This is a genomic window from Bacillus sp. FSL R5-0709 (assembly GCF_038004785.1).
GTDB lineage: Bacteria > Bacillota > Bacilli > Bacillales > Bacillaceae_G > Bacillus_A > Bacillus_A mycoides.
This window is the reverse complement of the sequence record NZ_JBBORT010000001.1, coordinates 2,213,335-2,328,677: the sequence shown is the minus strand read 5'-3', so window position 1 is coordinate 2,328,677 and position 115,343 is coordinate 2,213,335. Positions and strand designations below refer to the sequence as shown.

Sequence of the window (115,343 nt, the reverse complement as noted above, 5' to 3'; positions counted from 1 at the left end):
TGTACCATTTGTTTCGCCAAATATGAAAAATAAAAAAATTCTTATCTTCTTTTTTTATATTCATCCTGTACTAGATGAACAAATTCTTTTTGTTTTTTCTCGGAATTTATTATTGCTTCCATATTTGTAGAATTCAAAATATACTTCTTGATTTTCCTATTACTCCAAATTAAACTTGTATACTTTGTATCTTCGTGTAACTTTCGAAACCACTCAAATTCGCTTAATTTGGCAATATGGTGTTTTAATTTCATGTCATTTCGAGGATAAAATAAAATAACATTTGCTATTACATCAAATAATGAGTCCAAGTTATTCCCTCCTATAACTTCTTTAATGAAGATATTAAAGGAATGTTAAAAATCATTGTTTCACCAATTCAAAATAAATTACACCAATATGTACATCAAGGAACTAAGTTCTACAATTTAATATGTAATACGAAAGCATTATATAACCTTCATTTTGATTTAGCATATGAGCTTATCTTTTAGAAAGAAGGTTTGCAATATAAAATGGAAAAATCCTAATAGTGCATTAGAGATATTTATTATTTTTCATTATAATTTTTATAGCCTTACCATATCAATTTGGGAATTTTGTACGTTTAGAAAACCATTTAGATACATTTAGCCATATATTGTACGCCAATAATATAGTAGTAAGAACTTTACAAATGAAGGATATAGAAAGAGTAAGGGGGCATGGTTAATTACTCATGAAGGTATAGTGTGTTAGATGAATAAATAGGCTTCATTTGCAACAACATAGTATGTTTTCCCTTTACTGCTGTGTGCTTTGTACTGTGGCGAACCATTGACACTCACTTTTGCATCAATCATAAATCCCTGCATCTACAGAACCAGCTCCATCTTTATATTTCCAAGATGGAGCATCCTAGAAACGTAGATTGTCCACTTTGAAAACAATACGTTTTCAAGGTGGACAAATAAACTGTGCTTTTCTTATCGAGTAGCAACAGATACTTCTGAAAGAAATAGACTACATCGTAATAGGGGTTATATTCACAGCTGTAATTTTACAAGTTGAAATTGCAAACCTAACGGTTGTAGTTGGATTTATAGGTAATGTCCCTAGTACTATCCCAAGTCCTGTTTGTTCCACGCTAAAATCTGCTGCAATAGAACCATTACTTGCTAAAAGACTTACTGTAGATCCGATAAACGCATCCAGTAATTGTCTAACTGGTCGTTCACGACATTCACACTCGCATCCTCCATCGGTAGGTGGAAGTAATATAATAGGTGGTCCTGGTGGTAAAAAACCTACCCCTGTTACATCAGATATATTGACCACAAAGGTTGTGGTGCCATCTGTAACTGTAACTAAAAAATCATTCACAGAAGTGATAGTAAATAGAAAGAAAAGCGGGGGCGTGTTGGGTGTGTCTGCAATAGTGCCAAGAATAACAGTTTCTCCAATAAGTTGTTGTAAAACGCTTTGCATAGGTAAAACACAGCAATCACAAAGACAACCTTCAGTTCCTCCTGTTGGGCCTGTCTCTCCTGTTGGACCCGTTACTCCTGTTGGACCCGTTACTCCTGTTGGACCCGTTACCCCCGTTGGACCCGTTACTCCTGTTGGACCCGTTACTCCCGTTGGGCCTGTCCCTCCTGTTGGACCTGTGGGTAAAGTAAATGGTGGGATTGGGGGAAGTGTAGGGCCAATTAAATTTGGATTTAATGCATTAGCTTGAAGTATCCCATTTATCTTTTGTATTTCATTTTTATCAAACATATAACTACCTCCTATGAGTGTACTATACTGTAGTAATACAGTTACAAATACATAAACTTCATTGATCGTAATATAATATGTTTTCCCTATACTATTGTGCGCCTTAAATTGTACTGAACCTTCCATATTTAACTTCCTAAAAATTGTAAACAGTTCACCTACATCTCCAAAACCATCCACGTCTTTATCCTGCCAAGATCGAGCATCATAGAAACGTAGAATATTAACTTTAGAAACAACACGCTTTCCTACAATAGAAGAATCTACTGTACTTTTCTTACTAAACTTCACATAGGATGGATTGTTCTTAATCCATTGCTCTCCACCAAGGTTTAACCAACCAGGCTTTTCGCCCCATTCAACATAAGCTTCTGATTTATTTAGTTGACGAATCTTAGAATAGCTTGTGTCTGGTCCTTTACGTAAATTAACGTTGTAGCCTTTAATATAAGCTATACCATCGGTTACAGCTGTTGGTACTTCTGTTGGTTTAGGTGGCTTTCAGGTACAGAAACATCCACACTAGAATTATTGTATGCGCGTTGTACATCAGCACGGGATTGAGCTCCTGATCCCCCATGAGATTTTAAATAATCAAGTTGATCTTCATGATCTGTACCGCCAAGGTATTTAATCACATCGTAGTGAATCCACAATCCTTTTCCTACAGATAACTTGTTATCTTTTAAGATTTCCGCTAAAAGTTTTACGTATTTTTCATATGAACGCTCGAGCTTTGTATGGTCTGCTGTTTCACATAACTCTACATGTACAAATCGTTTATTAGCAGCAGGTCCACCGCCATATGCAATGTATTTTATATTAGCGATTTGGATTGTTTCATCTCAATCAACAGCATATTGAACAAATGCGTTTCTTCATGTACGAGATTCATACTTTTGAATATTTCAGAAGTCGCTGTACTATGAGCTACTACGCCCTCATAAACACCTACGCCAAAACGATATGGTTGTTTTGGTAAATTAGGAATAAAAAACGTTCTATCAGCAAAAATACTTGTAGCAAATGAACCAGCAAGTACTAGAATCATAAGGAACGAGGTAATTAGCTATATTAAAACCAGCTAAAATTGGAATGAATGTAAGTGATTGATTATTTATATCCTTAATTCCTTTCAATATTATTGTTGTATTCGGATTCATATACGCTATAAACAATCTAATAATTATTGTCAAGATAGCTGATATTAAGAAATCAAAAGTTTTTTCTGCCTTCGTTGCAGAACGCAAATAATTCATTGAAACCTCTATCGGAAACTTATTTGCTTTCCAAAACAGATTTTCTCTTCATCCATCTCCATATTCGTATCCGCTTAACAAGCATTGTTTTATTTTGAACAGGTATTCGCTTATAAATATCGAAATATACAATAAGAAAAAACAATAAAATTGATTATTCTTTCGCTTCTTTGTCCATCCTTTTAAAAAATCTATTTTTTGGAAAAGGAGTGTTTATATGGAGAAACAGACACTTTGGAAAAAATTCAAAAAAAGCTCAGTAAACCTCGGTAAATCCAGCGTATATGAAAGTATTATTTTATTTTACACAATGAAAAAGAAAGAGTTACCTACTAAAGCGAAACTCATTATATTAGCCGCTTTATCCTATTACGTATTAACAATCGATTTCATTCCAGATATAGCTGCTATTATTGGGATTGGCTTATTAGATGATGTTTTAGCAATCGCTGTAGCGCATAAATATGTTATGCGACATGCGGATGCTGAAATTCGAGAGAAGAGCAAAGTAAAAATGGAGTCATTATTTACTTCAGCACACATTTAACGAAGAAAGATAGGCTCTTACTTGTCTTTTCTCACTGCCTAACCATCATCTATAGCTTTTAAACAAATGATTTGAACAGTGTTAATACAGAAAAAAGAACTAAAATAATCTTTTAGTTCTTTTTTGTCAACTCAATTTATTTTTGAACAATAGTTAAAAGAGCCTATTTTAATTTACCAACTAAAACAGGCTCTTTACTAATTTAAATTTACAAGATCATCATCATTTTACGCTATACTTTGCTACTTCAACAACATTTCTCTTTCATCGCTTTCATCATAGACATAGTAGTCTTCATCATTTCATCACATTCATTCATTTTCACCATCATTGCCTTATCCATTTCTACATCCATTTGCATCATGTTATTCATCATCATTTTCATACACTTCATTTCACACATCATTTTTTCCATAGACATCATCATGTTTGTTGTTTCTACCATCATAGTTTTTTCCATATTAACATCCCCCTAGAATTTTTATGTTACAAGTATAAAAATTCCTTTTCGTTTTTCTAAAACCTTCTTAGTTTACCTCATACAAATATTTATCAATATATTTCCCTCTCAATTCGTCATTGATTAACTTTATTTATTGTCACGCTGAAACGTAAATATAATAAAAAGCATCTTATTATAGATGCTTCCTTGTCTAACAATTAAATTATTAACACTATGAAACTCCATTTGTTTCGTAAACATAGGGTAAATCTATTATTTTTATAAAATTCATAAATCCAACTATAACGTATTACAGTTTCACTCATATACTGTAGTAGATCACTAGAAAGGAGGCGTATATATGGAAAGTTGTATTGTGTTCGTAAACGGCCAACCTTTTTTAGTACTCACAGTTGCTGGCATCGAAATTGCTAGATTGGAAATTACTCTTCAAGTAGCACTAGCTTTGAGAGTTCTCGGTATTCCAATCTGTGGGTAATTCATTTAAGTAAGTTTAAAAGAGAGCTTTCACTCTCTTTTAAACTCTTGTCAAAAAATGCACTTCTATACACTTAGCAAGTGTGACTCATAGCCTTGTAGAAATTATATAATAAATATACAAGCATTTACGTTAAAAGAACTTTCTTTAACACACACATCTGCAAACAATTTAACATCCTCTTCATATCACGTTCTTTATAGTGATTCAGACATGCTATTTGAATCCAGTTATTCTTTTGTAAATATGCTGATTCATAATGAACAATATATCCTTGTAATGCTAATGCATCACCTACTGCCTTAGAACACTGCCCTTCGTTTAATTGAATGGTAAGAACAATTTGAGCGGCATGATCTTTAGGTGAAACAAGCTTTAAACCCATAGTATTAATAGCTTGTTCAATATAAGCATACGCCTCTTTTATTTTTTCAAATGCCTCTTCATCTTCAAGTCGCTTCAATGCTTCTTGCAATGCATAAATTAAATTCCATGAATGGGAGTATGGGATACTTTCATTTTCTTCGTACATACCAATGTCCATATAAGCAGGTACTGCCTCGTTTACTTTTACAATGTGGTTATGAAAAACGAAAGATAATCCTGTATATGATTTAATCGCTTTTCCGCTAACACCACTTGCAAAATATACATCCTTCAAATTTATTGGTATTGCTCCAATTGAGCTTATACAATCTACACATAGTTTCATTTGATATTTTTTACAAAGAATGTTTAGTTCTTCTAAATTATTTAACATTCCAGTTGATGTTTCATGGTGAACAAACCAAAGCCATTCATAATTTCCAGTTGCCATTATTTTTTCTAATTCTGTATAAAGAAACGGCTCTGCCATTTCTTTTTTATGCGTATCATAATGTAATTGCGCACGTGTTGCATGTCCCACTAACCTATTTCCAAATTCCCCATTTGTTAAAACTAGTCCTTTCCCTTTTAAAGAATTCAACTGTAAAGCAATGGCATCATTCGCTAACGTCCCTGTTCCTAACATTATTTGCACACGTTTTGCTTTTGTTATTTGCAGTAAACGTTTTTTTACATTTTCCATTGTCACTTGAAATGACTTAGAACGATGCGAAATAGGCTTAGTAGAAAATGCCTTTCGAACATTTTCTTCAATATCCACTGGACCAGGTAAAAACGTATATTCTTTCGTCATAATACCCCCAACACTCGACTCTTCAAACATAGCTGGGGTAACATACATTGGCTGGAAGGCTGCTTCTTCAGTACCAACTAACGTATGGAAAGATTTGAATCCCATTTGCTCATATAAAGGTAGTTCACGTGTTGTAGCAGAAATGAGTGCCAATTCATATCCATTTAGAAGCAAATAACGATGTAAAAAGCGAATTAAACCTAACAATGCTCTTCCATTTCGATATTCACGTTCTACTGAAAGTAAACGAATTTCATATACATTTTCTCCATGTTCTTGCAAATAAAAATCTAGATTTGGAATTTTATAATCTAACGAGAATGGTCGTTTTCCTCGCAATGCAACCATACCTACTAACTTATCGTCATCTAAACAAATTAAATATGTATTTTCTTCATGGAAACGATCTATACGAACACGATCTTTCGTTTCTTCATGTTGCGGAATTTCTTCTACAAATGTTTTATAATTCAATTTTTGTATACTTTCAAATTCCCAAGCTTGATCAGCAACTTTATAAATTAACCCCATGTTGTATCTCCTTTATGTATTTAATAAAAATTATAAGTGGAGATTAACTCCACTTATTAAAAGTTCATTTCATTCTCGATTTACATATAAAATAAGTACAATGATAAGTGCACTTAAAATAGTCGTAACAATAGAGTAAGAATACAAAATCATGCAAACTGGTAAACAAGCGATTGTAATTAGTCCGGGCTTAGTAAATCCTTTAAAGATTAAATAAAATATAATGAAAACAGCAATAAGAGTAAGCGCTATCAAATAATCAAATGCAATTAAACCTCCAATAAATGTTGAAATGCCTTTTCCGCCCTTGCCTTTAAATAAAATTGGGTAAATATGTCCAAGTATAACAGCCAGTAAAGCTAACATTACAAATGTAGAATCTTCGAAAAGGTATTTTGCAATAGAAACTACGATTGCCCCTTTGATCGCATCACCTAAAAATGTAGCGACGAAAGACCCTTTTCCATATACGCGCCCCATATTTCTTGCGCCAGGATTACCACTTCCTTCTTCACGAATATCAACATTATGTTTCCATTTCGTTACTATATAAGCGGTCAATATGTTTCCAAATAAATAAGAAGCCACCAAATACAAAAATTGCATACTATTAATCATGTAATCATTCACTTTCTACATGGGAGTACTTATACAATATTCAATGACTATGTATATTGTACTTTTTCTTGCTTTACATCCCTTTGTATATTTTAACATCATATTTTTACAAATCATACAAAAATTCTCATACTTCTATTTTATAAAATATACACCCTTCATTAAATGATATGTTCCTTTCACTGCCATTTCTGATGGTGATACGAATATAACTTCTCCCATACTTTTCTCACAGCATTTCTTAAATTCAGTATATATTTCAGGAACTAAACGCAATATGCTACCACTTACTGCAATTGGAGTTGAAAGCTTAAATTGCATCTTATTATAAACATCTACTGTAATTTTCGCTAATTCCTTACCAGCTTGCATCATAATTTCATGTGCATCATCATTCCCATTTCTCGCTTCCTGAATAATTAATGGTGCGATTGCTGCAACTTTATCTTTTGAAGAACTATATACTAGTCTTTTTATATGAGATGATGTTAAAAGTCGAAACTCGTCTTGAATCCTTAAGCTTAATGGACAAAGTCTAACTCCTTGATCAAATTGATTTGCCATTCTCTTTAAACCTTGTAACGCAATCCAATATCCGCTTCCTTCATCGCCTAAAATATGTCCCCATCCACCACTATACTCGTACACTTCGTCTTTCTTTCCTATACAAATTGCACCTGTACCACCTATAGTTAATATTCCATTCTTACCTTTTAAAGCAGCTGCATGTGCAATCATTGCGTCATTAAAAACTTCAATTTTCGTTTCATATTTCTTTATTAATCGTAATGTTAATTCATTTGTATTCGCTCCACTTATACCCGCTAACCCTAAACAAATACAAACGCAGTGCCCATCTATTAAAGCTTTCTTGCATTGATCGATCGCCTCCATAATATGCAAAACTGCTTTTTCATAATCTATTAATATATTTCCAAACCCACTTGTAGCTCTTACAAGTTCGTTTCCGTCTTTATCAAATGCAATTGCTTCTGTCTTCGTGCCCCCACCATCTACTCCAATCATATACTTCATATGTTCGCCTCATTTTCATCATCTTATTGGAGGGAATGTTATATTCCCTAAAACTACAGATTGCTCTGCACCTGTTGCGCTTGGCACATTACTCGGATTACGATGATGCGTTTCGTTTGCTAATATCGCAAAGGCGATTGCTTCTTTCGCCTCTGAAGAATAGCCTATATCTTCTTGAATGAATATCGCGCACTTTTCTTCCTTCAATCCATTTCGTATCATTTCAACAAGTGTACGATTATAACTGCCCCCACCACCTAAAATTACTTCATCGATTTCATAATACGGCAGAATAAACTCCTTATAATGATGAAAAATTGAACTTGCTGTAAACATCGTGACAGTCTTCAAAAGATTTTCTTTACCATGCTTTTCAAACCGCTTCAATAATTCACTTACAAACTCTTCTCCAAACTGTTCTCTACCAGTTGATTTCGGTGGATTCATTTTCAAAAATGGATGGTTCATACAATATGTCAAAATTTCATCTACAACTACTCCTTGTTTTGAAATCCTACCATTTTGATCATATGGCAACTGAAATAATCTTTGACATACATCATCGATTACCATATTTCCTGGGCCAGTATCAAAAGCAATAACGCTCTTATCACTTAGATGACTTGGTATTACTGTAACATTACCGATTCCGCCAATATTTTGTAGTAATCTATTTTTAGTTTGATGACGATACAAAATGACCTCTGAATATGGCACAAGTGGTGCACCTTGTCCCCCTGCTGCCATATCCATCGTTCGAAAATTAGAGATAACCGTAGTGTTCGTTTCATATGCTATAACTGCTGGTTCTCCAATTTGCAATGTGGAAGGAATCATATTACCATCTTGCTTTGGCTGATGATAAATCGTTTGTCCGTGAGAACCAATTACATCTAATTGTCCCAAAGGAAAATTGGCCTCTTTACAAACTTCCTTTACAGCATTGGCGAAGCATAAACCGAGTTTGAAATTTAAACTGCATATGAGTTGTACATTTGAATTCTCTATTGATAATGCCTGCTGGATCTCATTTTTCATATCATTACTAAATGGCACAGTAGTAAAATGGATGAGTTCAACTTTAGAACCTACACCGCTTCCTTCTATATGAACGAGTGCTACATCTATTCCATCTAATGAAGTACCGGACATAATCCCTGCAATATACATAGCATGCATGACCTCCCCTTTACTAAAAAACAATCATGTAAGTTACAAACGTACAACCGATCGAAAATAATATAAATCTATAAAATAACTGAGCTTTTGATGCAAACGATCCATCAATAAAAGAAACAACTACTGTAAGCAAAATACTTGCCGCAATGCTTGTAACGAGCCATATACTATGCATTTGTGATAGATGTAGCATTCTTAATAAAGGTACGAAAAGGAAATTCGCACATATCACTCCAAATAATAATAAGAATACACCTTTATAACTAAATTTTATATTCATTCCATTTCACCCTCTCTGGACTTCATGTGAAAGAAGTGATAGACAAAATGCCTATCACTCAAAAATAAAATATTAAACTTACGGATTAACAGATTCCCCATCACCATTTTTCTCAATTTCAAGCATGTTTTTGTCGTACATTTTAAAGAATGGTAAATAAATAAGGAATGATATTGTTATGTTTATAAATACGAGTACAATCGCTCTCCAATCCCCACCTGTTGCTAAATATGCACCAATTGGAGCTGGTAATGTCCACGGCGGCATAATATGTGTTGGCGTTACAAATCCCATCGCAGTTGCTGAATATGCAACAGTTGCTGTTACGAGTGGTGTAATGATAAACGGGATAATTAAAATTGGATTTAGTACAATCGGTAATCCGAAAATAACAGGTTCATTAATATTAAAAATACCAGGAACAATACAAGTTCTTGATAATGCTTTCGAATATTTTGATCGACCAAATACAATCATAGCTAATACAAGCCCTAACGTCGCACCAGAACCGCCAATCCATATAAACCATTGGTATAACGGCTCTGGTGATATGAATGGTAACTGATCTGCTCCACTAGCAACTGCTTCACCATTTTTCCCTAAGTATACTTCCCATAATGGCCGAGCAACAGTTCCAACAACCGACACACCATGGATTCCGAATGACCAAAAAAATGTAATTAAAAACACTGGAATGATTACACCGAAGTAACTATCACCAGCTTTTACTAACGGTGCCGCTAATTTATCAACTACATGATGTAAATCAATACTAAAAACGACAGTTACTAAACTCATTAAAATAATAACGAATGCAGCAGGTATAAGTGCTTCAAACGAACGTGAAACAGACGGCGGTACTTGTTCTGGCATTTTAATCATTACATTTTTCGTCTTACAAAATCTTAAAATCTCAACTGATAAAATAGAAACAATCATTGTCACGAATAATCCATGACCTCCGAGATTTGTCATCGGAAGCATAAACCCTTTTTTATCAATTAATTCAGGCGTTAATGTTAATAGTAATGAACATACTGCAAGCTGTGCTCCTGATAAAGCATCTAGCTTATAACTTTTCGCTAAATTATACCCTATTCCAAATGCTATATATAAAGACATAATAAACATCGTTAAACGATATGGTATTAATATACTTGTTTGATTTTTTAATGCCCAAACAGATATGAAACTATCTTTCGGTAATGGTGGAAATGCTACGATTAAAAAGAAACTTCCTACAATAATAAATGGTAACGCTGAAATAACTCCATCACGGATTGCTTGTAAATGCCTCTGTTCAGAAAGCCTTGCCATCGGTCCAGATAAGTTTCTATCAAGAAACGTGACAAATTTATTCATAACGCTTCCCCCTAACTAATTAAATCATTTACAGTTTTTAATAAAGTCGGTCCGCCAAGCGGCGTGTATGCTTGTGGTGGTATGATACCGCACGGGATAGATTCCTCTTCTGCGAATTTTTTAACAGAGTCAAATCTATGTCTTACTTGAGGTGCAACCATTACAACGTCCCAGCCATTCTTTACTTCTTCCTCTATCTCACTTGTTCCAATGGCATGGACTTCCATGTTTACACCTTTTTTCTCCGCCTCTTTTTTTAAAGCGTTTACAACAATTGCGCTGGACATTCCTCCAGAACAAACGAATAAAACTTTCATTATTGAATCCTCCTATACTTATAAATTGTTTCTTTCAAATGAAAGAAAGTTTCACTTTACTAACAAGCATATGAAGAAATGAAACGATTTAGTTATACTGAAAGTAAATTTCACTAAAAATATTTTTCCTATTAAATTAATGTTTCAATATTTATTTTTCTCAATTGCAGGGCCAACCTAACATCATATATTATTTTAAATAATCGTATAATAGGGAGGCGTATAAATGATTATGAAACGTTTAGTAATGATGTGCTATATCGTCATCTTGTTTACTCCTTTCTCTTTCATTTCCCCTCACTCTACTTATGCTGAAGTAAATACTACTTACAAAAAACATGAATTACGCCTGTATGGATAGCATCTGTTCTCAATATTGATTGGCCTTCAAAAACTGGCTTACCTATTGAAAAGCAGAAACAAGAATTTATAAGACTATTAGACGATGTAAAAAACACTGGTATGAATGCAGTCGTTGTACAAATTAAACCGACTGCTGATGCTTTCTATCCTTCAAATTACGGTCCTTGGTCTGAATACATTACGGGTACACAAGGAAAAGGGTTCTGGTGCAAAAATAAAACAAAAGAGAATAAAGCACATATATTCCTAACGGAATCGTATCTTATATTACAAGTCCAAACAATTGATGGATAAATTCTTTTTGATTTTGGACAGACTGGTTCCGTAAAGCAATCTGTTCTTTTTTAATCATATGCATGGCTTCTACTCCAGAAAGAATGGATGTAGCTGTGTCAAAAGATTTAAGACCTAGCATAGAACGGATTCGCTTCTTTATAAAGCGATGATCTTGTTCTACTATGTTATTCAAGTACTTTTGTTGTCTAAGTCGCATACCGCTAGGTATGCTTTTTTCTTTTTTTAACTGTTCAATTGCTATCGGATAAGCTGGATTCTTATCGACTGTTATCACACGTGGCCTTGAAACATGAAAAGACCGCAAAGCTTTCTTGAGAAAGCGCCTTGCAGCCTTATGATCTCTTGTTTTGCTTAGGCAAAAATCGATTGTGTTTCCGTTCGAATCAACAGCACGATACAGGTACATCCATTGACCTTTTACTTTGATATATGTTTCATCGACTCTCCAAGAGTCATTTATTTGTTTGAGGTAACGTCGGATCCATTTGTCCAATTCAGGAGCATACTGATGAACCCAACGCATAATCGTTGTATGGGAAATGGATAAACCCCGTTCCTCCATCATTTCCACCAAATCACGAAAACTTAGGTTGTACCGTAGGTACCATCTTACCGTTAATAAAATAATATCAGGCTGATAGTGCTTCCATTTGAACCAATTTTTCTTTTCCATACCAATCACACACCTTTTTAGAGTATTAGTATGTCCAAGTTTTATAGATTTTTTGCACCAGAACCCATTTAGGCATTCATTTCAATAGATGCCTAAATGGGTGTTAAGGAGCATAGAAACTTTGGAATTCACTTCTGGTTTCACTTATGAATTTAAAGATTTCGCCACTCATCACATGCCTTGCGAATATTTTTACGCATATTATTTGTAATTTCTAACCTGTCATTTAAGAAAGCATCTCTCTGTGAGATTATCTCATCTTTAGCACCCAAATAGACCCTTTGAATAGATGAAGCATTTCTACCAGCTTCCGTTAATCTATAACGTGGGATACCTGGAGATTCTGTGTACCATAGTGGATCTGTTAGTGATATAGGATCAGAATCATACATATGAACCTTTGTGTCTAAATTCTCATCCCATTCATCTACAAAATTAAACCTGTATTTGAGTGTAGGATAAAAATTAGAAGTAGTAGGAGCAGTAATCATATCGTAAAGTCCACTATTAGCATACATTGCATCACCTATACTTACATTTGTAAAGTAAACTAATTTGTCACCACGTGGTTCACATAAAGCAGCATACTCATCCCCACAACGACTTAAAGTAGCTTTATACCCAGAGTCAATTTCACTAAGAGATTTTATGTCAGTTAGATGCAAAGTACAAATGTAAACAAGGGCTGTTATACCTTCAAACGTTTCAAAACGTACTAAATCTGATACTAAATCTGAACCATCGTCATATATGCCGTGTAAAATATTTACATCACCGCTCTCTGGATAGCCCTGAAGACGTCTCGCAATACTGTCACAATTAGCTACATAGTGATCTAAAAAGGCTTGGTCAATTATTTTTTTAACCCTATCACAAATTTCTTCTACTGCTTGTTTCACCGCTTCTTGAGCACTATCTTCTGATGGAAACATTTCGCTTATTATTGCTGTACCTATTGAAGAACCCAAAGAACTAGCTCCTATTTCTAATATTTTCTGCCAGTTTAACTCGTTATTTATCATAATGAACACTCCTTTATAATTTAGAATGCTCACTATCATTTCAGTTTTATACATTTTTATACCCTTATGCATTTTGGACACACTTTAAGCGGTTTGGTATATACAGATATATGAAATTATCAGTGTTTCAAGAATCGGCTTTACCCCTATACGATAGCCCTCTTCAAAAAATATCTACCGTATTTGCACATGTGGACACGTGGACATTTATATAAGTTCGCATTTACACATTTACACATTTACACATGTGTAACAATCCACTACAAACTTGTAGCCAAAAATACAAAAAAATTAAATGATATATGGGCTACTATTGGTACTTTTATATCCCTAGTCTTTTCATAAATCCACTCATATAGGCATCCGTTTATAAAGTAAGGGAAGAATCAAAATGCATGGCTACAAGGATACCATTAGCAATGACAATCGCTGTTGTACGATTGATTGGTTCAAACAGTTTTTCTATTCGGGGTTCAGCCGAGATACGTGTAAAAACAGGTTGTGAACTATATTTTACATAAATGTTAAAGATTTACATTTATTTTACATTAATGTAAATTTTTTACTCTTTATTCCTTTCTCAATTGTGGAATTTTTTTCTTTAATTATACTTAATATGGAAGTCTAATGTTAGTTGTAGGATTTTGAGATAAGACATTTATCTTAAAATCTTACTGAGAGGAGTGATTTATGTATGACTTAAGAATTAAATGAAAGTAATATGCTTCTAGAAAAATCAAAAAAGACTTGGAAGTTTTAGACTCCTATGCTTTTTTATCTTATTCATCAAAAAATATAAACAATATTGTTCAAAATAAATATTCATTTAATAAATCCACTTGTGGAATTATTGAGAAAATCGGTATTTCGTATAAACATTAGAACAGATCTGAATGAAAGGACTGAATTATATGAACAGAAGAAAGAATGGTAAATTACAAAAACCAATCAAGTTGTTTGCGACATCCGCTATTTTAGCAACCACGTTATTTGTACCTATTAGTGCAAACAATTTAGATGTACATGCTGAAACTGCACAAGCTGCAACTCAATTTGAACAGAGGGAGTTCGACCTTCCAGCAACAAGGAGTTATTGGGATGAAGCGAATAGAGAAAGAAGAGGTAACCAAAAAAATTATATGCCAACAGGAATCTATGTAAAACCAAATGAGCAGGTTACAATTACAGTATCAGGAACACAAAAGATTAGAGCGATTATTGGGACCCATCAATATGATAAAGAATGGGGAAAAGAAATTGATCTTTCTCCTGGTTCTAATACCATCTCTTCTCCAAACGGCGGCTTATTAGGATTTGATAACTATCAAGATACAGGAACAGTTAAGGCGAAAGTAACACAAGGTGGTATCCCTGTTCCATTCTTTGAATTAGGGAAGCACACGAAAGAAGACTGGATTACCATGATGAACAAATATCCAGATGCACATGCTGTTCAACTAAAGTCAAAGAAAGCAGTACTTACCGTAACTCGTAATAGTGCCAATAAATATATTGTGAATCAAGACCCTATTCCTCTATTAGAAAAATACGATAAAATGATTGAGGCACAAGATAAGATATCAGGGTTATCTGAAACAGACCTTAATCCTTTACATCAGCCAACTCGTCGTATTTGGGCTTTTGTAGAAAACCCTAACGCACAAAGTTGGGGCATGTATGCAAGTTTGGATGGAGCCGTTTTTACGACTGCTGGTGAAGCAATCAAAAGCACTTTAAATGCAAATGAGTTTGGATGGGGACAAATGCATGAAGCGGGACATGCAAGACAACAATACCCATGGACGTGGAATGACTTAAGAAGTATGGGTGAAGTAACTGTTAATCTATATTCTTTAGTTGCAGACAAGAAAGTATATCCAAATAAACCAACACGTTTAGAATCAGAGGGAGATTATAATAGGGCCTTTGCATATCTAAAACAAACGAATAAAGAATATAAAAATATTGACGACCTGTTTGTAAAACTTGTTATGCTTTGGCAACTGCATTTAGCGTATGGTGAAGATTTTTATCCGTATCTTCACCAGCTATATCGAGGGATACCACATGATCAGCTTCCAAAAACAGATGAAGAGAAAATCCAAGCGTTTATTTACAATACATCGTTAGTAGCAAAACAAAATTTGCTTCCTTTCTTTGATCAGTGGGGACTGAAAGCATCACCAGAAACACGACAAAAAATCGAAGCTTTGAATAATCCAACATTAGTTGCACCTATCTGGGAAGCAACTGATTCTAAGCCCGTTAAACCACTAGCTATATTGTCAAAAAAAATAATGAAGGTAAGTGCAAATAGTGAGGAATCATGGCGTGATCCAGCAAGTAACGCGATCGATGACAATCCAAATACAATTTGGCATAGTCAATGGAACGCACCAAATCAATATCCATACAATTTAACGCTAGATCTCGGTCAACAAATACGAACCATCACCCAAGTAGCATATCTTCCAAGACAAGATTGGTCAGAGAATGGTATTATTTTAAACTACAATATTTATACAAGCATGGATGGTTCTAACTATAAAAAAGTAACGTCTGGAACATGGGACAATAATAGAGGGAAAAAATTTGCAACATTCGAACCTATTTCTGCGAAATATGTAAAACTAGAAGTAACAAACGGCATAAATGGGTATGCTTCAGCAGCTGAAGTAGATGTTTTAGGATATTAAAAGTTTGCGCATTTCATTTTTTGTTTTTACTTTGAAGTTTCTGATATGAAATTATATGAAATATTACAGTCATATCTTTCAAATTCAAATGATAAAAATAGATCCAAATAAAACAACATAGAACTATGTTGTCATTATAACAAAAAAATTATGTTATAGTATTTACTGAACATATGAATAGGATAACAACTATCTGCTGTTGGCAAGTAGTTATTTATCTAATAAAAAGATCCCTTGTTTCCAAGACAAGTGATCTTATATATATAATAATACAAATAAAAAATAAATCATTATTACTAATGGGGTATCACAAACAAAACGCGAATTTCGTACGCTAAGGGGTAATCGGCTTTTTACTGTTAACTCGTTTGTAGTAATCGAAGGAAGATTATATTTATAAGTATGGGTTGAATTCATCCATTTGATACTCTTTTTTTATTTCATTATTTAAAATCGTAATTGTAGGATTCAGGCTTTTCAATTTATTTATTGTTTGATTTGCATCTTTTATCTTATTTACTTCCAATTGAAGCTAGAAAAATATGACACTTATACAAATGAATAATATATAAACATAAGACCACCGGTTTAATAAATCAGTGGTCTTTTATTTAGAGAAGAATTTAGCTAATTAATTTCATGTTTTGAATACAAAGCGATTGCAACCAATGGTTTTAGCAATTAATATTTCTTGTTTCTTATTTAGGTAGATATAAAATTTATATGCTTTACTTACTAACATAGGGTGCACCTCACCTTTTTATACGATATCTACAGTATAAAAAAAACGTAGGCTTACGCCTACTGATATTCATCTCCCACCTAAAATTAGTGTTTTACACCTTTATATTTTTGAGGAAGGAGTCTTCTGTCAGAAACCGAAAAAAATGAGATACTCCCATTTTTTTCGGTCTTGGATTATTTCGTTTTCATTAGCTTGATAGTGATGTTTCCGTATCCCCTAAAAATAGAAAAAGAAGATTGAGACATCTCATCTTCTTTTCAGGCAGAGTTAGAGAAAGCATTTTATTGGGTAAAATACTTTCTCTAAGAACTAGCTCTGCAAAAATCGCTGTATTTCTATTTCTGGTAATCCTGTAAGCTTTGCAATGTCTTCTACAGACACACCATTTTTATGCATGCCTCGAATGAGTTGCATCTTTCCTTGCTCAACCCCTTGTTCAATTCCCTTTTTAATTCCTTGTTGTTCTGCATGAGCAAATTTTGCCGCCTCATCCATTAAGGCCTTTTCTCTTGCTTCATATGCTTGACGGAAAGAAGAATCTTGACTCATACGTTCCCATTTATTCATTGCTTTTTGTAAAATCGGATCTCGGTTCATGGCAATATCCTCCAATGTTTGTGTGAGATGTTCATCTTCATTCGCAGGTAATAATAATAACCAACGAACAAACGAATCTTCCCACGGATTGACTTTCTCTTCGCACCATTGCTGCATCAACTTTGGAATCTCTACTATATGAACTTCTATATCATCACTTAATAGCTTTTGTTGTTCCTGATTCCAAAGGATGCCTGTTGTATGAAATGCTTCATATTCAGGAAACATCGCAAAGTTTAACAGGTTAATTGTAATCGTTTTATGAAGTGAACTATATGGCATGCCCTTTTGCAATTGAGAAGTGTACAACCTTCCCCAATAATACAAACTGCGTTTAATCATATCATGATTGTTATTCAGCTGTATTTCTACATTTACCTTTGTTCCTATATCTAATGTAGCCGAAATATCTAAAATCGATAATTTATCTTCTTCATGTTCTCGATGTAAATGTGGATCTTCTAACTGTAGGGAAACTTTAGTTTACTTTCACCATCTATCAGTTTATTTCAACATAACATTCCGAGTTTCTAAAAAAAGAGAAGCTAATATTCTTTTACGAATGGCTTCTCTGAAAAAAATGTTACTCATTTCTTTTTCAAACGAAGTTACACCCACCACATCTGTGTAGGATTTTCTTCAATTAAAATAGATTGAAGATTTTTTGTGGCACGTTTAAATCCTTCTTGAACAGACATGAGTGGATCTTCGTGTTCGATACTTACAACATAATCATATCCATATGTACGAAGTGCACTCATCATTTGCGACCATTCTTCTAAGCTATGGCCACAACCAACAGAACGGAATGTCCAAGCTCTTGTTTCCACTTTATCGTAGGGCTGCATGTCTGTTAAACCATACATATTTACATTCTCTTGATCGATGTAAGTGTCTTTTGCATGAAAGTGATAAATTGCATTTTCTTTCATTAATAACTTAATAGCAGCGACAGGGTCAATTCCTTGCCACCATAAATGACTAGGGTCTAAGTTAGCACCTATCGCATTGCATGTTTCTTCACGTAGTTTTAGTAATGTATATGGCGTATGTACTAAGAAACCACCGTGAAGTTCTAAACCAATTTTTACACCATGTTCTTTTGCAAATTCACCAACTTGTTTCCAATAAGGAATGAGCTTTTCTTCCCATTGCCATTTTAAAATATCATTGTATTCATTTGGCCATGGTGCAACAGGCCAATTCGGGTATTTTGCGCCTTCATGGTCACCTGCTACGCCTGAAAAACAATTCACAACAGGTACGTCTAGTAGTGAAGCTATTTGAATGGTTTTTAACAATGTTTGATGAGATTCTGTTGCAAAAGCAGTATCTGGGGATAATGGATTTCCGTGACAACTAAAAGCGCTAATAATTAAGTCTCTTTTTTGTACATGTTCTATATATACGCTTCTGGCTTGTTCACTTTCTAATAATATATCTAAGTTACAGTGCGAACCTCCAGGATAACAACCTGTACCAATTTCTACTGCATGCAAACCAGCTGCTTGTACATAATCTAGCATTTCTTCAAATTCCATGTGAGAGAAAAGTGTTGTAAATACTCCTAATTTCATTTATCTTCCCGTCCTTTCTTCATGTGTGTTACTACTTTCGTAAATTGCATCAATAATTTGCGATACTTGTAGCGATTCCTCAGGCTTTACAATTAATTCTTCATCGTATAAGCAAGCTTTTATAAAGTTTTCTGCTTGCAAAATTCCAGGATCACCGTTATTTTTTATCCAAACCGGTTCACTATTTAATATCATATTATGTTTTATTGTATATAATTCAATTGGAAAAACATTTATTCCACCGTTTACTCCGGAAATACTCACATGTTCTTCATCATTTTTAATATTTGCTGCCCAAGAAGTTTCAAATAACAATGATGCTCCATTTTCAAACTTTATATATGCGGTAACATGATCATCAACTTGAAATGTTTTATAATCATATTTTCCCCACATGTTTACTTGATTTGGTAGCTTACTAACGGCATTATAGACACTACCAATGACTTCTGTTTGTTTTGGATTTCCAATTAACCAAAGTGCTAAATCAAGAAGATGACAACCGTAATCTATTAAACTTCCTCCGCCTTGTAATTCTTTATTTGTGAAAACGCCCCAGCCTGGTACTTTTCGGCGACGGAGTGCTTTAACACGAACAACAAGAGGTGTGCCAATCTCACCTATCATCACTTGTTTTGCAACTTGCGACTCTTTCATGTAACGATAATGATAAGCGATAGCAAGTTTTTTACCGTTGTTTTTTGCAGATTCTATCATTTTTTCGCATTCTGCCGCTGTTAAAGCCATCGGTTTTTCGCATAATACATGTTTCCCTGCTTGTAATGCTGCGATAGAAATCTCAGCATGAAACTTATTAGGTGTACAAATACAAACAGCATCAACTTCTTTAAAGACTTCTTCATACGTTTCAAATACATAAGGAATGTTATATGTTTCAGCGATTTGTTTTGCGTGTTCTATGTTTCTATCATGTATAGCCGTAATCGTACAATATTCATGTAACTTTACAAATGCAGGGATATGGCGACCTTGTGCAATTCCTCCGGCCCCTATTATTCCAATGCGTAGTTTCTTCATGTCTTCACCTTTTCTCATAATGGAATTGTAACAATTTGTTTTGTTTCACTTGATTGTATGGCTGCTAAAATGACTTCTAACGATTTCATTCCTTCTACACCATTAATTAACGGCTCTTTATCAGAAAGGATAGACTCTACAAACTGCTCAATTACATGTGAATTACTTTGACCAACTGCAGCATTCGATTGAATTTTATCAAGCTCATATTTTACAACTTCACCATTTTTATATTGAAGAATGAGTGAGTAAGTTGGATCATCTTCTAAGCGAAGAGTGGCCTTTTCACCGTAAATAATTGTTGAATTATCTTCTTTGCTAACGTAAGACCAACTTGCTGCAAGTGATCCGATAATGCCACTTTCGGTTTTCAACATACATGCTGCACAATCATCTACATTCGAAAATGTTTTTGCACTCGTCTCAATAAAGGCACCAACTTCTGTCATTTCTTCATTAAGAATATACCGAATTAAATCCGCCTTATGTACACCTAAATCACCCATTGCACCAAGAAACGCTTCATCTTTTTTAAAGAACCAGCTCTCTTTTCCATCTACACTCCAATTTTCAGGACCACTATGACCAAATGCTGTACGGAAGCTATATATTTTTCCGATTTCTCCATTTTCAATCAATTGTTTTGCCTTTTGGTGAGAAGCAACAAAACGCTGGTTATGACCAATCATTAACTTTTTACCACTTTTTTCAGCAGCTTCAATCATCATTTCTGCATCTTTTTTTGACGTCGCCATTGGCTTTTCACATAGTACATGGATACCTGATTGTAAAACAGCGATAGAAATTGATGCATGTAAATTATTTGGTGTACAGACACTAACTGCATCTAACTCTTCACAATTGATAAGCTCATTATAGTCAGTGTACATATTTACACCATACTTATTGGCAATTTCCTTTGCGCGTTTTTTATTACTGTCACAAACAGCTACAACCTGTACATATGGGTTTGCTTCATATTCTGGTAAATGACGATACTGCGCGATGCTTCCACAGCCAATAACACCTACTTTTAAAATATTCACTATCATATCCTCCTTTTGCTCGATTTGAAATTATTATAGAAATTTTTTCACTGAAAAAATATGCTATATATCGTTATGTTTTTATCAAAAGTTGCCTTTTTCTATAAGAAATAAGGAAACTTACTTATCGCATTTTAATAAAGGTGTTATATTGCTAATAAGGAGGTGTAAACGTCTATGACGGAAGGAATTTGTAATAAGCTTGCTAAAGCAATTGAAGAAAAGGTTATTTATCAAAATCCATTACTATTTTTAAAGGTATGGGACATTGTTATGGAAACTTCTTATTGTGATCAAATTAAGAGTGCCCCTTGGCATTATCATGAAGAGATTGAGTTTCTAGCAATTATAGAAGGATATTTAGGTATACAAAATAAGGATAAGTATATTGTTCTTGGCCCTGGAGATGTTTTTATTTTAGGGAAATCTGAGTTGCATCGGTCACATAAACCTTCTGCAGGTTCGTTACACTACATTGTGTTTCAAGTAAATTTAAAACAACACTTTGACCGAAGCATTATACAATATTTACATTGCTTTTCAGAACAAACAAAATCCTTAAATGAGTTAAACTATATTTTTGAACAAAATGAAGTTGTGAAACATGAGGCTTATGCTCTTATTATAGAAATCTTTACAGAATCAAAAATGAGAACGAACGGATATGAAATCGCAATTAGTGCTGCCATTAAGAAATTACTTTTATTACTAGTAAGAAACGACACACATAACATATTAACTTATAGTGAACAAGACGACTTCGCTCGTTTAAAACCTGTACTTGATTATGTAGAAGATCATTTAGGAGAAAAGATAACCGTAACCAAAGCATGTGCATTAATAAATTTAAGCTATCATTATTTCATAAAATACTTTAAAAGAATTATGGGTATTTCCTTTTTAGATTATGTGAATTATAAGCGTATCAAACAAGCTGAAAGTTTATTAATAACAAGTGACCTTAGTATTACAGATGTCGGATGCGAAGTTGGAATTGCAAACATGTCACAGTTTTATAAGTTGTTTAAAAAAGAAAATAATTGTTTACCGAAAGAGTTTAAACAGCGAATACAAAGCAATAAAGAGTGAGGTAAGAACAAGAAATATACATGTTCATGCTATAGATATAAAATATTAGATGAAAAACCACCAGGTACATATGGAATTTGTGACATTTGTTTTTGGGAAGATGACGAAATTTAATTTCACAATCCTAACTTTGAAGGTGGAGCAAATGAAGAATCTTTAAGACAATGCCAAAATCATTTTCGCTAAGACTTTTCAATCTGTAAAAAGTATATTCCGTAACAATCGCTTCACGGGCATAAATAGGTGTATCATGATTAGACGTCTCCTGTATTACATATTTAGTAGATAGTAGTTTATCTTTTTTATATGAACAAAGTATTTATCATTTGAAGCTGGTGACCATAAGAACCACACCACATTCGCACCTGCTAACACTATACAGAACTTTTTTATAAAACGTTTGTCTACCTCTTGCCTTATTAGAAATTGATATGACAGAATGGGAAAGTGAAAACATCCACTACAGCAACCCACTTATTCATTACAATATCATTTACCCAAAAAACTACTCCAACAAAGCTTATAATAGCGTTTACAAAAATGAGAATAGAGGTTTCATTTGATACATCTGTACACTCTCATTATGATAATTATCCGATGCATTTACTTTTGTCCCTATTATGTAATAAGTAAAAAAGTACCCATACAATTGTGATACATATAATAATTGTATGGGTACTTTTTTACACATTCTTTATTCTGTTCTTATTGACATACACGAGATTTATACATTTCGTGGTGATACATACTGTAGCACCAAATCAAATAATTGAAAAATATTACTACGTAATTGATCTCGTTTCTCTAACTTTTTCTCTATAAATATTTCTAATTCACCATTTACCCCGAGCTATACATGAGATAAAAAGGTGTAAGAAATTAATCTACTAACCTCCTTTCGCCTTCTCTCTTACTCTCTAACAATACCCAATTCTGGTTCAAAAATAAGCCCAAAGAATTAATTAATTCCTTGGGCTTATTTTTAAAGTTAGGAAGCTACATTCTTTCTTCCTATTAATAATTTCACAGAACATGACCATCGACATGTATAGCGAAAGACACTTTTCCTAATCCATAGGATTTCAAAGCCTTCGTCTTGACTCACGTTTAGTAACAGGCATCGAAACCATTCATTATTGATGACTGCAAAAAATTTGTCTTCCTCAACCATAAATCTTTTATATTTCAATTAACTTTGCAACAGAAGTTTATAAAGCATATCAAATTATTGATTCACAGCTTTGACTACAAGTGCTGCGTATGCTTCTGCACCTACATTGGTTAAATGCACACCATCAGGTGCAAAGTAGTCTCTCTTTCCAGCACTTGCTGCATACCAATCGACTAGAGTTACATTCGGATATTTAGATGCTGTCACTTTCAATCTCTCATTCACGATTGATTCCCACGGACGTGGTACCCTCGTATTAATAAATATCATTTTACGTTCATTTCCAATTAATTCTATTAATGATACAAGTTGCTCCGTAGTAAAGGCTCCATTTGTACCTAACCCAATAATGACATAGTTTCCTAAATTTCCTTCATTCTTTAACTGTTCAACTACAGGAATCGCTTTTGACAGCTGGCGACCAATTTGTGCATCAATCCTAATATCAGGAAAAGCATTTTTTAAATATGGAGCAATATCAATCATAACGGAATCGCCTATCGCTGTAACGTTGGGAGAACTTTTAGGTTGCACAGAATTTACTTCTTTTGATTCTTCTTGATTTTTGGGCGTCTCTTGAGCTGGATTTTCCCGAATTGCAACTGGATGTTTCGCTGGTTGTGTTTGTACTGCTTCCACCTTATCTAGTTGAGGATTCTCCTTAGCCTTACTACCTTTTGATAACCCAAAAACGGCTATTGACGAAACGAATACTGCACAAATTAAAGCTAACTTAACACTTAAAGCGACATTTTGAAGCCTTAAATTCTTAAACTGAATATTTCGGAGCGCACCTTGTCGGATTGGTTTTTCAATATACTTCCATGAAATTTGCGCAATCATTATAATTAGAATAAATTGAAGAATTGCTCTTATTAGTGAAAAATCTCCAGCATTTACTTTTGGAGTCGTCAATGTAAGAATTGGATAATGCCAAAGATATATGCCATACGACCTTATTCCTATCCAACGTAAAGGTCTAAATCGTAAAAATTGAGCGATACGGCTCGCTGGATGAGCAAGATTTGCCACTAACAATGCTGTTGCAATTGATAAGAGAACCATTCCTCCATTGTATAGAAACGGATCATATTGATTCGTCTTCCAAAACATAAGCAAAATAATAATAAGAGCAGTTCCTCCCACTACATCAAGAATGAGACGCGCCTTTGGAATAATTTTATTTGCAAGCCTATTGCTTGGCCAAATTAAGGCAAGTGCCGCTCCAATAAGTAAAGAAAAGGCCCTCGTATCTGTGCCATAATAAATTCTACTCGGATCAGCTCCAGGTTCATACAAAATTGCCATCGCTAAAGCTGAAGCAACAGCTCCCAGACAAATCAATAAAATCATACGGGATTGTTTTTTTATGTGGTAAAGCCCTAAACTAATGATAAATGGCCAGACAACATAGAACTGTTCCTCAACTGCTAACGACCAAAAATGATTCAATGGAGAAAGCTGGTTAAAATTATCAAAGTACGATAATTTATGATAAATATACCACCAGTTACTAACATAAAATAACGCCGCTAATGAATCTCCACGCATTTTCTCAAGTAAAGAGCTATGAAAAATCGTAATCCAGGCCAACGTTATAACGAGCATAACAAACATTGCTGGAAGCAATCTCCTTGCCCTACTAAGCCAGAATTTCTTCAAATCAATTCTCTTATTTCTCTTCCACTCCATCGCTAGAATATCTGTAATTAAATAACCCGAGAGTACAAAAAATACAGTAACCCCTAAAAATCCTCCAGGCATCCAATTAAAATTAATATGATACAAAATAACACCTAGTATAGCTAGGCCCCTTAGACTGTCTAATCCAACCATATAACGACTATTTTTTTCAAAAGGTTTAGTCACCTACAATCACCTCTATTTCTTGGAAATTAGGTAAATAATAGTGGTATAATATGCTATTAATTTCCTAAAATCGTATAAGCTAAACTATTAAATGCACCATTTGGGAAGGCTCTTTTATTATAATTACATGCACAGTAATCAATACTTTATCATGTTATCTGTTTCTGTTGTAAAAATTTTTAAATTAGGTGTTTTTGCTCATCTCCCCGAAAAAGGGACATTTACTTAATTAAAAAGTACACTTTTTGATACGTTTTTACAGACGTATCAAGGACTGGCATTGTGAATATGATCTATAATGAATATATAAAAGATTTCCCATAAAGAAACTTTATAAAAAAAGGTCTACTCATTACGAGCAGGCTCTCTATTTTCCTCACCCAGCCTACTTTATTTTAAGCTTCGGCTGCTTCTGTAAACGTTGGTACATAAGTAGAAAATAATAAAAATAATGATACTATAAGTCCTATGATTTTCTTCATACTCGCATCTCCTTATCAATTCATTAAAAAACCTTTTAATTATATATTAAGTTTTGATACTACCGAAATAATAAAAAAAGATATGCATAATTACATATTTCTCTTATTGATAGAATGTATGGTTCTGGTGTGAAAAATGATAAGTAAAAAAGAATCAAGGATTCCTAACGGAATCACCTGTTAAGCAGTTAATCCAAACAGCCGGCTCATAAAAATATTCCGATTTTGGACAGACTGGTCCTGCAAATCAATTTGTTCTTTTTTGAGCATATGCATGGCTTCAACACCACTCAATATAGCGGCTGATGTTTTGTATGATTTAAATCCCAACATAGAACGGATTCGCTTTTTTATATAGCGATGATCTTGTTCTACTATGTTATTCAAGTACTTTTGTTGTCTAAGTTGCATACCATCAGGTATGCTTTTTTCTTTTTTCAACTGTTCGATAGCAATTGGATAAGCAGGATTCTTATCGACTGTTATAACACGAGGCTTTGAAACATGAAAAGACTGCAAAGCTTTCTTGAAAAAGCGCTTTGCAGCCTTATGATTTCTAGATTTACTCAAATAAAAGTCAATCGTGTTTCCTTCAGAATCAACGGCACGATATAAATACATCCATTGTCCTTTTATTTTTATGTATGTTTCGTCCACTCTCCATAAGTTATTCATTTGTTTGAGATGACGCCGAATTCATGCTACCGGTAAAATGATATGTGTCGTCAAGAACAAGACGCTAAACATCTGAACACGAACCTGTACGGTATGGTGATAGTACCGTAGCTCCCGAACCTATACGGTCTGTCGTGAGAGTGGTGATGACACACCGCAACCTTGCACGTCAGCGATACCAGAAATGGACTTCTCCTTTGGTAGCAATAACACCACTGATGTTAGTCAGCTTGCCCCTTTAGGGGTGGGAGTGTCAAATAATTCAAACATCATATAGAACCAAGTTTATTTTACTACTTGAACAGATACTGGTTTCCAGCCCTGATTCTCTACCCAATCAATATCAACCTTATATTTTTTATTACTTTGCTTATCTCGTACATTACCGTAGGCTTTATTTTCACCATTATTTCCAATAAAATCAAAAATCAATTGACCCTCTGGAACATCAACAGCATAAGAAATTGCTTTTTTCATCTCATTCCAATCTACTGTTCCTTCTTTAAATTGCATTGCAGGTTTTGCTCCTTGCTCTGTACCAATTGCCTTCCAAGAAGAATTAGTTTGAGAACCCTTTTCTTGAGATGCCGTTTTTTCTCCCTCTTTATTTTCATTTTCGCTCGTTTTTACCGATTTTTCTGCTTTTTGTTTCTCTTCTAACAGTGCTGCTTCTCTCTCTTCACGTTTCTTCTCTTCTAACAGTGCTGCTTCTCTCTCCTCACGTTCCTTCTCTTCTAACTGCGCTGCTTCTTTCTCTTCACGTTTCTTCTCTTCTAACTGCGCTGCTTCTTTCTCTTTATGTTTCTTCTCTTCTATCTTTGTTGCTTTCTTTTCTTGAGCAATTGCTTTCTTTGATGTATCAGAAGGGGAAAACAACTGGTATGTCACTATACCAACTGTCACTAATACCAAAGTAAATGCAATATTAAAAATCACCTTTTTACGACGATTTTGTTGTTTTTCTTGAAACCTGCTTCCTTGTCCCATTTTTTAAACCTCCGAGTTTATTTTCTCTTCTAATCTTTATGCATTATCCTTATAATTCTTAATATTTTCATTAAACAATGGAAATGAATTACAATTCCCATACAAGATTTCATATCATAATAAAATTTGTGTTGTTTCAAGCATCTGACATATGTTATTCAAAAATATTTTAATACATTAAAAATTGATAAGCATCTGTTCGTAAGAAACCTTCAATTTTATTCAAAGGTGATTCCAATTACGTCCACATTAGATCTCCTGTAGAAATCTTTTTAACAATTAAGCCCCTTCTTCCCTTATTTATAATTTTCAAATTAAACTGCCCTCTATGGTACAATAAAGATGTGTTGTTTTCTACTGGGGTATGTCGTAAAATCAAAAGGGATTTTATCTCTTTTACCTTTTTTTCAGAGTAACTTTCACCACTAGGAGACTCTATTATTCCTAATGTAATCTTTAATTCGCTTTCATCAAAAATCCAATCTTTATTAAGTTCCCTTATCTTTTGTATAAAGCTTCTTTTGGTTTTTCCTATATAGATCAATGTTTCATTCTTAGCATATACTCTAGAGATTGCAAATATTCCCTTCTTAAAAGCTTCTTCTCTATTATAAAAATCATTTAAACTATACATTCCATACCATTTAATATGTACTGTTTCTATTAACCTCACCTCATTTTTATGATAATATTATAATTTCTGAATGTTCAAATTATTACGGATACATAGCCTTGATTACTTGAATTATAAATAGTGCTTTTCAATAATACATTTTATTATTACTAATTTCAATAATGAATATGTACATATTCATTATTGAATGGCTGCAAAAAAACATGGGAATTTAATTCAAGCCCTATATCAAAATGAAAATAAAAAACACCTGTGATATACACAAAGTGATTTTCTCTTGTCAATTTATCTATTTTCTTTTTATAACTCAAACTCCTTCGAATCGTACTTTTCTAGAGTTTGCTGCAATTCATTTTTTTCATATGGAATATGTTTATCTGTCTGTACATCTTCAACATTTTCTCCACCTGCTAATAATCTCCTGTACTTAAAAGAGTGCCCTGTTAATAATAGTGTAATTATGTTTGTATGGCCCTCCTTTTGTTTGATTACTTGTATCATAAAACAAGTATCTGAAGTTGATATGTAGTCTACTTTACTGATAAAAATAACAAATAAAAAAGGAAACCTGCATGTTCGTTATAGTGATTTTCATGTTATATATACTCATATAGATTTAATAATATGCAATATTACATATTAGGTTCCTCTATCTTCATGATATTGATGTATTTATAATACTTATATCTTCATATTTAGAAAGGAATAAAAAATGAAAAAAATCACATCAACACTATGTATAGCTGGAATGACTTTAACTATTTTAGGAGTAGCTCCTCAAAGTAGTTATGCTCATCTCGATCAAATTGATTTAACTGACAATGATCCTATTACCGCTCGATGGTCTGCAGAAGCTCCGTATCATTCTGATAAAAGTACACATTTATGGATTGCAAAACAAGCTATTGAAATTATGAAAACAGAATCTAATGTTGAAGCGAATAAGCAGGCTGTGGACTTTTTAAATTATCCGCAATATAAAGATCTGTTTTCTAAAGGATTATATGATGCAGATTATAATGCAGAGTTTAACGATGGCGGAACAGGAATAGGCGGTGTTTTTAAAGGCGGATGGAAATCTCATTTTTATGATCCTGATACTAAAGAAAATTATAGAGGAGAAACAAATCCAACGGCTCTTACACAAGGCAAGAAATACTTTTATGAATCTGGAGAACATTTACGAAATAAAGACTATGAAAAAGCTTTCTATTACTTAGGAGTAGCCACGCACTACTTTACAGATGCTACCCAACCTATGCATGCAGCAAATTTTACCGCAATTGATACGAGAGCTATAAAATATCATAGCTACTTTGAAAATTATGTTACAACCATTCAAAATCAATTTGCAGTCAATACTGGAGGGAATTATAACGACTCTCTATCCACACCTGAAGAATGGATTGATTATGCAGCCCGAGTAGCTAAACCTGAAATCCAAAATATTACTAATGATAAAACATTTAAGTATTATAATAGTGGTAAGGCGCAATTGTGGCAAGAAATGGTTACCCCAGCTGTGCAGCGAAGCTTAGGAGAAGCTCAGCGCAATACAGCAGGTTTCTTAAATCTTTGGTTTAAAACTTTTACTGAAAATGTGAAAGCTCCAAGTATAGAGACCGCATTAATCTATGATATAGAAGGAAATGTCATAGAAGCAGGGAAAAACTATTATATCGTACCAAGTGAATCTCCTTATCAAGGTCTAACATTTGAATGGTATGTAGCAAATCGTTACGATTATGTTTTACTTGCAAATAATAAGGACAATGCTTTATCTGGTACACCTATAGAATTTGAATTCTACAAAGAAAATGATGCAAAGCTACACCACGGGGAAAGTATATATCTTCGCATGAAGCACTCAAATTACGATCAATTTCAATATTTAAATTGGTCTAATTATTCTAGTTGGATTCACCTTGCTCAAAAGTCTGATAGTTTAGCTGACTTTAAAATACAAATTAACCCGGATAAACCTACAGAATATAATATTTTTACAGATGACTATCCATTAAATTATAAGAATATAAATGCAGAGAAAAGTTGGATTGTACTAGGGGGAAAAACACAAAAACCTAGCTCATGGAAGTTTGTACCTTTCAGATAATCTAAACACACTCGTTCCTAATCAGAACGAGTGTGTTTTTTGTTTTGAGGTATTTACTTTTCTTAAGTTCATGGATGTAGGATCACCATACATGTCCATCAACTTAGGGGAAACAATCTTGTTCAATCCGATGGTAAATAAGGATCAAGGTTTAAGAATTAGCTAATAATTGTTGAAGTCTATTGTACGTTGAAAAGGCGGAGTCTCTTTGAAGACTTCGCCGTTGTTTATATAGGGCATGAATGGTCTCGATACCTTTTATCGTACGTGAAGCATGACGAAGATTTTGAAATCCTACCGATTTAGCAAAACGTCTCTTGACATGCCTATGATCCTGGTCAATAAGATGGCTAAAATTTTTGATTCTACAATGGAGTGTAGTTTGATAAACCGAGAGACCCTTTAGAATAGAAATCACTTTTGACACAAAACAATGATTTTATATGGTGTAGTTTGAGCTGGTATACTCATTGTTGTAAAACTATAAATAGCTATTAAATTTCGATTTACAAGATTACCTGTAAAGAATTGACCATTTGTTAATAAAATTTGAGTAGAAGGAGAAATATTTAATTTTAATTTTCCATCACTACTCTCCAACTGTTCATTAAAATAGTCTACTTTTACATTTTGATGCGGTGTATATTTTGCCATAACAGTCGCTTGAAATTGTGGTGGGAAAATAAGAGGAGCAGGAGCGTTGGCATCGTAAAACCCAGTTACTTTATCTCCTACTACTACCGTTGCATAGTCGATAAAATACGTATTTGGTTTCACTACAAAATTTATTAGATTCCCATAACCATTATCTACGGACATTAATTTATTACATCCTATATCTTCGTTTGACCCTGTTACAAAATCGTTAATCATAGTTATTGTACCATCAAATGATTGAAATTTTTTCATTCAAATACCTCTTTTGTTTATATAATTAAACCTCTATCGTTACTCTATAATTTTTAAAAACATGTAAATGAAATAATCCTTCTCGTATCAATTCCAAAAATAACCCAAAACCTACCGTTCCATCTGAAACCAGCAACAGACCTTGGTCCTACAAAAATTGGGAAATACCAAAATTGTTCACCATTACTAAGCCATATATAAGTATTTCGAAATAAACATAATGAAATTGCTCCTGGATCAACAGCAAATGGTGAAGCTGTTGATTGTTGAGGAATAAATGATGGGGGGGGAGATGTTGGAGCTTGTGAGCTTTGCTGTCCTGGAAAACTTGGTACACCCGGAAAGCCTGATACACCCGGAAAACCTGGCATTCCAGGTATACCTGGAATCTGAGGACCAGAGAATTGACGATCGAAGTATTGATCATAATTTATATAAGGATAATATATTGACTCATTATACATTTAAAAACCACCTCTTTATTTTTAAAACCCTCTAAATTATTAATATGTAATGTGGTTCGTATAGGAAGCTTATTCACTTCCTATACGAACAATATTTTAAACAGGAAAGTATACCAATACCCTTTGTTTTTCGGTATGGGGTAAAGTTAAATTGGCTGCAAGCAAGTATGCACCTGACTTAGTTGATACAACTGAGGTGGCGATTCTGGTGCAAAAACTTAAGGACAATTGCAATGAATCTATAAATCTTGGACATACTGTTACTATTACTTTAGAAAGGGTGTGTGATTGGTATGGAAAAGGAAAATGTATTCAAATGGAAGCATTAGCCTGATATTATTTTGTTAACGGTAAGATGGTACCTACGGTACAACCTTAGTTTTCGTGATTTGGTGGAAATGCTAGAAGAACGGGGTTTATCCATTTCTCATACAACGATTATGCGTTGGGTTCATCAGTATGGTCCGGAATTGGACAAACGAATCCGTCGTCACCTTAAACAAACAAATGACTCTTGGAGAGTCGATGAAACATATATCAAAGTAAAAGGTCAATGGATGTATTTGTACCGTGCTGTTGATTCGAAAGGAAACACAATTGATTTTTCCCTAAACAAAACAAGAGACCAGAAGGCTGCAAAGCGCTTTTTCAAGAAAGCTTTGCGGTCTTTTCATGTTTCAAAACCACGTGTTATAACAGTCGATAAGAACCCGGCTTATCCTATAGCAATTGAACAGTTGAAAAAAGAAAAAAGCATACCTGATGGTATGCAACTTAGACAACAAAAGTACTTGAATAACATAGTAGAACAAGATCATCGCTTTATAAAGAAGCGAGTTCGTTCTATGCTAGGGTTAAAATATTTTGAAACAGCTACATCTATTCTTTCGGGAGTAGAAGCCATGCATATGATAAAAAAAGAACAGGTTGATTTACGGGACCAGTCTATTCAAAATCAGAAAGAATTCATCCATCAATTGTTTGGACTTGCAGCATAAAATACGATTCCGTTAGGAATTTATGCACTTTATTATCTTTTATTCTATTTTTGCACCAGAACCAATTTACTTACTACTGTAAGGAAGACACAATGGGCAGAAATTTTTGTGGATAAAACAGCTTTATCTGAGGAGACTTATACGTATGTGGTGACAGCTTTAGATCGACTTCATAATGAGAGTATTTCTTCTAGTAAAGCAACTATTAAAGCAAAATAATAATAGAATCCCTTATATTAAAAAAACCGCCTTAAAGCCGAAACATTCAACTTTTAAGGCGGTTTTTTCTATTTGTTCTTAAACTTCTCTGTCGCTGCTCTCATCTTCACATTCAAATCATGATCAATGGAGTCACGAATATCACGCTCTACTACTTCCATTTCCTTTTGGAAATTTTGCAAGTATATTTTTAGTTCTTCTTCTTTTTCAGGACGTTGTGATGGTGGTAATTGTACCACTAATGATAACATCGCTGTTAAATCTTTCATTAAGAACGTTTCAAGTTTATGTTGTTGTTCAAACATGCGTTGTTCTTGATAGTACGGAAGTGCATTTAATACTGAAATTGTAATGTCATCAACCGTTCTTTGTAGTGAAGGATTAATCGAGCGTTTATATGCTTGAATTGTATTTAATGCATCTGGATATCGATCATAGAAATACAATTTATAAAACGATAAGTCTGTCGGTTTAACAGTTTGCTGTGATTCTTGTCTCAAGAAATCTTTCACTTTCATTGTTGCAATATCAATATCTTCATTCGTAAGCTTTTTCGTTGTTTTTGCCATCACATGCACTTTTTTCTGCTTTTCTTTCGGTAACATTGAGAAAACTTGCTCTCTCGTACGTTGGCCCGATGAACAGAAAAGTGTATTTAATGTATTTTGTTCTTTTTTCCCTTCTGTACGAATCCAGCGATAAAAGAGTGGGTGCTGCGTAAATTCTTGTAAAAACGGTGTTGATTTGTTCGATAATTTTTCAATAGAATCTTGCGCTCTCTTATATGGTTTCGTCCATGAAAAATAAAGTTTACGTCCGAAGTATACAACTAAAACAACGACAGTAAATGCGATTAAAAGTAATGACCCTAATAGTAATAATACTCCTTGAATGAAACTCATTTTTTCACCTCCTCAAATAATCTGTTATTTCCTTGGACGCTGAATGAGTTTCTGCTTCATCTCATCATTAAATGTGTCAAGTTCAATTACAAATTTCTTACTAGACTCAATAATACGTTCTGACGATTTCTCAGATGCTTCAATAGCGGCAAATACATTTTGGAATGATTCACGTAATTTATCCATGCTAATTGCAGGATTTTCAAGGAGTTTTGTTGTTTCTTCTGTATTTTGTTTTAATGCTTGTGAATTGCTTAATACCATTGATTCAATCGCTTCATTTGTCGCATTAACAGCATCAATTGTTTTACGTTGATTTGTTAATGCGAGCTGAATTGCAGCTGAAACCGTTATAACGTTTTGCGTCATCGTAATTGCATTACGAATTGCCTCTGATAGCTTTTCATTATTTTTCTTAATGATGTCTACAGATGCGATAGATTGTAATAATACACTTTTCGCTTGTTGCATATTACGAGTACGCACAAGTATCTTTTCTAATGCATCATTTATTAACGGAATATCCCTTTGACGTTCTGGATTTTGTTTCTCAGCTTCAAGCATACCAGCAAGTTTTCTTCCTAAGTATACTTGTTTATCAAGAGCGTGAATTTTATCGTGTGATTGCTCTTTTAACATTTCAAGACCAACCGTATCCTCTTGCAAGTTATCACGGCCAATGAGAAGTGATCTTATAATCTCCTCGATTTGCTTATCTATAGATTGATATTTATGCACGTAATTTTCAAGCGGATTTTTCTTAAACACTTTAAACATAAGTTTCTTCATACCAGTTGCTTTTAATGAGTTTGGATCAAGTTCTGATACCACTTTTCGTAATTCTAACAATGTATTTGGAATTTCTTCATTCTTTCCATTCATCATCGCTGTCACAGGACGTTTTAAAGCTGATAGCGTTTGTCCTGCCGCTTGCTGCTCTTTATCCCCTAAGTCTCCTAGCTGCGACAATACTTTTGATAAATCTGTATTTTGCTCGCTATTTAACTTTTGTACATAAAGATCTGCTTCTTTATTTAGTTCTTCAAGCTCTGCATCTTTTATTACTGTATCCACTACTACTTCTACATTATTATCTTTCACAATCGATACAGGTTCTTTTTTCTCGAGTTCAGTCAACAAAATCGCTCCTTTATTTATATGTGCGAATTTATGTGCACTATATTTCATCTAATATATCGTATTTCATATACATTTTTGCTTGCTTGAAATCGATTTTTCAAGAAATACCTGCTTATGCAGTCATTCCCTGTTTCATAGTATAAGTATACCTGTTCTCGTCATTATTTTCCTCAGACTTAAGACCTAGAGAACAACATGCTGAAGACGGATTCTTCACAGCTTACCTTACTTATCACCACTGACTATTAATTTGAAATTCCATTTAGTTACCTTCTTAAATTCATACAATGCTCTATCTTTTGACATATACTATCTTTCAATGTGATAATTATATTAGGTCCACTTCTAATTATTCTTCCGCGCAACAAATGCTCCCTTTTGAAAAGCTAATAACACGGTTTCAAACGTAACGTCTTCTTCAATCATCTTTATAAATCCAGCTAATTCCCCCGCATGAGAAGTTGCATTATCAATTACAAGAAAACCTTTTGGCTCTAAAATACGTTTTATATGTTCCCACCACCACATGTATTGCGTGCGCTCTGAATCTAGGAAAATAAAATCAAATGAACGATCTACTTGCGAATCTAAAAATGCCCCAGCCTCTTGATTATGAATACCGATTCTCTGTGTAAGATTTGCCCTTTCAAAATTTCCAAGTGCCTCTCCAACCCGTTCTGAAGAAAGTTCTACAGTTATAACATTTCCATTTGTTTCTTCTACCGCATTTGCTAGCCACAATGTAGAATAGCCATTTGAAGTTCCAATTTCTAAAATTTTTTTTGCATTGCACCCCTTTACTAATACTGATAAAAACTGCCCCATTTCACGAGAAATATTTCTTAATTTTTCTTCTCTTTTTTCTTTATGTCGATCATGCTCTTCTCCATATTGTTCAAGTTGCAATAATAATGAATCTAGAGTATTCATTTTCTCCATCGCCTTTCCAAGCAATATGATGAAAAAGTACATGATGCCCGTCTACTTTTCATTATATGCGAAATGCACACCTTTTTCCTGTTATACGACAAAGAATTAAAATTTTTTATAGCATATTGTTTCGTTTTTTGGTAAAGTTAATTTCTACGTGCAATTATTTAATTCACATTATTTTACAATCAGTTTTCAATTATAAGATAATCTAAACCCCATTTAAATGAATCGGTATTTCTAATTCAACTAAGCGCCCTTTTCGGACGCATTTTCTTTTGTTTATATATTTCTGTAAGAAAGGATGCTTACACATGAACGTGATTAACTTAGATGCTGCTAGAAGACGTAAACAGCATAAAAAACTAATGATAACTATACCGATTATTAAACGCATTTATGAAGAAGACGGGGAAATTAAATTCGAGGTAGCCGGCGAAAAAGATGTACCTCTTGAAATGTTAGAAAAATAAAAAAAAGACGCACTTCTAAAGAAATGCGTCTTTTTTTATACTGTTACATTTAAGTGCATAAGTTTTTCAGGATTAACCATCATATAAATGTTTGAAATTTTCTCATCCTCAAATATGAATGAAAGTACATACGTCACTTTATTATTTATTGTAACTATAACGCCTGGTGCACCATTTACTATTTTGAAATCAACACTATACTTTTCTGGCAATCGTTTTGCAATTCCAAAGAACAAACGTATAATTTTATCTGCAGAATAAATCGGATTAATTGCAGTTGTAACTTTACCACCACCATCTGCTTTAAATATCGCATCTGTTTTTAATACCTCTAACATGCCTTGCGTATCCCCACGCTGTAATGATGATACAAACTTTTCCACATAGGCAGCCATTTTCTTCGTACTTAATGTTGATTGCTTCGGCTTATCTAAAATACTTTTTCGTGCGCGTTGAAAGATCTTCCGGCAATTCACACTACTTTTATCAACAATTGAAGCTATTTCCTCGTAGTCATAACTGAAAACCTCTCTTAATATGAAAACAACCCTTTCTACCTCAGACAATTGTTGTAAAAGTAATAAATATGCCGTAGAAATTGATTCTTTCATTACAAATGACTCTGCTGGCTCATCAGACTCTTCCACAAATGGCTCTGGTAACCACATCCCTACATATACATTACGTTTATGCGCTGCCGAACGTAATGTATCAATTGAACGATTTGTCGCCATTTTACACAAATATGCTTTCATATTTTCTATAGATTGAACATCCTCTATATTATTTACCGCGATAAATACGTCATGAACGATATCTTCAGCGTCCATAACACTCCCAAGGATTCTATATGCTAATGAAAATAATAATGGTTGATACGCTTCATATAATTGCTCCGTTTCCATGATGAACTGCCTCACTTTCTAATTGCTTTAAAATGTGTAACGCTGCACGTTTCCCGCTTGCTACCGCAGCATCAGCTAATATTTCATCATGCCCAGCCCAATCTCCTGCAACGTAAACACCTGGCATTTCAGGTATATTAGGGCCCGGTTTTTCAACACGGTCAACATGAGGAAAATCATGTACTACCGTTATTTTCGGTAAATATTGCTTTGCAACAACTTCTCTTTTCCAATTAGGATGTAGCAATTCCATCGTATTTTCTAACTGTTCTTGATCATCATGAAAATGATTTATCTCAAGCATAGGATTATGGTACTTAATTAAACTCACTACAAGTGCTCCATCTTCACTTAATTTAGCTGCTCTTGATTGATTCGTAAAAAATATGGGTTGGTCTAACCCCAATGCAAAATGATGCAATGGATTCGGTAATCGTTTCAAACCAATATCTAACGCTGCCACAGTCACTTGTATTGATTGTTCACTCCATTTTTGCAAACTTGTTCCTTCTGCACCTTTTATTATTTTACAAGCTTCTTTAGGTGGAATCGTCACGACGACTGCATCAACTTCAAATACTTCATCATCCGAACAACGAATTTTTTGTACACCTTCACAATTTTCTACTTCCAATACATGCTTACTAGCCTGAAATTGCACCCCAACATTATTCGCTATATCTCTTAATTTTGTTATTATCGTCTCCCAGCCACCATCTACATAAAATACTCCTTTTTTCATAGAAAGCTGAATTTGCTTTAGTACTGATGATGCTAATTGCATTGTAGGAGCATATGTGTATGTCGTTGTTCGGCATAACGCATAAAACATATTTCGTACCATAGGATCCTGTATTTCTTTTTCTGCCCATACAGAAAGACTCATTTTTGGAATCATATTTATATCCAATTTCCCTAAATGAATCATAAGGCGAGAAAATTGTATTTTAGCTGACCATGAAAGTAACGGCGTTGATAAAATGGAGCGAAAATCCGTTGGGATAGTATATACGTCATCTTTCCATATTCCGTGTGCTTTCGTGGACGGCATTCCTCCCGTAAGATTCATACCAAGCTCGTTAAATGTTAAGAACGCTTCTCCTCCGCGGTATAAAGCGTGTGCTCCAAGGTTCATATATATGCCATTTTTATTTATTGTCATCGCTCTGCCACCAAAACGGCTTGATTTTTCTAATACAACAACTTTCCTTCCTTCTTTCGCTAAATATATAGATGCTGTTAACCCTGCAAGCCCCCCGCCAACAATTGCTACATCAAACTTTTTCATAATAAAATCCCTCCTTATCGTTCTACATACAAGACGAACGAATTAGGAGGGATGTGACATTCAGTTACACATAATTTATTTCTCCTAACCACTCCATTGCAGAATCAACTGTCAAACAGTGGCTTAAAACTAATTTATATTCCAGAAAGTGTTGGTGAACATTTTCAAAATAGTAACAGTGACAACTTCTACAAACAATCTTGTTTACATAATAATATTATTTTCTAATCACTTAAATGCTGGTACCAAACTTCACTTTCTTCTTCACTCATTTCTCCTATTATTTTTGAAAAATCTATTTTTCTATCAAATGAGTCTTTTAACATATGAAATTGTTCAAACGAGCCTGTAAATGTTTCTAATGACTTAGAACAACAAACCATTTCAATATTTTCAATTGTTGCTCCATCTAATTCTAATTCCTTTAGTCCTCTCATTCTACCTAATGCCGATCCATCCTTTACCTTTGTATCTTTCAACTTTATATTTTGAATTGACGTATTATGTTGAAAGCAATTTAAATTATCAATGGTACTATTTTCAAATTCAATTGTTATTAAGTCATTTAAATTTTGTAAAACAAGTAAATCCAATCCACTAACATTCTCTAAACCTAAAATATACAAATGCTTTAAAGTATCTACTTTTGAAATTGCATAGAGCTGCTCGCGATTTGAAATATGTACAGTAAGCGATTCTAACTTTTGAAACTGCGATAGTAACGAAAAATCTTGAATATTAGTCTGTGAAAAATCTAATTTTTTTAATGATGATATTTCTACAAGTGCCGATAGATTATTTATCCTCGTATTCTTTATATTCATTTCTTGTAAGTGCTGTAAATGTATGATTGGCGTTAAATCTTGCACCGGATTATTAACTAAATATAACTTCTTTAAAGAATTCATTCGTTCTAATCCTGTTAAATCTTTAATTTCATTCCCAGATAAAATTAGTTCCCTTACTTCCGTACATATATGTAATGGACTAATATCTACTAATCCCTTTCCACCTAAATATAGTCTCTTCTCTCTAATAAATTTATCCGCACGTTCAGAAGAACCCACAATGTTTTTCCATTCTCCATCTAAACTATCGTACCAATCTTTAACATTATTTTCAGACTGAAATATAAATTGAGGATGTAAAACAGGTAATTCAATATTAAATAATGCGTCTAAAAAATGTATATTGTTGTTAGCACCATAACTCCAATATAAATAGTCTTCCTCTTGGTGAATGGTGAAATTTTTATCTTTTAGCGTTTGTAAAATAAATAGTAAAAAATCTGAAATTCTATTTGCCATTACATATTTTACTTCTTCATCTCGTCCAAAATTAATAACTTGTCCCATTTCCCCCTTTTCATCCGGATCAACATCTATTCCTATATTGTTACCGCCATAATCCTTACTAATAGGTATCCATTTGTAATTCACATATGTTTCCTTAATACATTTTGCTGGTATTGAAAATGCATCAAAATTTAAAAACTCCTCTTCTTCAATTCTTTTCCATACTCTCCACTCATTCAAAACTTCATCTAAAGAGAGAAATGGCAAACCAAAAAACAATCCTGGTCCCGATTTAACTTCACCGTTATGCGTGAGATAAAGCATACGTAATTCATCTGGAAACGAAATTCCCATTTCGCTTTCGACATATTGAATTTCTTCTATTGTTGCAGGTGCATTCAAAAATGGTTTAAAGTGATTTTTCAATTCAACTTCTAACTCTTTTATAATTAGATTATTCATTTCCCACACTCCCTTTTTATTAACTAATAAAAAAGCTCCTTTAATTACATTAATTGTAATTAAAGGAGCTTTTTCTCGCAACCAAACTTATTTTATACTATTTCATCGAAATTCAATCATACTGCATATGTACTTGCAACTTTATTATTTAACGAACTAAAACCATCCTCACTTTCACATTTCAATAACTAGACTCATACCCTAATTTCAGATTGCATTAAAACATAGGAAAGGCGGGTAATACAATTGACTTCTAATATCGACTACACTTCCCCCTCAACCAATTTCACCCATGATTTAAATAAAAGTAATTTTTTTAAGAAAGATGCCAAAAATTATATAAACGTACTTGGCATTAAACAATTAAACACATTAGAAAACACTTCTTTATTAGATATATATTTAAGTACAGGTAATGTTGTAGAACCACATATCCATCAAAATGCAGCTGAACTCGTTTACTGTATTTCAGGATCTGCTGTTGTTTCTTTACTTAATCCATTTACGAATCAAATATTAAACTTACCGATAAAGCCAGGGCAAGTTGCCAACATTCCACAAGCGTGGTGGCATTATGAAATTGCTTCAGCAGATAATACTCATTTATTAGCTATATTCGATGCCCCAACCCCAGAAGTTATTTTTGGTTCTGATATTTTAAGATTAACTCCCGCTAATATGATGGCTCATACTTATTGCCTCAATGAACAACAATGGAAACAAGCAGTATCCCCAATTCAATCAACTACGGTAATTGGTCCCCCGGCGAACTGTAATCAAAACCGCGACATGATGAATCAGTCAACTCAGCCCCCTACTCAACAACAAAATCTATATTACCAAGATTCTTATTACTTCCCTCTTTACTGGGGGTATTAATTAGTATCATTTTAATAGAACCACCATTTATCTCCTCGGAAAATATCGAGGAGATTTTTTATCGTAACAATTAATAGAGTACATACATATAATATTTATATATTTAATTGGAGGTGATAGTACTATGAGTAATTATAACTATCGAAAAAACTACTCTAATAATAAAAATAGTAGCTCTTCAGCATCCTCTCAATCTTCGAACTCTCAATCTTCCGATTCCCAGTCACAAAGAGATTTAGCCGAGCAAGGCTATGTAAAGAAAAAAGGATGTAACTGTAATAAAAATAAATAGTTTATTACTAATTTGAGCAATGACATTTCACCGCTCATGATTAACAATTTAACCCACTAGAATATAGTTTATTTAATGGATGAATTCTGTTTTTAATAGAATTCATCTTTTTTGTTTATATGTAATTTTTCAAACCATATAACTTATTCCATAAACAATAAAGTGTAAATCATAAATTTTGATTTTTCTTATATACCAACTTAACAAAGAGTAACTTTTCAATTGATTTATTTCTAATTTCCCACAAAAAATATAGCCCCACCTAATAAAATTAGGTGGGGCTATATACAAATGCCTGTTTAAATTTCAAACAAACATTGTAACATGTTAGACGATATTAATACCTGCACTTACAAACCCAGCAACTGCAGCTATTGGACTTGCTGCTGTTAATGAAACATATAATAATACTTTATCCCCAGCCGCTACTGGAATAGCTTCAGCTATGATTCCTGATGCTGTAGAACCAATCGCTATTGCGGCAAATGCTGGTGTTAATAAAAGAGGTGCGCCTTGTACTGTAAACGTATTACTTGCTGCTGGTGCAGTTAATATTTGTATCTGCACTTGAACAGGTGTTAATGGAGCTAATGCAGCTGTTGCACTAAAGAAACCTGCTAATGACGTAATAACCCCTGCGCGTGGTGCTACAAATGCATAATCACCTATCCCTAACGCTAATGTGATACTTGTTCCACCCGTTAAAGCAACTCCAGGCTGACTAAATCCAAATCCAAGAAGAGTTCCTGTATTAGCTATTATCGCGTTAACTAACGCAGATGGTGTTGTACCTGAAGCAAACGGAATAATAGCTCCGCCACCAGTTGCTCCTGTTGCTCCTGTTGCTCCTGTTGCTCCTGTTGCTCCTGTTGCTCCTGTTGCTCCTGTCGCTCCTGTTGCTCCTGTTGCTCCTGTCGCTCCTGTCGCTCCTGTTGCTCCTGTCGCTCCTGTTGCTCCTGTTGCTCCTGTTGCTCCTGTCGCTCCGCCTCCTGTTGCTCCTGTCGCTCCTGTCGCTCCTGTTGCTCCTGTCGCTCCTGTTGCTCCTGTTGCTCCTGTCGCTCCGCCTCCTGTTGGACCTGTTGGACCTGTTGGACCTGTTGGACCTGTCGCCCCTGGAGTAGCATTGATTAATTGAATTAATAAATTAAAAAGAAGTTGTAAAGTTGCAGAATCAACATTTGAGTTGCAGGATATAGGGATAAGATCTAAAGCGAAGAAGAATTGTGCAAGGGCGCTATAAAATTGTTGCAATAATGTTGACAATTGTCCTAAATTAGGTGCTGGAGATTGTAATAAAACTATAATACTTTGAGTTAATTGTTTCAAAAAATTAACTTCTGGAGAAGGTAATAAGGAATTTAAGAAAATTAAAAATTGATTAAATAAATCGAGTAACGCTAATCTGTTTGCATTACTTGGATTTGCAAAAAATGCTGAAATAGCTGATACTAATGAGTTTAGTAAAGTAATTAATTGACTTAATTGTTCCCTAGTAATAGGAACTGACTGTGGATTTTTACAACAATCTGCTGAAAAAACAATTGGATTGCAGTTATTATGACCAAAACAATTATTATTTGACATTTATTTCCTCCTTACTTTTCTTATAGTTGAGTGTTTTCCTATTCTAAGAACTATAAAAGATGCGATTGTAAAAAGTAGTTGAGTTATATGTTTCTCTTAAAATAGGAAACATGAATTATAATCAAACTTGAAAACGTAATTTAATTATGCTCATGACTCACATATTAATTATATGTTTTTAATAATTGACTGCTTAGATTAAACACCTAAACTTAAGAGTTTATTTTATTTTTCCACGTTTATCTATTAGGTCCAAAAGCACATTTTCATTTAAAAATTAAAACATAAATAAATCATTAGCATATATTCTACAAGTAACAACATCATTCTTTCAACTAATTAAAAATGATACCTTTACTAATATTGTGTTCCTTCTATAATCATGAAGCCGTTTCTATTATAAAAAACTTTCATACAATATAGTGGACAAGTTATTCTATACTTCGTTCAAAAAATAATTAAAGGAGTGAAATTTAATTGCCAATTATTCAACCATTTATCGCTTCTAGAAGATTTACATCTACACTAGGAGCTGGAACAGGAACAGGTGCAGCTTTTGCAATTGCTGCAACAGCTTGTTTAAACGATGCCGGTACTACTGCAACTGCCTTTCCGACTTTTACGTATTACAACCTCTATGTAAACGGGATAATTCAACCTAGCGTGAACTCCAGTGTCACCACAGGTCCTACTGGTGCTATTACAATTCCTGGCGGAGATGTATTAGACGGTGGAATCCCAATAACAATTGAATTTATCGTCACTTAATTTTAACTAATGTAATTTAGAACAAAAAAAGACAGATTCCTTTTTCCATTAAGAATCTGTCTTTTTTAATTAATAATAATAAATTGTAGGATAATTGAAGATCCTTGTGAGGGTGGTTCATCATCTAATAAAGTTAACTGACCAGCTGTAACTTCATAAAAAGGTTGTGGTTGAAGAATTCCATTTATAAATAGATTAATATAAGAAACTTCACTTGGTGATAAGATTTGTGTTGTACCGTATTGTGCTATACCATCTGCATTAGTATATATAAGTTTTTCCCCATCTGAAAAAGTAAAATATAATAGGTTTGTTGTTGGGATTGTTCCCGGTATTCCCGTTGGGCCGGTTATTCCTGTTGCTCCTGCTACTCCCGTTACTCCCGTTATTCCTGTTGCTCCTGCTGCCCCTGTTTCTCCGGTTGCTCCTGTTGCTCCCGTTATTCCTGTTTCTCCTGCTGCCCCTGTTTCTCCGGTTGCTCCTGTTTCTCCCGTTATTCCTGTTGCTCCGGTTGCTCCTATTGCTCCGGTTGCCCCTGTTTCTCCTGTTGGGCCGGTTACTCCTGTTATTCCTGTTTCTCCTGCTGCCCCTGTTTCTCCGGTTGCTCCTGTTTCTCCGGTTGCTCCTGTTTCTCCGGTTGCTCCTGTTTCTCCGGTTGCTCCTGTTTCTCCGGTTGCTCCTGTTTCTCCGGTTGCTCCTGTTTCTCCGGTTGCTCCTGTTTCTCCGGTTGCTCCTGTTTCTCCGGTTGCTCCTGTTTCTCCGGTTGCTCCTGTTTCTCCGGTTGCTCCTGTTTCTCCGGTTGCTCCTGTTTCTCCGGTTGCTCCTGTTTCTCCGGTTGCTCCTGTTTCTCCGGTTGCTCCTGTTTCTCCTGTTTCTCCTGTCGCTCCTGTTTCTCCTGTCGCTCCGGTTGGAAAATTAATAGACGGAAGAGGTGGAAATGTAGGACCAATATTTTTAGAATCCATAACTTCCTTAGACATTGGTAATTTGTCATATCGATTCAAATTTGCATCTCCCTTCTATGGTATTTATTAAATGTTAGATGTTCCGAAATGTTAAAAGAATTATCTAAAAAAACACTATTAATCTCTCGATTAAAATCTTTGTACAAAATCAAATTTAATGTAACTTACTAAAAATGAATGTATTTTAAACAGCATGCCGTTACTATAAAAAATATTATTAATAGAATATATGAAAAGTATCTCCTTTATCATAAAAATGAGGTGATTTTAATTAAAAATAAAGATAGAGAAAATCCCCAAAATAATGACGTACAATTATCCTTCCTTATAGACTAACTAGTCCTACTGGTAGTACTGGACCCATGAGTAATACCGGACCCACGGGTAATACCGGACCCACGGGTAGTACCGGCATAAACGTTACAACAAATTCTATGTTTGCAAATAATACAGTGGATGGAACAGTTTCAGTTGTACTAGGGTGGTACTAACATACTACTTTCAAACAATCAAAGCCTTGATAGCTTTGCAGTCAATAGTGCGAATGATTTATTTACAGTCCCTGTAACGGGACGTTATTATCTTTCTTATCAAATTAATACTACAACTGTACTTCTTGCGGGTTCAAGACTAATTTTAAACGGATCTACATCACTTCTGGGCTCAATTCTATCTCCTGCCTTATCTACTTCAAGTTATAATAATAATTTAATTACAATATTAAATGCAGGTAATACTATTTCTCTTCAATTATTCGGTCTCTTATCAATTGTCAATTTAGTCGGTGGTGGATCAACTTGCGCCTCTCTAACAATTATACGAGTTGATTAATAAATGATTCATTTTTTCTTCGTAGCTTTAAATGCCATTCCCCTATATAGATAGTAGAAACTATCTATACTAAATATTCCGGATAAACATTATCAATTTACTCTATACGCTATCAATGTTAAGTTATTTATGAAGACAGTTTCTCCTTTACTAATCATCTCAATATGTATTTGAGAAACATTCTCCAATCCTATACGCGAGAGAAATACTGTGTTGACACTCAAATGAGTGTCTTTTTTTTGTATTTTTCACATAATAAAAACCACCTTGTATAGATGGTTTTATAATTACGCTTCCCTTATATTTTTTATGTACATAAAAACTTATGAAGCTGGATAATAAATTGTCATACTCAACCGAGTTAACGTACTTCCTGAATTATAATAAGCGTGAGGTCTATCCGCCTTAAACCTGATTGAGTCTCCACTATTTAATCTATATTGACAATTATTTACCTCAATTGTCAGTTCACCATCAAACACAGTTATAAATTCCTCTGTTCCTTCTTTATGCGCTTCAGCATATAACTTTCCTTCTGTTTCAATTTCAACAGTATAGATTTCAAAATGTCTATCATCTTGAAAAGGAAAAGAAGGATACACTTTATATCTCCCATTGTCTTCTGATAATACTTGAACATCGTTTCGTAAAACCACTTTCGTATCAGGCTGTGGATTATTAATTAAAGACGTAAAAGACACTTTTAAACCATTCGCTATCTTCCATATTGTTGTTAGTGTCGGGCTTGAATCTCCTCTTTCAATTTGTCCAATCATCGTTTTACTCACACCTGTTAATTGGGAAACCTTTTCTAAACTTAATTTTTCTTTCTCACGTATTGCCTTTATATTTTTCGCCAAAATAAGTTGAATTTCTTCCATAAAAAAACACTCCTACACTATATACAATATAACGACCGTTATGTATAATAAAAAGCACACGTTATATTGTTCTTTTCGGTCATTATAACATACAAAAAATACTTAGGGGGTTTTGAAATGCCTTTATTTTCTTTTTTATTATTTGTTTTTATTAGTAGCTTCACACCCGGTCCTAACAATTTTTTAGCTATGACATACGCCAAGCAATATGGATTAAAAAGAAGCATTACATTTTGCCTAGGTGTGGCTTTCGGTTTTTTTATTATCACTTCATTATGTAGTTTCTTTAATATTGTACTTATAAATATTCTGCCATTAATTGAATTCCCTTTAAAAATTTTAGGTGTAGCTTATATGCTGTATTTAGCTTTTAAAATACTCACTAGTAAAGGCAATACAGATACAAATGAAAAAAGTAATAAAAACATATTTTTAGTAGGAATTATGCTTCAATTTGTTAACCCGAAGGGAATTTTATTCGGACTGACTGTAGTATCAACTTTTATTCTCCCTTACTACCATTCATATTCTAGTTACCTATTCTTTTCATTGTTTTTAGGCATAGTCGGTTTAATGAGTACATTTAGTTGGTGTCTATTCGGGTCGATGTTTCAAAAACTTTTATTAAAACATAACCGAATATTTAACATTATTATGGCAGTTTTATTAGTGTTTAGCGCTATTTCAATTGTTATCAACTAGCTCCATAACCATCCTAATTCTTAATTTAACAGTCAATCTGAAATAAATAATTATCCTTCCACCTATCATCTTTGTTTTTTTAGTTTTAAGGTGGGAACCTTCTAACGATAAGATTCCCACCATATCATACTAAATAAGAAGTGTGTTATATAAGGAGGAGGTTTTCATTAAGACTACTTTAATTTCTCATTTTTACAATGAAGAATATTTACTTCCATGGTGGTTAATGCATCATACAAAACTATTTGATCACGGTATTCTAATTAACCGAGGATCTACTGACCGTTCAGTGGAAATATGTAAGTTATTTGCACCTCATTGGGAAATTCGCAATTCAAAAGTATTAGAATTTGATGCCTATTTAGTTGATCAAGAAGTTATGGAAATTGAAAAAGAAGTTACTGGATGGAAAATGGTATTAAATACGACAGAGTTTCTTTGTTGTTTTAATAAAGAACAATTTTTCACTTCACTTAACTCTAATGGAGGGAACATGTTTTCCATTAGAGTTATAATGATGATCGATGAACCTTCTCACGGCTATTCTAATCCAAGATACAGTATTCCACTAGTCAAACAACGTTATCACGGTATTTTAATCCAACCCAGTCCCAATCTGCTTTATCTCAACGGTAGATTAATTCACAATATTTTTCATGGTGACTACAGAGTCGGCAGACATGGCTCACATTATCCATATAGCATTTACATGCAGCCTGCTTTCGTTTTAAAATTTTTTTATAGTCCATGGAACGAGGCTATGAAAAAAAGAAAATTACAAATTGGACCCACTCTTTCTAAACATAGTGTACAGCGTGGTTTAGGTTCTCATCATTTAACAACACTTGAAAAATTAGAAAAAAACTATACGCACTATGCGACCTTAACTACTGATCTTCGGTTAATCCCAGAATACCAAACTGTATTTCCCGATCTATGCTTTCCTAACTATTAATATCGTAAAAAGGTTAGCTATACATTTCTTATATTTGGGTTAACTGAAACAAATTCTACAGAACATACATCTAAAATTCTTTCTCTTATTCTCCTAAATAGAACTTTTTTCTACCTTGTACAAACAGTTCTTATCCTCATTAAATATAATATATAGACAAATAGAAGATAGGAGATTAAAGAATGGCTGATTTTTTTTATAAACATGGTAAAAAGTACTATAAAAACTATTCATATTCTCACAATAAAAAAGAGAACTGTTTCACTAAAACGCATACGATTGCTGGCTCAAATATACCGTTAGATATTATTGTACCAGCTAACACTTCAAGAATAGTTTTTGAAGATGCTACTAATAATCACAATAAAACATTACTGCAGTTTCATGTTCCTGGTACTTCTGCACCAATTGTTGTAACTATTCGTACAAGAAATTCTCGTAGACCGATTACCGCTACAATAGCTTCAGGTGAAACAAGAATTCTTCAAGTAGAAAATTTTGAAAGCCTCACTCTCACAAATAATAATAATACAAGTAGCGACATTGGTGTTTATATCCAAAAAACGTTTTGCATCTGCTGCAATGAACAAAATGATTATTATAAAGAGCATTCATATTCTATTAACGAAGATAGTAACTGTTTTGTCGAAACTCACACGATTGCTGGTTCGGGAACTACCTTAGCTGGAAATGTACCTCTCGATATTATCGTACCCCCTAATACCTCAAGAACAGTATTTGAAGATTTTACTATTAATCACAACAAAACTTTACTTCAACTATCTGTTCCTAACGATTCCGGTCCCATTGAAGTAACAGTTCAAACAAGAAGTTCTAACATACCAATTAATGCAACTTTAGTTCCTAATGAAACAAGGATCTTTCAAGTAGAAGATTTACAAAGCCTTACTCTCACAAATAATTCCGATACATTTGATTTTATTGATATATTTATCAATAAAACATTTTGTATTTGCTGTGATGACCAGAACAACCCTTGCGATGAATGTAACCATGAATACGACAATGATTATGATTGTTAATTTTAATGAAAAAGAAACCTTTTTATAAAGGTTTCTTTTTCATTAAAACAACTAACATCCGATAATATACGTACTTACTTATCTACCGTTTCTCGTTTCTTAATAAAATAGCATTTTTGTTTATAAATTTTACACATTTAAAGTAGACAAGCATATGTTATTATATGGAGATTTCCTCCACTCATAAGTTTCTTATCTTTCTAAGAGTACGTTTATAGGCGTGCTCTTTTGATTTTTTATCCAATAACGATTTTTATATCCACACGCTTCTTACTAAGCTTCATTGCTAAATAAGGTTGGATATATTTTTTCTATTTTTGAATGTATAATCCAAAACTTATTACTAGAAACTGTACAAATACTAATAGCTCTTCAAAAAAAGAAGCACATGCTTCTGTGGCAAAAGACAATTCGAGTTGACGAATTTGATTTTTCGCATCATCAAAATCAGAAGCTACAACTTTTTATTAAATACAACTTCAGCCTTATGACCTTGCAGTATATATTGACAATACTTTAGCTAGTCATAGAAAACCTTATGGATCAATCGCAGTATATAAAAATCCAAATACTTCTCAACGGATAGGATTATGGACAGTATATGATCCATCAAGATATTTAATATATTCCTAATTTGGTTGGGTAAGTAATAGACCAATTAATCCATAATAAGAAAAAGAGGCTGCGAAATAATTACAGCCTCTTTTCTTTAATCGCATTTTTCTATTTGGTCGCCTTCTTCACCTGCATTTTCTGCCGAACTATCCGTTCCGCCTCCTACTGCATGTTGCTGTTTAGTATTAGAACTTTCGATGGCAGCGTTGGTTCCCGCTGCACTGTCTTCTCCACCACCACTTGCCACTTGAGTAGCACTAGCCTGTTCCTTACGGGTTTTATTAATTTGATTATTGATGATAAGTACAAATTCTGCCTCTTCATCCGAATTTTCTTTTTTCATTTTATGCGGCTCAATCTGGTCCCCACTAATTCCTTTATTTATGGCTTCGCCTCCAGCGCCCACCGTTTCTTGCTGTCGGGTATTCGATGAATCGATTGCTGCATTACTTCCTGCTGCACTATTTTGTCCGGCTCCACTGGCAATTTGTGTTGTATTCGGTGCAAATGTAATCTGATTATTAATGACAATGACAATTTTTCGTTTATCAGCAAGATTTCCCAAATTAATTTCTTCTCCATCTTTTTTTACAAATCGAAACGTGATTTTTTCATTGTTTTCCATATTCTCCCCCCTTTGTAGTATTAAATGACTGGAGAATGATAATGGATTGGACAAGCGTATTTTTTTATAAATATGTGACCCCGCCCACAATGAAGGATGTATTACCAGGTTCCGGTATTTACCTCATATTAGGTACGTTGGCTTGGCGACAGTCCAGCATCCGCCGAATTTCGGAATGCATGGAGAAAAACCTTATAGGAGATATAGAAAGAGAGATTAGTAGAAACATTGGTATATAAAGGTTTCTAGGTTTCATTATATTTTCCTTTTCTTATTTATATTTATCAGCCAAATATCTAGCATAGTGAACTAAATTTCTAGCTACATCTAATTCAAGATTAAATATATTAGGTACCCCTGGTCTCCAATTCACCTCAAATAACCACAATTTTTGATCCTTATCAATCCCTACATCAATTCCTAACTCATCAAATAGTATATCCTTATATAAAGAATTAAAATGGTTAGAAAAAGTTACTGCAAATCGTTCTAAATACCTTTTAATATTATACCAATCGTTATCAAACTCCGCTTTTAAAAAAACATCTAAATACGTACTATAACCACCCTTAGCCATATTTGATACAATACTTCCTAATGGACCTATTCTCGGGAATATAGAAGTAACAACCCACCTGCCTTCCCCATTTCTTTGAACATGCAATCGAAAATCATAAACATGACCAGATTTTATTTGACATGAAATAAACTGTTGAATTATGTAACCTTGCTCTTGAATCTTATCAGATATAAAGCTCCGTAATTGTTTTTTATTAATAGATGAAATTTGTTCTGACTCATTCATACTGTAATTCATCCCATTTTTTTCAATGAAAATAATACCACTACCTTGATGTCCAGAAATTGGTTTAATAATAAGTTTTTCATAACGATTAATCATGTCAAAAAACTTATTAACATCATTTAATTCATAAAAAGGAATAAGATATTGCTTAAATTTTTTCGCTCTATTTATTCTGTTATATACACTTAATTTATTTCCAATTGAATGACTTGTAAAAGGAACTTTTTCATGTAGATAATCATAGATTTGCTGATTTTTATCACTAACATGAACACTTGCATTGTAAATAACATCTGGAAAAGAAAATTCTTGTTCAATCCACTTACCATTTTCATAAGTTTTACCTAAAATCTTCTTCGTTTCTATATTTACTTTTCCTAAAGTAAAATAAAAAAATTCCACACCTTCAGCTTTAGCTACAGCAGCATAAGTATATGCTTTCTTTACGTCATTCGGATCTTTCCGATGATGAAGCATACCAATTATAGTCATGTTAGTTCTTCTTCCCTTCTTTCTAAAGATTTTTTTCAAAACAAATATCAAATTCATTATATATATATTCATGTTCTTCCTCATTCAACCATTTTTCGAAAAATCCAGAACAAGCTTAACCTCATTTTAATATTCTACCTATAGAAATAATAAACCTGAGATTTTATAAAATGATAAAGGTTAAGGTGACATAAAATGGATACTATCGTTTTCATTGAAACAAATAAATCTGGATCAAGTAGGGAAGCAATCAAAGCAGCTGAAAAACTTAATTTCTTTACTGTTTTATTAACTAAAAAAACAAAATTTATTAATGAACGCACTATATTCCCTGATGTACATCAGATGATTTTCACTGATATAAATGATTATGATAATATAATTACAACAATTGAAAAATTAAATACATCAGGAAAAAACATAAAAGGGATCTTTAGTTTTATTGACCCTTTTGTTTATGTGGCTGCACGTTTATCAGAAAGATTTTGCTCAAATATTGTATCTACTAAAGCTATCCATCATATGGAAAACAAAATATTAACTCGTAATGTACTTAAAGAATTACCAATCTCACTCAACTATTTAATTTACAAACCAACAGAATCATTATCATCTTTTCTTGAAAAAACTAAAGAGATAAATTTCCCTCTTATTGTAAAATCCCCTAAATCAACAGGATCCAAAGATGTATTATTAGTAAAAAATAAAGATCAATTAATCTTATCTATACAAAGTCTTTTAAAAAAACTACCTAATGAAGAAATTCTACTTGAAGAATATATAGATGGACCTCAGTACTTAGTTGAAATTTTAGTTCAAGATGGAAAAGTCCATATTATAGCAGTAATTGAACAAGAAATTACACTTTTTGAACGTTTTATTGTTACTGGTTATTCTTTACTAGGACAGGTAGACAAAAGACTATATAATAGTCTTTTCAATGCAGTTAATTCTGTTATTCAGGCCTTTAATATGAAAAATGGAGCGTGTCATCTAGAACTCCGGAGAATAAAAGATGTTTGGAAATTAATTGAGATAAATCCCAGAATATCAGGTGGAGCAATGAATGACATAATTGAAATTGGACATGGAATCAACTTAGTGCAAGAGACTATTCAGTTAATGTTAGGAAATAAACCTTCACTAAATAAAAAACATTATAAATATGTGTACGCTCATTACCTAACAGTTAAATCTAAAGGAAAACTAATTCGAGTTACAGGGAAAAACCGTAGTTCTAAATATCCTGGTGTAGAGAAAGTTTATATAAAACCTAAAAAAGGAACTATCTTAAAACCACCTACATCAATGGGACATCGATGTGGATACGTTTTAGCTGCAGCCTATTTTAAAACAGAAGCTAAAAAAATAGCTTTAGAAGCAGCTAAAGAAATTTCATTTGAAATCCAAAAATAATAAATACGTCATATATACACCAACTGATGAAAATATACTAAAAATCATATTTCTTATAATTTTAATTTCTTTACTAAATAGACGACTCCAAAATGTTTTAATTTATATATGATAAAATATATCCATCGCCGATATGTCCAAACATGTAATTTTCATAGCAGCAAAATTACAAATATACTTTTACAACATGATTCAAAAATCAATGAAGGAATGTTTTAAGTGAAAGGACATATTCGAAAAAGAGGAACAAAGTGGTGTATTATTGTCGATATCGGAGCTGATTCAGAGACAGGAAAAAGAAGACAAAAGTGGTTTTCGTGATACATTTAAAGCCTATTTGAAAAAATCCGAATTAAAAAACATTAGATTTCATGATTTACGCCATACTCATGCAACGCTTCTTTTAAAACAAGGAGTACATCCAAAGATTGTAAGCGAACGATTGGATCATAAGGACGTTTTCATAACCTTAAATCGCTATTCACATTTTTCACCTAGTCTGCAAAAGGACGCTGTTAAAACATTTAGTGAAAGACTATTCGGATGGTAATGTTTGCAAATATAAAAAATGAGGTTTCTCTTTTCTAGAGAAACCTCACCACATCAATGTTTTTGTTAAATTTTAAACTGACTCGTATACAAATCAAAGTAAAACCCACCATCTTCCATGAGAGTTTCATGATTTCCTCTCTCTAAAATACTTCCATCTTTTATTACAAGTATTTGATCTGCTTTTTCAATCGTTTTCAGCCGATGAGCGATTACAAAACTTGTTCGCCCTCTCATTAAATTATTTAATCCAGATTGAATTTGTAATTCTGTTCTCGTATCAATATTAGATGTTGCTTCGTCGAGAATTAATATATCTGCATCTGCTAAAATCGCTCGTGCAATCGCAAGGAGTTGTTTTTGTCCTTGACTTAAATTCGAACCTTCTGAAGCAATTTCCGTTTCATATTGATTCGGTAGATGTTTTATAAAAGAATGTGCTGATGCTGCTTTTGCTGCTGCAACTACTTCTTCATCACTTGCATCTAAACGTCCATATCGAATATTTTCCATAATCGTTCCTGCAAATAAATACGTATCCTGTAAAACAACCCCTATTTTACTCCGCAAAGAATTAATATCATAATCCTTGATATCTTTTTCATCAATGCTAATTTGCCCTTTTTGAATGTCATAAAAGCGAGTTAACAAATTAATAATTGTTGTTTTTCCTGATCCAGTTGGACCGACTAAAGCGATTGTCTCCCCAGGATTCGCCTCGAGACTCACATCTTTTAAAATCATGTTGTCCTGTGCGTATCCAAATGAAACTTTCTCAAGCCTAACATGTCCTTGTAAATTTTGTACAAGTACTGCATCTTTTTTATTTTGAATTTCTGGTACTTCATCCATAATTTCAAAGACACGTTCTCCTCCAGCAACTGCCGCTTGAATCGTATTCATTAAAGTTGCAAATTGACTAAGTGGTCTTGAAAATTGTCGAGAATAATTAATAAAAGCTGCAATGACACCTACTGTTGTCATTCCGTTTAATACCATTACCGATCCAGTTCCAATTACAAGCCCCATTCCTAAGTTATTAATAAAGTTCATACTTGGAAAAATAAATGCTGAAAACGTTTCAGCCTTCGTTGCTGAAATTCTTAGCTGTTCGTTAATTTCATTAAAGTTATGTACGGTTTCTTTTTCTTTTCCGTATAACGTAGTTACGTCTGCGCCTGTAATAGCTTCCTCAATAAATCCATTTAATTCTCCTAAATCCTTTTGACGCTTCGCAAAGTTTTTCCCACTATAAGCAACTAGTTTTTTCGTAACGAAAAACATAATAGGTACTGTAATTAAAGTTACAATCGCTAAAATCCAATCTAATGAAAACATCGCAATTGTTACACCTATAAACGTTAACGCTGATGAAATGATTTGCACAACACTTTGTGTCAAAGCTTGATTTAAGTTATCAATATCATTTGTCACACGGCTCATTAAATCACCTTGAGAACGTACATCAAAGAATCGTAGAGAAAGTGTTTGGATTTTTTCAAAAATATCTTGTCGTATTTTTTGTATAGTCTTTAATGCAACATTAATCATTACAAATGTTTGTAACCATGTTAATAATACGGTTATCCCATATATCGCAATGAGTAGCATGCACATTCTGGCTGTCCCGCTTAAATCCTTCGGTACAATGTATTCATCAATGATGACCCCCATATAATATGGCCCAAGTAAACCTAGTAATGTCGTGATAAATACAAGAATAATAACGAACATAAGAGATGCTTTTTGATACCCCATATAGTTCCATACTCGCATTATAGTTCCTTTAGTATTCTTAGTTTTTCCCGTTTTCGGATTGTTACGTCCACCTTTATTTCCAAATTGTCCTTGAAAATTACGCACGCTCTTCCCCTCCTTCTTGCTGCAGGCTACCACCTTGGGAAAGATAAATTTCCTGATACACTTCACAAGTTGCCAATAAATCCTCATGCGTACCATTTCCAACTAATTCACCGTTATTCAAAACGAGGATTTTATCAGCATCTATAATAGAAGATATTTTTGATGCAATTAAAAATGTCGTTGTGCCACTATATCTTGTCCTTAATGCTTCCTGTATTACAGCTTCTGACTTCGCATCAACTGCCGATGTAGAATCGTCTAATACAAGAATAGATGGCTTTCTCACTAGGGCTCTTGCAATAGATATACGTTGTTTTTGACCACCAGATAGATTGGTTGCACCTTGTGTTAAGTTATATTCATAAGAGTCTTCCAGCTTATTGATAAACTCAGTCGCACAAGCAGATGAAGATGCTAATTCCAATTCATCATAAGTTGCATCTTCTTTGCCATAACGTAAATTCTCTTCTATACTGCCTGAAAAAAGAAGTGCCTTTTGTGGAACGAAGCCAATGGAAGCACGAAGTTTTTGCAAATCGTATGCTTTCACATTAACATCATCTATACATATTTCACCTTGATCAACATCGTAAAGTCGTGGCAATAGTTTCGCCAATGTAGATTTACCACTTCCGGTCGATCCAATAATCCCTATTTTTTCACCTTTACGTACAGTAAAGGAAATATCTTTTAAAACATATTCATTATTTTTCGTATAACTATAGCTAACATTTTTAAACTCTACATTACCACCCACTTGTTTTGGTTCATATACGTCGCCTTCAGTTGTAATATCAACTTCAGTATGTAAGACTTGTTGTACACGATCAGCTGATGGAAAAGCACGGGCAATTTGAATAAATACCATACTAATAGACATAAGTGACATTAAAATGATATTTAAATAGTTAATAAAAGCTAAAATGGCCCCTACTTGGAGTGTACCGTTAAAAACTTTCTCGCCACCAATCCATAAAGTTGCTACAATTCCGCTATTTACAACTAGCATAATAATTGGCATCATCAATGAAATAATTTGTATTGCACGAATATTTATTTCAGTTAAACTTGTATTAACTTTCTCAAACTGTGCGATTTCATATTTTTGTCTTACATATGCTTTTATAACACGTACACCGGATAAATTTTCTTGTAGCTTTGTGTTTACTTTATCTAATGCTTCTTGTACTCGCTTAAATGAACCGCTCGATTGACCTGCAATCAATACAATTGCAACTAATAATACGGGTACCACAACAAGTAAAATTGGAAATAGGTCTCTCGCTGTTACAAAGACTATAATGATACTTCCAATAAATAATAACGGTCCACGGACAAGTACACGTAACGTCATCGTCATTGCCGATTGAATAGATGTAATATCATTTGTCACGATTGTTAATAATTTACCTGTTCCAAATGAATCACGATTTTTGCTAGAAAATGTTTCTATTTTCGCAAACACATCTTTTCGTATGTCTGTAGCGAAATTAACAGCAGCTTTTGTAGAATACATCATACAACCAAGTCCTCCAATTAAACCGATTGCTGCTGCTCCTATCATAAGAAGCCCCATTTTTATTACATAATTCAAATCCCGGTTTGCAATTCCAACATCAATAATATGTTGCATTATTGTCGGTTGAATTAAGTCCATCGCAACCTCAAGTACCATAAATAGCGGTCCAATAATAGCGAAGAACATGTATGGTTTTAAATACTGTAACAACTTGCGAAATGATTTCATACACAATCTCCTTTTTTCATGAAATTACCATCGAATAATTTATAGTCCTCCTTATTTGAGCAATATAGTCTGTAATTTCTCCATTAGTCCTATTATATTAGGCAAATTAATATTTAACATTATTAAATGATAAGTTTTAAATCATTTTTAGTCAATAAAATGGAACTTTAATCTACCAGGCATTTTCACTGCCAGTTGATGTGAATACTCTTTAACTTAATAAAAACCGCATTCTCATTTAGTAAGAATGCGGTTTTCCCATCTATATTTGTTCAATTTTAAAATCGAAAACCTCGGTCTCGAATCCATTATTTTCAGAAGGACTACACGTATAAAAACCAATTTTAACAGGCTCATTACCTATGTCCTCCATCAAATGAGCGATTCTTATTTGTTCCCATCGCTGACTCGTTTTCACATATATTGTATAATCGCCAAGTTTTCGAATAATTCGAAAACGTAATTGTTGCTTAGCAAACTCATTTGGATAGTCTTGCGTTGACCAATCAGAATAGCCATTATTCGTTACGACAGCACCTAAATGTGATGGGCCCTCAGGAATATATTCTAAAGATGTTTTTAACCAACACTTCTCAGAAATCATAACAAATAAACCCGCTTGATCGTATGTCGCATTTGGATTCATGCGCAATTGAACCTCAGCCTGAAAATCTGTCATTATCTCATCATAAAATACATGGCCATTCATTACTTCAAAACCATAATGGGTTTTCAGCCAAAAATCTGTTTCTTCTTTCGAATGGACAATGAATGTATCATTGTCTTCAAGTTTGTAAAATTTAGGTGCGTTCATTACAGTAAGTTGCTCAATATGATTTGGTATATATGATGTTTTCATAATTCCTCCATAAAAAAGCATTTAAATTAATATTTAAAACTCAGTTAATACCGGGAATTTATAACCTTTAAAATCTAATTCTTTATTACTTCGAACCATTAAATACTTACTAGTCTGTAATTCTGTATATTGTACATCATCAATTCCTAATTGATCTGGATAGAAATAAAATTCAATCTCCGTAAATTCCCCAGAGATTTCCTCACATAATTCATCTAAAATCGGAATTACCGGCGCAAATACTCCAAATAATTTTAGTTTTTGATTTTCTACTGTAAAAACAATCAGCGCATCTAATTTCTCTGAATAATAAAGGTTTTCATTCCATGTTGAATCATACATATTTAAATAAAACGAAGAGCGGTAATTTAACGTTGAAAATTTATTAGAAAGCCTTTGGCCATTTTCAATAATCTCATGTATTAATTGTCTATCCTCTTCATTATAAAAATCTAACTTTTTAAGTTGAGAATCTTTGTAGCCTTTATTTTCGTATGATACTGTCATCAAATATTCTTGCACAATTTGAAAACCAAATGGTTTATATAGTTCCGGATTTTCAGTAAACAAGACCGCACACTCGCATTGCTCATCAATTTCCTCTATCATCTTACTAAACAATTGCTTCATTAATCCTCGTCTACGATAATTCGGATGTGTCATTACTGATTGAATACCCGTTGCATTTATTTTTTCACCATTAATTAAAAGCGGAAGTGAAAATGCCGCAACATTTGCAATCGCATTATCATCTTGTAAAAATGATAATGCTTTATATGTATAATCCCAATACCCTTTCTCTGAAAAATCCTGCAATGTTTGGCTCGTAATCCCAAACACTTCTTCAAATAAAGGAAATAACTGTTCTCTTCTCGGTTCTTCTAATAGAAAGTTTGCCATTTTTTCAACATTGCCCATGTTGTCCCTCCATACGTCGATTCCATTAATTTAGATATACTTATATGACCTACTCTCAAAAAATAGGCCTTTCAAATCAATATAGTATCATAAAACTTTTAAAAATGGTTTAATTTATTTTATGTTTTGATTATTAAAAAACAAGTCGAATAAACTAGTATTAAGATTTTTGAATAATATCATGTTTATTATATAACAAATGGTGCTTCCTACTTATCTTTCCGATAATAGAAATACACCATTTTATGCAAATATAATTCACCTATTCTTTGGTTCCCTCAAGTCGCTCCTTCGTACTAATTTCTTCTCCCTTCACTCGCTTTTCAAACGTCTTTCTCCAACTAGTAGACAGTGCATTTACTTCTAAAATCCTTTTTAATCCTTCAGAGTTTTGTTTTTCTTTATGCATTATGCGATTCGCAAACAAAATTGACACACCTTTTGGATCAAGCTTCAACAATTTTAAAGTATCTACCGGTAATATCCACCCTTCTTTTAATACTCGAAAATAAAAACCTGTGTATCCTGTATCTTGAAAATATAATGGCAACTTTGGAATATTATATTTCTTGGCTAATTTAAAACAAGGTTGTCTTGGCTGCGTTACTTGTACAATCGCTTCTCCGAGTTGAAACGTGTCACCAATACAAACATCTTCTTCACGCATTCCGCTTACTGTTATATTTTCACCGAAAGCCCCATATACAAGTTCCTGATTCAACTCTTTTTCCCAGTAAGGATAGTGGTCACCAGTATAAACACAAACCGCTTTATCTACCCCTCCATGATGAACTAAATCCGCCTGTCCATCTCCATTAAACTTTAAAAATGATAAAAAAACAGGTTCCTTTACTTGCTTTTTATTTATCCCTGTTTGAATTAACTTCCCACCATACATAACCTCTTTTGGCAATCCTAGATTTAAAGATAGGATTTCATATACTTTAGTCATTCAAATCCCTCCTCTTACTTGCGGCACAACTTTTCAAAAGACTCATTTATTATTTCAAATCCTCTATCTATTTCTTCGTTTGAGATAACTAGAGGTGGTAAAAAGCGTAGTACATTATCAAATATCCCCGCTCCAATACTTATAAGCCCATTCTTCCAAAAATCTTCAATTAGCTTTACTGTTAGTTCTTTTGCAGGTTCTTTCGTTATGCGATTCGTTACAAGTTCCATTGCAACCATCGCACCGATTCCACGAACATCACCAATCATTTCGTACTTTAATTGCATTTGATGTAGATGTGACATTATTCTATTTCCAATTTGCTGAGCCCTTTCAACTAGATTTTCTTCTTCCATTATTTCAAATACAGCAAGACCGGCTGCACATGATAACGGACTCCCGGCAAAAGTTCCACCAATTTGTCCTCTCCCAGGAATGTCCATCAACTCCGCACGACCGACAATAGCACTTAATGGTAAACCGCCAGCAATTGATTTTGACAAAGTCATTATGTCAGGTTCTATATGAAAATGTTCCGTTGCAAACCATTTCCCTGTTCGGCCAAATCCAGTTTGCACTTCATCCATTATCATTAAAATACCGTATTGATTACAAATTTCTCGTAATCGTTTTACAAATGAAATGGAAGGAACAATAAACCCACCTTCTCCTTGTACTGGTTCCATTACGATCGCTGCTACTTTTTCAGGTGATACTTCTTCTAAAAACTTTTCAAACTGATAGATGACTTGAGAATCCACTTCTTCAGGAGAAACTCCTTCTTCAGCTCTGTAATAGTACGGATACGGCAATATATGCATGTCTGAAACGAACGGACCAAATCCTGCTTTATATGGAGTTTCTTTGGTCGATAGAGACATTGTCATTAATGTTCTCCCATGAAATCCTCGTTCAAACGAAATTACTTTACTCCTCCCTGTTACTTTACGTGCGATCTTTACAGCATTTTCAATCGCTTCCGCACCACTATTGGCAAACATCGTTTTTTTCTTACTTGTACCTGGCACTTTCTCATTAATTTTCTCCGCTAAAGTAATATAATTTTCATATGGAGTTACATGAAAACAAGGATGTATAAATGATTCTGCTTGTTTTTGTACCGCTCTTACAACTTTCGGATGACAATGTCCAACATTTTGCATACCAATTCCACCAGCAAAATCAATAAACTGATTTCCATCTACATCTGTTATTATCGCTCCCCTTGCTTCTTTTACATATAAAGGCGTTAAATGATATATTCCTGTCGGTACGGCCTCCTCATACCTTTTTTGAAGTACTTGTGAATAACTGCCCGGTAATACACTAGATTTCAACAATTCTTCTTCACCTCATCTAATTTTTTAATCAATCCATTTCTGATAAAGTGATTATATATCCCGCAAAACCATTGTTCAATTCAATTATTTATATAATAATGATAGGTATATCCTATGATTAAACTTGAGGTGATTTCAATCGAATTACGACAATTAGAATACTTTTTAGCTGTTTCGAAAGAATTACATTTCACAAAAGCAGCCGAGAAATTAAATATTTCACAACCTTCACTAAGCCAACAAATACGTGCATTAGAACATGAAGTAGGCATGCCACTTTTCGATCGAATTGGTAAAAAAATATCTTTAACTGAAGCAGGAAGAGTTTTATTATCGCACAGTAAAACAATCTTTCACGAAGTCGAACAAGCTCGTTCTGCCATTCAAGATTTAAATGGATTACATCATGGTTCCTTAACAATAGGATCTTTGTTAACCGTAGTAAATTATTTACTACCACCAGCTATATTAGATTTCAATAAGCAATATCCAAATATCGAACTCTCTGTGTTGGGGCTTCGTACAGGAGAAATTCGTGAAAAATTATTACAAAATGAATTAGATATTGGTATTACATTTCTCCCGGTGCAAGATAAAGAGATTGTTTCTATCCCACTATATAAAAGTGAACTTACATTAGTTGTGCCAACCAGCCATTCTTTAACTGAACGTAAGTATGTATCTATTGAAGAATTACAGGACTATCCTTTAATTCTTCTACCTAAAAATTTCTATTTAACAGAACTAATTACATCTCATTGCCAAAACTTTAACTTTAAACCAAAGCCAATTTTAGAAATTAGTACAATGGAATCTTTAATTCAAATGGTCGCACAAGGTATGGGGATTACCGTGTTACCAAAACCGTATATAGACTTTTTGCAAAATGAGCACATACAAGCTATTAAAATTGAAAACCCCACTCCAACAATAGATATAGGACTTATTTATAGAAGAGATAAATATATGTGCGCTGCTACCCGGAAATTTATTGAGCAACTCAAAATAACAGTACATTCTTTACAAAAATAAGCATAAAAAGAGATTATCCTATGCAGCGGTTACACAACGACCTATTAGAATAATCTCTTTTTATAATGATATAAAACATTACATTTTATGGTTTCTTTTCTAATAACCTATTATTCATTATAAGTGCTAAATTATTATCGTATTATTAAGCTACACATCAGCGATATTTTATGTCTATTTCGTATAGGTGTTAGCAAGTCCGTTTGCAAACTTGTTAGCACATTTTTATAAAAATTATATAATGCTTCACAAAGTAGGAATCCGTTTCGATCAATCTTTTTTCAAAATGGATTCCTTTTTGTCTCTTATCAATATTCAAATGTTACAGTAGTACCATTAAAACCATCAAAACAATTAGAGCAATTAGAGCAATTAGAGCAACCACCACAACCAAAACAACTAAAGCAACCGAAGCAACCAAAACAACGGAATCCACCACAACGACCACCGCCACAACGACCACAACCACCACAACGACCACCGCCACAGCCGCCACAGCGACGAGCATCATCTGTAATATAGTAATATGGATATTGGTTTTGCTGGTCCCAATACACAATATTTCCAGGCTGATAATCATTAAGGCTTAACGCTTGTAGTTCTTGTTGAAAATTATTCATCTTCATGACCTCCGTTTATAAACTAAAACCCCATCGATACTTTCCTATATTTCTGTTCGTTAAATCTAAGTAGAAATAGCGCTATAAAGTGAAACTTTAATCAGTAGGGGTTTTGTTCATCCCCCACTGATTATTAGCCCGCACCAATCGGGCGTTTACGGGCAGCAGGGCTCCCACCTAACTTCTTTGCTCCAGTTGAATTTTGAGGTGGGAGTTTTACTGCCCACAAATAGCGGGATAAACTAAGTTCAATACGTACACCAACAAAATATGACCTATCACTAGATGATGCACCTTGTTCATATGCCTATTTTTAGGTTATTTTTACTATGGGCTCATTTTTATAAAGTGAAACTTTAATCAGAGGGGGTTTACGGGCAGTTAATGCGGGATAAATGGACATTATAAAATATGAATTTAAACAATAATATTTAGATTTATGTCATCATTTTCTAGTTCTATAGTCGTATATTCCATAATTTTGTTTGGTCATCTTCGTATTTCCAATATGCACTCCCATCTTTATTTTTCTTCGCTTCAATATCTGCTATATCAGAGCTAATTTTATAAGTATTTATAATTAGTGATTTCTGCTAAGAAAAGTCTATTTTTATGAATGGCAAATCAGCGATGTTTTTTGCTATTTCCCCCATCACAACCACGGTTTTCCTTTTCAAAAGGCATTATTTACTGTCTAGTTAAAACCTTGTTAAGATTACCGTAAGAATAGACTTTTAATAGGTTGTAAAAATAAGTTCAACATTACAAAACTAGATTTAATAATATCAAATGGATAATACTCTACATCGAAACTTCTTATTTGCGATCAACTATTTATTGAAACGAGCAAACTTGTATTTATAGGATTGCAAATAGCCACATTTTACAATTAATGAATAAATTTTTTACTCATCCATTTTCATGGCAAAAGGAGTATATATTAATGTGTAATAGCAAACCAATTGATGAATTAACTATTGAGGACCTGAAACAAAACCCAATATGGGAATGGGCAATAGATGAAGCGGAAAATGAAGAGTGCGATGAAACGTGGGTAAAACCAGTGGAAACAATAAATTTTACAGAAGAATTAAACGGTTCAATAGTACTTGGCGAATTAATAATACATAATGATGAGAAATTCCCTATGATGTGTAGTATTGATATTGAAAATAATGAGGTATTAATTAGTTCCATTGTTTTTATAACGAAAAAGAAGATGAGTATATTGCTATAGAAGATGTAGTGAAAAAGGTTGAAATGCCTTTATCACTTAATATTAATCTCACAATTAACGGAGAGCCTAGATTTTTAAAATTCTCTGCAGATAAAGTTGATATTTATAAAAACACTATAAAAACTAACTTAAATTAAATTTTAATTGAAGTAAGAGGAAAATACTCATTAAGTAAAAAACAGGAAACCATTATAATTAACGGTTTCCCAAATATCCTTCTATTTTCAATATTTATATAAATCCATACTAAATAATCCCATTTTCCACCAATGTCTCTGCGATTTGAACTGAGTTCCAAGCAGCACCTTTTAATAAATTATCAGAAACGATCCAAAGATGGAATCCTTTTGATGTATCAGGATCTTTACGCATTCTACCTACAAATGTATCTCTTTTACCCTCTGCATATAATGGCGTTGGATAAATTTGTTCACTAGGATTATCTTGTAAAATAACACCTGGTGCATTCAGTAGTACTTCTTTAATTTCTGCAACGGTCGCTTCTTTTTCAAGTTCAATATAAACTGATTCAGAATGCCCCGATACAACTGGAACTCTGACGCAAGTAGCTGCCATTTTCAGATTTGGATCTTCTAAAATTTTCTTCGTCTCCTGAATCATCTTTACTTCTTCGAATGTGAAATCATTGTCTGTAAATATATCCACTTGCGGCAATACATTAAATGCAATTGGATAATGTTTTTTATCTTTTTTCACTGGTAATATAGTGCTCTTCACTTCTTCACCTGTAAGCATTGACTTAGCTTGTTCTTTTAATTCATGAATCGCATGAATTCCTGAGCCTGATACGGCTTGATACGTTGAAACAATAATTCGTTCTAAACCAAATGATTTTCGAATTGGCTGAAGAGCTGTTACCATCTGTAGTGCTGAGCAATTCGGAACTGCAATGATCCTTTTATGTTCCCTTAAAGTATGTGCATTTACTTCTGGAACGACGAGTGGTACATCGTGTGCCATTCGGTATTCACTTGTGTTGTCAATTACGATTGCACCACTAGAAACTGCATGATTTACATATTGTCTAGAAACTTCTCCCCCAGCGCTAAAAAAGGCAATGTCTACACCTTCAAAACTAGTTGATTTTGCCTCTTGTATTTTAATCTCTCGTCCTTTAAATTGTACTATCTTACCAGCAGATCGTTTTGACGAGAGTAATGTAATTTCTTCTATATTAAATTTCGTTACTCTCTCTAACAATGCAATGATTTTTTGCCCTACTGCGCCTGTAGCTCCAACTACAGCTACATGATAGCTCTTTTCACTCATTTTTTCTCCTCCAATTTCAATTGAATGAATTTCTCCACAACTTAATTTTAAAAGAAATTTAATGATTTGAAAAATTGAAATACATGATATAATCATTCACAAATCATGATAATAAAAGAGGTATCATTTATGGAAATGAGACATGTTAAAACATTTTGTGCCATTGTTAAATATGGTAGCTTTTCTAAAGCTGCTCATGCATTAGGTTATGCGCAATCTACTGTGACAGCCCATATTAAAGCATTAGAGAACGATTTAAACATTCCCCTATTCGATCGATTAGGAAAAAAAATACTTCTTACAAAAGCAGGTCATCAATTTCATCCGTATGCATTAGAATTACTTACTATTTATGATAAAGCGCAAGAAATCCCTCAAAACAGTGACCATTTAGAAGGAACATTGGCTATTACATCTAATGAATCATTGGCAGTGTATCGGTTACCACAATTATTACGTACTTACAAACAGGAAAATCCGAAAGTAAATATCGTACTTGAGACAAATACCAATGAGCAAGCATTGAAAAAATTACATGAAGGAGAAACCGATGTTATCTTCATAATTGGAGAAAGTATAGAGCATAATGATTTTATTACGTGCAATTTATGTAATGAAACATTTGGATGGATTTTCCCTGCTCATTTCCCTTCAAACACTGATCCACTCCTTTTATTACAAGATACTCAATTTATATTTACAGAACAAAGCTGTGGCTATAGACCAATGGTAGATCGTTTTTTACGTCAAAGCGGAAGAAATCCTAATAAAACATTTGAGACTTCCAATGTTGAAGTCATTAAACAATCCGTTATGTGTGAGTTAGGAATTTCTATTCTCCCTTACATCGTTGTACAAGAAAGTAATCAAAAAGAACAACTCTGTTTTCAGCCCATCGAAACTCCAGCCGTCATTCAAAGCCACGTAATCTATCATAAATCTAGATGGATATCCCCAGTTTTGCAATCGTTTCTTACATTATTAGAGAGAATAGAATAGAAAAGTAAGCGAGTAATTACAAAAATGAGTAACTGCTCTAAAAAGCAATTACTCATTTTTGTTAAAACATTTGTGTTCATAACAATACAGGTGTTTCAAAATCAATATGTATATTATTTATTAGCTTGTACCTCACCTGCAATTAATTTACTACCTGAATATGTACCTTTTTGTATAAAAACTTGATTAATTAATTCTTTTTGCTCCTTTTCTGACATTACTCCTTTCCCTTCTCCTAAATTCCCACTTTGTAATTTCCAAATCTTGTTGTGGTCCACATCAACCTTTTCATATTTTCCTTGTTTCCATCGTTCTAAAATATCCACATATGTACTTTTTTGTGCAACATCATTACTATTTATAATTTCAAGTAAACTTTCAATACGTTCTTGTGTAATAAAAATATAGCCCCATTTTTGATCAGCTTTCGCTTTTTGATGTGCCATTTCATGTAATGCTGTCTGTATGTTCTCATCTGTCCATTTGAAGTTTTTATTAAAACCACTATTCGGCAATGAATAATTTCCATTTTCTAATATCTTTGCATCTTCGGCTTTTACATTACTATCAGCTAGCACTTCTACTGCCGGAGCGGCTGGTGATGCCTTTTTCGCAGCTGGTTTACTATTATTCAGATAATACAGCATACCATACGTTACACCTACCCCGATTACCGCCATACCAGCTATAATTCCTATGATTTTAAATAATGTTTTCATCTTGTTTGTTTCCTCCCAAATATCTCTGTTCTTACTACCTCATTATTTCTTATATAAAACAGTTCCTTCATTCAAAATAGTTCATCCCATCCCCTATCATATTATTTATATATATTTCCTTATATTGTATTTCTTTTTTCGTGAAATTGAAAGATTATTCTGTTAAAAAATAAAGATATTCTACAAAATTTCCCTTTATATTTATATGGAAACAAAAAAACAACGAGCGCCTTCTAAAACACTCGTTGTTTTTACTTTATGCACGATTTTCTTTTAACCACTCCGTAATAGCATCTAACCTCGAAACATCAAAACGTCTTTCTTCACATACTTTTAAGCTGTTTAAACTTTTCACAATTTCTAATTCATTCGACTTTATACTTTTTGCTTCAATCAATTTACAGTACCCGTCTGTGACGGTATTGAGATTTTCATAATAACGCTGAAATGCTTTAGATATATGTAAATGTTTTTCAAAGTTTCTTCTTTTTTTCGTCCCATCAAACTCTTTCCGTTTTCTAAGCTCTTCATCACTTGTATATAAATAAAAATATTGATCTGGAAAACCAATTTCTCTATTTATCATCTTTTCTTTATAAAAGTTTTCTATTAAAGATAACGGCTGATTAAATATATCAAAACGAAAACACCAATTATAACTAAGTGGCTGATATATATCCCCATCGAGTATTACTAATTCATATTGCTGAGACTTCTGTATTGCTATTTTCCAGCGCTCTACTTGTTTTTCAAAATACCATGTTCTATGTTCATTTTTTGGTCTTTCAAATAATAGATTAACTTCAGGTATAATAAATGCACCGTAATTTTTTTCTAATTCACGACATGTTGTACTTTTACCAACAGCGCTCGCTCCCTCAAACGCTACAATCCCCATATTTTCTCCCTCTTTCATTAGCTAATATCTCGTTGTTTCACTTTTCGCCCCCATAACTGTTTCCATAAAACGATTGAAGCGATAGAAAGCATTATTGTTGTAATGATACTACCTTCAATACCAAATGAGCCTCCATGAAGCACTTCTGACCCATTTGTTACAGGTTTAAATAGTGGTGTTGAATATATCGTCATGCCACTAACTGCAAAACCATAGACATTATATTGTGCCCAATTCCAAATGGAATGCCATGCACAAATCCCCCAAAGACTACTGTCCTTTAATACGTAAAAAGCTGCAAATACACCAACTAATATTATATTCGATATTGAAAGAATTGTAATACCTGGATTAAGTAAATGAAGAAAACCAAATAAAAAGGACGTCACTATAATCCCAACCCATATACGACTTCTAACAGAAATAACTGGAAACAACCAGCCTCGTACAATAATTTCTTCCGTTGCACCTTGTATTAAAAAAGCAATTAAAGATCCTACAATACCAAATATGGCGGTTGCCGTAATTTGTTGCATTTGTAGTTTTACAATACCTGTTAATACAAGTACAATTACTGGTATTGAAATGAAGACAAATCCTATTAACGCACCTCTCAAATACTGTCTCATCCATTGCACTTTCCAAAAACCAATGGATGAAAATGACCTTTTCTCTACAAACCTAATCCATAAAAAAATAAAAAATATAGCCCCACCAAACGTTAATATCATCTCAATATTACTATAAATTGCCTTTACAAATGATGTATCTGCTTTCGGTAAAAAAAGCATAAACAACATGAAAAATTCACCTAAAGTTAAAAATACAATTGCAAGTATAACAGCGAAAATAGGATGAACTTTTCTTCTTCCTTCTTTTGCTGCTTCAATTATTTTAAATTGTTTATTTAGCAATATTCTATCCTCCTTATTATTGTAATCATCTGTATTCTTAAAATATATCGTTTCCCTTAAACATATTTTTTAAAATAAATGATTTCTGTTTGGAATAAATTCAGATTAGGAATAATATATAAATAAAAGAGATGTCTTCGTGCCTTTTACCAGTATCACCCAATTCATTCACTGGTATTACCAGCACTTGCTATTTCCCACCATTTGTTGTAAGATAGTAATTAAGGTCAATTTAGCACTATACTTTCTTTGCATATTATCAAGTATCAATCAGGAATATTTTGTACTCCTTATGGATTTTTGATAATATGTGAACTTTTATTTTCAATCGAATAAGGCCGATCATATTGTAATCTTTTTAAATTTTAGGAGGCATTACCATGACATTAACAGGTAAAGTAAAATGGTTTAACAGCGAAAAAGGTTTCGGTTTCATCGAAGTTGCAGACGGTAGCGACGTATTCGTTCACTTCTCAGCTATCACTGGCGACGGCTTCAAATCTCTTGACGAAGGTCAAGAAGTTAGCTTCGAAGTTGAAGACGGTAACCGTGGACCTCAAGCTAAAAACGTTGTAAAGCTATAATTCAATCAATAAAAAGGTTGTTACCAGCTCGGTTAACAACCTTTTTAATATATAACTAAAAATTTTTACATAAAAGGAGTGGTTACATGTATCGCAATCGAAAGAACGATGTAGCAGAAGTACCACCAGAACAAACCCCTGTTTGGGAATGTGAATCAGAGGATTGTTTAGGATGGATGAGAAAGAACTTTTCATTTGAAGAAGAGCCTAAATGCCCTTTATGTAAAAGTAGTATGAAAAGCGGAGAACGTTTATTACCTAAAATAGGTTGATTTTTACAAGCCCCTCTTATTTTAAATAAGAGGGGCTTTTTTATTAATAATGAATATCCTCTACATCTGTTCGTACAATAGAATACATTAATGCATCGTGTTGTTTATTTCCTTGATGAATGTATCCACGTAACAGCCCTTCTTGTTGAAAACCTAATTTAGATAACATATTACACGAAGTTATATTTTCAGGATATGTAATAGCTCCAATTCTAAATAAGCCTAAATCTCGAAATCCATAAGTAATAATTTCTCGAGCAGCTTCAGAAGCATAACCATTCCCCCAATAACGAGGATGCAAATCATATCCAATCTCTGAGCGTTTACTCCAAAGTTGTAAATTATTTAATCCAATTGTTCCTACTAAATTATTTGTGTCTTTTAATACAATCCCCCAACGCATTGCCTTTTTCTCAAAGTAATTTTTTGAAAAAGATTCAATCATACGTGAAGCTTGTCCAAACTCAGTAAAAGAATTCATACCGTAATAACACGTTACCTCATCTAATGAGAATATTTCATATATTTTTTGACAATAAGATTGTTCTATTTCAACTAAGCGCAAGCGTTCTGTTTCTAACATAGGAAATACCATAGGATCACTCCTTTCTCTCTACTCATTTATTATAGCAGAAAAAGTATTTATAATTAGGAAAGTCCTTAATGTCCCACAAATCAAATATTTCTAGCGATGTTTATCCTATTAATAATATATAACTTCGTTGTATTTATTAATTCCCCTCTAAAAACCACCCCTAATTTACACCCTCTCATGTTAAAATATAGAAAAACAGTAAATATTTCTTACGGAGGTGCTTAAACTTTATGTATATTTTCATTGGCTTATCCCTCTTGCTCATTTTACTCATTTTTTTATTCGCAAAAAAATTCACACCAAACTCATTTATGATGACAAGTTTTAAAGGAAATAGCTTTAAGACATTTTCAGTTGGTATATTAATCGCTGCCACACTCTCTCTTTCATACGGAATGTATCACGCAGCAACATATCAACCTAGATATTTAGATATTAAATTGCAAAATCAAAATTTCACTGTTTTTGGTAATGTTGGTGAGTTTGGTTATTTCTCAGAAGAATTACTAAAAAAAGATGCAGAAGTTGAACTGTATTTTGTCTCTTGGGAAACAATACAATTAAATAATCCAGAAATAATAGTAGACTACCCTTCAGGCAAACAGGAAACATGGAAGCCTAATATAACATTAATTCCTACAAATAATTTAAAAGAAAAACATAGTATTAAAGAACTTTATCGGCTCTCACCGTATTCCTTTGAAGAATCTGGAAAAATAACATTAACTATTAAAGAGAATAAAGCCAATCATAAAAAGATTGTAATTAATGTTAAATAATCACAAATAAAATGTCCCTCCATTATGTTGGAGGGACATTTTATTTACATATGTATTCAATATTATTATTTTGACTGTTCATTCAATGTCGTAATTATTTCATTGGCAGTATTCTTTCCGTTTCCAATACAAGCACCAATTCCTACACCGTAATATGAAGCACCAGCTAAGTATACATTAGGATAAAGCACGGCCAATTTTTCTTGTAATGATTGAACAGCTTGATTATGTTCTAAATGATATTTCGGCATTAAATCTTTCCAATTTGTAACTTCAATTACTTCCGGTTCACCTTTAATTCCGAGGCTCTTTTCAATATCATATAAAGCAACTCGTACTAATTCTTCTTCACTATAACTTTTGATCGTTTCATATACTGGATTAGTGCTCTTATAAAACATTCTTACTAATAGCTTTTGTTTACCAGATGTATGTTTCCACTTCCTGCTTGTCCATGTGCAAGCATCACAATGTAAATCACTGTTTTCCGTTACGATAAAACCTGTGCCGTCAGCCGGTAGTTGTTCATCTAGTATGTCAAAACCTAAGTAAATACTTATAAGCGATGAATTTTTAAATTTATTAAAATGCTCATTTAACTCATTAGACTGTAATAACGTTTGTGCGATATCATGTGGAGCTGCTAAAACGACATAATCAGCTTGTATTGTCTCATGATTTGCAAAAGAAACCTCATACCGATCCCCTTTTTTACTTATCACTGTTGTTACAGCACCTTTATTAATGACAGTCTCCGTCAGCACTTCTTCTAAGCGATTAATAATCGTAGATAGTCCACTTTTAAATGATACAAACTTTTTATTTCCTGCTGACTGAAATTGTTTTTTATTCTCTTCAAAACCTTTAATAATACTTCCATATTTATTTTTATACTCAAGTAAATATGGTAACGTAGATGCCATTGTAAGCTCCTTCAATTTACCAGAATATACACCTGAAAGCACAGGTGCAATTTGTCTTTCCACTAATTCTTTCCCTAAAAAGCTTTCTAAAAATACAGCAAGTGATGTATCCTTTGTAAACTCCTTATTTTTCGTAATAAAATCTTTTAAAGCAACGATTTTCCCTTTTTTTGAGACTAGCGTACTGCTAAATAATGATTCAACACTCATAGGAATCCCAAATATAGTGTCAGCAGGAATTGGATGTAATATGTTATCAGAGTATATGTAAGAAATACCTGTTTCGTTATATACCATTTCATTTTCTAAATTTAAATCTTTTACAAGCGGCAAAACATGTTCATTACGAGCTACAATAGAATCTGCTCCAGATTCCATAATAAAATCATTTTCTTCCACACTGTGGATTTTACCACCTAAATACTCTTCTTTCTCAATAAGGATTAAATTTAAATCTATATTATAATCCTTCTTTAATTTTTCTAAATAAAACATAGTAGAAAGTCCAGTAATACCTCCACCGATGACAACGACTGTTTTCATATTTGCTGCGCCCCTAACCGATACAATTAATAATTCCTTTATTATTATAACCAAAAATTATCATAGTCGACTAGCAGCTTGCGCATTCTGTAAGAAATTAGACAATATATATGAATAAAAAAGAACTATAACATATTCAACTCACGTCATAGTTCTTTCTATTTTAAAAACATAAACCAGTTTATTAATTTGTCAATTTCTTGGCTGAGTGCTATTACTTTTTCATGTTGAAGTCCATAATTTGAGACTAGATTCAATAATTCTTCTTTTTTCAATTCAATTATTTTTTCTAACTTCACTAATTCCATATCGTCTTTATTCGCTCCAATTTCAAAATATATGTATTTTAGTATAGCCTACTTACATAATAAGTAAAAGTCTCATGCTAATGTAAAATCTTACATATTTGAAAAAACAATATACTACTAACAAAAAAAGAGACTTAAACTAAGCCTATTATTACAGGTCATTATAATTTTCTACCATTTTTTATAAATATGTTAGTTTATGAATGTGTACCATTTACTATTAATTTAAAGTTAGACACTTTTACTCATTAATAATACAACAGAATTTCTCAAATGTTTTATCTTTATATTCTGGAACCCTTGTTAAGTGATCAAAATAACTATATGAAAATTTAAATATGTGCCCAAAATCCCAATTAAATTCGCTGTAGTCTTTAAGCCAGAATGCATTATCTAGCGGAAGTGTATCAACTTGTTTTACTTTTGTAAGAGGTAAACGATCTACAGGAGAATTCAATATTATTTGGGCATTCGGCATTAAATTGCGACTTTTTCTAAGTACATAAACTAGCTTTAATAGTGGTTTTATTCCTCGTTGAAATAATTCTATATGCCCTAAGTCATATAATATATTAATCGCATGTGAGAAGGTAAGCATATGACCAATTAAATCTTGATGTGATTCTGCCTTATATATAACATTAAATTCAGATAATTCATTTAAAATAAATTCAGATAATTGCTTTGGGTTTTTAATTTCGCTTTGAATCTCCTCATTATTTATAATTAGTTGCTTTACTTCTTTAGTTGTAAAACCAATCCAAGATCTACCGGGAATTGTTTTTTGAAACGATAATATAAGGTTTGCTATATTATTAATATCTTGCTCACTCCCCCAATGACTTAACTCCTTAATAGCTAGTAAACTTAAAGAAGCGTAAATTACATTATGACCAACCCAATGGAGTTCATCAATCGTTTGTTCAAAAGATTTAATTATCGTTTCTTCAGCACTTTGATAATCGACACCTTGTTTATTATCAATTGTTTCGCCTAACCTTTGCTTATGGAGCATCATTTTCGCTTGAGAATAAATGTTACAGGCAGTTTTTTCATCAATGTTATTGTTTTTCGTAAAAAAATAACTAGCAATGGCAGCTGCTCCGAAATGTGCATGCCAAATATCATTTGTTTCTTTTTTACATTGAGATATAATTGAAAGCCCATCTTTTAATACACTTATATTTCCCATCTCTCTTATCCCCTCTAAACCCTAATAAAAATGGTTTTTTAGCATCTACAAAGTCGGCAAAAAGCCAGGTGAAAACTCTTGAAAAGTTTCCTCCTTTACAGTTATAAATTAAAATTGCCCCTGTCGCTCAACAAGAATTAAATTTGCTTCTAATAATATTTTGAGATGATACTTATTCATCCCTAATGCAGTCTCAATCTTCCACAATTGTGATTGTTTTGATTATGAAATACATAACGAACAATTTCTCGTTTTACTCCTGCCAAAGCCTTAAAAATTTCCACTCTTTGTTTATCTGAATTATTTGGTTTGATAGTCATGGAACTATCTTATTTTTTTGTCAAATCTCTCATCTTCTTAAACATACAAAGTGAAAATCAAATGTGTATGTATTTATAGATAGTTGTTTTATTATACACGCGAATCTTTATGTAATTGATACTTTCTATTATGTTACCACTTAGTATGTATCCTTAAGCTACTTCCTTAGCTTAACGAAGGTGTTAATACAAATAAGATGTGATTCATTTCATCACTCTTATTCAAAAATCTATGTTTCACGTTCGGTGGAATACGCACAACATCTCCTTCTTCTAAAAAATATTCATTCCCTTCCAATTCCACATACACTTCCCCTTTCATTACAACTGCAATTTCTTCCTTATCTTCGTGGGAATAGTGACTTTCTGTTGTATTTGCATATCCGTTTAAATCCATCATTAACATTTCAATGCGAGCTTTCATAAAATCTGGTGTTAACACATCATAAACAATATGATCATTATTTTCTCGATATACTTTTTTCCGATCTTTCTTCTTAGAAATAAGTGAGTCTGTATCGATATCATTAATAAAAAGAGTAAACAGCGGTACATTTAATGCTTTCGCTATTAATTCCAATACATTTAAAGAAGGATTGGCATGTCCTCTTTCAATTTGACTAATAAGTGAAGTACTGATTCCTGCATAATCAGCAAATTCACGAATTGTCATATTATTTTTCTTACGATAACTTAAAACAGTTTGACCTAGCCGATAATGAATCATTGTTACAACTTCCTTTCGTCCATCATAATACATCTTTTGTCCCTTTTGTGCTGACATACTAAACAGTGGCAATTAATCCTTCCTTATTTCATCTTAGGCTTATATACTAACTTTTGTACATTATATTATATACAGTTCATTATAATAAACAACCAATCGGAGGGACAAACTTTGAAATCACCTATTCTTTCATATTTCATCTTATTTTTCGGCGTGTTCGCCTTATCTACTTCAGCTATCTTCGTAAAAATAGCCGATGCCCCTGCAGCAATCACTGCTTTTTATCGATTATTGTTTGCTACGGTAATTCTTTTACCGTTTCTAATATTTAATACAAACAATCGAAGCGAACTTCGCTCATTATCAAAAAAGCAATGGGGATTTGGACTCTTATCTGGATTATTTCTAGCAGCTCATTATGTACTATGGTTTAAATCATTACAGTATACTTCCATAGCAAGTTCTACAGTTATCGTAACGTTGCAACCTTTATTTTCAATGGTCGGTGGTTATTTTTTATTTAAGGAACGGTTTACGAAAGGTGCGATTATAGGCTGCCTTATTGCAATTTCAGGAAGTATCGTGATTGGGTGGCAAGATTTTCAAATTAGTGGCGAGGCTTTATACGGCGATATTTTAGCTTTTATTGCTGCTGGCGTCATAACAGCTTACTTTTTCATTAGTCAATATGTTCGTAAAGACCTATCCCTAATACCGTACTCGGTAATTAGTTATGGCAGTAGTTCACTCTTTCTCGGTATATTTGCTTACACACAGCAATCATCTTTCTTCAATTACACTGCACAAACATGGTGGTCCTTTATAGGTCTTGCATTCATTGCAACGATTTTAGGACAAACAATTTTTAATTGGTTATTAAAATGGATGAGCGCTACTGTTATCTCGATGAGTATTTTAGGAGAGACAATTGGAACTTGTATTTTAGCCTATTTCATTTTAGATGAAACAATTTCTTTACAGCAAGGACTAGGAATTCTACTTATTTTCATTGGATTAGCATTATTTTTATTAAAACCGAAACAATCAAATCACAATTTATAAAGTGAAACTTTAATCAGTGGGGGTTTTGTTCATCCCCCGCTGATTATTAGCCTTCACCAATAGGGCGTTTACGGACAGTTTTTCTCCCTCATAACTTCTTTGATCCAGCCAAATTTTGAGATGGGAGTTTTACTGCCGACAAATAGCGGGATAAACAAGAAAAGCATGACATTAGTTTGCCATGCTTTCCTTGTTTATTTATTATTGCGGAGATTGTTCCACCTGCTTTTGCTTTAGCCTTTGCTCCAATACATGAATCATGAAGAGGAAATGCTCTGCCTCTCTTGTAACATGATCAGCAAGCAATGGATTTATGACATTTCGGATTTGACATGTTTGAATTAACTCTAATCCTGCTTTTTTGAAATCCCTTAACTCAACAGTGGCATTTTCACTATCTTTATTCATTTTTCCTATAATCGGGTATGTCGGTTCTTTTTGATATAACATCGATTCAACATCTCTAGCTTGGTTAAGCAAAATTTCGAAATCATCACCGAATTTCAACGCTGTATGAAAAAGATTTCTTTCCGATTGATCCAGTAATGATCCAATAAAACGTGAGTGTTCCATCATAATTCGTAACCAGAAAACATTCTCGCTAATAATCGCATCTTGAATAGGATCCATCTTGCCTTCATTAAACTTTTGAAGTGTCCGCATAAAATATTCCGCTTCTCGTGCAACATGATCCACTAAAAGTGGAAAATTAAACCCTTTCACTTTACAATTGATGATTAAAATTAGTAAGTTTCTTTTATAATTACGAAAAGCATACACTAACTGAATACTCTCTTCATTTAATTGCCTTACCGCTTGAACAGTTTGTGGAATAGTAAATGCTTTTTGCAGCTGCCTATCAAACTGATTATAAAACTGTTCTACTTACTGAATTAAATTTTTATCGTTACGATTAAACCCCTCACCAAGAAACAAAGCATGCTCTTTCATAATACGTAACCAAAATCTATTTTCAGTTATAGACCGTTCAATAAATAATTGTTCTGTTAATGATTCAGATGGAGCTGCTTTCAATTCCGGTGGCAACAGCATAGCTCACTGTGGGTCCATAATAAAATGTCCAGGAATAGGTTGGTCTGTCGACATTACAATCACTCCTTGTTCCTGGAATGCTCAATTATACTATGTATGAAAATAAATAAAATTTAAATATACTTATGCAATCGTTTTTTCAAGGTTTTTGAAATTTCCACATATGCATTCCCCTTGCACATAGAAATAGATTCTATTAAGTCATATGCTTTCCGGATTGAGATGATTCCTAATGCTTCATCCTTTAAAACATCCTTTAAATAAAAATTGTTCTTTATTTTTAATAAACTGAAAAAAGCATGGCGTCCTTTTGCCATACTTTTTTCAAAACAAATCGATATTTCTGTTCAATTTACACCCCTATTTATTATGTACAATCAAACCATTTGGTCTAAAACGACTCATCATGATTTCGTTAACAAAATTCCCATGAGCCTTCAAATTCCCAACCTTTACACCCTCTTCGATAAATCCAAATTTTTCATATAATACTTTGGCTCTAGGATTCGTTTCTAATACACCAAGTTCCACTCGTTCTAACATTAGCCAATTATCAGCTAAATCAAGCATTTTTGTAAGAAGTGCTTTTCCAATTCCTTTATTGTGATACTCACTATCTACTCCGATGAATAAATCACCCGAGTGAGATCTTCGCCCTGGACTTTGGGTTAAACCGACAAATCCAACAACTTCTCCATCACATTCTGCTACAAATTCAAATTGATTCTGTGCTAAATTTCGAATTCTATTCTCCATTGCATCTACACGCATACTAGGTAAGAAAACCATATAAGGTAAAACATCATCTTGTATGCATATACGATGAATTGCTCTAGCATCTTGTATTTCTACTGCTCTAACGTTAATCTCCATCTTTCTCCCCTCCATTCAAATATTCATATTCTAATATCCCATATTAAAATCCTGCCAACCCTTATTTCTTTGTGTTATTTTCATATAATTATTTCGATATAATATTCGCTTTTTGAACATCATCTCTTATATTCCCTCTCGTTCAAAATGAAAAAATCACTTAGAATATGCTAAGTGATTTTTTATTTAATTTTTCACCCTATTATACAACTCAAGCAGTTCTTCTACTGAAATACCATTTATTTTCATACCGGTAATATCACAATTTTCTATTTCAATATTTTTCAGATTACTACTACGTATTGTAGTACTTTCCAAATCACATCTATCAAATGAAATAGGATCTTTATCCTCTCCAAGGCTTGTATCTCTAAATTGAACTCCACCTAAAGTCACAAAATTAAATTTACTGCCAGAAATATTCAAATCTGCATATGAGGAATTTCTAAAATTAATATTTCTAAAGGTTGATTGACTTATATTACAATTACTCATATTCATATGCATTATATTACTACCAACAAATGCACTATTTTTTAAATTTACTTGATAATATTCTGTATTAACCAAATTACAGTTTTCGTATTGACCATTTTTCATATCTTTATTTTTAATTAGGTTCTCTCCAACTGCATCTACATTTTTTCTTTTTACATAGCAATACTCATCTTCAGATTTAAAAATTATTTCATAGCCCATTTTTTTATAAAAATGATGATTATTAATTTGTCTACTAGATGTTTCAAGATCCCAAATCCTTATGTTCGGAAATTTTTCTTCTATTAACTTAATAACCCGCGATCCAATTCCTTTTCCTTGAAGAAAAGGCTCTACAAAAATACGATCGATTCTTCCGTACGATTTACCAGAGATCGTAACTATAATTCCCCCGATTACTTTTTCATCCATTATCACTTTGTAAGTATCCAATTCTTCAATTGAATATTTCATCATTTCAACTGAAGAATATCCTGGCGGTTGAATGTTATAATCAATTACATCACCTTGGCCGTATAACCATCGCTTTGCTTCTTCATCAAATGTTCTTTTCATTATTTCTGTTAACTTTTCAGCATCTAAAATTGTAGCTTTTTCTATAGATATTATTGTCATTTTTGTTTTCCCCTTCATTGTTATAAACCGATAACTTTTGTGAACGATATAGTTATTAATTTACTTTTGTCTTTAATATTTTTCCCATTATTACATATGGGGCATCACTTTTACTTGGGTGAAATGGCTCTAATACATCCACCCAATCCAATCTTTTATATAAAGAACGCGCTTTTTCATTGTTTATTTGTGTTGTTAAAATACTCGTTCTATTTGAAATCCCTTCTAATAATTCATTATGTAATTTCATTCCAAGACCTTCATTTCGATATTGTGGGTGAACTGCTAACTCTACAAATTCAAAACAATCTTGTAACCATTCGTCTGCTTGTTCTAGATTTAACGCTTCTCTCATTAATTGATTATAGTACTGCCCTTCTAATGAGCGATAACCATAAGTAAAACCAACTACCTCATTTTCATCATTTATTGCTACTATACCTTTAAAATCTGCATATTCTATATGTCTTTTCATTCTCTCAATCATTTCAGTAAAATTTGTTTTCTCAAATGCTTTACAATACAATTTTGCCATATTATTAATTAGGATTTCATCTTTTTCAATACGTATGAATTTCACTTTACTTTCCCCCTATTAAAACATTTGAACCCTTAAATAATTATAAAATAAAGAAATTTAAAACTAATCACTTTCTTTACTATTAAACTACAAATCAACCTATATTTTCCACTGTTACTTAATATGAATGAATAAAAAGAAGAGAACATGTAATATACATATGTTCTCTTCTTTTTATTTTAACGCTTATTCATTTTCAATTTTATATAATTAATAATTAGATATTACTTAAGCCACTCGTTACAAGTATTAGCTAGCTCCTGTAAATCCTCTATAAATCGACTCGCATGATATCCATCACAAACCGCATGATGTACTTGCAATGAAACAGGTAGCATAACCCTGCTTCCATCATTGAAATATTTCCCACAAGTAATAATTGGTAATAAAGAATCACCATCATTATTAATATTTAAATTAAATCCTGTAAAACTAGTCCAAGGTATACCAGAAATCGGAAAAATATTTGGCGGAATATTTTCTTTCGGGAAGAAACCATGAACATTAGCATAACATCTCATATCCTCTTCATAGTTTTTATAGAAAATGTGGAAATCGCTAGAATAATCCGTCCATATACTTGAAAAAGATTTATCATCTTTATGAAAGATTGTATAACTAGGTATCATTTCCTCCCAATACCCTAAAACTCCTTCATCATTAAAACATGTTCGAAATTCTGTATGTTTATTTATCACTCTAGAAATTACATAAATAGAAGTCGGATAAAATTTAATTTCCTTTTGATGTATTTCCTCTAGCATCATCGTAATATCAACATTCGCTGTCATACTAAACGAACACTTTAATTTTAAATAATGTTCAAAATACTGCTCTCTATTCCAATTTTCTCTGTCAATTACATGAAACTTCATTTTAATAGCCTCCTAAAATTTTATTTTTATTTTAGAAGGCTAACTTTCTTGTTTTCACCACACTTGTTCACTCCTTACAGTTTAAATTTAATACTAAGCTTTTTATTTAACTATATAACATCTGCAGAAATTCGTTCACATATTTCTGGAAATCCATCCACATACTATTAATAAATCAAATGACGTTTGGAGGATTCAAACATGAATGACAAAAATGTAAATAAAAAAGAAAATGTTATCGAAAACACTACATCTATTCAAAATAATAATACTGCAAATCTTAATATCGAAGAACAAGCAATGAACGGCTTATATGGAATGCCCGAAACAACCATTGAAGATGCTGATCACGTTGTAACTGATGATTTGACTTCAAAAAATTAATGAACTACATAGAAAAGAGCCAAGGAAAATATCCTTGGCTCTTCTCTATTATATATCCAATTTTTTTACTTTTTCTCTCTTTTTAGAAAGTTTCCCTGGCCAAAAAGCAAAGCGGCCTAAAACGACTGTAATCGCAGGTACAAGCAGTGGTCTTACAATAAATGTATCTAGCAATACACCGATTGCTGTCACAATACCGAATTGAACTAAAACTTGAATTGGCAATGTACCTAATACTGCAAATGTTCCTGCTAAAATTAAACCTGCGGATGTAATTACACTACCTGTTTGTATAACACCATTTTTAACTGATTCTAAATGATTTTGTTTCTTTTTATTCTTCCATATTTCTGAAACCATAAAGATATTATAATCTTCCCCTAAGGCAACTAAAAATACGAATGCATATAACGGTATCGCACCTTGTATCGCGGGAGCTCCCATACCGAAATGCAGTAAAATCCAGCCTGCTCCTAATGCAGAGAAGAAAGATAAAACGACAGTTACAATTAAGTAAATCATCGCAACGATTGAACGTAAATACACGAGTAAAAGTAAAGCGATGATACTAATCATAACCGGAATAATAACCGCTTCATCCCGTTCAGTAATTTGCTTTGTATCATATAAGGAAGCTGTTTCTCCGCCAATCCATAAATGATTCTCAGCTTGACTAATTCCTTCATCTTTTAATACCTTTTCTACACTATTTTTCAATTTAGGGATTTGATCTAATGCTTCAATTGAGTATGGGTTTTCCACTAAAGAAACTTCATACATTTGCAATTGATTATTTTCTTTTCCCTTCATTGGCTCTTTCACTTTATTAACAAAAGATAATTTCTCTATTTCTTGTTTAATAGGTAAATCTTTTCCCTTTGAATCAACTACAATCTTTACTGGCGCTAATTCTCCAGCTGAAAAATGATCCGTAATTAATGTAAATCCTTCGCGTGATGGCATATCTTTCGGGAATGATTCTAATAAGTCGTACGTGTATTGAATACGCGGTACAAATGAAGCCAAGCCTCCTAATAAAAATACGGTTAGCATAATAATTGTCCACGGTTTACGTACAACAATATCCCCAAGTTTTTGACTAAAGAACCCTTTAGTATTTTTTACTTTTACTACTTTCTTTTTCTTTTTCTTTCTTGCAAACTCTTCATTCATTTCAGCTGTTCTCGGTATGAACGGGAAAAATGCAACTCTACCGAAAATTAATAATAATGCTGGAAGAATCGTTAAAGCAGCGATTCCCATAATGAAAACAGCCACACTAAATGGAACTGCGAATCGATGAAAAGCTCCATAATGAGCAAGTAATAACGTTCCTAACCCTAATACTACAGTAAGTGCACTCATTATAATTGCTCCACCTGATGCTTTTATCGCAAGTTGCAATGCTTTATACTTACTTTCTTCTTCTAGCAAGTACTCTTTATATCTTGAAATAAGAAATAAACAATAGTCCGTTCCTGCTCCAAACAGTAAGACAGTCATAATCGATATAGCCTGTGCATCTACTTTAATCCATCCATTGTCTGCTAAAAAGCCCAGTGTCGGACTGATAATTCCGTATGCAAAACCAACAACGAGTAAAGGTAAAATTGCTAAAATTGGTGAACGGTACAGTAAAATTAATAAAACCAATACTAGTAGTACAGTAGCAACTAATAATTTCACATCAGCTTGACTAAATAAACTTACCGCATCCGTTTGAATACCTACAGGTCCAGATAATCGAACATGTAAACCAGAGTCGGTAATTTTTTGTTTGAACGGATCTTCATCCACTTTACTATTCACTATTTTTCGTAACTCTTCTAAATTACCTTTTAATATATCCGTTCCAGCAGATTTATTAAAAAATATTGGTGTGACAAATGATGTACCATCTTTTGATCCACTTTTTGATAATACTTGCTCTGGAATTGTATCAAATGGTGGTAACAATGATTGTTCTTTTAAAGGGTCCGTTTTTAACTCTTTATAAACGTCCTGTATTAATTTGTAGTCTTTTGACTCTAATCCACCATCCCGATGCCATACAACTAACAACGGGTTTCCTGCATTATTAGGAAATTCTTTTTTCATAAGTGCTTCAGCTTGCTGTGACATAGCTGTTTCAGGTAAATTTTTCGGATTCGGTTCTTTCGTACTGTTTACTTGTGGTAACGTAAATGAAAGTACTAATGTAATAAGAATCCATACCGATAAAGTTATCCATTGCGTATTCTTCCCTGCTACAAGCCTCCCTAACATATGTAACGGGTGCTTTTTCATAAAACCCCACCTTCCTTTTTTCCTCCAATATTAATTATATATACTGGTCGGTTAATTAATCAAGAATGATTAAAAAATTATGTTATAATTATCTCAATAATAAATGTCAGGAGCGAATGTATTTGGATCAAAAACAACGTCCTCTCGGAAGGCCTCGTCAAAATAAAAATACAAAGTCTACAAAAGAAATCATTTTAGAAGTTGCAACTAGGTTATTTCTCACTCAAAGTTATCAAGTTGTTTCAATGGATGAGGTCGCGAAAGAATGTGGAGTTACAAAAGCAACTGTCTACTATTACTACTCAACAAAAGCTGATCTATTTACCGCTACTATGATTCAAATGATGGTGCGCATAAGAGAAAATATGGATCAAATACTCTCTACGAATAAAACTTTGGAAGAAAGATTATTGAACTTTGCTACAGTATACTTACACGCAACGATGGATATTGATATGAATAATTTTATGAAAGATGCAAAACTTTCTTTATCTGAAGAGCAATTAAAGGAATTAAAAAATGCCGAGGATAACATGTATGAAGTGTTGGAAAAAGCGCTAGATAACGCAATTCTCCTTGGAGAAATTCCTAAAGGAAATCCTAAATTTGCTGCCCATGCTTTCGTCGCTTTATTATCAATCGGGAATTTTAAAGATGAGAATCACAATCCTACTCTTGCAAATATAGATGAATTAGCAAAAGAAATCGTTTCGTTTTATTGGAATGGATTAAGTCATCAAAATTAAATTGATTATATTTAATAAAGAGCACATTTGAAATTCCTTCAAACATGCTCTTTATTAATTTAAGGGTTTTATTTATATACTAGCAATTAAATTATACTTTAGCACTGATTAACAAAAAATTCTTATCTATAGCTCTTGAATTTGTGCATTTATATTCCCCTTACTTAATCCACCATGGTAACAAACTACAGAATCAATTTCTAGATTTAAATACTTCTTCAAAGAATTTTGCGCTTCTTTTATATCCAAAGTAGTTGGGGCATGAATTCCACCTAAAATTCCGTTTACGCTATACATTGAATCCCCAGCGATAAGAGTTTTACTTTGTCTCAAATATAAACTAATATGACCAGGAGTGTGCCCTGGGGTATGAATAATAAGAATACCACCGCAATATGGAAGTTCTTGGCCGTCAACCAAAGTATCATCCACTTTTCCTTTCGGAGGATTCTGTACTTGTGCATCCTTCAACAAAGGTAACTCCCCCTCGATATACGGCTTATCTAGATCGTGAGCATAGACTTTTATATTACTTCCACAGTTTTGTAATAGTTCAGGAAGACTACCTATATGATCTATATCTTGATGCGTCAAAATCACGGCTTTTAGTTTATCAAACGATACTCCAACCTTCCCCATCTCTATTCGTATATCTTCAATTTGTCCAGGAAATCCAGTATCTATTAAAACTGCCATTTCATCATCCCATAAAAGAATTGGGTGAATAATATACTCTTGAAATTCAAGATGTAACATCTCTACCCCTTTAGCAATCTCCATAACATTATTCTCCTTTATAACGAAATTTTTGAAATCTAAAAATTGGCCTGATAAACAAGTAATTCTAAATTACAAAGCCCCGCTATCGTTTAATATGTTTCGTCATACCAATCGAAAATCCCTCAAATCCAATTGATTCATAGTAAGATTTTAAATCTTCAACACACATAAGTTGTGGAATAACTCGTTTTTGTTCACAGTGCCGGATTAATCGTTCCACTATTTCCTTTCCAACGCCCATGGACTGATACTCTGGCATTACACATACACCGCAAATAATGCCCGTTATTACACCATCTGATATTACTCGTCCCATCCCAATTAATTGTTGCTCTTTAAAAGCATATATCACATACCAACTTTGTTTACACATTTGCTCTAACTCATTAACCGATAATTCAAGAGAATTCCATCCTAAAGATTCATACATAGTTAATAATTCATTGAAATCTTTAGGGGGTTCAATCGTGTAATTTAAAATAGTTTTCATGTAAATACTCCTTATCATCCTTTTTGTTTTTATTCCATAAAATTTTTGACCGTCGTTAAACTGACTAGAACAATACTTCAATAAAAAAAAATGAAACTCCTTCTCTTTAAAAACATAAGCTTAATAAGATTGGTACCATATATATTTCTCTATTTAATATTTGTTTAATATTTGTTTAATATATCAACTAATGGTGAGTATAAAATATATACATTTCAACCATCACCAAATACTGAATCTAAATTACAATTATACGAAAAAGAAGATATCTCATCTTTGTGAGATACCTTCTTTTATATCAATCCATCATTATATTATCAACCAAAAATCATACAGCTACATACGATAAGAACAAACAAAACTAATAAACTATTTGAGAAATAACCCATAGAATACTACCCCTTTATTTCATTATGTAAAAGATTTTACCATAAAATTATTAATAGTATAATGACTGAAAAAGACATTGGCTTCATTAGTTTTTTATGTATAAAGTAATATTTTATAATCTTTCTACTCACCGCTCATAAAAAACTTTAACTTTTCCTCTACTGCATCTCTCACGATTTAAATAACATTGATATTAGTAAATAAACAATTACTAATATCAATGTTATTATTTGATTTTAAGTAAAAATAGTAATAAAATAATTACTAAATTGATAAAGGACACGAAAAATAATGACTAATAAAGAATTAATAAACGAATACATGAATTTATTATTAAATATGTCAGGTACTTTCAAATTATTATCAGAGAAATCCACTGAATTTACACATTTAGAGCAACACATAGTTGAGTATATTGCCCAGCAAAAAGTCGCTGTAAATTTAAAAATGATTGCTAGTTATTTAAACATACCTAAACAACAATTAAGTGTAACCGTTCGTAATTTAGAGCAAAACGGATACATTGTAAAAAAACAAGATACAGTAGATAAACGAGCTGTTTTAATTTCCTTAACAGATAAAGCTGAAAAAGTACATTATGAAAGATGGAAACAAATTTATAATAATTTCACTAGTAATCTTGAAAAACTCAGTGAAGAAGATCAACGTGATTTAACTTACGGACTGTATAAAACAAATAAAATGCTATCAAAAATGCTAAATAACGACTAATCATATATATATGATATTTTTTTATTATTAAATGGAGGACGTTTCATGGTTAAAGAAATAGATTTACAATCAGTTCAAAGTACTATGCTTATTCCACTATGGGGACGAGCATATGGTAGTGAGAAAAACAAGGATATTTTAGATGATACGGAAGCTATTCGGATTATTAAAGAATGCGACTTTGATTTCTCTAAAATAGCAGATACATTTGGCGAATATGGATGTATCACTTACATTACCCGTGCAAGAAAAATAGACGATACTATTAAACAATTTATTAGAAAACATCCGAATGCTACTATAGTAAATATCGGTTCTGGACTAGACACTACTTTTTCAAGAATTGATAACGGTACCCTACAGTGGTATAACCTTGATTTGCCTGATGCGATCGCTTTCCGCAAAACATTAATTGAAGATACACCACGAAATATAAGCATTGCCAAATCATTTTTTGACACTTCTTGGTTCAACGATATAAAATATGATCCAAAAGACGGTATTCTTTTTATATCAGCAGGTGTGTTTTATTACTTTAAAGAAGAAGAACTGAAGGAGATATTTGTCGCTATGGCAAAACGTTTTCCTGGAGGAGAGTTATATTTTGATGCCGAATCAAAGTTCGCACTGACACTTTCGAATGCTACTGTAAAAAAATCTGGTAATAACGGCGCTATGATGTATTTTTACGTAAATAATCCAAAGACAATAGAAAAGTGGTCTTCTAACATAAAAATATTAAGCTGCTCCCCTTTCTTTAAATATATACCTACAAATAAAGATTGGGATGGAAGTACACGAATTATGATGCGGATTGTAAATTTAATAAAGATGTTGAAGTTCGTTCATATACGGTTTGAAAAATGATAAATCTATAGCTTATATATTAATCATATATAAAAGAAGACCTCTATTTTATTAAATTCATATAATAATCTATAGGATAGTTAGTCCATTATGAGGGCTAACTATCCTTTTTTATTTACATAATGAATGAAATAAGTAAACAATAAATATTTAGTTTAATCAGTATAATAAAGATATATAACTTGAAACGTTCGATTGGTTTTTTGGGGAGGGCATAGCCTCGGTGCGAAGGCAACACTCCGCTTTCGAGGACATGCTTCAGTTATAGTTTGTCACTATTTGAATTATAAATCAGTTATTTTATCTTTATCTGGATTCTTGCCCAAACTAATGACCTCTTCTCCTTTTCAATAGTTTCGAGTTAGGTCCGGGATTTCTAAAGGTCGCGTACGTTCCAAACAATCTCACCGCGCTCGTCCCACGTACTGTGATGCCTCTTAAATCCTATCTTTTCTAACACCCGGAAGGACGCAACATTCCAAGCGCCTACAGTCGACCAAAGTCTGTGGCGCCCCGTAGCAATCGCAGCGTCCAGCACAACAGATGCTGCCTCAGTCGCATAGCCTTTGCCATGAGCACTGCGGAACAACTCGTATGCGATCTCCGGCTCTTCCAGTGTGGAACGACCGATAATCAAGCCACAGTATCCGATGAAATCACCTTCGTCTCGTCGGCGAATAGTGAGAAGGGAAATGCCATTTTCGCCTGCTCTCTTACGCATCTCTATAAGCATGCTACGAACGGCGTCAAGGGTTGGCATATCCACACCACGTTCGCCAATTAATTTTCTCATCCAGACTGAATCGGATTCCTCCCACATACTCAGATCAAGTCGTTCAGTTTTCAGCTGGAACTCCATAGCTTTAAATAAAGCTGTCATAGTGGAAACCTCCTAGTTATGTCACTGCACTCATAATATAATGTACACCATCTTCCAACATGTACTGAATCACTTATTTTCTCTCCTTATCGCTCATTTACTACCACCTAAATGTATATGTTCTAATTATTAACACCTTTTTCCTTTAAATTCTTTAGGCCCTATCCTCATTTATAGTAATAGCTTTCTTATTCGAAAAAAAATTTTTAAAAATTCCTACCCCTACAATTAATAGACCTATACCAATTAATTTATTTATTTGTATAGGTACTCTCTCCATTCCAAACAATCCAAATGTATCAACACATAATGCAACAACTAATTGAGTAATAAGGCTAATGAGCACCGTATAAGCTGGACCTAAACTCTTTATTGCACCCATTATACAAATAATTAATCCGATACCAAACAATCCACTTATATAAAATAAATAATTTGCAGTATAAAAGTTAACGCTTATACTTTTCTCTGTAATGATATGAAATAAAACAGAACTTATGAGACCTATTCCAAGAACACATGCAGTTGTTAACCACTGTCCTACAATTTCATTCACTTTCGTATTAAAAACAGATTGTAAGCTAATTAATATTCCAGCTAATATAGCTAAACTAAATCCAATCATAACCCTTCTCTCCCTTTCATTACTCATATATATTATCTTTAGCAACTTCCTTCATTCTAGAAAAATCTTTAATTACAATAACTCCATTATTCTTTTCAATTAATTTTTCACTATAAAATTTTTGTAAAACTCGAATTACATGCCTATAACTTACACCTATAAAATCTGTAATACTTGATACAGAAGTTGAATCTAAATCCTCTTTATACATATTCCCATTACTATCCGTTGAAATCGAAAGTAAATAACTAGCTACACGTACTTCTACCGGATAAAGTAAATTTAGAGCTGTAAAACGAGTCGATATTTTTAACGTGTTCGCAATGTTTTCAAGCAAGAACTTCATAAATATAGGATCATGTAATAACTTATTTCTAATAACTGTATTAGAAATGGAGATTGCTACAACATCTGAACAAGCTTCAACAACATTATGTGCTTTGCTATTTTGTATTAATTCAATATCACCAACAATTGCTAATGGATTGATAAAGCGAAGGATTAGTTTCTTTCCTTCTGGTGTAATCATGTAAACTTTTACTTTTCCTTTAATAACAAAATATAAACGATGAATTTCATCATCTTTATCGCAAATAAGCTTGCCTTTTTCAAAATGATTTACTTGAAAACTGTCAGTACTTATTCCTGAAAAAATTTCAAGTATATTATAAGCTTTCAAATATTGAATAATTAAGTCTGATTTATTATCCACTTACAGTCCCTTCTTTCCTTACATATTAAACACAAAAATACCTAAAATCATTACTATTGTCCCCACAATATGGTATCTCTCCATTTGTATCTTTTTTATATGAAATAATCCTTTCATTTCAATAACAGTAGCTGTTAATAATTGAGCAACCATAAGTGTTCCAGCTGTTAATGTAACTCCCATTGAATATATCGCCATTGTTTCCGCACAAATAATCAACCCACCAAGTGCGCCAGCTGCTAAATATACTTTTTTTACACCCTTTAAATCCGTTACTTTCTCTTCTTTCTTTAACAAAAATATAGTTGTTGCAATAAGAAACCCAATTAAATGCGTAATAATACTCGTCGACCATATACCGATATCTGAACTAAGTTTCGCATTAAACGTACCTTGAAGTGTAATGAATACTCCTCCAAAAACTGAAAGTAAAATACCTTTCAAAAAAATCATCTCCTAATCTTCTATCTATGATTTAATTAAAAGCTACAATACTACAACGACAAAAGGACAAATGTCACATCGATATGAAAATAATTAGTAATGTACACGAAAAAACACATCTCAAAATATGTGAGATGTGTTTAAAATATTTAATCCATATATAATATTTTATTAATTAAAACTACGCTACATTAACAGCTTTATTCTTCAAAACAAACTTTCCAAATAAGAAACGTACAAGAGGTCCCATTATTATTAATTGAAGTGGGTACGCCATAATGAAATTTTTAATGAAAATCGAGAAATAAATTGAAGCGAATGAGTCACCATGTAACCCATTATGTAAATACATCATAGCCATTCCGTAAAATGACATAAAGAATACCATTCCGATTACCATTGTTGTTGCCATCGCAATAATCATGTTTACTTTTTTTGATTTATCAAATGGTAATGCAAATACAATCTTTTTCGCACACGGTCCTACGATACATATTTCAATTAATAGCGCAATAATAAATCCAATTATTAGTTCTAATGCGATCTCCTTAATATGAATTGGCCCTCCTGCTCCATTCATTAATAAATTGTAAAACGTCATAACGATAACCATCCCGAGGCACATCATCATACCAAATTGGAGGTTTTCCTTTCTTGTTGTTGGCAATTTTCATCATCCCTTCTCTTTGAGTCTTTGTCATTATATCGATATTGGAAACTCCTTCGTAAGTGAACATTTTGTGAACATTTTTAAAGCGTTTACGTGCATTTCTTCCACTCTTCACTCCAATCCTCCCACTTTATAACTTTTTACTTACAAAGGTTTTATATATTTTGATGTCGAATTATTAAATTTAATATTGAATTATATGATAATTACTACTAGGAGGATAACCGTGAATAAAGCAGAATTTTACGCATATCACATCGTTACAAGGAAAACAATGAGTATCGGACAAATCATTCACTTTGACAAAAATCAAACTAATACCCTCTATCACTTCTTTTTTGAAAGAGAACAATTAAATTCTAATGATGAAGACTCCATTCAAATTTTAAAAAGGCATTATATCAATGAGGAATTACATATAAATAATGAAAATGCTAAAGTAGTTCTGAATTATATAGATCAAACAATTAGAGCGGTTAGAGAAACTATTGTAGAAATGGTTAGACTGCAAGAATTTCCTGAATATCCCTCAAGGTTGTCTTGCTTATATGCTTCCAAAAGCTATGAGGATGCTTTGAAATGGAAAGCGCTATTTGATTCTTATAATCGAGAAGTTTTGCAGATTGTTAAACTACGAGTAATCGGAAGTTCTTTTGAAGGTGATGGAAACCTTTTGCCGAAAGAAGATGGTATTCCTTTCGCTCAAAAAATGGAACAAGCTAGAGAGTATTGGAAAGGAAACGTTAGAAATGAACTTCCTGAGTTACTGATTAATGGGAGAATTGAAGTGGTGGAAATTATTGATGATTTTTCATCAATTAAAATTTAATTCCTGGTTAAATTTTAAAGAATGGAGATTAAAATGATGAAAAAAGTGTACTTCAATCATGATGGTGGTGTAGATGATTTAATATCACTATTTTTACTACTCCAGATGGAAAATGTAGAACTTACAGGTGTTTCAGTTATTCCTGCAGATTGTTATTTAGAACCAGCAATGTCTGCCAGTCGTAAAATTATAGATCGCTTCGGCAAAAATAATATTGAGGTAGCAGCGTCCAACTCTCGTGGAAAAAACCCATTTCCAAAAGAATGGCGGATGCATGCATTTTATGTAGATGCTTTACCAATTTTAAATGAGTTTGGGAAAGTTGTTACACCTGCATCAAAAAAACCTGCACATCATCATATAATAGAGACTCTTCTACAAACTGATGGAAAAACAACTTTATTATTTACAGGGCCCCTGACTGACCTTGCTCGTGCACTATATGAATCTCCAATAATCGAAGATAAAATTGAACGTCTCGTTTGGATGGGCGGTACATTTCGTACTGCAGGCAATGTACATGAGCCAGAACATGACGGAACAGCCGAGTGGAATTCATTTTGGGATCCCGAAGCAGTAGCTCGTGTTTGGAATGCTAATATAATCATTGATTTAGTAACTCTAGAAAGTACAAACCAGGTTCCGCTAACTATAGACATACGTGAACAGTGGGCAAAAGAGCGTAAGTATATTGGTGTTGATTTCCTTGGTCAATGCTATGCAATGGTTCCCCCTCTCGTTCACTTCTCAACGAACTCTACTTACTATTTGTGGGATGTATTAACCGCTGCCTTTGCTGGGAAAGCTGATCTTGCAAAGGTACAAGCGATTAAAAGTATTGTTCATACATACGGACCTAGTCAAGGACGTACAGTGGCAACTGATGATGGGCGACCTGTAAATGTCGTTTATGATGTAAAACGTGATGTATTTTTCAACTATATAACTGAATTAGCAAAGAAAGCTTCTACTTGAAATTCTATCTATACGAAAAATAAATAAAGTCGTATAACTTCAGATGATGAGCCTGCAAAAAAATTCAAATTGGTTGCGACTTAATATTTACTTATTAAAAGGAGTATTGAATTAACTTTCAATACTCTTTTTGTGCAATTATATTATATTTGATCAAAATAAGCGTTAATTTGATTAGAGTTGTATTTTACAGATTATTCATTTCATAACCATTTACAAAAAACGTTATTGTTTCTAATTCATCTTCATTTAATTCTCTATCTATGTCTCGTTTATACGATGCCTTTATCTTCTCTTCATCGCCTTTATGAGTTTCCGTATAAGTTCCTACTGTTTTTAGCAAATGAATTTCTTGTAAAAACTCATCCCGATTTATAGCTGTCCCATGGGAAAGAATATATGTCTCAGCATCAAATTCCTCTAATTCTTGTATCAGTTTAAACGTTCGTTTCGTTGTATAGTTCCGCTTTGCAGAAAAGATATCTGCATATATACAGTCTCCTAAAAACAAAATCTTTTCTTCTTTAATATAAATGACAACAGAGTCATGTGAATGGTCTCCGCCCACATGCTCTAACACACATGTCACATCACCAAGGTCTAATTCAAGTTGTTTCTGAAAGGTTAAGGACGGCGGAAGAATTTGAATATTTCTTGGTTTTTCACTGAACTCTTTTTTTATACAGTCCGCACAAAATTCAATTTCTGTACCCTCTTTCACTCGTGCGTCCAATGCCTCATCCGACCACTCATAAGAAACAAGTGTGTTCATCTCTTTTTTTGTTTCAAAATGTGCGATAGACAATGCATTTTGTAATACAGGCAATCCAAAAATATGATCCCAGTGCCAATGCGTTAATGCTACAAAATCAGGATTTGAGATATTTTGCTCTTTTAGCATTTCTAAAAACAATTGTGTATGTGCTTCTGAATTACCTGCATCTATCATCAAAGTCTTTTCTTTTCCAACTACCATTCCTAAGATAGGTCTATCAGTCTCGGAAACAGGTGTCATATACCAAAATGCGTTTCCTATTTTTTTAATTTGCTGCATAACTATTGCCTCCATTTTATGACTGTATAAAAATTTCCAGCCGAGAATTTCCTTTATTTTGATTACTAGTAAATAACAATGTCAGAAATGAAATCATTCTACATTTTTTATTATCTAGTGAAATACAAATACTAATTTTAACAAGGGAATCCTTTCTCAACATTTGTTACTTTTAATCTATTTTACGCTACGAATTTACATTTAAATTATATTACAATTTGTATAAATGAGATACATTTTACAATATCGAAGGGGTGTTGAACCTGGAATGCAAAGGAAACAATCATTCCCTATTTCGGTAATGTGTTAACAGGTAAAGAGTTGATCAATCAATGAATTTAATGAGGATGGCTACCATGTATCAGCTGAATAAAAAGCAGCAACTATACAGTTGCTGCTTCCAACATTTCTTTTTGTATTTCAACACGTTTGATTTGGTGAGGGTCTTTAGAAAGAATTTTAAATGCATATCCTTCGCTATTCACTGTTTGCCCTTCCTGGATATCATAATTCTGCATCAGAATCCAACCACCAATCGTGTCAACATCACTATCATTCATATGTAATCCTAGTAAATCATTTAATTCACTAATTAATACTTTACCTTCTACGACAACATGACCTTCCTTCATTTGTTGGATGGGAGGACGCTCATCTTCATCGTATTCATCACGGATTTCTCCTACAATCTCTTCCAGAATATCCTCAATGGTTACAATACCAGCCGTACCGCCGTATTCATCATATAACACAGCCAACGGAATACGTTTCTTTTGCATTTGTAGTAAAAGATTATGTATTGGTATGGTCTCAATTACTTCAATTACTGGACGCGTATACGATTGAATAGAACTGAATTCTTTTGCTTCCTTATTCATATAACGGATAAAGAAATCTTTCACATTCACCATACCAATGATTTCATCTTTATCTTCCCCAAATACTGGGTAACGTGTGTACTTTTCATCACGGATTATTTTCATATGGTCTGCTAAAGAATTATCTACATGTAGCCCTATAATTTCTGTACGAGGGACCATGATTTCTTTCGCAATACGATTGTCAAATTCAAAAATATTATTTACATATTTGTATTCAGCTTGATTAATTTCTCCACGTTCATAACTTTCAGAAAGAATCAATCGTAATTCTTCTTCTGTATGTGCTACATCATGCTCTGATGCAGGTTTTAAGCCGAACATTCCTGTTATCATCCTTGCAGAGCCATTTAACAAGCGAATAAACGGATACATGATTTTGTAGAACCAGATAAGCGGAGCCGAAAGTAATAAAGTAACCTTCTCAGCCTTTTGAATCGCAAATGTTTTTGGTGCTAACTCACCAACTACAACATGTAAGTACGTCATTATAGTAAAAGCAATTCCTAAAGATAATACACCTGCAATAGAAGGATTAATGTTCCACTTATCAAATAAAGGATGTAAAAGTCTCTCAATCGTTGGTTCACCTAGTGCCCCGAGGCCCATTGCTGTAACTGTAATCCCTAATTGACAAGCTGACAAATATTCATCCAAGTTTGATGTCACTTTCTTAGCTGCCAGCGCACCCTTCTTTCCTTCTAATACAAATTGATCAATCTTTGATCCTCTTACTTTTACAATAGCAAACTCAATTGCCACGAAAAATGCAGTACATGCGATTAAAACCGCTACCATGATTAAATTAAATATGTCCAACTAATTCCCTTAGCTTCCTTGAAACTAAAGGATTCACCTCCTGATATATTTTCTCTTTCCATACCTACAATTTCATACACATTAACATGAGATTGTATACAATCTACATTCTCAAAATGATGAGGGGTACTCTGAGAAAATCGAGGTCATTTAGCCACCTATCCGAGTCAACATCTGAGTCCAATATATTTCCACCGCCTTGATTAAATTATCTATATGTTAGCATGAGAAATAAATCCCAGTCAATGTTTACATTTGAAATACCCTGAAAATTAAACAAAGAACTTCTCTCCCCTGTTTCCTAAAATTTCTTAATGCGTGCACCAAACACTATAACATACCCTTCGCTTCCACTAACTATATTATTTTTTATTCATTATTTACATTCCTTCTCACAGCAAAAAACAAAGCTCAGTAATTTTTATCAGACTTTTCGAAAACATTTTGACACACATATTAGCCAATGCTAATATGAATAAAGAATAAACATATTAGTTATTACTAATACGAATGGAGAGGATACGATTGTGTAACTCAAATGACTTAGATATAAAAGCCAAATTTATTCGAGGCTTTGCTGATAAAACTAGACTTCAGATTCTTCAATGTATGTTAGATGGTGAAAAAACGGTATCCGAAATTGTAGAAATCACTAAAGGAAATCAGTCAAATATCTCACAACACCTAAACTGTTTAAAAGGATGCGGCATCATCCTAGGTAGACAAGAAGGAAAGTATGTCTACTATTCTTTACGCAGTACACAAATTGAACAGTTACTTACAATGTTCGATGTTGTCTTTCATGAGGTGCAAAATGAAGTAGCATCATGTGATAAAAACGATGGTTGTTTATCTCAAAAAGGAGAGAACTGATATGACAGATAAAAAGGAGAGCGAAAAACAAACAAATTGCTGTGAAAATTCTTCCATAGCATCCACAAAAGAAGAATTAGCAACGGAAACTGCATCTTGTTGCTCTTCCAAAAAAGAGATTCCTATTGTGCCAATTGTTAAAAACACTTCTTGTTGTAATGGTGAAACCAAAACTGAAAAAGAAAAAACTACAAAAGAAACATCGTCATGTTGCTCTTCTAAAAAAGAGATTCCAATTATCCCTATTACTAAGGAAACCTCTTGCTGTAGTAGTAACAACAATTCTATTAAAACTGAAACTTGTTGTTCAGCTGAATTAGCCCTACAAAAAGAATCAATGACATCAAAATCTTCTTGCTGTAGTGATAGCTCATGTGAAGATCCATCACCTCTTCTTAATACTCAGAAAATATCAGGAGATGGCGTACAAACTTATCTTGTAGAAGGTATGGATTGCGGTGCATGCGCTTTAACAATCGAAAAGCATCTACACAACGTTTCTGGCGTAGAGGAAGTTCGAGTAAACTTCGCTACTGGAAAAATGCATATTCGTCATGACCGAAATGTGGATGACATTATAAAAGAAGTATCTAACGCAGGCTTTGAAGCCACTTTAGCTGGAGCTCGTAGAGGATCAACACCTGTTTCAAAATCAAAAAATACAACTTTGATTCTCTCAGGATTATTTTTAGCTTTAGGATTTGGAGGAAACTTTACAAACATATCCCCTCTTCTTATTACATTTCTCTATGCGGTGAGCATTGGTATTAGTGGTTATAAACCTGCTAAAAGTGCCTTTTATGCAATTAGAAGTAAATCACTCGATATGAACGTTCTCATGATATCAGCCGCTATTGGTGCCGCATTAATTGGTCAATGGCTAGAAGGCGCAACAGTTGTTTGGCTATTTGCATTAGGGGCAACGCTACAAAATAAATCTATTGAACGCACAAGAGAATCTATTCGTGGATTAATTGATTTAGCCCCATCAGAAGCTTGGGTAAAAATTGGAACTGAACTTATAAAAAAATCTGTTGATGATATTGCAGTGAATACAACGATTGTTGTAAAGCCAGGTGAAAAAATCCCATTAGACGGCACAGTTATAGGAGGTACTTCTACTGTAAACCAAGCGCCAATAACTGGTGAATCTATCCCAATCGATAAACAAATTGGCGATTCCGTATATGCAGGAACAATCAATGAAGAAGGTTCGATTGAGATTACAGTAACTAAACTTGTTGAGGATACTACATTATCTCGAATTATTCATCTTGTAGAGGAAGCACAGGAAAATAAAGCACCGACAGAAGCATTTGTAGATCGTTTCGCAAAAATCTATACACCTATCGTTTTTGTATTAGCAATTGGTGTCATGATTATCCCACCCCTTCTTGGTATGGGCGAATGGATGGAATGGATTTATAAAGGTTTAGAACTTCTTGTTGTTGCGTGTCCTTGCGCTTTAGTTATCTCAACTCCTGTTGCTATTGTATCTGCAATTGGAAATGCAGCAAGAAACGGTGTACTCATTAAAGGTGGTACAGCTCTAGAAATTGCAGGTTCTTTAAATGCTATTGCGTTTGATAAAACAGGAACATTGACTGAAGGAAAACCAAAAGTAATGCATGTACGAAGCGTAGATTGTACTGAAGATGAGTTATTATCCATCGCAGCAACAATTGAAGAATACTCTAATCATCCCATTGCAAAAGCCATTACGGCATATGCGAAAGAACACCAAACTTCTATTCAAAGTGGAACCGACTTGCGCGCCATTGTAGGAAAAGGTGCGCAAGTCACGATAGATGGCGAAACATACTACGCTGGAAATAAAGTATTATATGAAGATTTTGGAGTTTCGCTTCAAATGTGGAACGAACCAATTCAGGAAATGCAAAGAATTGGTCAAACCGTGATACTTGTCGGAACGAACAAAGTCATTTTAGGTATGATTTCAGTAGCAGATTCCATTCGTTCTACTACTTATGGAACAATTCAAGAATTAAAACGATCAGGTATTCAGGAAACTATTATGTTAACAGGAGACAATGAAGGAACAGCTGAACATATTGCACAGAAAGCAAAAATAGATCGTTATTTTGCTAACTTACTTCCAGAAGATAAAGTTCATTCTGTCAAACAACTTCAATCTGAAGGAAAAACAGTGGCTATGATTGGGGACGGCATAAATGATGCCCCTGCCCTCGCTACTGCAAACCTAGGGATTGCAATGGGCGGTGCAGGAACTGATACCGCAATGGAAACGGCAGATATTGTATTAATGGCAGATAATCTTGAAAAACTTCCTTATACAATGAAACTAAGTCGGAAAGCATTGCACATCATAAAACAAAATATTTGGTTCTCATTGATTATTAAATTTATCGCCCTTGCCTTTATCTTCCCAGGTTGGCTCACTCTTTGGATGGCTGTCCTAAGTGATACAGGCGCTGCACTTATTGTAATCCTTAACAGTATGCGTTTATTACGGAACAAATAATAAGATAAGAAGCTACTGAGTAGCTCCTTATCTTATATACAAATTGAATTAGGATGTAGAAATGTTATCATTTAGTGGGCGTTTACAAAAATAAGCGTTACTGCGAGAACAGCTGAGTTACTATGAACCTATGCCAACACACTCTATCTTTTCCTCATCTTCTGATTTAAAGGTCATCCTCTTCTTGTTTTTCAAAATCACTCCATGTCCAATTGGTCCAATCATTATTTACTTTCCCTACAGTTATCAAATTCACATTATTTAATTCAATCGCTTTAGCTAAAATTTGAAAGAATATGCTCTCACTCGGTTTTTGATCATCACTAATATTAGGATGTTCCCATTCTTCTGTTTGATAAAATAGATTTGGTTTAAATTCTGCATTGATTTCATCTAATATGTCCGAGGGCTGTATCCAGAATTTCTCCTTATACATAGAAGTTAAAAAACGAATAAGTTTGGTAGGATGAAATGAATCTGTTTCAATTCCTAAACGCTTATACTCTTCTACCATTGGTGTTAAAGTAATATGTTCTCCTTTCAAAAGTAGCTCCATATGAAAAGGATCTACAAGGAAACAATCTTCATCATCGTACCAATACTCTTCATTTACCAGCGTTAAGATTTCATTGAAACATGAAAAGAATCCTTTTTGTTTGCAATCTTATTCCCCATTTCACATCTTCTGTTAAATTCGATATATAGATTATAACGAATTGATAGATTTTTCTCCATAATCAAACACTATCATTTGGACTAATCTGCCTCGCCTGTTAGTAAGCTAAAAACAAGGGTATAGAATCGGAGTGTGATAATATGGAACGTTTATGGATTCCAATAATCGTTACGTTTTTTTCGTTCGGCGGGTTACTATTAGGAGGTGCTGTTGGAGTAGCAACACGCCAACTAATTGAAGAAAAGATGCATCGCTTATACGCATTATGTGGTGGGATTTTGCTTGGGCTTTTATCACTTGAAATTATTCCTGAAACATTTTCAAGCTATGAAATAATTGGGCCTATGCTCGGTATAGCTATCGGTATTTTAGTTATGAGCTTATTAGATAACTATTGTCATCATCCGATTATACATAAGAAAGATCAACAAGCATGGCAAACCTTCCTTTTTCTTTCTTTTGCTATATTCATTCATAATATGCCGAGTGGGTTTGCGTTAGGTACAGCGTTTATAAATCATAATGACTCTGCCATTCCTTTCTTACTTGCGATTGTCATTCACCATATTCCAGAAGGATTAGCTTTAATTATTCCATTTCTTTTTACAAAACATAAATATATTTCATTTTTATTAACAACTTTATTACTTTCTCTCATCCTAGGGACCGGTACTGTTTTTGGCATTTTGATGGACGGGAAAGCTCTCCATTTACAAGGACTTATTATGGGAAGCGCAATTGGTTCTCTTGGCTATGTCACAATTCACGAAATGCTTTGGAAAGCAAAGAAACAGCTCTCTTTCCTTACATTTCTCATGTGGGCAACTAGTGGTTTTTTACTAATAACAGTGTTTACTTTATTCGCTGGTCATCATTAAAGCGAAAAAATTTATTATTTGTATATTTTTCCTTTTTCTCCAAAACATAATGTTATCTACCTATTATAAGGAGGAACGATTATGTTTGGAAAAACAGCCGGTGAAGCATTAGTGGATCTTTTAATTGACTGGGGTGTAGAACACATATATGGTATGCCTGGAGATTCCATTAATTCTATTATTGAAGCTTTAAGAAAAAAACAAGATAAAATTAAATTTATTCAAGTTCGCCATGAAGAAGCTGGTGCGTTAGCAGCGGCAGCCTATGCGAAATTAACAGGAAAACTTGGTGTTTGTATGGCTATTGCAGGACCTGGAGCGATTCATTTATTAAATGGTTTATACGATGCAAAACTCGATCAAGCTCCTGTACTAGCAATTTCAGGACAAGTAGAAAGCGATTTACTCGGAACGGATTTTTTCCAAGAAGTAAACTTAGAAAGAATGTTTGATGACGTTGCGGTTTATAACCAACGAATAATGTCAGCTGAACAGTTACCTGCTGTAGTGAATCAAGCGATTCGAATGGCATATACAAAAAAAGGTGTCTCTGTTCTTACAATTCCAGATGATGTTCCAAAATTTGAAGTGAAAAATGGTGCGCGCATTACAAACTCTTCCTTTACATTACCAGAAATATTTCCGCAAGAAGAAGATTTAGCTGTAGCGAAACTCGCACTTAATGAAGCGAAAAAACCTGTTATTTTAGCCGGGAAAGGAGCTAAACATGCGAGAGAGTCTTTACTTGCATTTGCAGAACATATCGGTGCTCCAATCGTACTTACATTACCAGCTAAAGGGATTGTTCCTGATGAACACCCTCTTTGTATCGGTGGATTAGGATTAATCGGGACGAAACCTTCTTATGAAGCAATGAAGCATGCAGATACTTTAATTATGGTTGGTACTTCTTATCCGTTCACTGGTTTCTTACCCGAAAAAGCAAAAACACTTCATATTGATACAGACCCCGCACAAATTGGGAAACGTTATACGACAGATATCGGCTTAGCTGGTGATGCTGATAAAACATTAAAATGGTTAATTGAAAATGTAGAAAAACACGAGGACCATTCCTTCTTAGAGCATCATCAAGAAATGATGAAAAAGTGGGAAGAAAAATTACACAATCAAGAAGAAGATTCTTCGACTCCAATTAAACCACAGCGAGTTATGCACGCTCTGCAACAAGTAGCAGAAGATGACGCAATTCTTTCGGTCGATGTTGGAAATGTAACAGTATGGACAGCAAGGCACTTCCGCATGACAAACCAGCAATTTATCATTTCTAGTTGGCTTGCAACACTTGGCTGCGGTTTACCTGGTGCACTCGCTGGACAAATTGCTTTCCCGGATAAACAAGTGTTTGCAGTTTGTGGTGACGGCGGATTCGGAATGACAATGAATGACTTCGTAACAGCTGTTAAATATAAACTGCCAATCGTTGTCGTTGTATTAAACAATAATAAAATTGCTATGATTAAATTTGAACAAGAAGTTATGGGAAATATTGAATTTGGTACAGACTTAACGAATCCTGATTTCGCAAAATATGCTGAGGCGTGCGGTGGTATTGGATACCGTGTAGAACAGTTAGATGACTTACTTCCCGCCTTTGAAAATGCAGTAAAACAAAGTAAACCATGCATTATTGATGTAGTTGTAGATGTAAATGAAGCACCAATGCCAGCAAAAATCACATTTGGTCAAGCAGCCGGTTATACGAAACATATGATAAAAGAATTATTTGAAGAAGGTAAGATTGATTTACCACCACTTTAAAGAAAAAAAGATAGCTGAAAACAATTTGTCTTCAGCTATCTTTTTTTATTTTTGCACCTCACTATGAAATGAAAAATCATTCATGGTAGGCTGTATTTGTTTCTCTACTTTCACTTCTTCCTTCTTCCGATTCGCTCTTCTAACATTCCCTAGCTTAATCGCATCTTGCATACTATTACTAACTAGATTTCCCGCTAAAATTGTCATGCTATAAAAAGCAATTGGTATAAGTACAATCCATGTATGTGTGGTTAAATGACGGAAGTTTTGACCAATTAGGCCAGTCCATTCTTTTGTTACACTATCTGCTTCTGTACCAAAAATTATTGTTCCGCCAAAAAATAATTCTAACAAACCAAGATGCAAGAGGAGTAATAAAGTACTTACAAATTGCTGGGCTACTAATAAAAGAAATGATGGTAGCATATGCGGCCATACATGGCGTTTCAACCTCTGCCACTTACTCCCGCCGAGCACAGTGGCCGCCAACATAAATTCTTCATTCTTAATACGTTTTACTTCTTGCGCTACATACAACATAACAGTTGGTACAGCAAGGCACGCAAGAACTATAATTTGAAACGCAACCCGTAAATGAAACGGAGCAGCAGCCTCTCCACTTTCAAACGTTAAAACTGCATTTAACATAAAATAGGAAATCATAATCATTGGTACAATACTAAACGGATCAAAAAAAGATGAGATAACTGGAAATGAGCGTTTACTGTACATACCAAGTAATAAACCAATAGCTCCTCCAATTACTACACGTAAAACTGCGATAACGATACTTGCACCAACTGTCCATTTCGCTCCTTCTATTATTAACTGGAACAGGTCACGGCCTTTCTCATCAGTTCCGAACCAAAATTTACTCGACGGTGAAAACGGAGCAGCCTCTAATTCTCCTTTTTCGTTATACATCATCGTTAGTTCACGAATATTCCCATCGAAAAACAGCGTATTTCCAATACTAACAATCATTAGTACACTCAAAAAAGTAACACCTAGCCAAAATCTCACATCTCTTTTTACAACTTGCCACATGTTACACACGCTCCTTTATAACATTTTGTAAAAGCGTATGTAATAAACGAAATAGTATAAAAAGCGGTACGTATAATAAAACTAAACTCACTGTAAATATTTCTAATTTCGAATTTTCTTTCACGAAAACGAACATACCGTACGTATTAAACAGCCATTCAATAATATATAAGTTTGATAACATAAATAAAATATTCGTTTTTGCGTAATAGACTGTTGTTAACAAGACATTTCTTGAAATATGGTGCATCAAAATATGTCTTAAACTTAGCCCTTTACTCTTAGCAAATATACTATAATCTTTCTCTAATTCTTCTCTGAAACGTAATAGTAGTAACTTAATAAATAATAATGTTGTAGGTAAAGTAAGGCATATTATTGGTAACAGGCGAGCCCTTTCCTCTCCAAGTCCTGCAAATTTCACTGGCATAAAACCTGTCTTTTGAAAGATTATTACTACTAGAAGTTGAGATAATAAAATTAATAAAATGTCCGGAATACTTTCAAGTGCGACGAAAATCCCATTCCACATACGTTGCTTTGATTGAGAGCGCTGTAATACCCACACAACGATAAGATACGCAATGAGTAAAGATAGTATAAATGCCGAAATAAATACAAACATTGTTTCTACATAATGAATCCATATTTGTGGAAATAACTTTCTTGAATTCCGAAATCCATACGTAATTTCACCTGGTTGAAGTAACTTCTCTCCAAGAAACACAACTGTGTTCCAAAAACCGATTAAATCAATTTGTAATCCCTTAAATAAACGCGGTAGTGCCCCTAAAAATAGAATACAAATAAGCGCCGCAAATAATTGTAAACATGTAACCCCACACCACTTACCAATTCGAATGAACATAACTATTACCCCTTCTGTTTAAATGAATATTCAGAAATTAAAACTATGTATAGTACCTATACCTTTTAATAAAATAACTCCTCTCTCGACAAAACATATCGATTCTCGTCATTTCTCTGAAGTTGTATTATATCTTTCGACTATTATCCAACATTTTCCTTCTCGCTCGATTATATACTATAAAAAAGCACTTATTTTTAAAATAAGTGCTTTTTTATTTAATTTCATTTTACGAATGTATCACACAACCACTCATAAAACTTTTCCTTCTCTTCAAATTGAGGGTAATGTGCTGAGTTTTCAAAAGCTATAAATTCTTTTTGATTCGCCTCAATTCTATCAAAATACTGTTTTGCTGCATGAAATGAAGTATTATAGTCATATTTACCCATAAGAAAATAAAGCGGTAGATTCAGCTTAGTTACTTTAGTAGATAATGGATTCCTTAAATCTTTTTCTAATAAGACAGTTTGAGAATGTGATAATCCAACGTTATAACGAATTACGTCTAACAAGTTATATTCATTACTAAATAGCATCCTCATGTTATCACCATCTGGATTTTCAATGAGTCTTGATGTTCCACCATATTTCGCAACATAATTTCGCGGAGTGTATGTATCGCCATTTTTAATTTTTTCGGTTAACCCTTTTAAATAGAAAACCTCATCTGTATTCCCCGCATTTTGTGCCTGTTCAATAACATAGTTTAAGCTATCCATTTCACTTTCTACTGTATCACTCATCTGCCCTATTCCAACATATGCATCATATTTTTCAGGGGCTTTATTGGCAGCTTGCATTCCAATATATGTACCGTAAGAATGACCAACCAATATTACTTTTTCTTTGCCAAGACGTTTTGAAATATAATCTGTCATAGCTAATAAATCTTCTACAAGTAGGTCTGATGATAGATTCGAATAGTCTTCAAAGAAATGATACGATTTCCCGCTTGCCCTTTGATCGTAATTAACAACTGTGAATTTCTCTTCCAATAAGTCTTGATATTTTTGAGCATATGGTATTTCTGAAGAACCTGGTCCACCATGAATAAAGAGAATAACTGGATTCTTCTTATCTTTTCCGCGTATCATAATTTCATGACCACTTCCATTTATCTCTACTTGCTCTAATGTACTTATACTGTTTTTCCCTTTTATTTGCGAGGTCCATGTAGGAAATACTAAAGCCATAATTATTAATAGTATAATAGTGACTGCAATACGTTTTACTAATTTTTTTATCTTCTTCATAAGACGTTTCCTTTCTTATAAATTTGTAAAAATAACAATTTAGTTCTGTAAAACTACCTCAAAAAAATATGAATGTACAATAATTGCACTTTCCAATTTCATCTCAATCTTTTTTACATTCTTAATATCCCATACACTTCTTAACTTTCCGCTATATAAACCCTTAATATTTTCTTAATTTTCAATACATTAATCATAGGAAGGCTTGGTCACAATGTATTACAAATAAAAAGAGTCCTTGTTTTCAAAACAAGGACTCTTTTCTTAAACTATTTTGCTACTTCCTCTTTCGGCATTACCATACCTTTATAAAGTTGGACAGTAATCCAATAATAAATGAAATAAATTACTATGAAGATTCCTATTGGCATCCACACTTTTACAAACGGGTCAACTAATATAAAGCTGAATAAGTTAAGCCCTACTAACACGTGGGAAATTCCAATAATTGCTGGGAATATAAATAAATATGAGATTTCTTTATATATACTTTTTGTTAACATACTACGTCTCACACCGATTTTTCGTAGCATTTCATAACGGCGTACATCACGAGAAGCGCCTGTTAATATTTTGAACATAAGAGAACTCGCCATCATTGCTAAAAACGCAATTCCAAGGAAAAACCCCATAAACATTGTTCCGCTCATGAAACTGTTCATGAACTGATAAATTGTCATTTTCGTATATAGTTCTACTTTTGCGCCTGTTGTTTTTTCAATTAATTCTTTTTGTCTCTTATCTATATCGAGCAACAATGGTTTATATTTTTTCATATCATCTACTTTTGCTAATGTTACAGTATGTTCTGTTCCTTGAATTCCTTTGTAATGCTCTTCATCTGCAATTCTTACCGGTTTTCCGTTAAACTGATTATGTGTAATTTGTATCTCTCTTACAACCGCATCTTCCCAATCTTTTGGCATACGAGGAAGCTTATTCGCTACTTCAGGAGCTTCCAAAGCAGAATAGACAGGTTCAGTTAAAGGTGTAGCCACACGTTTACGAGCAGGTTCTTTTAAAGTCTTTGTATCAAAATGATCTGAAATAAGTGGTGGTTTTTCAGTTAAGTCGTTACGTAAATAATAAACCGCTTCTCCATCTACTTTATACTTATACTTGTTTTCTTCAACAATTTCCATTTCTTTTAATGCCGCTTTATCTTGCTCATTTGGATCATGAATTACGACATCATATACACGTGAGAAGTCTGTCATAATGCCTACATTCTTTTGAAACGCCATACCTGCTGTCATTGCACCTGCACCTAATGCAATTAACATCGCTACAGTGCCTAGTACCCTCGATAAACTAGTTACTCGAAAACGTAACTGTGCATAAGTAAAACTATTTAATCCCGTTTCATTTCGTTTTTTATTCCCCTTAATTTTCATTACAAAAAGTGGGAGCAACGAGCTAAAAATGAAATACGTTCCTACTGTCGTAACAATTGTCGCTATTATAAATCCTAGTTCAGCAAACATTTTTATATTCACCATAAAATAGTATCCTGTACTTACTAGCAATACACCTAGTACTGTCATAATAACAGTGCGAGTCTTACTTTTCTTCACCTCATCTTGCGTTTCATCTTCACGTATTAACTCTAATTCTGTTTTACGTAATAATCGGAAACTATTCATTAAACCAGTAATGAAAAATAATATTAAGAAGAAAATAGATGTAACTAATATAGCTGGTGTGTACACAGATGCGTAATTACCTTTTGCTGAAATTTCCATTCCATTCATTAAAAAATTTCCTGCTACACTAGCAAGTACTATTCCTACTAAAATACCGATAATAATACTGACAATCCCCATACCAAAAGTCTCAATAAATAATAATTGCGCTACTTTTTTCTTTTTCGCTCCAAGCATCATGTACATACCGAGTTCTTTTCTTCTTAATGTAAGTAAAAAAGAATTGGCATATATGATATAAAAAACTGTAATGAAAGAAAGCAATATTGCACCAACCCAGAAGACGAGCCTAATACTACTAATAAGACTATTATCTTTTGTAAATTCACTATTCATCGCCATCGTTTGGAACATGTAAAAAATACTAATACTAATGACTAGACCAATAAGTAAAACCATATAATCCTTTAACATTTTTTTCATACTATGACGTGATAATTTGAATAACATAGTCTCGCCCCCCTTACTTCGACTCAGTTGCTGAGCCCATTTGGGCAAGCACACCTAAAATATCTTGATAGAAATTTTCTCGTGTTCCTTGACGTTTTAACTCTTTATAAAGAAGTCCATCCTGTATAAATAAAATACGTTCACAATAGCTCGCACTAAATGCATCGTGTGTTACCATCAAAATACTTACATTGTGATTTTCATGTAAATCTTGCATCGCTTCTAATAAACTTTTTGCATTTTTACTATCAAGTGCTCCTGTCGGTTCATCTGCTAATACGATTGCCGGATTATGTACTAAAGCTCGTGCTGCCGCTGTTCTTTGTTTTTGTCCACCAGAAACAGCAGTCGGATATTTTGTTAAAATTTCAGTAATCCCTAATTTCGTCGCAACCCCATTTACTTTTCCAGTAATCTCACTTGACGGTACGCCTTGCAGGGAAAGTGGTAAAGCGATATTTTCATAAATTGATAAATTTTCTAGTAGATTAAAGTCTTGAAAAATAAATCCTAGTTTTTGAGAACGAAAATCTGATAATGCATTCCCCTTCATAGAAGTAATATTTGTGCCAGCTATTGTTACACTACCACCTGTCGCTTGATCAAGTGTACTAATCACATTTAATAATGTCGTTTTACCAGATCCAGAAGGACCCATAATCCCTACAAACTCTCCTTCTTTAATACTTAATGAAACACCCCTTAATGCTTTTGACTGATTCTCATTTCTTTTCCCATACGTTTTTTCTACACTTTCTACAGTAACTACATTTGTTGACATCTCTTTCACTCCATCCCTTTTGTATAGTATAAATTTCCCATATATTTCTTATATTTTTCTCATAAAAATTCTTAAGAATTTTTAAATTTTCCAAATGCAGATTGAGATACATAAGAAATACAAACGATTTCTCTGCTTAATATTCTCACTTTTCTAAAATCCTTTCATTCGATTTCCCTTACATTTACCTTACATTTTTGTAAGGTTAAAAAAAACAAACCACTTCATAAGAGCATTTCTTTGGAATGAGAAATGCTTTTTATTGTTATCAAAATTTAAAAGATATTTCAATAAAAATAATAACGCAATAAAAAACAATATATTTTTATTGCAAAACGATAAATCGCATGATAAAATCATGTTGTTATTACATAAGTGAGGTGCTTTTTATGAAACAAGTTACGACACTCTTTTTAAAGCTAGCTATTATTTTTATAGGATTCCCAGTTCTTGCATTGTGCATATTTTTGGTGCCTAAGATTGGGAATTTCGCTGGAGAATTGTATCCAGATATTGCTTATATGAAATCTCTCGTTTTAATCGATATGTACGCGGCAGCGATACCTTTTTACTTTGCTCTGTATCAAGCTTTTAAACTTTTAAGCTATATTGATAAGAACCAAGCGTTCTCGGAATTATCGGTAAAGGCTTTAAAGAATATAAAATACTGTGCCATCACGATCAGTACCTTGTACTTGCTAGGTATGCCACTCTACTATCTCATGGCGAAAAAAATTGATCCTCCAAGTTTCATACCAATTGGATTGACCATCATTTTCGCCTCTATGGTGATTGCCGTTTTTGCTGCTGTTCTCCAAAGGCTTTTACAAGAAGCTATTAATATAAAATCAGAAAATGATTTAACGGTCTGAGGTGGAGAATATGACAATTATTATTAATATTGATGTGATGTTAGCAAAACGAAAAATGAGCGTAACGGAGCTTTCGGAGAGGGTTGGGATTACGATGGCGAATCTTTCCATTCTGAAAAATGGGAAAGCAAAAGCGGTTCGTTTTTCAACATTGGAAGCGATATGTAAGACTTTAGATTGTCAACCAGGTGATATTTTGGAGTACAAAAGCGACGAATACACTCAATAAAAACAAATAACAACTTTCTTCAACCAATGGGATTAGATTGTGAAATTAAGATGAAGGGATAGCAATTAAGCTATCCCTTCTCTGCGTTTATTATTGTTATTTAATATACCTTTAATTACTTTAACTTCAGTATTACATATTAATGGTGTGTTTTATTATCAATCTCTATTTCCTATTTTTAATTTCCTCTTTCATACTTTCCACAAACGCATCTAGTTCAACAACTTCTGACTTCTCTTCACCATATTTCCGTACATTTACAGCTTCGCTTTCCATTTCCTTATCCCCAATAACAAGAACATACGGAACTTTTTGCATTTGCGCTTCTCTAATTTTATATCCTAACTTTTCATCTCGTATATCTCGTTCGACACGAATTCCGGCTTGTGCTAATTTATCTGCAATCCTATTTACATATTGTTCATGCACTGCATTTGAAACTGGAATTACTTTCACTTGAACTGGTGCCACCCATGCTGGGAACGCGCCTCCAAAGTGCTCAATTAATATTGCTAAAAAACGGTCTAAAGATCCTAAAACTGCTCGGTGAATGACAACTGGTCTTCTTTTTTCATTATTTTCATCTATATAATTTAAATCAAATTTTTCTGGCATTTGGAAATCAAGTTGGACTGTTCCGCACTGATGACTTCTATTTAAAGCATCTTTAATATGGAAATCAATTTTCGGACCGTAGAATGCACCGTCACCTTCATTTAATCTATATTTATAATTTAATGACTGTAATACATTTTCTAATGCCAATTCTGCTTGCTCCCATAATTTATCATCACCCATTGAATCTTCTGGACGAGTAGAAAGCTCTACTTCATACTCGAAACCAAAAGTTTTATACACATAGTCAATTTGCGCCAACACTGATTTGATTTCATCTTCAATTTGTTCTGGTGTTACAAATAAATGAGCATCATCTTGGCAGAAAGTACGAACTCTTAATAATCCGTTTAAAGCGCCACTAAATTCATGTCGATGCACTTGACCGAACTCACACATACGAATCGGTAATTCACGATAAGAATGTAATTTATTTTTAAACATAAGCATATGGCCTGGGCAATTCATCGGTTTTAACGCAAAACTTTTATGATCTACTTCTGAGAAATACATATTGTCTTTGTAATGTCCCCAGTGTCCTGACTTCTCCCATAATTCTTGATTCATCATAAATGGAGTACGCACTTCTTGATAATTGTACTCATTTTGAATTTCTCTTAAAAATGCTTCTAATTCATTGCGAATAATCTGTCCTTTTGGCAAGTAAAAAGGCATTCCCGGAGCCTCTTCCGAAAACATAAACAATTCAAGTTCACTACCTAATTTCCGATGATTTCTCTTTGCGGCCTCCTCAACAAAATGTAAATACTCTTCTAATTTTTGTTGAGAAGAGAAAGCAACACCATATATACGCTGAAGCACTTGATTGTTACTATCACCTCGCCAATATGCACCAGAAACATGAGTTAATTGAAATGCTTTCAAATAACCAGTAGATGGCAAATGTGGTCCTCTACATAAATCTACAAATTCACCTTGTTTATACAGTGTTACACTTTCTCCATTAGGAATTGCTTCTAAAAGCTCTAATTTCAAACTATCATTCATTTCTTGAAACAATTCTTTTGCTTCTTCTCGAGAAACCTCAACTCGCTCTATCTTTACATTTTCATTTATAATATTTTTCATTTCTTTTTCTATTTTCGGTAAATCTTCTACGTTTACACTACTTTGAAGATCCATGTCATAATAAAATCCATTTTCAATGACTGGCCCTACACCAAGGTTTACATCACCATAAATTCTTTTTACAGCTTGCGCTAATATATGTGCCGCAGAGTGTCTTGCAATTTTTACCCCTTCATCTGAATCCATAGTAATGATTTCAACTTTCGCACTTTCTTCAATGTTTCGTCGTAAATCAAAAGACTGATCATTAACTTTTCCTGCGACTGCTTTCTTTTTCAAGCTACTACTAATTGCCCCAGCAATTTCTTCTAAAGTAATGCCTTTCACAAATTCTTTAACGCTACCATCTGGAAATTTAATTTCGATCATCTGTTCTTTCATTTTTCATCTCTCCATTTCATAATAAAAAGCACACTCATCCCTAAAATAGGGACGAGTGTGCTTTTACCCGTGGTTCCACCCAGATTCCCATCGCAAATATACAATGGCTTCTTTTACGGTAACGTCGTTTACACGGCACTAGATACTTGATTTCCCCAGTGCAGCTCTAAGGTGGTAAGTTATTTTACTGCGTTAGGAAGTTCTCAGCTTTTCTTCCTTCTCTGTATAACCGTTTAAAATAACTCGTGTCCTTTTCTTCGCTTATTATGAAATAAAATATAAAAAAGCATATTCATCCCTAGTAAATAGGGACGAATATGCTTATATTCGTGGTTCCACCCAGATTCCCATCACAAAAAACATAATGGCTTCTTTTGCGATAACGTCGCTTACACGGCACTAGATACTTGATTTCCCCAGTGCAGCTCTAAGGTGGTAAGTTATTTTACTGCGTTAGGAAGTTCTCAGCTTTCCTTCCTTCTCTGTATAACCGTTTAAAATAACTCGTGTCCTTTTCTTTGCTTTTGTAACAAATACATTTATTGTTATTTAATATATCCTATTCATTTTATTTTTACAAGTGTTAAAAATATATCTTTTATTCAAAAAAAAGAAACCAAAAACATTTTTTGGTCTCCCCTTCTCTTTTTTACCAATCTTGTGGTTCGTAATTTAAGTCTGAAAATAGGCGTTTTTTCTCTTTTTTCGATAAATCTCTCCACTGTCCGACTGGTAAATTATTCAACTCAATATTCATAATTCTCGTACGTTTTAACGTGTATACTTGATAACCCAAAGCTTCACACATACGGCGAATTTGACGATTTAGCCCCTGTGTTAAAATAATTTGGAACTCATATTTTGATAACTGTGTTACTTCACAAGGAAGTGTTTTTGTATCTAAAATTTTAACACCTGCTGCCATTTTCTCTAAAAACTCCGGTGTAATCGGCTTATCTACTGAAACGATATATTCTTTCTCATGTTTGTTTTCAGCACGTAAAATCTCATTAACGATATCGCCATCATTCGTTAACAAAATTAAACCATCTGAGTCTTTATCGAGACGTCCGATGTGATTAATTCGTAAAGGATGATTCACTAAATCGATAATATTACCTTTTACGGCTTTTTCACTTGTACATGTAATACCTACTGGTTTATTTAAAGCGATATACACATGGTCTCGAGCAATACGAAGTTGCTCTCCATTTACTCGTACGTCATCACCTGGATTTACTTGGTCACCAATTTTTGCAACCTTACCGTTAATAATTACTTTTCTCTCGTTAATTAACTTATCTGCTCCACGTCGAGACGCTTTTCCAGCTTCACTAATAAATTTATTGATACGCAAGTTAGGCACATCCTTTTCATAAAAAATTTCAAGCTCACACTGCTTCTACCGTACAATACAAAAGGGTAAGCCTCCTATTATAACTTAAATATATTAACATGAAAGGGTATATGACGTCTTCACTTAATTACATGTTTACACGAAAATAATTGGTCCTCTTTTCCTTTTCACCTCAAACTGTTTAGCAGTCAATAGATTAACCCTTGAATATAACATCATTTATTTACTTTTTTCATAGATAATATACCGATATAAGTTTGATTAATCATGCCTAAATAACTCACAATATGTGAAAAATAAAAAAGAACCCTTTTGAAAATAATCAAAATGGATCCTTCTTCAACTAAACGAATACTAGTTTTTATACAAAAGTGTTCAATAATTATAATCTTTGATAGAAAACATCGTTCAACAAACAAAATAATCTCGAACTCCCCTAATTTTTTACGCTTCACTATTTTCTTCACATACTCCAAAAAGAAGCCCTTGATTATCTATACAATAAGCAAAGTAACCCATATTAGGAATAGCAGTTTTAGGTACAACTACTTGTCCACCATTTTCAATAACTTTATTTATGTACTCATCAACTGAAGGTACTTCAATCGAATTAGTTGTCCTAGTAGCACCATCAGGTGATTTCATTAATCCACCATCGATACCAGGTCTATCACTCTCACCTGTAATTATGAACCAATAGTCATGTGGCCCAGGCATTTTTTCAAACTTCCATCCAAAACTATTTGTATAAAATTGAATAGCTTCTTCAGGGTTTGGGACTTGCAATTCAAATCTTAAAACTCTACTCATTTAAATATCTCCCCTCTTATTCTTGTACAAAGTAATTATACAAGAACTAATGTTCTGTATCGAATTTTTCGAAACTAGCTACTTTAATAAGTTCTAACTTTATTTAGAAGCGGCAACAGACCATTCTTCCTCCCGAATAACTCTCTTCCCATTTATATTTTCAACATACTCATTTACATTTGCTAACTGATATAACTCTGGGAAAATTTCTTTCATATAGAGTTCATGTGCTATTTCATCTTGCCAATACGTTAATACTATGTAACGATTTTCAGTCTTTAAAGACTTCCCAACAACTCCACCTAACATTCCTTTTGCATTTTCCATTCCTTTATTCCAAATTGTTTCTTGCGTATGTAAAAAATACTTTTCTTTTCCTTCTTTCACATCGCAAATTGCAACTCTTACAAATGATCCTTGTGCAGTTACGTCTTTCAAAGGAGTTTCTGTTATATCATACAACGTTTGAAACATTTCAATATTACAGGAAATATATGTGCCTTCTTGATTACTATTTAAAAAAATTGTATCATGAGCATCATTCATGAATGATTGATATGCATTTCTATCTTCCCATAAAGTATATACACACGCTTCCCCTTCATTCCACCCACCAAATTGTCCATAGAATCCGTCTAAATACTGTAAATCACGCCATTTTTCTTGCGCATCAGAAAACAATTCCCTTTTCTCTTCTTCCACCTTGCAAAATATTGTTTTTAATAGCATTTCTAATCCCCCTTATGATACGGTTCATTTCCCACTTGCAATACTTTCTATTTTTCCACCAACGCAAACATTAATTTTACTCTCAATCACCTCTGCTTCTATATGTATTAGAGAATGGCGATTTATCTCATCCCCTTGTCCAACATGCATATTTATCTTTTTCGTTCCAAGATAACGATATTTTATAAGATACGCCGCTAAACATCCATTTGAGCTTCCTGTTGCCACATCCTCTGTGATTCCATAATAATCTGCAAAATCACGGACATTAAGATCATTGATTTCCCAACTAGAAAATCCCTAATTTTCCATAAATAACGCAAGTTGATTACCTGAATACTTGCCTTGCGAGAATACATCCACAATGTAAAAATCCCAATATCTCTCCTCTCTTCTATTCTTCAACACAATCTGTTTACATAATGAAATTATAGTTTATTAAATTTGTATATTTTTCAAAGAATCCTCTGCTTTTTCTATCAACCAATCACCAAACGTATCTAAAAATGATAAGATTTCTTCTATATCTTTTATCGGTTCAATTACATATTGTAGTGCTTTCCTCATATTTTTTTCTTGTTCGGGAAAATGCTTACTAAATAACTCATATGCTGGATATAAGTCCCTGGAATACAGCCCTTCTCTATCAATTGTTAATGCTAGACCTGCCCTGACTACAATCTTCATGATCCAACGACAACAATCCTCTATATCATCCACGTCCTTATTATGAATTAACTCTTCGTGTGTTTGTTCAATTTGTTTCCGCAAATGAATGAGATGTTCATACGCTATCTCCTGACTTACTTTATATTTAGGTAAATATAATTTTACGTCTTCACCTAATATACATACACTATGTGTCTGAATCATAAATCCTATAAAAGAAAAATCCTCTGAGTTTATTACTTCTTTTTCACTATAAAAACTTAATTCCACTCCTGATATACAATTAAACTGCTGTGTAATTTGGACTTCTAGCTCCTTGCTCCAGCTTAAGTCAATTACTTGAGGATTCTTTCGAACTAATATAATCATATCTACATCTGCAACCCCTTCTATCCCAATCCCTCTTGGAATAGAACCCCTTATATAAACACTGTGCAAATCATCCCGCAAAAATTGACAACAAGTATCCTTTATTTCTTGTATTACCTCCAAAAACACAGGCTGAATTTTATTAAAATGTGCATCGTTTATAATAAATCCTTCATCATCCACAGGACAA

At 33.3% G+C, this 115,343-nt stretch carries 109 protein-coding genes, 11 pseudogenes and 2 other annotated features (1 of these 122 running past the window's edge); of the genes and pseudogenes, 37 read left to right on the top strand and 83 right to left on the bottom strand.

Annotation, left to right across the window (positions count from 1 at the left end):
- Window positions 1–41: 41 nt before the first annotated feature.
- The 5 genes and pseudogenes from MKX37_RS11940 to MKX37_RS11920 form a co-directional block, all read right to left on the bottom strand.
- Window positions 42–311, bottom strand: a complete 270-nt coding sequence (locus tag MKX37_RS11940; RefSeq protein WP_002127415.1) for a hypothetical protein — start codon at window positions 309–311, stop codon at window positions 42–44.
- Window positions 312–734: 423 nt separating this feature from the next.
- Window positions 735–936 (bottom strand): annotated as a pseudogene (locus MKX37_RS11935) (N-acetylmuramoyl-L-alanine amidase); the annotation flags it as partial.
- A 66-nt stretch (window positions 937–1,002) separates the two neighbouring features.
- Window positions 1,003–1,758 (bottom strand): exosporium leader peptide-containing protein, encoded by a 756-nt coding sequence (locus MKX37_RS11930; protein WP_341089482.1) that lies wholly within the window; start codon window positions 1,756–1,758, stop codon window positions 1,003–1,005.
- A gap of 42 nt (window positions 1,759–1,800) precedes the next feature.
- Window positions 1,801–2,809 (bottom strand): annotated as a pseudogene (locus tag MKX37_RS11925) (N-acetylmuramoyl-L-alanine amidase); the annotation flags it as partial.
- Window positions 2,763–3,017, bottom strand: coding sequence for a hypothetical protein (locus MKX37_RS11920; RefSeq protein ID WP_002127412.1), 255 nt, complete (start codon window positions 3,015–3,017; stop codon window positions 2,763–2,765). The gene MKX37_RS11920 and the pseudogene MKX37_RS11925, both read right to left, overlap by 47 nt.
- A gap of 217 nt (window positions 3,018–3,234) precedes the next feature.
- On the opposite strand from MKX37_RS11920, the gene MKX37_RS11915 reads away from it, so the two are divergent.
- Window positions 3,235–3,564 (top strand): YkvA family protein, encoded by a 330-nt coding sequence (locus MKX37_RS11915; protein ID WP_002127411.1) that lies wholly within the window; start codon window positions 3,235–3,237, stop codon window positions 3,562–3,564.
- A gap of 247 nt (window positions 3,565–3,811) precedes the next feature.
- On the opposite strand, the gene MKX37_RS11910 is transcribed toward MKX37_RS11915, so the two are convergent.
- Window positions 3,812–4,024, bottom strand: a complete 213-nt coding sequence (locus MKX37_RS11910; RefSeq protein WP_000416118.1) for a hypothetical protein — start codon at window positions 4,022–4,024, stop codon at window positions 3,812–3,814.
- Window positions 4,025–4,367: 343 nt separating this feature from the next.
- Between MKX37_RS11910 and MKX37_RS11905 the strand changes: the two genes are divergently transcribed.
- Window positions 4,368–4,505, top strand: a complete 138-nt coding sequence (locus tag MKX37_RS11905; protein ID WP_002127410.1) for a DUF3956 domain-containing protein — start codon at window positions 4,368–4,370, stop codon at window positions 4,503–4,505.
- 127 nt (window positions 4,506–4,632) lie between these two features.
- Here the strand turns inward: MKX37_RS11905 and MKX37_RS11900 are convergent, their stop codons facing one another.
- The 7 genes from MKX37_RS11900 to MKX37_RS11870 form a co-directional block, all read right to left on the bottom strand.
- Window positions 4,633–6,216 carry an aminotransferase class V-fold PLP-dependent enzyme gene (locus MKX37_RS11900; protein ID WP_002127409.1) on the bottom strand — a complete coding sequence of 528 codons (1,584 nt, stop codon included), beginning with the start codon at window positions 6,214–6,216 and terminating at the stop codon, window positions 4,633–4,635.
- 69 nt (window positions 6,217–6,285) lie between these two features.
- Window positions 6,286–6,834, bottom strand: coding sequence for a glycerol-3-phosphate 1-O-acyltransferase PlsY (gene plsY, locus MKX37_RS11895; protein WP_002127407.1), 549 nt, complete (start codon window positions 6,832–6,834; stop codon window positions 6,286–6,288).
- A 135-nt stretch (window positions 6,835–6,969) separates the two neighbouring features.
- Window positions 6,970–7,869: a BadF/BadG/BcrA/BcrD ATPase family protein gene (locus MKX37_RS11890; protein WP_078422410.1), complete on the bottom strand. Its 900-nt coding sequence runs from the start codon at window positions 7,867–7,869 to the stop codon at window positions 6,970–6,972.
- Between the two features lie 18 nt (window positions 7,870–7,887).
- The gene (gene anmK / locus MKX37_RS11885; RefSeq protein WP_078422413.1) at window positions 7,888–9,039 is read right to left on the bottom strand and encodes an anhydro-N-acetylmuramic acid kinase AnmK; all 1,152 of its coding nucleotides are present in this window, start codon (window positions 9,037–9,039) and stop codon (window positions 7,888–7,890) included.
- Between the two features lie 22 nt (window positions 9,040–9,061).
- Window positions 9,062–9,328, bottom strand: coding sequence for a hypothetical protein (locus tag MKX37_RS11880; protein ID WP_016126936.1), 267 nt, complete (start codon window positions 9,326–9,328; stop codon window positions 9,062–9,064).
- Window positions 9,329–9,406: 78 nt separating this feature from the next.
- Window positions 9,407–10,690: a PTS sugar transporter subunit IIC gene (locus MKX37_RS11875; protein WP_033731045.1), complete on the bottom strand. Its 1,284-nt coding sequence runs from the start codon at window positions 10,688–10,690 to the stop codon at window positions 9,407–9,409.
- An 11-nt stretch (window positions 10,691–10,701) separates the two neighbouring features.
- The gene (locus tag MKX37_RS11870; RefSeq protein WP_000865895.1) at window positions 10,702–11,007 is read right to left on the bottom strand and encodes a PTS sugar transporter subunit IIB; all 306 of its coding nucleotides are present in this window, start codon (window positions 11,005–11,007) and stop codon (window positions 10,702–10,704) included.
- A 226-nt stretch (window positions 11,008–11,233) separates the two neighbouring features.
- Between MKX37_RS11870 and MKX37_RS11865 the strand changes: the two are divergent.
- Window positions 11,234–11,568, top strand: a pseudogene (locus MKX37_RS11865) (family 10 glycosylhydrolase); the annotation flags it as partial.
- A gap of 64 nt (window positions 11,569–11,632) precedes the next feature.
- Here the strand turns inward: MKX37_RS11865 and MKX37_RS11860 are convergent.
- The 3 genes and pseudogenes from MKX37_RS11860 to MKX37_RS11850 form a co-directional block, all read right to left on the bottom strand.
- Window positions 11,633–12,340: an IS6 family transposase gene (locus MKX37_RS11860; protein ID WP_002127399.1), complete on the bottom strand. Its 708-nt coding sequence runs from the start codon at window positions 12,338–12,340 to the stop codon at window positions 11,633–11,635.
- 152 nt (window positions 12,341–12,492) lie between these two features.
- Complete coding sequence (locus MKX37_RS11855; protein ID WP_078422414.1) at window positions 12,493–13,362, bottom strand: hypothetical protein; 870 nt, start codon at window positions 13,360–13,362, stop codon at window positions 12,493–12,495.
- Between the two features lie 260 nt (window positions 13,363–13,622).
- Window positions 13,623–13,828, bottom strand: a pseudogene (locus tag MKX37_RS11850) (CPBP family glutamic-type intramembrane protease); the annotation flags it as partial.
- A gap of 445 nt (window positions 13,829–14,273) precedes the next feature.
- On the opposite strand from MKX37_RS11850, the gene MKX37_RS11845 reads away from it, so the two are divergent.
- Window positions 14,274–16,058, top strand: coding sequence for a M60 family metallopeptidase (locus MKX37_RS11845; RefSeq protein WP_078203986.1), 1,785 nt, complete (start codon window positions 14,274–14,276; stop codon window positions 16,056–16,058).
- Between the two features lie 646 nt (window positions 16,059–16,704).
- On the opposite strand, the pseudogene MKX37_RS11840 reads toward MKX37_RS11845, so the two are convergent.
- The 5 genes and pseudogenes from MKX37_RS11840 to MKX37_RS11820 all read right to left on the bottom strand — a co-directional run.
- Window positions 16,705–16,800: pseudogene (locus tag MKX37_RS11840) on the bottom strand (helix-turn-helix domain-containing protein); the annotation flags it as partial.
- Between the two features lie 312 nt (window positions 16,801–17,112).
- Window positions 17,113–17,877 (bottom strand): annotated as a pseudogene (locus tag MKX37_RS11835) (Rpn family recombination-promoting nuclease/putative transposase); the annotation flags it as partial.
- Window positions 17,878–18,008: 131 nt separating this feature from the next.
- Entirely contained in the window at window positions 18,009–18,977 is a 969-nt protein-coding gene (locus MKX37_RS11830; RefSeq protein WP_002127394.1) for a sugar phosphate isomerase/epimerase family protein, read from the bottom strand.
- Window positions 18,978–20,015, bottom strand: a complete 1,038-nt coding sequence (locus MKX37_RS11825) for a Gfo/Idh/MocA family protein (RefSeq protein WP_419761039.1) — start codon at window positions 20,013–20,015, stop codon at window positions 18,978–18,980.
- 14 nt (window positions 20,016–20,029) lie between these two features.
- Complete coding sequence (locus MKX37_RS11820) at window positions 20,030–21,061, bottom strand: Gfo/Idh/MocA family protein (RefSeq protein ID WP_002127391.1); 1,032 nt, start codon at window positions 21,059–21,061, stop codon at window positions 20,030–20,032.
- Window positions 21,062–21,238: 177 nt separating this feature from the next.
- On the opposite strand from MKX37_RS11820, the gene MKX37_RS11815 reads away from it, so the two are divergent.
- Window positions 21,239–22,150 carry a helix-turn-helix domain-containing protein gene (locus MKX37_RS11815; protein WP_002127390.1) on the top strand — a complete coding sequence of 304 codons (912 nt, stop codon included), beginning with the start codon at window positions 21,239–21,241 and terminating at the stop codon, window positions 22,148–22,150.
- Between the two features lie 12 nt (window positions 22,151–22,162).
- Window positions 22,163–22,330 (top strand): annotated as a pseudogene (locus MKX37_RS11810) (CPCC family cysteine-rich protein); the annotation flags it as partial.
- A gap of 1,045 nt (window positions 22,331–23,375) precedes the next feature.
- Here the strand turns inward: MKX37_RS11810 and MKX37_RS11805 are convergent.
- The 5 genes and pseudogenes from MKX37_RS11805 to MKX37_RS11785 form a co-directional block, all read right to left on the bottom strand.
- Window positions 23,376–25,190, bottom strand: a complete 1,815-nt coding sequence (locus tag MKX37_RS11805) for an acyltransferase family protein (RefSeq protein WP_078203981.1) — start codon at window positions 25,188–25,190, stop codon at window positions 23,376–23,378.
- A 662-nt stretch (window positions 25,191–25,852) separates the two neighbouring features.
- A pseudogene (locus tag MKX37_RS11800) lies at window positions 25,853–26,368 on the bottom strand (IS6 family transposase); the annotation flags it as partial.
- 264 nt (window positions 26,369–26,632) lie between these two features.
- Complete coding sequence (locus MKX37_RS11795) at window positions 26,633–27,334, bottom strand: YrrS family protein (protein WP_002127386.1); 702 nt, start codon at window positions 27,332–27,334, stop codon at window positions 26,633–26,635.
- A 238-nt stretch (window positions 27,335–27,572) separates the two neighbouring features.
- A complete protein-coding gene (locus tag MKX37_RS11790) occupies window positions 27,573–28,007 on the bottom strand; it encodes a hypothetical protein (RefSeq protein WP_002127385.1) in 435 nt (144 codons plus the stop codon).
- A 261-nt stretch (window positions 28,008–28,268) separates the two neighbouring features.
- Entirely contained in the window at window positions 28,269–28,469 is a 201-nt protein-coding gene (locus MKX37_RS11785) for a hypothetical protein (RefSeq protein WP_033708115.1), read from the bottom strand.
- Window positions 28,470–28,680: 211 nt separating this feature from the next.
- Here MKX37_RS11785 and MKX37_RS11780 point away from each other — a divergent pair, with 211 nt between their 5' ends.
- Window positions 28,681–30,081 (top strand): zinc dependent phospholipase C family protein, encoded by a 1,401-nt coding sequence (locus MKX37_RS11780; protein WP_002127384.1) that lies wholly within the window; start codon window positions 28,681–28,683, stop codon window positions 30,079–30,081.
- A 151-nt stretch (window positions 30,082–30,232) separates the two neighbouring features.
- Here the strand turns inward: MKX37_RS11780 and MKX37_RS11775 are convergent.
- The 3 genes and pseudogenes from MKX37_RS11775 to MKX37_RS11765 form a co-directional block, all read right to left on the bottom strand.
- A pseudogene (locus MKX37_RS11775) lies at window positions 30,233–30,472 on the bottom strand (DDE-type integrase/transposase/recombinase); the annotation flags it as partial.
- A 23-nt stretch (window positions 30,473–30,495) separates the two neighbouring features.
- Window positions 30,496–30,990 carry a hypothetical protein gene (locus MKX37_RS11770; protein WP_002127382.1) on the bottom strand — a complete coding sequence of 165 codons (495 nt, stop codon included), beginning with the start codon at window positions 30,988–30,990 and terminating at the stop codon, window positions 30,496–30,498.
- A gap of 53 nt (window positions 30,991–31,043) precedes the next feature.
- Window positions 31,044–31,454: a hypothetical protein gene (locus tag MKX37_RS11765; protein ID WP_033731049.1), complete on the bottom strand. Its 411-nt coding sequence runs from the start codon at window positions 31,452–31,454 to the stop codon at window positions 31,044–31,046.
- A gap of 151 nt (window positions 31,455–31,605) precedes the next feature.
- Between MKX37_RS11765 and MKX37_RS11760 the strand changes: the two genes are divergently transcribed.
- Window positions 31,606–31,788: a hypothetical protein gene (locus MKX37_RS11760; RefSeq protein WP_078422502.1), complete on the top strand. Its 183-nt coding sequence runs from the start codon at window positions 31,606–31,608 to the stop codon at window positions 31,786–31,788.
- Between the two features lies 1 nt (window position 31,789).
- Window positions 31,790–32,452 (top strand): IS6 family transposase, encoded by a 663-nt coding sequence (locus tag MKX37_RS11755; protein ID WP_139367934.1) that lies wholly within the window; start codon window positions 31,790–31,792, stop codon window positions 32,450–32,452.
- A gap of 287 nt (window positions 32,453–32,739) precedes the next feature.
- Here the strand turns inward: MKX37_RS11755 and MKX37_RS11745 are convergent, their stop codons facing one another.
- The 3 genes from MKX37_RS11745 to MKX37_RS11735 form a co-directional block, all read right to left on the bottom strand.
- Window positions 32,740–33,573, bottom strand: a complete 834-nt coding sequence (locus MKX37_RS11745; protein WP_002085563.1) for a DUF3974 domain-containing protein — start codon at window positions 33,571–33,573, stop codon at window positions 32,740–32,742.
- Between the two features lie 24 nt (window positions 33,574–33,597).
- Window positions 33,598–34,710 (bottom strand): toxic anion resistance protein, encoded by a 1,113-nt coding sequence (locus tag MKX37_RS11740; RefSeq protein WP_002085564.1) that lies wholly within the window; start codon window positions 34,708–34,710, stop codon window positions 33,598–33,600.
- Between the two features lie 348 nt (window positions 34,711–35,058).
- On the bottom strand, window positions 35,059–35,652 hold the full coding sequence (locus MKX37_RS11735; protein WP_078422507.1) for an O-methyltransferase: 594 nt from the start codon (window positions 35,650–35,652) through the stop codon (window positions 35,059–35,061).
- Window positions 35,653–35,957: 305 nt separating this feature from the next.
- Here MKX37_RS11735 and MKX37_RS11730 point away from each other — a divergent pair, with 305 nt between their 5' ends.
- Window positions 35,958–36,116, top strand: a complete 159-nt coding sequence (locus tag MKX37_RS11730) for a hypothetical protein (RefSeq protein WP_002085567.1) — start codon at window positions 35,958–35,960, stop codon at window positions 36,114–36,116.
- 35 nt (window positions 36,117–36,151) lie between these two features.
- Here the strand turns inward: MKX37_RS11730 and MKX37_RS11725 are convergent, their stop codons facing one another.
- The 3 genes from MKX37_RS11725 to MKX37_RS11715 all read right to left on the bottom strand — a co-directional run bounded on the left by MKX37_RS11725 (window position 36,152) and on the right by MKX37_RS11715 (window position 40,066).
- Entirely contained in the window at window positions 36,152–37,021 is an 870-nt protein-coding gene (locus MKX37_RS11725; protein ID WP_002127376.1) for a sigma-70 family RNA polymerase sigma factor, read from the bottom strand.
- A complete protein-coding gene (locus tag MKX37_RS11720; RefSeq protein ID WP_078422504.1) occupies window positions 36,999–38,309 on the bottom strand; it encodes a phytoene desaturase family protein in 1,311 nt (436 codons plus the stop codon). The genes MKX37_RS11725 and MKX37_RS11720 overlap by 23 nt, the downstream gene beginning before the upstream one ends.
- A 224-nt stretch (window positions 38,310–38,533) precedes the next feature.
- Window positions 38,534–40,066, bottom strand: a complete 1,533-nt coding sequence (locus MKX37_RS11715) for an SMI1/KNR4 family protein (RefSeq protein WP_016120195.1) — start codon at window positions 40,064–40,066, stop codon at window positions 38,534–38,536.
- A gap of 246 nt (window positions 40,067–40,312) precedes the next feature.
- Between MKX37_RS11715 and MKX37_RS11710 the strand changes: the two genes are divergently transcribed.
- On the top strand, window positions 40,313–40,945 hold the full coding sequence (locus tag MKX37_RS11710) for a cupin domain-containing protein (protein WP_002127373.1): 633 nt from the start codon (window positions 40,313–40,315) through the stop codon (window positions 40,943–40,945).
- 619 nt (window positions 40,946–41,564) lie between these two features.
- Here MKX37_RS11710 and MKX37_RS11705 read toward each other — a convergent pair.
- The gene (locus MKX37_RS11705) at window positions 41,565–42,821 is read right to left on the bottom strand and encodes an exosporium glycoprotein BclB-related protein (protein ID WP_078422505.1); all 1,257 of its coding nucleotides are present in this window, start codon (window positions 42,819–42,821) and stop codon (window positions 41,565–41,567) included.
- Between the two features lie 477 nt (window positions 42,822–43,298).
- On the opposite strand from MKX37_RS11705, the gene MKX37_RS11700 reads away from it, so the two are divergent.
- Window positions 43,299–43,589, top strand: a complete 291-nt coding sequence (locus MKX37_RS11700; protein WP_002031992.1) for a DUF4183 domain-containing protein — start codon at window positions 43,299–43,301, stop codon at window positions 43,587–43,589.
- A 65-nt stretch (window positions 43,590–43,654) separates the two neighbouring features.
- Here the strand turns inward: MKX37_RS11700 and MKX37_RS11695 are convergent, their stop codons facing one another.
- On the bottom strand, window positions 43,655–44,593 hold the full coding sequence (locus MKX37_RS11695) for a DUF4183 domain-containing protein (protein WP_341088953.1): 939 nt from the start codon (window positions 44,591–44,593) through the stop codon (window positions 43,655–43,657).
- Window positions 44,594–44,916: 323 nt separating this feature from the next.
- Between MKX37_RS11695 and MKX37_RS11690 the strand changes: the two are divergent.
- Window positions 44,917–45,385, top strand: a pseudogene (locus MKX37_RS11690) (BclA C-terminal domain-containing protein).
- Between the two features lie 323 nt (window positions 45,386–45,708).
- On the opposite strand, the gene MKX37_RS11685 reads toward MKX37_RS11690, so the two are convergent.
- The gene (locus tag MKX37_RS11685; RefSeq protein WP_016120192.1) at window positions 45,709–46,266 is read right to left on the bottom strand and encodes a helix-turn-helix domain-containing protein; all 558 of its coding nucleotides are present in this window, start codon (window positions 46,264–46,266) and stop codon (window positions 45,709–45,711) included.
- A gap of 117 nt (window positions 46,267–46,383) precedes the next feature.
- Between MKX37_RS11685 and MKX37_RS11680 the strand changes: the two genes are divergently transcribed.
- From MKX37_RS11680 to MKX37_RS11670, 3 genes are all read left to right on the top strand, one after another.
- Complete coding sequence (locus MKX37_RS11680) at window positions 46,384–46,968, top strand: LysE family translocator (RefSeq protein WP_063226659.1); 585 nt, start codon at window positions 46,384–46,386, stop codon at window positions 46,966–46,968.
- Window positions 46,969–47,110: 142 nt separating this feature from the next.
- On the top strand, window positions 47,111–47,923 hold the full coding sequence (locus MKX37_RS11675; protein ID WP_002127363.1) for a glycosyltransferase family 2 protein: 813 nt from the start codon (window positions 47,111–47,113) through the stop codon (window positions 47,921–47,923).
- 182 nt (window positions 47,924–48,105) lie between these two features.
- Window positions 48,106–48,966 (top strand): hypothetical protein, encoded by an 861-nt coding sequence (locus tag MKX37_RS11670; protein ID WP_002127362.1) that lies wholly within the window; start codon window positions 48,106–48,108, stop codon window positions 48,964–48,966.
- A 709-nt stretch (window positions 48,967–49,675) separates the two neighbouring features.
- Here MKX37_RS11670 and MKX37_RS11665 read toward each other — a convergent pair.
- Entirely contained in the window at window positions 49,676–50,206 is a 531-nt protein-coding gene (locus tag MKX37_RS11665) for a hypothetical protein (RefSeq protein ID WP_078422554.1), read from the bottom strand.
- 271 nt (window positions 50,207–50,477) lie between these two features.
- Entirely contained in the window at window positions 50,478–51,575 is a 1,098-nt protein-coding gene (locus tag MKX37_RS11660) for a YheC/YheD family endospore coat-associated protein (RefSeq protein WP_199627504.1), read from the bottom strand.
- Window positions 51,576–51,698: 123 nt separating this feature from the next.
- Between MKX37_RS11660 and MKX37_RS11655 the strand changes: the two genes are divergently transcribed.
- A complete protein-coding gene (locus MKX37_RS11655; RefSeq protein WP_061675815.1) occupies window positions 51,699–52,919 on the top strand; it encodes an ATP-grasp domain-containing protein in 1,221 nt (406 codons plus the stop codon).
- Between the two features lie 262 nt (window positions 52,920–53,181).
- The gene (locus MKX37_RS11650; protein WP_206703300.1) at window positions 53,182–53,469 is read left to right on the top strand and encodes a tyrosine-type recombinase/integrase; all 288 of its coding nucleotides are present in this window, start codon (window positions 53,182–53,184) and stop codon (window positions 53,467–53,469) included.
- 65 nt (window positions 53,470–53,534) lie between these two features.
- Here MKX37_RS11650 and MKX37_RS11645 read toward each other — a convergent pair whose 3' ends face one another.
- The 6 genes from MKX37_RS11645 to gabT all read right to left on the bottom strand — a co-directional run bounded on the left by MKX37_RS11645 (window position 53,535) and on the right by gabT (window position 61,147).
- Entirely contained in the window at window positions 53,535–55,331 is a 1,797-nt protein-coding gene (locus MKX37_RS11645) for an ABC transporter ATP-binding protein (protein WP_002165835.1), read from the bottom strand.
- On the bottom strand, window positions 55,324–57,078 hold the full coding sequence (locus MKX37_RS11640) for an ABC transporter ATP-binding protein (RefSeq protein ID WP_002168397.1): 1,755 nt from the start codon (window positions 57,076–57,078) through the stop codon (window positions 55,324–55,326). The genes MKX37_RS11645 and MKX37_RS11640 overlap by 8 nt, the downstream gene beginning before the upstream one ends.
- 262 nt (window positions 57,079–57,340) lie before the next feature.
- Window positions 57,341–57,937 carry a DUF1349 domain-containing protein gene (locus MKX37_RS11635; protein WP_002127357.1) on the bottom strand — a complete coding sequence of 199 codons (597 nt, stop codon included), beginning with the start codon at window positions 57,935–57,937 and terminating at the stop codon, window positions 57,341–57,343.
- A 33-nt stretch (window positions 57,938–57,970) separates the two neighbouring features.
- Window positions 57,971–58,855: a GNAT family N-acetyltransferase gene (locus tag MKX37_RS11630; RefSeq protein WP_002031966.1), complete on the bottom strand. Its 885-nt coding sequence runs from the start codon at window positions 58,853–58,855 to the stop codon at window positions 57,971–57,973.
- Between the two features lie 262 nt (window positions 58,856–59,117).
- Window positions 59,118–59,807 (bottom strand): MOSC domain-containing protein, encoded by a 690-nt coding sequence (locus MKX37_RS11625; RefSeq protein ID WP_002168398.1) that lies wholly within the window; start codon window positions 59,805–59,807, stop codon window positions 59,118–59,120.
- A 14-nt stretch (window positions 59,808–59,821) separates the two neighbouring features.
- Window positions 59,822–61,147, bottom strand: coding sequence for a 4-aminobutyrate--2-oxoglutarate transaminase (gabT, locus tag MKX37_RS11620; RefSeq protein WP_002031963.1), 1,326 nt, complete (start codon window positions 61,145–61,147; stop codon window positions 59,822–59,824).
- 129 nt (window positions 61,148–61,276) lie between these two features.
- On the opposite strand from gabT, the gene MKX37_RS11615 reads away from it, so the two are divergent.
- Window positions 61,277–62,179, top strand: a complete 903-nt coding sequence (locus tag MKX37_RS11615; RefSeq protein ID WP_085963395.1) for a LysR family transcriptional regulator — start codon at window positions 61,277–61,279, stop codon at window positions 62,177–62,179.
- A gap of 308 nt (window positions 62,180–62,487) precedes the next feature.
- Here MKX37_RS11615 and MKX37_RS11610 read toward each other — a convergent pair whose 3' ends face one another.
- Window positions 62,488–62,799 carry a heterocycloanthracin/sonorensin family bacteriocin gene (locus tag MKX37_RS11610; protein ID WP_063226656.1) on the bottom strand — a complete coding sequence of 104 codons (312 nt, stop codon included), beginning with the start codon at window positions 62,797–62,799 and terminating at the stop codon, window positions 62,488–62,490.
- A gap of 943 nt (window positions 62,800–63,742) precedes the next feature.
- Here MKX37_RS11610 and MKX37_RS11605 point away from each other — a divergent pair.
- Window positions 63,743–64,036: a hypothetical protein gene (locus tag MKX37_RS11605; RefSeq protein ID WP_002168401.1), complete on the top strand. Its 294-nt coding sequence runs from the start codon at window positions 63,743–63,745 to the stop codon at window positions 64,034–64,036.
- Window positions 64,037–64,282: 246 nt separating this feature from the next.
- Here MKX37_RS11605 and MKX37_RS11600 read toward each other — a convergent pair whose 3' ends face one another.
- Complete coding sequence (locus tag MKX37_RS11600) at window positions 64,283–65,326, bottom strand: aspartate-semialdehyde dehydrogenase (RefSeq protein WP_078422514.1); 1,044 nt, start codon at window positions 65,324–65,326, stop codon at window positions 64,283–64,285.
- Between the two features lie 129 nt (window positions 65,327–65,455).
- Here MKX37_RS11600 and MKX37_RS11595 point away from each other — a divergent pair, with 129 nt between their 5' ends.
- Window positions 65,456–66,325, top strand: coding sequence for a LysR family transcriptional regulator (locus MKX37_RS11595; protein ID WP_078422515.1), 870 nt, complete (start codon window positions 65,456–65,458; stop codon window positions 66,323–66,325).
- 113 nt (window positions 66,326–66,438) lie between these two features.
- On the opposite strand, the gene MKX37_RS11590 is transcribed toward MKX37_RS11595, so the two are convergent.
- The 3 genes from MKX37_RS11590 to MKX37_RS11580 all read right to left on the bottom strand — a co-directional run bounded on the left by MKX37_RS11590 (window position 66,439) and on the right by MKX37_RS11580 (window position 68,856).
- Complete coding sequence (locus tag MKX37_RS11590) at window positions 66,439–67,044, bottom strand: PRK06770 family protein (protein ID WP_002127350.1); 606 nt, start codon at window positions 67,042–67,044, stop codon at window positions 66,439–66,441.
- Window positions 67,045–67,300: 256 nt separating this feature from the next.
- The gene (locus MKX37_RS11585) at window positions 67,301–67,960 is read right to left on the bottom strand and encodes an AAA family ATPase (protein ID WP_003189178.1); all 660 of its coding nucleotides are present in this window, start codon (window positions 67,958–67,960) and stop codon (window positions 67,301–67,303) included.
- Window positions 67,960–68,856 carry a CPBP family intramembrane glutamic endopeptidase gene (locus MKX37_RS11580; RefSeq protein ID WP_002127344.1) on the bottom strand — a complete coding sequence of 299 codons (897 nt, stop codon included), beginning with the start codon at window positions 68,854–68,856 and terminating at the stop codon, window positions 67,960–67,962. Before MKX37_RS11580 ends, MKX37_RS11585 begins: the two co-directional genes overlap by 1 nt.
- A 380-nt stretch (window positions 68,857–69,236) precedes the next feature.
- Between MKX37_RS11580 and cspD the strand changes: the two genes are divergently transcribed.
- Together cspD and MKX37_RS11570 are read left to right on the top strand one after the other, a co-directional pair.
- A complete protein-coding gene (gene cspD, locus MKX37_RS11575) occupies window positions 69,237–69,440 on the top strand; it encodes a cold-shock protein CspD (RefSeq protein WP_002012849.1) in 204 nt (67 codons plus the stop codon).
- Between the two features lie 86 nt (window positions 69,441–69,526).
- A complete protein-coding gene (locus MKX37_RS11570) occupies window positions 69,527–69,712 on the top strand; it encodes a cold-shock protein (protein WP_000286202.1) in 186 nt (61 codons plus the stop codon).
- A gap of 43 nt (window positions 69,713–69,755) precedes the next feature.
- Here the strand turns inward: MKX37_RS11570 and MKX37_RS11565 are convergent, their stop codons facing one another.
- Window positions 69,756–70,307 carry a GNAT family N-acetyltransferase gene (locus tag MKX37_RS11565; protein ID WP_002031946.1) on the bottom strand — a complete coding sequence of 184 codons (552 nt, stop codon included), beginning with the start codon at window positions 70,305–70,307 and terminating at the stop codon, window positions 69,756–69,758.
- A gap of 230 nt (window positions 70,308–70,537) precedes the next feature.
- On the opposite strand from MKX37_RS11565, the gene MKX37_RS11560 reads away from it, so the two are divergent.
- Window positions 70,538–71,086 (top strand): hypothetical protein, encoded by a 549-nt coding sequence (locus MKX37_RS11560; protein ID WP_063226654.1) that lies wholly within the window; start codon window positions 70,538–70,540, stop codon window positions 71,084–71,086.
- A gap of 65 nt (window positions 71,087–71,151) precedes the next feature.
- On the opposite strand, the gene MKX37_RS11555 is transcribed toward MKX37_RS11560, so the two are convergent.
- The 4 genes from MKX37_RS11555 to MKX37_RS11540 form a co-directional block, all read right to left on the bottom strand.
- Window positions 71,152–72,552 (bottom strand): protoporphyrinogen oxidase, encoded by a 1,401-nt coding sequence (locus MKX37_RS11555; RefSeq protein ID WP_002168406.1) that lies wholly within the window; start codon window positions 72,550–72,552, stop codon window positions 71,152–71,154.
- Between the two features lie 158 nt (window positions 72,553–72,710).
- Window positions 72,711–72,860, bottom strand: a complete 150-nt coding sequence (locus MKX37_RS11550; RefSeq protein ID WP_002012842.1) for an aspartyl-phosphate phosphatase Spo0E family protein — start codon at window positions 72,858–72,860, stop codon at window positions 72,711–72,713.
- Window positions 72,861–73,101: 241 nt separating this feature from the next.
- Window positions 73,102–74,052 (bottom strand): hypothetical protein, encoded by a 951-nt coding sequence (locus MKX37_RS11545; RefSeq protein WP_078422516.1) that lies wholly within the window; start codon window positions 74,050–74,052, stop codon window positions 73,102–73,104.
- 486 nt (window positions 74,053–74,538) lie between these two features.
- The gene (locus MKX37_RS11540; protein ID WP_002031957.1) at window positions 74,539–75,156 is read right to left on the bottom strand and encodes a helix-turn-helix domain-containing protein; all 618 of its coding nucleotides are present in this window, start codon (window positions 75,154–75,156) and stop codon (window positions 74,539–74,541) included.
- A gap of 114 nt (window positions 75,157–75,270) precedes the next feature.
- On the opposite strand from MKX37_RS11540, the gene MKX37_RS11535 reads away from it, so the two are divergent.
- The gene (locus MKX37_RS11535) at window positions 75,271–76,161 is read left to right on the top strand and encodes a DMT family transporter (protein ID WP_078422517.1); all 891 of its coding nucleotides are present in this window, start codon (window positions 75,271–75,273) and stop codon (window positions 76,159–76,161) included.
- A gap of 201 nt (window positions 76,162–76,362) precedes the next feature.
- On the opposite strand, the pseudogene MKX37_RS11530 reads toward MKX37_RS11535, so the two are convergent.
- The 5 genes and pseudogenes from MKX37_RS11530 to catA all read right to left on the bottom strand — a co-directional run bounded on the left by MKX37_RS11530 (window position 76,363) and on the right by catA (window position 80,655).
- A pseudogene (locus MKX37_RS11530) lies at window positions 76,363–77,214 on the bottom strand (DUF2935 domain-containing protein).
- A 360-nt stretch (window positions 77,215–77,574) separates the two neighbouring features.
- Window positions 77,575–78,087, bottom strand: a complete 513-nt coding sequence (locus MKX37_RS11525) for a GNAT family N-acetyltransferase (RefSeq protein WP_016126908.1) — start codon at window positions 78,085–78,087, stop codon at window positions 77,575–77,577.
- A gap of 186 nt (window positions 78,088–78,273) precedes the next feature.
- Window positions 78,274–79,218, bottom strand: coding sequence for a GNAT family N-acetyltransferase (locus MKX37_RS11520; RefSeq protein ID WP_003189157.1), 945 nt, complete (start codon window positions 79,216–79,218; stop codon window positions 78,274–78,276).
- Window positions 79,219–79,255: 37 nt separating this feature from the next.
- On the bottom strand, window positions 79,256–79,780 hold the full coding sequence (locus MKX37_RS11515) for a GNAT family N-acetyltransferase (RefSeq protein ID WP_002141727.1): 525 nt from the start codon (window positions 79,778–79,780) through the stop codon (window positions 79,256–79,258).
- 224 nt (window positions 79,781–80,004) lie between these two features.
- Window positions 80,005–80,655 (bottom strand): type A chloramphenicol O-acetyltransferase, encoded by a 651-nt coding sequence (gene catA, locus MKX37_RS11510; RefSeq protein WP_002127330.1) that lies wholly within the window; start codon window positions 80,653–80,655, stop codon window positions 80,005–80,007.
- 201 nt (window positions 80,656–80,856) lie between these two features.
- Between catA and MKX37_RS11505 the strand changes: the two genes are divergently transcribed.
- Window positions 80,857–81,039, top strand: a complete 183-nt coding sequence (locus MKX37_RS11505) for a DUF4021 domain-containing protein (RefSeq protein WP_002012828.1) — start codon at window positions 80,857–80,859, stop codon at window positions 81,037–81,039.
- 48 nt (window positions 81,040–81,087) lie between these two features.
- Here MKX37_RS11505 and MKX37_RS11500 read toward each other — a convergent pair whose 3' ends face one another.
- Entirely contained in the window at window positions 81,088–83,325 is a 2,238-nt protein-coding gene (locus MKX37_RS11500) for an MMPL family transporter (RefSeq protein WP_078422560.1), read from the bottom strand.
- Between the two features lie 122 nt (window positions 83,326–83,447).
- Here MKX37_RS11500 and MKX37_RS11495 point away from each other — a divergent pair, with 122 nt between their 5' ends.
- Window positions 83,448–84,071, top strand: a complete 624-nt coding sequence (locus MKX37_RS11495; RefSeq protein WP_002127328.1) for a TetR/AcrR family transcriptional regulator — start codon at window positions 83,448–83,450, stop codon at window positions 84,069–84,071.
- Between the two features lie 126 nt (window positions 84,072–84,197).
- Here the strand turns inward: MKX37_RS11495 and MKX37_RS11490 are convergent, their stop codons facing one another.
- Window positions 84,198–84,851 (bottom strand): MBL fold metallo-hydrolase, encoded by a 654-nt coding sequence (locus MKX37_RS11490; protein ID WP_002012823.1) that lies wholly within the window; start codon window positions 84,849–84,851, stop codon window positions 84,198–84,200.
- Window positions 84,852–84,933: 82 nt separating this feature from the next.
- Window positions 84,934–85,341, bottom strand: a complete 408-nt coding sequence (locus MKX37_RS11485; RefSeq protein ID WP_002127326.1) for a GNAT family N-acetyltransferase — start codon at window positions 85,339–85,341, stop codon at window positions 84,934–84,936.
- Window positions 85,342–86,022: 681 nt separating this feature from the next.
- On the opposite strand from MKX37_RS11485, the gene MKX37_RS11480 reads away from it, so the two are divergent.
- Both MKX37_RS11480 and MKX37_RS11475 read left to right on the top strand, forming a co-directional pair.
- Complete coding sequence (locus tag MKX37_RS11480; RefSeq protein ID WP_002127325.1) at window positions 86,023–86,463, top strand: MarR family winged helix-turn-helix transcriptional regulator; 441 nt, start codon at window positions 86,023–86,025, stop codon at window positions 86,461–86,463.
- Between the two features lie 45 nt (window positions 86,464–86,508).
- On the top strand, window positions 86,509–87,330 hold the full coding sequence (locus MKX37_RS11475) for a class I SAM-dependent methyltransferase (protein ID WP_002127323.1): 822 nt from the start codon (window positions 86,509–86,511) through the stop codon (window positions 87,328–87,330).
- A 376-nt stretch (window positions 87,331–87,706) separates the two neighbouring features.
- Here MKX37_RS11475 and MKX37_RS11470 read toward each other — a convergent pair whose 3' ends face one another.
- From MKX37_RS11470 to MKX37_RS11450, 5 genes are all read right to left on the bottom strand, one after another.
- The gene (locus MKX37_RS11470; protein ID WP_002012819.1) at window positions 87,707–88,210 is read right to left on the bottom strand and encodes a GNAT family N-acetyltransferase; all 504 of its coding nucleotides are present in this window, start codon (window positions 88,208–88,210) and stop codon (window positions 87,707–87,709) included.
- A gap of 154 nt (window positions 88,211–88,364) precedes the next feature.
- Complete coding sequence (locus tag MKX37_RS11465) at window positions 88,365–88,835, bottom strand: DMT family transporter (protein WP_002127321.1); 471 nt, start codon at window positions 88,833–88,835, stop codon at window positions 88,365–88,367.
- A gap of 19 nt (window positions 88,836–88,854) precedes the next feature.
- On the bottom strand, window positions 88,855–89,547 hold the full coding sequence (locus MKX37_RS11460) for a Crp/Fnr family transcriptional regulator (RefSeq protein ID WP_078422460.1): 693 nt from the start codon (window positions 89,545–89,547) through the stop codon (window positions 88,855–88,857).
- Window positions 89,548–89,565: 18 nt separating this feature from the next.
- Entirely contained in the window at window positions 89,566–89,991 is a 426-nt protein-coding gene (locus tag MKX37_RS11455) for a DMT family transporter (RefSeq protein WP_003189141.1), read from the bottom strand.
- Between the two features lie 181 nt (window positions 89,992–90,172).
- Complete coding sequence (locus tag MKX37_RS11450; RefSeq protein WP_002185892.1) at window positions 90,173–90,658, bottom strand: hypothetical protein; 486 nt, start codon at window positions 90,656–90,658, stop codon at window positions 90,173–90,175.
- 229 nt (window positions 90,659–90,887) lie between these two features.
- Between MKX37_RS11450 and MKX37_RS11445 the strand changes: the two genes are divergently transcribed.
- Both MKX37_RS11445 and MKX37_RS11440 read left to right on the top strand, forming a co-directional pair.
- Window positions 90,888–91,490 (top strand): DUF2441 domain-containing protein, encoded by a 603-nt coding sequence (locus MKX37_RS11445; RefSeq protein ID WP_078422461.1) that lies wholly within the window; start codon window positions 90,888–90,890, stop codon window positions 91,488–91,490.
- Window positions 91,491–91,523: 33 nt separating this feature from the next.
- Window positions 91,524–92,465, top strand: a complete 942-nt coding sequence (locus MKX37_RS11440; RefSeq protein ID WP_002165856.1) for a nucleoside hydrolase — start codon at window positions 91,524–91,526, stop codon at window positions 92,463–92,465.
- A 187-nt stretch (window positions 92,466–92,652) separates the two neighbouring features.
- Here the strand turns inward: MKX37_RS11440 and MKX37_RS11435 are convergent, their stop codons facing one another.
- Together MKX37_RS11435 and MKX37_RS11430 are read right to left on the bottom strand one after the other, a co-directional pair.
- Window positions 92,653–93,519: an MBL fold metallo-hydrolase gene (locus MKX37_RS11435; RefSeq protein WP_033730092.1), complete on the bottom strand. Its 867-nt coding sequence runs from the start codon at window positions 93,517–93,519 to the stop codon at window positions 92,653–92,655.
- A gap of 383 nt (window positions 93,520–93,902) precedes the next feature.
- The gene (locus MKX37_RS11430) at window positions 93,903–95,216 is read right to left on the bottom strand and encodes a hemolysin family protein (protein ID WP_002189551.1); all 1,314 of its coding nucleotides are present in this window, start codon (window positions 95,214–95,216) and stop codon (window positions 93,903–93,905) included.
- A gap of 525 nt (window positions 95,217–95,741) precedes the next feature.
- Here MKX37_RS11430 and MKX37_RS11425 point away from each other — a divergent pair.
- Window positions 95,742–96,089, top strand: coding sequence for an ArsR/SmtB family transcription factor (locus MKX37_RS11425; protein WP_002109853.1), 348 nt, complete (start codon window positions 95,742–95,744; stop codon window positions 96,087–96,089).
- Window position 96,090: 1 nt separating this feature from the next.
- Window positions 96,091–98,592 (top strand): heavy metal translocating P-type ATPase, encoded by a 2,502-nt coding sequence (locus MKX37_RS11420; protein WP_078422462.1) that lies wholly within the window; start codon window positions 96,091–96,093, stop codon window positions 98,590–98,592.
- 166 nt (window positions 98,593–98,758) lie between these two features.
- Here the strand turns inward: MKX37_RS11420 and MKX37_RS11415 are convergent, their stop codons facing one another.
- Complete coding sequence (locus tag MKX37_RS11415) at window positions 98,759–99,208, bottom strand: DUF7003 family protein (RefSeq protein ID WP_408097850.1); 450 nt, start codon at window positions 99,206–99,208, stop codon at window positions 98,759–98,761.
- Between the two features lie 200 nt (window positions 99,209–99,408).
- Here MKX37_RS11415 and MKX37_RS11410 point away from each other — a divergent pair, with 200 nt between their 5' ends.
- Both MKX37_RS11410 and MKX37_RS11405 read left to right on the top strand, forming a co-directional pair.
- The gene (locus MKX37_RS11410; protein ID WP_002168426.1) at window positions 99,409–100,146 is read left to right on the top strand and encodes a ZIP family metal transporter; all 738 of its coding nucleotides are present in this window, start codon (window positions 99,409–99,411) and stop codon (window positions 100,144–100,146) included.
- Window positions 100,147–100,227: 81 nt separating this feature from the next.
- Window positions 100,228–101,928: a pyruvate oxidase gene (locus tag MKX37_RS11405; protein ID WP_002168427.1), complete on the top strand. Its 1,701-nt coding sequence runs from the start codon at window positions 100,228–100,230 to the stop codon at window positions 101,926–101,928.
- A gap of 45 nt (window positions 101,929–101,973) precedes the next feature.
- Here MKX37_RS11405 and MKX37_RS11400 read toward each other — a convergent pair whose 3' ends face one another.
- The 5 genes from MKX37_RS11400 to MKX37_RS11380 form a co-directional block, all read right to left on the bottom strand.
- Complete coding sequence (locus MKX37_RS11400) at window positions 101,974–102,975, bottom strand: ABC transporter permease (RefSeq protein ID WP_002168428.1); 1,002 nt, start codon at window positions 102,973–102,975, stop codon at window positions 101,974–101,976.
- A gap of 1 nt (window position 102,976) precedes the next feature.
- Complete coding sequence (locus MKX37_RS11395; protein ID WP_002185902.1) at window positions 102,977–103,843, bottom strand: ABC transporter permease subunit; 867 nt, start codon at window positions 103,841–103,843, stop codon at window positions 102,977–102,979.
- Between the two features lie 224 nt (window positions 103,844–104,067).
- Entirely contained in the window at window positions 104,068–105,099 is a 1,032-nt protein-coding gene (locus MKX37_RS11390; RefSeq protein ID WP_078178807.1) for an alpha/beta fold hydrolase, read from the bottom strand.
- Window positions 105,100–105,368: 269 nt separating this feature from the next.
- Window positions 105,369–107,252, bottom strand: a complete 1,884-nt coding sequence (locus MKX37_RS11385; protein ID WP_078422464.1) for an ABC transporter permease — start codon at window positions 107,250–107,252, stop codon at window positions 105,369–105,371.
- A 13-nt stretch (window positions 107,253–107,265) separates the two neighbouring features.
- On the bottom strand, window positions 107,266–108,033 hold the full coding sequence (locus MKX37_RS11380) for an ABC transporter ATP-binding protein (RefSeq protein ID WP_002127303.1): 768 nt from the start codon (window positions 108,031–108,033) through the stop codon (window positions 107,266–107,268).
- A 389-nt stretch (window positions 108,034–108,422) separates the two neighbouring features.
- On the opposite strand from MKX37_RS11380, the gene MKX37_RS11375 reads away from it, so the two are divergent.
- A complete protein-coding gene (locus MKX37_RS11375; protein WP_002127302.1) occupies window positions 108,423–108,905 on the top strand; it encodes a DUF2975 domain-containing protein in 483 nt (160 codons plus the stop codon).
- Between the two features lie 10 nt (window positions 108,906–108,915).
- Complete coding sequence (locus tag MKX37_RS11370) at window positions 108,916–109,134, top strand: helix-turn-helix domain-containing protein (RefSeq protein WP_002127301.1); 219 nt, start codon at window positions 108,916–108,918, stop codon at window positions 109,132–109,134.
- Between the two features lie 165 nt (window positions 109,135–109,299).
- Here MKX37_RS11370 and thrS read toward each other — a convergent pair whose 3' ends face one another.
- The 6 genes from thrS to MKX37_RS11335 form a co-directional block, all read right to left on the bottom strand.
- On the bottom strand, window positions 109,300–111,219 hold the full coding sequence (gene thrS, locus MKX37_RS11365) for a threonine--tRNA ligase (RefSeq protein ID WP_078179266.1): 1,920 nt from the start codon (window positions 111,217–111,219) through the stop codon (window positions 109,300–109,302).
- Between the two features lie 44 nt (window positions 111,220–111,263).
- Window positions 111,264–111,486: a binding site (T-box leader), on the bottom strand.
- 37 nt (window positions 111,487–111,523) lie between these two features.
- Window positions 111,524–111,747, bottom strand: a binding site (T-box leader).
- Window positions 111,748–111,868: 121 nt separating this feature from the next.
- A complete protein-coding gene (locus tag MKX37_RS11360) occupies window positions 111,869–112,576 on the bottom strand; it encodes a pseudouridine synthase (RefSeq protein ID WP_002085707.1) in 708 nt (235 codons plus the stop codon).
- 444 nt (window positions 112,577–113,020) lie between these two features.
- The gene (locus tag MKX37_RS11350) at window positions 113,021–113,386 is read right to left on the bottom strand and encodes a VOC family protein (RefSeq protein ID WP_002031902.1); all 366 of its coding nucleotides are present in this window, start codon (window positions 113,384–113,386) and stop codon (window positions 113,021–113,023) included.
- A 99-nt stretch (window positions 113,387–113,485) separates the two neighbouring features.
- A complete protein-coding gene (locus tag MKX37_RS11345; RefSeq protein ID WP_002085712.1) occupies window positions 113,486–114,115 on the bottom strand; it encodes a YdbC family protein in 630 nt (209 codons plus the stop codon).
- Window positions 114,116–114,139: 24 nt separating this feature from the next.
- Window positions 114,140–114,397, bottom strand: a complete 258-nt coding sequence (locus MKX37_RS11340; protein ID WP_078178853.1) for a PhzF family phenazine biosynthesis protein — start codon at window positions 114,395–114,397, stop codon at window positions 114,140–114,142.
- 156 nt (window positions 114,398–114,553) lie between these two features.
- Window positions 114,554–115,343: the 3' portion of a hypothetical protein gene (locus MKX37_RS11335; protein ID WP_002168437.1), read on the bottom strand. The gene runs 29 nt beyond the window's last position; only the last 790 of its 819 coding nucleotides appear in the window; its start codon lies beyond the right edge, outside the window; its stop codon occupies window positions 114,554–114,556.

Bases quoted from the DNA above. Each gene is read 5' to 3' on its own strand.
- MKX37_RS11470 (WP_002012819.1), bottom strand. From the start codon at position 88,210: ATGACAGCTTTATTTAAAGCTATGGAGTTCCAGCTGAAAACTGAACGA.
- MKX37_RS11765 (WP_033731049.1), bottom strand. From the start codon at position 31,454: ATGTATAATGAGTCAATATATTATCCTTATATAAATTATGATCAATAC.
- MKX37_RS11475 (WP_002127323.1), top strand. From the start codon at position 86,509: ATGGTTAAAGAAATAGATTTACAATCAGTTCAAAGTACTATGCTTATT.
- MKX37_RS11390 (WP_078178807.1), bottom strand. From the start codon at position 105,099: ATGAAGAAGATAAAAAAATTAGTAAAACGTATTGCAGTCACTATTATA.
- MKX37_RS11485 (WP_002127326.1), bottom strand. From the start codon at position 85,341: ATGAAAACTATTTTAAATTACACGATTGAACCCCCTAAAGATTTCAAT.
- MKX37_RS11630 (WP_002031966.1), bottom strand. From the start codon at position 58,855: ATGGGCAATGTTGAAAAAATGGCAAACTTTCTATTAGAAGAACCGAGA.
- MKX37_RS11845 (WP_078203986.1), top strand. From the start codon at position 14,274: ATGAACAGAAGAAAGAATGGTAAATTACAAAAACCAATCAAGTTGTTT.
- cspD (WP_002012849.1), top strand. From the start codon at position 69,237: ATGACATTAACAGGTAAAGTAAAATGGTTTAACAGCGAAAAAGGTTTC.
- MKX37_RS11670 (WP_002127362.1), top strand. From the start codon at position 48,106: ATGGCTGATTTTTTTTATAAACATGGTAAAAAGTACTATAAAAACTAT.
- MKX37_RS11770 (WP_002127382.1), bottom strand. From the start codon at position 30,990: ATGAAAAAATTTCAATCATTTGATGGTACAATAACTATGATTAACGAT.
- MKX37_RS11550 (WP_002012842.1), bottom strand. From the start codon at position 72,860: ATGGAATTAGTGAAGTTAGAAAAAATAATTGAATTGAAAAAAGAAGAA.
- thrS (WP_078179266.1), bottom strand. From the start codon at position 111,219: ATGAAAGAACAGATGATCGAAATTAAATTTCCAGATGGTAGCGTTAAA.
- MKX37_RS11870 (WP_000865895.1), bottom strand. From the start codon at position 11,007: ATGAAAGTTTTATTCGTTTGTTCTGGAGGAATGTCCAGCGCAATTGTT.
- MKX37_RS11860 (WP_002127399.1), bottom strand. From the start codon at position 12,340: ATGGAAAAGAAAAATTGGTTCAAATGGAAGCACTATCAGCCTGATATT.
- MKX37_RS11585 (WP_003189178.1), bottom strand. From the start codon at position 67,960: ATGAAAGAGGGAGAAAATATGGGGATTGTAGCGTTTGAGGGAGCGAGC.
- MKX37_RS11395 (WP_002185902.1), bottom strand. From the start codon at position 103,843: ATGTTCATTCGAATTGGTAAGTGGTGTGGGGTTACATGTTTACAATTA.
- MKX37_RS11665 (WP_078422554.1), bottom strand. From the start codon at position 50,206: ATGGAAAACAATGAAAAAATCACGTTTCGATTTGTAAAAAAAGATGGA.
- MKX37_RS11685 (WP_016120192.1), bottom strand. From the start codon at position 46,266: ATGGAAGAAATTCAACTTATTTTGGCGAAAAATATAAAGGCAATACGT.
- MKX37_RS11610 (WP_063226656.1), bottom strand. From the start codon at position 62,799: ATGAATAATTTTCAACAAGAACTACAAGCGTTAAGCCTTAATGATTAT.
- MKX37_RS11500 (WP_078422560.1), bottom strand. From the start codon at position 83,325: ATGAAAAAGCACCCGTTACATATGTTAGGGAGGCTTGTAGCAGGGAAG.
- MKX37_RS11375 (WP_002127302.1), top strand. From the start codon at position 108,423: ATGAAACAAGTTACGACACTCTTTTTAAAGCTAGCTATTATTTTTATA.
- MKX37_RS11705 (WP_078422505.1), bottom strand. From the start codon at position 42,821: ATGTCAAATAATAATTGTTTTGGTCATAATAACTGCAATCCAATTGTT.
- MKX37_RS11660 (WP_199627504.1), bottom strand. From the start codon at position 51,575: ATGAATATATATATAATGAATTTGATATTTGTTTTGAAAAAAATCTTT.
- MKX37_RS11525 (WP_016126908.1), bottom strand. From the start codon at position 78,087: ATGGAGATTAACGTTAGAGCAGTAGAAATACAAGATGCTAGAGCAATT.
- MKX37_RS11605 (WP_002168401.1), top strand. From the start codon at position 63,743: ATGTGTAATAGCAAACCAATTGATGAATTAACTATTGAGGACCTGAAA.
- MKX37_RS11825 (WP_419761039.1), bottom strand. From the start codon at position 20,015: ATGAAGAAACTACGCATTGGAATAATAGGGGCCGGAGGAATTGCACAA.
- MKX37_RS11440 (WP_002165856.1), top strand. From the start codon at position 91,524: ATGATGAAAAAAGTGTACTTCAATCATGATGGTGGTGTAGATGATTTA.
- anmK (WP_078422413.1), bottom strand. From the start codon at position 9,039: ATGTATATTGCAGGGATTATGTCCGGTACTTCATTAGATGGAATAGAT.
- MKX37_RS11920 (WP_002127412.1), bottom strand. From the start codon at position 3,017: ATGAATTATTTGCGTTCTGCAACGAAGGCAGAAAAAACTTTTGATTTC.
- MKX37_RS11915 (WP_002127411.1), top strand. From the start codon at position 3,235: ATGGAGAAACAGACACTTTGGAAAAAATTCAAAAAAAGCTCAGTAAAC.
- MKX37_RS11555 (WP_002168406.1), bottom strand. From the start codon at position 72,552: ATGAAAACAGTCGTTGTCATCGGTGGAGGTATTACTGGACTTTCTACT.
- catA (WP_002127330.1), bottom strand. From the start codon at position 80,655: ATGAAGTTTCATGTAATTGACAGAGAAAATTGGAATAGAGAGCAGTAT.
- MKX37_RS11855 (WP_078422414.1), bottom strand. From the start codon at position 13,362: ATGATAAATAACGAGTTAAACTGGCAGAAAATATTAGAAATAGGAGCT.
- MKX37_RS11600 (WP_078422514.1), bottom strand. From the start codon at position 65,326: ATGAGTGAAAAGAGCTATCATGTAGCTGTAGTTGGAGCTACAGGCGCA.
- MKX37_RS11745 (WP_002085563.1), bottom strand. From the start codon at position 33,573: ATGAGTTTCATTCAAGGAGTATTATTACTATTAGGGTCATTACTTTTA.
- MKX37_RS11410 (WP_002168426.1), top strand. From the start codon at position 99,409: ATGGAACGTTTATGGATTCCAATAATCGTTACGTTTTTTTCGTTCGGC.
- MKX37_RS11905 (WP_002127410.1), top strand. From the start codon at position 4,368: ATGGAAAGTTGTATTGTGTTCGTAAACGGCCAACCTTTTTTAGTACTC.
- MKX37_RS11785 (WP_033708115.1), bottom strand. From the start codon at position 28,469: ATGATACAAGTAATCAAACAAAAGGAGGGCCATACAAACATAATTACA.
- MKX37_RS11830 (WP_002127394.1), bottom strand. From the start codon at position 18,977: ATGAAATTAGGAGTATTTACAACACTTTTCTCTCACATGGAATTTGAA.
- MKX37_RS11815 (WP_002127390.1), top strand. From the start codon at position 21,239: ATGACGGAAGGAATTTGTAATAAGCTTGCTAAAGCAATTGAAGAAAAG.
- MKX37_RS11385 (WP_078422464.1), bottom strand. From the start codon at position 107,252: ATGTTATTCAAATTATCACGTCATAGTATGAAAAAAATGTTAAAGGAT.
- MKX37_RS11545 (WP_078422516.1), bottom strand. From the start codon at position 74,052: ATGGGAAATATAAGTGTATTAAAAGATGGGCTTTCAATTATATCTCAA.
- MKX37_RS11505 (WP_002012828.1), top strand. From the start codon at position 80,857: ATGAATGACAAAAATGTAAATAAAAAAGAAAATGTTATCGAAAACACT.
- MKX37_RS11520 (WP_003189157.1), bottom strand. From the start codon at position 79,218: ATGAAGGGGAAAACAAAAATGACAATAATATCTATAGAAAAAGCTACA.
- MKX37_RS11370 (WP_002127301.1), top strand. From the start codon at position 108,916: ATGACAATTATTATTAATATTGATGTGATGTTAGCAAAACGAAAAATG.
- MKX37_RS11625 (WP_002168398.1), bottom strand. From the start codon at position 59,807: ATGACTAAAGTATATGAAATCCTATCTTTAAATCTAGGATTGCCAAAA.
- MKX37_RS11345 (WP_002085712.1), bottom strand. From the start codon at position 114,115: ATGCTATTAAAAACAATATTTTGCAAGGTGGAAGAAGAGAAAAGGGAA.
- MKX37_RS11570 (WP_000286202.1), top strand. From the start codon at position 69,527: ATGTATCGCAATCGAAAGAACGATGTAGCAGAAGTACCACCAGAACAA.
- MKX37_RS11560 (WP_063226654.1), top strand. From the start codon at position 70,538: ATGTATATTTTCATTGGCTTATCCCTCTTGCTCATTTTACTCATTTTT.
- MKX37_RS11715 (WP_016120195.1), bottom strand. From the start codon at position 40,066: ATGAATAATCTAATTATAAAAGAGTTAGAAGTTGAATTGAAAAATCAC.
- MKX37_RS11730 (WP_002085567.1), top strand. From the start codon at position 35,958: ATGAACGTGATTAACTTAGATGCTGCTAGAAGACGTAAACAGCATAAA.
- MKX37_RS11890 (WP_078422410.1), bottom strand. From the start codon at position 7,869: ATGAAGTATATGATTGGAGTAGATGGTGGGGGCACGAAGACAGAAGCA.
- MKX37_RS11420 (WP_078422462.1), top strand. From the start codon at position 96,091: ATGACAGATAAAAAGGAGAGCGAAAAACAAACAAATTGCTGTGAAAAT.
- MKX37_RS11930 (WP_341089482.1), bottom strand. From the start codon at position 1,758: ATGTTTGATAAAAATGAAATACAAAAGATAAATGGGATACTTCAAGCT.
- MKX37_RS11380 (WP_002127303.1), bottom strand. From the start codon at position 108,033: ATGTCAACAAATGTAGTTACTGTAGAAAGTGTAGAAAAAACGTATGGG.
- MKX37_RS11540 (WP_002031957.1), bottom strand. From the start codon at position 75,156: ATGTCAGCACAAAAGGGACAAAAGATGTATTATGATGGACGAAAGGAA.
- MKX37_RS11655 (WP_061675815.1), top strand. From the start codon at position 51,699: ATGGATACTATCGTTTTCATTGAAACAAATAAATCTGGATCAAGTAGG.
- MKX37_RS11720 (WP_078422504.1), bottom strand. From the start codon at position 38,309: ATGAAAAAGTTTGATGTAGCAATTGTTGGCGGGGGGCTTGCAGGGTTA.
- MKX37_RS11480 (WP_002127325.1), top strand. From the start codon at position 86,023: ATGACTAATAAAGAATTAATAAACGAATACATGAATTTATTATTAAAT.
- MKX37_RS11590 (WP_002127350.1), bottom strand. From the start codon at position 67,044: ATGAAAACATTATTTAAAATCATAGGAATTATAGCTGGTATGGCGGTA.
- MKX37_RS11780 (WP_002127384.1), top strand. From the start codon at position 28,681: ATGAAAAAAATCACATCAACACTATGTATAGCTGGAATGACTTTAACT.
- MKX37_RS11465 (WP_002127321.1), bottom strand. From the start codon at position 88,835: ATGATTGGATTTAGTTTAGCTATATTAGCTGGAATATTAATTAGCTTA.
- MKX37_RS11795 (WP_002127386.1), bottom strand. From the start codon at position 27,334: ATGGGACAAGGAAGCAGGTTTCAAGAAAAACAACAAAATCGTCGTAAA.
- MKX37_RS11910 (WP_000416118.1), bottom strand. From the start codon at position 4,024: ATGGAAAAAACTATGATGGTAGAAACAACAAACATGATGATGTCTATG.
- MKX37_RS11725 (WP_002127376.1), bottom strand. From the start codon at position 37,021: ATGGAAACGGAGCAATTATATGAAGCGTATCAACCATTATTATTTTCA.
- MKX37_RS11400 (WP_002168428.1), bottom strand. From the start codon at position 102,975: ATGTGGCAAGTTGTAAAAAGAGATGTGAGATTTTGGCTAGGTGTTACT.
- MKX37_RS11635 (WP_002127357.1), bottom strand. From the start codon at position 57,937: ATGAAAACATCATATATACCAAATCATATTGAGCAACTTACTGTAATG.
- MKX37_RS11880 (WP_016126936.1), bottom strand. From the start codon at position 9,328: ATGAATATAAAATTTAGTTATAAAGGTGTATTCTTATTATTATTTGGA.
- MKX37_RS11595 (WP_078422515.1), top strand. From the start codon at position 65,456: ATGGAAATGAGACATGTTAAAACATTTTGTGCCATTGTTAAATATGGT.
- MKX37_RS11350 (WP_002031902.1), bottom strand. From the start codon at position 113,386: ATGAGTAGAGTTTTAAGATTTGAATTGCAAGTCCCAAACCCTGAAGAA.
- MKX37_RS11680 (WP_063226659.1), top strand. From the start codon at position 46,384: ATGCCTTTATTTTCTTTTTTATTATTTGTTTTTATTAGTAGCTTCACA.
- MKX37_RS11490 (WP_002012823.1), bottom strand. From the start codon at position 84,851: ATGGAGATTGCTAAAGGGGTAGAGATGTTACATCTTGAATTTCAAGAG.
- MKX37_RS11875 (WP_033731045.1), bottom strand. From the start codon at position 10,690: ATGAATAAATTTGTCACGTTTCTTGATAGAAACTTATCTGGACCGATG.
- MKX37_RS11405 (WP_002168427.1), top strand. From the start codon at position 100,228: ATGTTTGGAAAAACAGCCGGTGAAGCATTAGTGGATCTTTTAATTGAC.
- MKX37_RS11565 (WP_002031946.1), bottom strand. From the start codon at position 70,307: ATGGTATTTCCTATGTTAGAAACAGAACGCTTGCGCTTAGTTGAAATA.
- MKX37_RS11735 (WP_078422507.1), bottom strand. From the start codon at position 35,652: ATGGAGAAAATGAATACTCTAGATTCATTATTATTGCAACTTGAACAA.
- MKX37_RS11435 (WP_033730092.1), bottom strand. From the start codon at position 93,519: ATGCAGCAAATTAAAAAAATAGGAAACGCATTTTGGTATATGACACCT.
- MKX37_RS11640 (WP_002168397.1), bottom strand. From the start codon at position 57,078: ATGAAATCATTTCGCAAGTTGTTACAGTATTTAAAACCATACATGTTC.
- plsY (WP_002127407.1), bottom strand. From the start codon at position 6,834: ATGATTAATAGTATGCAATTTTTGTATTTGGTGGCTTCTTATTTATTT.
- MKX37_RS11900 (WP_002127409.1), bottom strand. From the start codon at position 6,216: ATGGGGTTAATTTATAAAGTTGCTGATCAAGCTTGGGAATTTGAAAGT.